General features: G+C 33.5%; 85 protein-coding genes, 2 pseudogenes, 1 riboswitch and 1 other annotated feature (2 of these 89 running past the window's edge). Of the genes and pseudogenes, 30 read left to right on the forward strand and 57 right to left on the reverse strand.

Going from position 1 to position 115,343, the window contains the following annotated elements:
• The 3 genes from merA to LG295_RS13035 form a co-directional block, all read right to left on the reverse strand.
• Positions 1–640, reverse strand: partial view of a hypothiocyanous acid reductase MerA gene (merA, locus tag LG295_RS13025; protein ID WP_318832434.1) — the 5' portion only. Its footprint begins 683 nt before the window's first position; the window shows 640 of its 1,323 coding nt (coding positions 1–640); its start codon is at positions 638–640; its stop codon lies off the left edge, out of view.
• Complete coding sequence (hypR, locus tag LG295_RS13030) at positions 627–1,061, reverse strand: redox-sensitive transcriptional regulator HypR (RefSeq protein WP_107530760.1); 435 nt, start codon at positions 1,059–1,061, stop codon at positions 627–629. The genes merA and hypR overlap by 14 nt, the downstream gene beginning before the upstream one ends.
• A 220-nt stretch (positions 1,062–1,281) precedes the next feature.
• Positions 1,282–1,686, reverse strand: a complete 405-nt coding sequence (locus LG295_RS13035) for an SRPBCC domain-containing protein (protein WP_318832435.1) — start codon at positions 1,684–1,686, stop codon at positions 1,282–1,284.
• Positions 1,687–1,942: 256 nt separating this feature from the next.
• Between LG295_RS13035 and LG295_RS13040 the strand changes: the two genes are divergently transcribed.
• Both LG295_RS13040 and LG295_RS13045 read left to right on the forward strand, forming a co-directional pair.
• Positions 1,943–2,683 (forward strand): poly-gamma-glutamate hydrolase family protein, encoded by a 741-nt coding sequence (locus LG295_RS13040; RefSeq protein ID WP_107557787.1) that lies wholly within the window; start codon positions 1,943–1,945, stop codon positions 2,681–2,683.
• Positions 2,684–2,834: 151 nt separating this feature from the next.
• On the forward strand, positions 2,835–4,139 hold the full coding sequence (locus tag LG295_RS13045; protein ID WP_107557788.1) for a TrkH family potassium uptake protein: 1,305 nt from the start codon (positions 2,835–2,837) through the stop codon (positions 4,137–4,139).
• A 181-nt stretch (positions 4,140–4,320) separates the two neighbouring features.
• Here LG295_RS13045 and LG295_RS13050 read toward each other — a convergent pair whose 3' ends face one another.
• From LG295_RS13050 to LG295_RS13065, 4 genes are read right to left on the reverse strand one after another with little or no spacing between them, the layout of a single operon-like run.
• Complete coding sequence (locus tag LG295_RS13050; protein WP_107557789.1) at positions 4,321–5,817, reverse strand: tripartite tricarboxylate transporter permease; 1,497 nt, start codon at positions 5,815–5,817, stop codon at positions 4,321–4,323.
• A gap of 18 nt (positions 5,818–5,835) precedes the next feature.
• A complete protein-coding gene (locus tag LG295_RS13055; RefSeq protein WP_107554743.1) occupies positions 5,836–6,321 on the reverse strand; it encodes a tripartite tricarboxylate transporter TctB family protein in 486 nt (161 codons plus the stop codon).
• Between the two features lie 20 nt (positions 6,322–6,341).
• The gene (locus LG295_RS13060) at positions 6,342–7,340 is read right to left on the reverse strand and encodes a tripartite tricarboxylate transporter substrate binding protein (protein WP_107557790.1); all 999 of its coding nucleotides are present in this window, start codon (positions 7,338–7,340) and stop codon (positions 6,342–6,344) included.
• 4 nt (positions 7,341–7,344) lie between these two features.
• Complete coding sequence (locus tag LG295_RS13065; protein ID WP_107557791.1) at positions 7,345–8,499, reverse strand: PrpF domain-containing protein; 1,155 nt, start codon at positions 8,497–8,499, stop codon at positions 7,345–7,347.
• Positions 8,500–8,643: 144 nt separating this feature from the next.
• Here LG295_RS13065 and LG295_RS13070 point away from each other — a divergent pair, with 144 nt between their 5' ends.
• Both LG295_RS13070 and LG295_RS13075 read left to right on the forward strand, forming a co-directional pair.
• Positions 8,644–9,510 carry a LysR family transcriptional regulator gene (locus LG295_RS13070; protein WP_107557792.1) on the forward strand — a complete coding sequence of 289 codons (867 nt, stop codon included), beginning with the start codon at positions 8,644–8,646 and terminating at the stop codon, positions 9,508–9,510.
• Between the two features lie 220 nt (positions 9,511–9,730).
• Positions 9,731–9,871 carry a hypothetical protein gene (locus LG295_RS13075; protein WP_318832438.1) on the forward strand — a complete coding sequence of 47 codons (141 nt, stop codon included), beginning with the start codon at positions 9,731–9,733 and terminating at the stop codon, positions 9,869–9,871.
• A 472-nt stretch (positions 9,872–10,343) separates the two neighbouring features.
• Here the strand turns inward: LG295_RS13075 and LG295_RS13080 are convergent, their stop codons facing one another.
• Positions 10,344–11,651, reverse strand: a complete 1,308-nt coding sequence (locus LG295_RS13080) for an N-acetylmuramoyl-L-alanine amidase (RefSeq protein WP_107531113.1) — start codon at positions 11,649–11,651, stop codon at positions 10,344–10,346.
• Positions 11,652–11,973: 322 nt separating this feature from the next.
• On the reverse strand, positions 11,974–12,162 hold the full coding sequence (locus LG295_RS13085; protein WP_107531112.1) for a hypothetical protein: 189 nt from the start codon (positions 12,160–12,162) through the stop codon (positions 11,974–11,976).
• A gap of 1,367 nt (positions 12,163–13,529) precedes the next feature.
• Between LG295_RS13085 and LG295_RS13090 the strand changes: the two genes are divergently transcribed.
• On the forward strand, positions 13,530–13,970 hold the full coding sequence (locus LG295_RS13090) for a hypothetical protein (RefSeq protein WP_318832439.1): 441 nt from the start codon (positions 13,530–13,532) through the stop codon (positions 13,968–13,970).
• Positions 13,971–14,089: 119 nt separating this feature from the next.
• Here LG295_RS13090 and rpsR read toward each other — a convergent pair whose 3' ends face one another.
• The 6 genes from rpsR to rpsF all read right to left on the reverse strand — a co-directional run bounded on the left by rpsR (position 14,090) and on the right by rpsF (position 34,130).
• Positions 14,090–14,332, reverse strand: coding sequence for a 30S ribosomal protein S18 (gene rpsR / locus LG295_RS13095; protein WP_002484306.1), 243 nt, complete (start codon positions 14,330–14,332; stop codon positions 14,090–14,092).
• A 240-nt stretch (positions 14,333–14,572) separates the two neighbouring features.
• Complete coding sequence (locus tag LG295_RS13100) at positions 14,573–15,268, reverse strand: thioesterase domain-containing protein (protein ID WP_318832440.1); 696 nt, start codon at positions 15,266–15,268, stop codon at positions 14,573–14,575.
• 11 nt (positions 15,269–15,279) lie between these two features.
• The gene (locus LG295_RS13105; RefSeq protein ID WP_318832441.1) at positions 15,280–15,912 is read right to left on the reverse strand and encodes a 4'-phosphopantetheinyl transferase superfamily protein; all 633 of its coding nucleotides are present in this window, start codon (positions 15,910–15,912) and stop codon (positions 15,280–15,282) included.
• 77 nt (positions 15,913–15,989) lie between these two features.
• On the reverse strand, positions 15,990–32,786 hold the full coding sequence (locus LG295_RS13110; RefSeq protein ID WP_318832442.1) for a non-ribosomal peptide synthase/polyketide synthase: 16,797 nt from the start codon (positions 32,784–32,786) through the stop codon (positions 15,990–15,992).
• A 504-nt stretch (positions 32,787–33,290) separates the two neighbouring features.
• The gene (gene ssb / locus LG295_RS13115) at positions 33,291–33,806 is read right to left on the reverse strand and encodes a single-stranded DNA-binding protein (RefSeq protein ID WP_039069219.1); all 516 of its coding nucleotides are present in this window, start codon (positions 33,804–33,806) and stop codon (positions 33,291–33,293) included.
• An 18-nt stretch (positions 33,807–33,824) separates the two neighbouring features.
• Entirely contained in the window at positions 33,825–34,130 is a 306-nt protein-coding gene (rpsF, locus tag LG295_RS13120) for a 30S ribosomal protein S6 (RefSeq protein WP_107531107.1), read from the reverse strand.
• 427 nt (positions 34,131–34,557) lie between these two features.
• On the opposite strand from rpsF, the gene LG295_RS13125 reads away from it, so the two are divergent.
• On the forward strand, positions 34,558–35,364 hold the full coding sequence (locus LG295_RS13125; RefSeq protein WP_107557801.1) for a GH25 family lysozyme: 807 nt from the start codon (positions 34,558–34,560) through the stop codon (positions 35,362–35,364).
• A gap of 149 nt (positions 35,365–35,513) precedes the next feature.
• On the opposite strand, the gene ychF is transcribed toward LG295_RS13125, so the two are convergent.
• The 6 genes from ychF to LG295_RS13155 all read right to left on the reverse strand — a co-directional run bounded on the left by ychF (position 35,514) and on the right by LG295_RS13155 (position 43,537).
• A complete protein-coding gene (gene ychF, locus LG295_RS13130) occupies positions 35,514–36,611 on the reverse strand; it encodes a redox-regulated ATPase YchF (protein WP_107554731.1) in 1,098 nt (365 codons plus the stop codon).
• Complete coding sequence (locus LG295_RS13135) at positions 36,611–36,826, reverse strand: DUF951 domain-containing protein (protein WP_017723390.1); 216 nt, start codon at positions 36,824–36,826, stop codon at positions 36,611–36,613. Before LG295_RS13135 ends, ychF begins: the two co-directional genes overlap by 1 nt.
• A 21-nt stretch (positions 36,827–36,847) precedes the next feature.
• Complete coding sequence (locus tag LG295_RS13140) at positions 36,848–37,732, reverse strand: mechanosensitive ion channel family protein (RefSeq protein ID WP_107557802.1); 885 nt, start codon at positions 37,730–37,732, stop codon at positions 36,848–36,850.
• A gap of 1,071 nt (positions 37,733–38,803) precedes the next feature.
• Positions 38,804–39,172: a DUF2294 domain-containing protein gene (locus LG295_RS13145; RefSeq protein WP_107557803.1), complete on the reverse strand. Its 369-nt coding sequence runs from the start codon at positions 39,170–39,172 to the stop codon at positions 38,804–38,806.
• Between the two features lie 185 nt (positions 39,173–39,357).
• Positions 39,358–42,006 (reverse strand): DUF2309 domain-containing protein, encoded by a 2,649-nt coding sequence (locus tag LG295_RS13150; protein ID WP_107557804.1) that lies wholly within the window; start codon positions 42,004–42,006, stop codon positions 39,358–39,360.
• Between the two features lies 1 nt (position 42,007).
• Entirely contained in the window at positions 42,008–43,537 is a 1,530-nt protein-coding gene (locus LG295_RS13155; RefSeq protein WP_318832443.1) for an NADH dehydrogenase subunit 5, read from the reverse strand.
• 518 nt (positions 43,538–44,055) lie between these two features.
• Between LG295_RS13155 and LG295_RS13160 the strand changes: the two genes are divergently transcribed.
• The 3 genes from LG295_RS13160 (at position 44,056) to melB (ending at position 47,927) form a co-directional block, all read left to right on the forward strand.
• Positions 44,056–44,943 (forward strand): AraC family transcriptional regulator, encoded by an 888-nt coding sequence (locus LG295_RS13160; RefSeq protein WP_107557806.1) that lies wholly within the window; start codon positions 44,056–44,058, stop codon positions 44,941–44,943.
• Between the two features lie 169 nt (positions 44,944–45,112).
• Positions 45,113–46,411: an alpha-glucosidase/alpha-galactosidase gene (locus tag LG295_RS13165; protein WP_107557807.1), complete on the forward strand. Its 1,299-nt coding sequence runs from the start codon at positions 45,113–45,115 to the stop codon at positions 46,409–46,411.
• A gap of 145 nt (positions 46,412–46,556) precedes the next feature.
• Entirely contained in the window at positions 46,557–47,927 is a 1,371-nt protein-coding gene (gene melB / locus LG295_RS13170) for a melibiose:sodium transporter MelB (RefSeq protein ID WP_326020543.1), read from the forward strand.
• A 504-nt stretch (positions 47,928–48,431) separates the two neighbouring features.
• Here the strand turns inward: melB and LG295_RS13175 are convergent.
• The 9 genes from LG295_RS13175 to LG295_RS13215 all read right to left on the reverse strand — a co-directional run bounded on the left by LG295_RS13175 (position 48,432) and on the right by LG295_RS13215 (position 59,112).
• A complete protein-coding gene (locus tag LG295_RS13175) occupies positions 48,432–49,472 on the reverse strand; it encodes an NAD(P)-dependent alcohol dehydrogenase (RefSeq protein WP_404476023.1) in 1,041 nt (346 codons plus the stop codon).
• A 383-nt stretch (positions 49,473–49,855) separates the two neighbouring features.
• The gene (locus LG295_RS13180) at positions 49,856–51,355 is read right to left on the reverse strand and encodes a tripartite tricarboxylate transporter permease (protein ID WP_404476024.1); all 1,500 of its coding nucleotides are present in this window, start codon (positions 51,353–51,355) and stop codon (positions 49,856–49,858) included.
• Positions 51,356–51,369: 14 nt separating this feature from the next.
• Positions 51,370–51,813 (reverse strand): tripartite tricarboxylate transporter TctB family protein, encoded by a 444-nt coding sequence (locus LG295_RS13185; RefSeq protein WP_017723402.1) that lies wholly within the window; start codon positions 51,811–51,813, stop codon positions 51,370–51,372.
• Positions 51,814–51,825: 12 nt separating this feature from the next.
• Positions 51,826–52,806, reverse strand: a complete 981-nt coding sequence (locus LG295_RS13190; protein WP_107555708.1) for a tripartite tricarboxylate transporter substrate binding protein — start codon at positions 52,804–52,806, stop codon at positions 51,826–51,828.
• Between the two features lie 313 nt (positions 52,807–53,119).
• Entirely contained in the window at positions 53,120–54,856 is a 1,737-nt protein-coding gene (gene thiC / locus LG295_RS13195; RefSeq protein WP_404476026.1) for a phosphomethylpyrimidine synthase ThiC, read from the reverse strand.
• A gap of 106 nt (positions 54,857–54,962) precedes the next feature.
• Positions 54,963–55,063: riboswitch (TPP riboswitch) on the reverse strand.
• 858 nt (positions 55,064–55,921) lie between these two features.
• Entirely contained in the window at positions 55,922–56,017 is a 96-nt protein-coding gene (locus LG295_RS13200; protein ID WP_404476028.1) for a type I toxin-antitoxin system Fst family toxin, read from the reverse strand.
• A gap of 130 nt (positions 56,018–56,147) precedes the next feature.
• Positions 56,148–57,323: an ABC transporter permease gene (locus LG295_RS13205; RefSeq protein ID WP_404476030.1), complete on the reverse strand. Its 1,176-nt coding sequence runs from the start codon at positions 57,321–57,323 to the stop codon at positions 56,148–56,150.
• The gene (locus LG295_RS13210; RefSeq protein ID WP_404476032.1) at positions 57,320–58,000 is read right to left on the reverse strand and encodes an ABC transporter ATP-binding protein; all 681 of its coding nucleotides are present in this window, start codon (positions 57,998–58,000) and stop codon (positions 57,320–57,322) included. The genes LG295_RS13205 and LG295_RS13210 overlap by 4 nt, the downstream gene beginning before the upstream one ends.
• Entirely contained in the window at positions 57,997–59,112 is a 1,116-nt protein-coding gene (locus tag LG295_RS13215; protein ID WP_318832447.1) for an HlyD family efflux transporter periplasmic adaptor subunit, read from the reverse strand. The genes LG295_RS13210 and LG295_RS13215 overlap by 4 nt, the downstream gene beginning before the upstream one ends.
• Before the next feature lie 375 nt (positions 59,113–59,487).
• Between LG295_RS13215 and LG295_RS13220 the strand changes: the two genes are divergently transcribed.
• Entirely contained in the window at positions 59,488–60,918 is a 1,431-nt protein-coding gene (locus LG295_RS13220) for a YfcC family protein (protein WP_107557815.1), read from the forward strand.
• 285 nt (positions 60,919–61,203) lie between these two features.
• Here LG295_RS13220 and bioB read toward each other — a convergent pair whose 3' ends face one another.
• On the reverse strand, positions 61,204–62,172 hold the full coding sequence (gene bioB, locus LG295_RS13225; RefSeq protein WP_318832448.1) for a biotin synthase BioB: 969 nt from the start codon (positions 62,170–62,172) through the stop codon (positions 61,204–61,206).
• 258 nt (positions 62,173–62,430) lie between these two features.
• On the opposite strand from bioB, the gene LG295_RS13230 reads away from it, so the two are divergent.
• Together LG295_RS13230 and LG295_RS13235 are read left to right on the forward strand one after the other, a co-directional pair.
• Entirely contained in the window at positions 62,431–63,252 is an 822-nt protein-coding gene (locus LG295_RS13230) for a MerR family transcriptional regulator (RefSeq protein ID WP_404476034.1), read from the forward strand.
• Between the two features lie 95 nt (positions 63,253–63,347).
• Complete coding sequence (locus LG295_RS13235; protein ID WP_318832449.1) at positions 63,348–64,835, forward strand: MFS transporter; 1,488 nt, start codon at positions 63,348–63,350, stop codon at positions 64,833–64,835.
• A 140-nt stretch (positions 64,836–64,975) separates the two neighbouring features.
• Here the strand turns inward: LG295_RS13235 and LG295_RS13240 are convergent, their stop codons facing one another.
• Positions 64,976–66,469, reverse strand: coding sequence for a CoA transferase (locus tag LG295_RS13240; RefSeq protein WP_107557820.1), 1,494 nt, complete (start codon positions 66,467–66,469; stop codon positions 64,976–64,978).
• A gap of 98 nt (positions 66,470–66,567) precedes the next feature.
• On the opposite strand from LG295_RS13240, the pseudogene LG295_RS13245 reads away from it, so the two are divergent.
• From LG295_RS13245 to LG295_RS13255, 3 genes and pseudogenes are all read left to right on the forward strand, one after another.
• A pseudogene (locus tag LG295_RS13245) lies at positions 66,568–66,750 on the forward strand (TetR/AcrR family transcriptional regulator); the annotation flags it as partial.
• Between the two features lie 3 nt (positions 66,751–66,753).
• Complete coding sequence (locus tag LG295_RS13250; protein WP_325999206.1) at positions 66,754–67,170, forward strand: TetR-like C-terminal domain-containing protein; 417 nt, start codon at positions 66,754–66,756, stop codon at positions 67,168–67,170.
• Between the two features lie 165 nt (positions 67,171–67,335).
• Positions 67,336–68,763: an aldehyde dehydrogenase family protein gene (locus LG295_RS13255; protein WP_404476036.1), complete on the forward strand. Its 1,428-nt coding sequence runs from the start codon at positions 67,336–67,338 to the stop codon at positions 68,761–68,763.
• A 382-nt stretch (positions 68,764–69,145) separates the two neighbouring features.
• Here LG295_RS13255 and LG295_RS13260 read toward each other — a convergent pair whose 3' ends face one another.
• On the reverse strand, positions 69,146–69,619 hold the full coding sequence (locus tag LG295_RS13260; RefSeq protein WP_404476038.1) for a DUF805 domain-containing protein: 474 nt from the start codon (positions 69,617–69,619) through the stop codon (positions 69,146–69,148).
• A gap of 237 nt (positions 69,620–69,856) precedes the next feature.
• On the opposite strand from LG295_RS13260, the gene LG295_RS13265 reads away from it, so the two are divergent.
• Positions 69,857–70,468 (forward strand): YIP1 family protein, encoded by a 612-nt coding sequence (locus tag LG295_RS13265; protein WP_404476039.1) that lies wholly within the window; start codon positions 69,857–69,859, stop codon positions 70,466–70,468.
• A 181-nt stretch (positions 70,469–70,649) separates the two neighbouring features.
• Here LG295_RS13265 and LG295_RS13270 read toward each other — a convergent pair whose 3' ends face one another.
• Together LG295_RS13270 and mbcS are read right to left on the reverse strand one after the other, a co-directional pair.
• Complete coding sequence (locus LG295_RS13270; RefSeq protein ID WP_107530283.1) at positions 70,650–70,886, reverse strand: hypothetical protein; 237 nt, start codon at positions 70,884–70,886, stop codon at positions 70,650–70,652.
• Positions 70,887–71,004: 118 nt separating this feature from the next.
• Entirely contained in the window at positions 71,005–72,576 is a 1,572-nt protein-coding gene (mbcS, locus tag LG295_RS13275; RefSeq protein ID WP_326028789.1) for an acyl-CoA synthetase MbcS, read from the reverse strand.
• A 522-nt stretch (positions 72,577–73,098) separates the two neighbouring features.
• On the opposite strand from mbcS, the gene LG295_RS13280 reads away from it, so the two are divergent.
• Complete coding sequence (locus tag LG295_RS13280) at positions 73,099–74,520, forward strand: MDR family MFS transporter (protein ID WP_107530288.1); 1,422 nt, start codon at positions 73,099–73,101, stop codon at positions 74,518–74,520.
• A 156-nt stretch (positions 74,521–74,676) separates the two neighbouring features.
• Here LG295_RS13280 and LG295_RS13285 read toward each other — a convergent pair whose 3' ends face one another.
• Both LG295_RS13285 and LG295_RS13290 read right to left on the reverse strand, forming a co-directional pair.
• The gene (locus LG295_RS13285; protein ID WP_404476041.1) at positions 74,677–75,873 is read right to left on the reverse strand and encodes an amidohydrolase; all 1,197 of its coding nucleotides are present in this window, start codon (positions 75,871–75,873) and stop codon (positions 74,677–74,679) included.
• Between the two features lie 191 nt (positions 75,874–76,064).
• Positions 76,065–77,246: an MFS transporter gene (locus LG295_RS13290; RefSeq protein WP_404476043.1), complete on the reverse strand. Its 1,182-nt coding sequence runs from the start codon at positions 77,244–77,246 to the stop codon at positions 76,065–76,067.
• A 120-nt stretch (positions 77,247–77,366) separates the two neighbouring features.
• Here LG295_RS13290 and LG295_RS13295 point away from each other — a divergent pair, with 120 nt between their 5' ends.
• The 3 genes from LG295_RS13295 (at position 77,367) to LG295_RS13305 (ending at position 78,812) form a co-directional block, all read left to right on the forward strand.
• Positions 77,367–77,744 (forward strand): helix-turn-helix domain-containing protein, encoded by a 378-nt coding sequence (locus LG295_RS13295; protein ID WP_107554678.1) that lies wholly within the window; start codon positions 77,367–77,369, stop codon positions 77,742–77,744.
• 113 nt (positions 77,745–77,857) lie between these two features.
• The gene (locus LG295_RS13300; protein WP_404476044.1) at positions 77,858–78,283 is read left to right on the forward strand and encodes a MaoC family dehydratase; all 426 of its coding nucleotides are present in this window, start codon (positions 77,858–77,860) and stop codon (positions 78,281–78,283) included.
• A gap of 169 nt (positions 78,284–78,452) precedes the next feature.
• Positions 78,453–78,812, forward strand: coding sequence for a DUF1304 domain-containing protein (locus LG295_RS13305; RefSeq protein ID WP_107530298.1), 360 nt, complete (start codon positions 78,453–78,455; stop codon positions 78,810–78,812).
• Between the two features lie 255 nt (positions 78,813–79,067).
• Here LG295_RS13305 and LG295_RS13310 read toward each other — a convergent pair whose 3' ends face one another.
• From LG295_RS13310 to LG295_RS13320, 3 genes are all read right to left on the reverse strand, one after another.
• Entirely contained in the window at positions 79,068–80,657 is a 1,590-nt protein-coding gene (locus LG295_RS13310) for an ABC transporter permease (protein WP_404476045.1), read from the reverse strand.
• A gap of 2 nt (positions 80,658–80,659) precedes the next feature.
• Complete coding sequence (locus LG295_RS13315; RefSeq protein WP_107557827.1) at positions 80,660–81,556, reverse strand: ABC transporter ATP-binding protein; 897 nt, start codon at positions 81,554–81,556, stop codon at positions 80,660–80,662.
• A gap of 110 nt (positions 81,557–81,666) precedes the next feature.
• Positions 81,667–83,025, reverse strand: a complete 1,359-nt coding sequence (locus LG295_RS13320) for a sugar porter family MFS transporter (protein WP_318832458.1) — start codon at positions 83,023–83,025, stop codon at positions 81,667–81,669.
• 192 nt (positions 83,026–83,217) lie between these two features.
• Between LG295_RS13320 and LG295_RS13325 the strand changes: the two genes are divergently transcribed.
• Complete coding sequence (locus LG295_RS13325) at positions 83,218–84,003, forward strand: VLRF1 family aeRF1-type release factor (RefSeq protein WP_318832459.1); 786 nt, start codon at positions 83,218–83,220, stop codon at positions 84,001–84,003.
• A gap of 137 nt (positions 84,004–84,140) precedes the next feature.
• Here the strand turns inward: LG295_RS13325 and LG295_RS13330 are convergent, their stop codons facing one another.
• Entirely contained in the window at positions 84,141–84,722 is a 582-nt protein-coding gene (locus tag LG295_RS13330; RefSeq protein ID WP_107530309.1) for a phosphatase PAP2 family protein, read from the reverse strand.
• Positions 84,719–85,903, reverse strand: a complete 1,185-nt coding sequence (locus tag LG295_RS13335; RefSeq protein ID WP_107530311.1) for an FtsW/RodA/SpoVE family cell cycle protein — start codon at positions 85,901–85,903, stop codon at positions 84,719–84,721. Before LG295_RS13335 ends, LG295_RS13330 begins: the two co-directional genes overlap by 4 nt.
• A 324-nt stretch (positions 85,904–86,227) precedes the next feature.
• On the opposite strand from LG295_RS13335, the gene LG295_RS13340 reads away from it, so the two are divergent.
• Positions 86,228–86,836, forward strand: coding sequence for a class I SAM-dependent methyltransferase (locus LG295_RS13340; RefSeq protein ID WP_404476047.1), 609 nt, complete (start codon positions 86,228–86,230; stop codon positions 86,834–86,836).
• Positions 86,837–86,988: 152 nt separating this feature from the next.
• Here the strand turns inward: LG295_RS13340 and add are convergent, their stop codons facing one another.
• From add to LG295_RS13405, 13 genes are all read right to left on the reverse strand, one after another.
• Positions 86,989–87,969, reverse strand: a complete 981-nt coding sequence (gene add, locus LG295_RS13345; protein WP_318832461.1) for an adenosine deaminase — start codon at positions 87,967–87,969, stop codon at positions 86,989–86,991.
• A 321-nt stretch (positions 87,970–88,290) separates the two neighbouring features.
• The gene (locus LG295_RS13350) at positions 88,291–88,491 is read right to left on the reverse strand and encodes a hypothetical protein (protein ID WP_107530315.1); all 201 of its coding nucleotides are present in this window, start codon (positions 88,489–88,491) and stop codon (positions 88,291–88,293) included.
• 126 nt (positions 88,492–88,617) lie between these two features.
• Positions 88,618–89,217: an adenylyl-sulfate kinase gene (cysC, locus tag LG295_RS13355; RefSeq protein WP_107530317.1), complete on the reverse strand. Its 600-nt coding sequence runs from the start codon at positions 89,215–89,217 to the stop codon at positions 88,618–88,620.
• Positions 89,218–89,235: 18 nt separating this feature from the next.
• On the reverse strand, positions 89,236–90,414 hold the full coding sequence (gene sat / locus LG295_RS13360; RefSeq protein ID WP_318832462.1) for a sulfate adenylyltransferase: 1,179 nt from the start codon (positions 90,412–90,414) through the stop codon (positions 89,236–89,238).
• Between the two features lie 15 nt (positions 90,415–90,429).
• The gene (locus LG295_RS13365; protein WP_318832463.1) at positions 90,430–91,341 is read right to left on the reverse strand and encodes a sulfite exporter TauE/SafE family protein; all 912 of its coding nucleotides are present in this window, start codon (positions 91,339–91,341) and stop codon (positions 90,430–90,432) included.
• 20 nt (positions 91,342–91,361) lie between these two features.
• A complete protein-coding gene (locus LG295_RS13370) occupies positions 91,362–91,973 on the reverse strand; it encodes an NAD(P)-binding protein (protein WP_107530324.1) in 612 nt (203 codons plus the stop codon).
• Between the two features lie 25 nt (positions 91,974–91,998).
• Entirely contained in the window at positions 91,999–92,739 is a 741-nt protein-coding gene (locus LG295_RS13375; RefSeq protein WP_107530326.1) for a sirohydrochlorin chelatase, read from the reverse strand.
• Between the two features lie 45 nt (positions 92,740–92,784).
• On the reverse strand, positions 92,785–93,558 hold the full coding sequence (cobA, locus tag LG295_RS13380) for a uroporphyrinogen-III C-methyltransferase (RefSeq protein ID WP_107530328.1): 774 nt from the start codon (positions 93,556–93,558) through the stop codon (positions 92,785–92,787).
• A gap of 22 nt (positions 93,559–93,580) precedes the next feature.
• Positions 93,581–95,290, reverse strand: coding sequence for an NADPH-dependent assimilatory sulfite reductase hemoprotein subunit (locus tag LG295_RS13385; protein WP_318832464.1), 1,710 nt, complete (start codon positions 95,288–95,290; stop codon positions 93,581–93,583).
• Positions 95,291–95,305: 15 nt separating this feature from the next.
• Positions 95,306–97,132: an assimilatory sulfite reductase (NADPH) flavoprotein subunit gene (locus tag LG295_RS13390; protein ID WP_404476050.1), complete on the reverse strand. Its 1,827-nt coding sequence runs from the start codon at positions 97,130–97,132 to the stop codon at positions 95,306–95,308.
• 187 nt (positions 97,133–97,319) lie between these two features.
• Positions 97,320–98,048 (reverse strand): phosphoadenylyl-sulfate reductase, encoded by a 729-nt coding sequence (locus LG295_RS13395; protein WP_107530335.1) that lies wholly within the window; start codon positions 98,046–98,048, stop codon positions 97,320–97,322.
• Positions 98,049–98,456: 408 nt separating this feature from the next.
• A complete protein-coding gene (locus LG295_RS13400; protein ID WP_326018674.1) occupies positions 98,457–99,602 on the reverse strand; it encodes a globin domain-containing protein in 1,146 nt (381 codons plus the stop codon).
• Positions 99,603–100,025: 423 nt separating this feature from the next.
• On the reverse strand, positions 100,026–100,871 hold the full coding sequence (locus tag LG295_RS13405) for a ParB/RepB/Spo0J family partition protein (RefSeq protein ID WP_107530687.1): 846 nt from the start codon (positions 100,869–100,871) through the stop codon (positions 100,026–100,028).
• A gap of 184 nt (positions 100,872–101,055) precedes the next feature.
• Positions 101,056–101,434: a binding site (T-box leader), on the forward strand.
• Positions 101,435–101,497: 63 nt separating this feature from the next.
• Between LG295_RS13405 and LG295_RS13410 the strand changes: the two genes are divergently transcribed.
• From LG295_RS13410 to LG295_RS13445, 8 genes and pseudogenes are all read left to right on the forward strand, one after another.
• Positions 101,498–102,601 (forward strand): PLP-dependent transferase, encoded by a 1,104-nt coding sequence (locus tag LG295_RS13410; RefSeq protein WP_107554659.1) that lies wholly within the window; start codon positions 101,498–101,500, stop codon positions 102,599–102,601.
• Positions 102,598–103,773 (forward strand): cystathionine beta-lyase MetC, encoded by a 1,176-nt coding sequence (gene metC, locus LG295_RS13415; protein WP_107530685.1) that lies wholly within the window; start codon positions 102,598–102,600, stop codon positions 103,771–103,773. Before LG295_RS13410 ends, metC begins: the two co-directional genes overlap by 4 nt.
• The gene (locus tag LG295_RS13420; protein WP_107530684.1) at positions 103,727–105,568 is read left to right on the forward strand and encodes a bifunctional homocysteine S-methyltransferase/methylenetetrahydrofolate reductase; all 1,842 of its coding nucleotides are present in this window, start codon (positions 103,727–103,729) and stop codon (positions 105,566–105,568) included. Before metC ends, LG295_RS13420 begins: the two co-directional genes overlap by 47 nt.
• On the forward strand, positions 105,562–107,808 hold the full coding sequence (gene metE / locus LG295_RS13425; protein ID WP_107558315.1) for a 5-methyltetrahydropteroyltriglutamate--homocysteine S-methyltransferase: 2,247 nt from the start codon (positions 105,562–105,564) through the stop codon (positions 107,806–107,808). The genes LG295_RS13420 and metE overlap by 7 nt, the downstream gene beginning before the upstream one ends.
• Before the next feature lie 24 nt (positions 107,809–107,832).
• A complete protein-coding gene (locus LG295_RS13430; RefSeq protein ID WP_318832467.1) occupies positions 107,833–108,573 on the forward strand; it encodes a cyclase family protein in 741 nt (246 codons plus the stop codon).
• Between the two features lie 468 nt (positions 108,574–109,041).
• Positions 109,042–110,853 carry a flavodoxin domain-containing protein gene (locus LG295_RS13435; RefSeq protein ID WP_318832468.1) on the forward strand — a complete coding sequence of 604 codons (1,812 nt, stop codon included), beginning with the start codon at positions 109,042–109,044 and terminating at the stop codon, positions 110,851–110,853.
• Positions 110,854–110,985: 132 nt separating this feature from the next.
• Complete coding sequence (locus tag LG295_RS13440) at positions 110,986–112,053, forward strand: sialidase family protein (RefSeq protein ID WP_107558316.1); 1,068 nt, start codon at positions 110,986–110,988, stop codon at positions 112,051–112,053.
• Between the two features lie 281 nt (positions 112,054–112,334).
• A pseudogene (locus LG295_RS13445) lies at positions 112,335–112,970 on the forward strand (monooxygenase family protein).
• Positions 112,971–113,069: 99 nt separating this feature from the next.
• Here the strand turns inward: LG295_RS13445 and LG295_RS13450 are convergent.
• Complete coding sequence (locus tag LG295_RS13450; protein ID WP_107530679.1) at positions 113,070–114,254, reverse strand: thiolase family protein; 1,185 nt, start codon at positions 114,252–114,254, stop codon at positions 113,070–113,072.
• 34 nt (positions 114,255–114,288) lie between these two features.
• A protein-coding gene (locus LG295_RS13455; RefSeq protein ID WP_107558319.1) for a 3-hydroxyacyl-CoA dehydrogenase/enoyl-CoA hydratase family protein crosses the window boundary here: on the reverse strand, positions 114,289–115,343 show its final stretch. It continues 1,204 nt past the right edge of the window; 1,055 of the gene's 2,259 nt are visible here — the last part of the coding sequence; its start codon lies off the right edge, out of view; the stop codon is at positions 114,289–114,291.

Below are 115,343 nucleotides of genomic sequence, written 5' to 3' on the forward strand. Positions count from 1 at the left end.
TGTCTGCTAAGTCTTCTTTCACCTTAGCAACAATATCTTTATCTTCTTTAGTCATAATGTCGTTACCACGCTCTAATACAGTTACTTGTGTTCCAAAATTCGCAAACATTGAGGCAAACTCTAATGCAATATAACCCCCACCAACAATTACGAGATGATTAGGTTGAGATTTTAAATTCATAATACCTTCAGAATCATATAAATGTTGCGAAGTATCTATACCTTCAATTGGTGGAATAACAGATTTAGCCCCAGTATTAATGACGATTTGTTCTGAACCGATAGTTTCTACAACTTTACCTTGATCATTTAATAAATTTAATTCATGATTAGATTTAAATTTAGCAGTATAATCTAACACCTCTATATTGTCATCATCAGCTAAGTTATGATAATTCTTACTATTTAATGCATTGACAACGTCTGTTTTTCTTGAAAATGCTTGATCAAAGGAACCATGTTCTAACCCTTCATGTACAAGCGTTTTTGATGGAATACAACCTATATTGATACATGTACCTCCGTACATTTTTTTCGATTTTTCAATAACTGCTACCTTTCGACCTTGTGCAGAAGCAAATTTTGCTAGCGTTTTTCCACCTTTACCAAATCCTACAATGATTAAATCAAACTGTTTCATGAGAATCCTCCTTTAATATGTCTTTTAATACATCTTTTATCGTAATATTTTTATAATATGCCTCTAATAAGTCTTGCTCTCTTTGGTGAAATTGAGACATTGTGTGACCTATTTCCCTGGAAATTTCACAATCGCTACCTTGATTGCCAGTAAATATTCTACCTTCTGATTTTTCTTCGTTGAATAATACAAATAAATCGGCAAGGTTTACATCGTGCGTTGATTGATTTGATTGGTAGCCACCGAACTTACCACGGGTAGCGACCAAATATTGTTGCTCATTTAACCTTCTAGTCACACGACGTAATTGCACAGGATTGACACAAATACGTTCTGCTAATTCACCACTTGAGTAACGTTCGTCCGGATGTTTCACTAAAAAGGTTAAAAGGTGCACCGCAATATTAAACTCTAAATTCATAATCATCACCTTTTAATTGTAACTTTAATAATTACATTATAACTTTTATTAAATGATCGGCAAAGTTATTTGCTTACAGTTACTATATTCCCAAATAAGTTTATATTATTAAATAAAGCAGGATAAAAATCTAAAATAATTAGATTTCTATCCTGCTTTAAGTCTTTAATACATATGAGGCTTCGTTGATCTATATTAACTTTTTAAGTCTTTACAATTATTATAATATTGCAGCTCGAATTCTCACGTTGTGTTCCAAATATGCTTTTAAGCAACTAAGCATATAAACCCAACCCTCTTTTTGCCCTAATAATTGCTCTACATCTTGTGTATCAAAATCTTTTTCTATTGTAGTTACTCTCGTACTTTCACCAATACCTTCAAATTGAATCGTTACAGGATGATCTCCCCAAATAAATTCAATACTTTTATTTTCCTCGATGCATTTTATCTGAACATCTAATTCTGCGTTATATTCTTCATAACATAGGGTAATGGTTTTACCTTGTTCCCATCTTTCTGAACTTGAAGAAAACCAAAAACCTCCAATTTGATTTGGATTTACAAATGCTTCAAACACATTTTCTTTCGGTACGTTTACTTGCATTTTCGTAACGATATCCAAGTCACACACATCCTCTCTTCAAGTTAAATACAACATTTTCCACTTCTATTATATATTTTTTACACTCATGTCACAAAGCACATGTCATTACATAATACATGAAATTATATATTATGAATTATAAAATTATATTTATTAAGAATGTAAATATTAAATACTCAAATAGTAATACAATTGTAAAAAACATATTAGTCGGTGTTATCATAATTTCTGTTATAATTTCATCATTACAACTATAAAATTAAGGGAGATTTCTATGAAAAATATAATCCATTCTTATTTATATTATTTGATCATGTTACTTATAGTAGGTGTAATTCTAACTTCCTTATATATTTTATATGTTTGGAAAAATGATCAACCACAAAATCAGGATTACTATAAAAATTTTTCAGAACTTAAAGCCGATACAACAGAGGGACGCGATTGGCAGATTAATACAAAGACAACAAATAATAAAGATATATTGATTACTGCTATTCATGGTGGTGGAATCGAACCAGGAACCTCTGAATTAGCAAAAATCATTTCTAAAAAAGGAAATTTCAATTTATATAGTTTTGAAGGATTATTAAATTCTAATAATGCCAAGCTGCATATTACTTCAACTCGTTTTGACGACCCTAAACTTAAAGATATGATTTATAAGTCTAATGAGTCTATTTCTATCCATGGAATTAGAGAAGAAAAAAAAGTAGTCTATATTGGCGGAAAAGATAAAGATATGTCTCAATCCATTCGAAAAGAATTAGAAAAGGAAGGATTTAATGTAGAACAAAGCCCCAATTATGTAAATGGCGATTCTAGCAACAACATCATCAATAAAAATGATACAGGGTCTGGTGTTCAATTAGAAATTTCAACAAAATATCGTAAATCTTTCTTTGATAATGGAGATTTCAATCGAAAAACGCGCGAAAACACTAATGACTACAAACAATCTATTTACGATTTTGCAGAAGCCGTTACTAAAGGTATCAAACAACAAAAAAATTAGAATTCATTCCACTAGCGTCCAGAAATCCTTTGATTAATAAAGGTATTTCTAGACGCTTATTTTTACTAAATATTTTCTTTTATATTTGCTTGCTTTTTAAAACAATAGGTATAAAATACTGTTTATTAAAATCAGTAAAGGAAATGACCTAATGAAAATATTAAATAAGCCTTTATATTTTTACCTTTTACTTTTTATCACTACAACATTAATGGGCGCGTTACTTTTATACTTACCTGTTACCGGCAAAAAGCCCATTGATTTTATAGATGCATTTTTCATAGCTTCCAGTGCGTTTACAGTGACCGGACTAGTGACTGTTGATGTCTCAACACAATTCAATTGGTTGGGCGACCTTATTATTATGCTCTTAATTCAAATCGGTGGCCTTGGTATTGTGACAGTCACATTATTAACCTTTATATTAATCAACAAAAAAATTAGTATAAAGAATCGTTATCTAGCAATGGCGATGTGGAATATCGATAAACCAGGGGGAATTATACGCCTAATTCTTCAATTTGTGCTATACAGTGTTACAACCGAGATCTTAGGAGCAGTTTTTATTGCGCTCTCATTTGTACCTAAATACGGTTTTGGCCAAGGCTTATTTTTAAGTATGTTTACATCAATATCTGCATTTAACAATGCAGGTTTTGCCCTTTTCAAAGATAATCTAATGAGTACGATCAATGATCCAATTATTACGATTACTATTCCATTGCTCATTATTATGGGAGGGATTGGGCCTTTAGTGTTCTTTGATTTAATCATGTCTCAAAAATTAGTGAACTTAAAATTACATTCTAAGATTGTGCTAAGCACATCACTCATATTAATCATTTTAGGTTCTATACTATTTTTCATCTTAGAGTATCACGCTACATTAAATCATTTATCACTTCCTGAAAAAATTGGAGCTTCATTCTTCCAATCTGTCACAACACGAACTGCAGGATTTAACACTGTAGATATTGGACAAATAACGGCACCTACTTCAATGATAATGATGCTGTTAATGTTTATTGGTGGAGCACCTATAAGTGCTGCTGGTGGTATTAAAGTAACAAGTTTGGTTTTAACTCTATTATTCATTACCAGTACACTGAGAAACGAAACGCACCCTTCCATATTTAAACGCTCTATTTCAAAACGAACTTTAAATATAGCCGTTACAATTACACTCTGTGCTACTATATTTGTCTTAAGCGTCTCTATGATAGCGAGCATGCTTAACCCACATACGCCATACACAACTGTATTATTTGAAGTAATTTCAGCTTTTGGCACTGTAGGATTAAGCATGAATTTTACAATGGATTACCATACCACTACGAAAATTATCATTATTGCAACAATGCTAATTGGAAAAATTGGTATTCTCACTTTTGTTCAATTGTTCATTACTGAAAAGAAAACTTTGTTTTATTACGCTAAAGGCAATGTACATTTATAGTTAATGCAACAAAGTAAAATAGCTAATGAAACTTAGTTTTTCAAACCTAATACACTGAATCATAATTACCTATGAAAACATAAAAATGATGATTTCCAACCTATTTAGATGGAAATCATCATTTTTATGTTTTTGAGCGATTGGATTAATAGTTTCAAACTATTATTATCTATTAAAGGACTTAATTAGTATTCGATGATTTTGCTTTTTTCTTATCCATAATAATTGGTACTACAATGATTAGAACACTAATAACCAATAAAATAATTGTAATCGGAGAATGGAATAATGATAAAAACTCTCCATTGTTAATTAACAACTGTCTTCTTAATGATGTTTCCATCAATGGACCGAGTACAATACCTAAAATTAATGAAGCAATTGAGAAATGATATATTTTCATTAAATATCCTACAACACCAAATAATAACATTATCCAAACATTCAATAAGTCATTGTTTGTAGCATATGCACCAAGTAGCGAGAGTATAATAATAAATGTCGCTATAATACTATAGGGTGCTTTTAATAATAATGTGAATACTTGAACGCCCGCTCTACCAGCAACCAATGTCATGACACTTGCGAATAACATAGCTAAAAATATCGAATATAAGAGTATAGGCTGATCTGCCATGAGTTGTGGCCCTGGCTGTACGCCTTGAAGCACTAAAGCGGCTAATATTACTGCAGTTGTCGGACTGCCTGGTATCCCAAGAATTAGTGTGGGAATCATCGAAACTCCAGCGGCTGCATTATTTGATGTTTCAGGTGCAACTACACCTTCTGCTTTCCCTTTTCCGAATTCTTCTGGATTTTTATCTGTTTTCATAGCTACTCCATAACTTACAAATGAAGCTATCGCTCCGCCTGTCCCTGGTAAAATCCCCAGTAGACTACCTATTGTCGCTGATTTTATTGCAGTCCATTTATATACAAAAAAGTCTTTAAACTTAAACACACCTTGTGATAATTTTGAAGATGTATTTAAATTTTGTGGATTATTGTTAGTAACTTGTGAAAATACTTCACCTAATGCAAACGCGCCAATCATAATTGGGATATAGTCAATCCCATTCATCAATTCTAAAGTACTAAATGTAAACCTATCTGTAGCTGTTAATGGATCTAAACCTATGGTCGAAATAAAAATACCAATAAGCCCTGATATAATTGCTTTAACCATATTACTGGTACCTAAAGCAGAAATGACGGTCATGCCTAAAATGGCTAAAGCAAAATATTCTGAAGCATGTATCTTAAACGCAACCTCTGAAAGTATAGAAGCTAAGGAAAACATTAAGATGACTGCAAATATACCACCGAATGCAGAACTGCTAATCGCTAAACCCAAAGCTTTTTTCGACTTTCCTTGCTGAGACATAGGATGACCATCAAAAGTCGTAGCGACCGCTTCTGGCGTCCCAGGTGTATTAAAAAGTATCGCTGTAATAGACCCTCCATAAGCCGACCCAACATAAATTGTTGATAAAAATGCAATAGCCGGCAATACATCTAAGAAATAAGTAAAAGGTAATGCTAATACAATCGCCATAGAAGAGCCTATCCCTGGCAATGCACCTAAGAATATCCCAACTAATAAACCTAATACAACTAACATAATATTGGTAGGTTCAATTATCGTTAAAAAAGAATCTTTCAATAAGTTTATATTCATTCATTACACCTCCATGTCTCAATATATAAAATTACTAATTTCAGAAAAAATACCAATTCCTTTTGGTAGTGGTATACTCAATATGTTTCCAAACAAGAACGTAAAAAGTATTGGAATACCTACAGAAAAACTAATAATTTGAATCTTACTTTTTGAGCCTAATAATACTAATAGTAAAGGTGTTAAAAATAAACATGATAAGAAAAATCCCATCTTATTTAACACTAAAATAAATATCGCTATGCCTACAGTTATGATCATTATAATGAGCGCCGGTTTAGTAAATAGCGCATTGTGATTCGTTTTTTCTTTATTTTTCTTATATTTAACAATCTCTTTAATTAATGTATAAATAAGTAATGCAACTAGAATAAAAAGTATAAAAGTTGGTATACCTGATGCGCCAATTGGATCAACATCTCTTAAATTCTCCATATTTATTGAGTTAATTAAGAAATATACAAATATAATTAGTAAAATGAAACAAAATAATATACTTCCCATATAATCCCCCCATTACATGTTTAAATACCTAAATCATCCGAAATTTCATCAAATTTTTCATACTCCTCTTCTAATTTTTTCTCAAATTCATCTGGACCTAGATAGCCCTCACCTATATCCACTAAATTATTTTTGGCATATGTTTTATATTCCTCAGTTTCATACGCCTTTTTTAATTGTTTCGTCAGCTGTTTTTTTACTGCTTCTGGTGTTCCTTTTTTAATGACAAACCCTCTCCATGAACCAATATCTACATCTAAACCTTTTTCTTTTGTCGTAGGCACACTTCTAAATTCTTCTATTTTATTAATTCTGTCATCATTAAAAATCACTAGCGGCCTAACTTTATTAGATTTAACATAGTCTACAACATTCACAACTTTATCTAGATATACATCTACTTCTCCACCTAATGCAGCTGCTTTCACCTCAGATCCTGATTTATAAGGAATAAATTCACTATTTATATTGGCTTCACTTTTAAATTTACTAGTTGCGAAGTCATCTAAACCTGTTGAGCTTGTTCCACCAATTGTAAGTTTATCCTTTTTACCTTTTTCAATTAATTCATCATAATTTTTGATTGGGCTATCTTCAGCAACAGATAATACATAGATATCGCTTTGAATTTGTACTAGTGGTTCAAAATCATCTAACAACTTAACCTTGTCACTTTTATCTAAATTATCCGCAATTACTTGGGATGGTGTAATCTCTAACACATTATAACCATCATTGTTTTGTTGATACGTGTACAACATCCCCAACAAACCGCTACTTCCATCCTTATTAATCGGTTGAAAATTGACGTCAGAACGTTCGGAAAGAATCTGAGAATATTGCCTTACAAAAGCGTCACTGGCACTCCCTTCACCAAAAGGTATAATCATATTAATTGTTTGATTGGGATACGCTTTAATTGCCTCTTTATCTATATGGTTACTAGTACTCCCTTTTGCACTGCAGCTTGCTAATAGTATTGATAATGTAATGATGAGTAACCCCTTTTTTTTACTCATATTTTCACTTCCTATCCATTAAAGATATTGGAATAACTGCATTTCCTTCCATGATTCTTCTAGCGGTACGACCAGTACCTCCTTTAATCAATTTGTAAGCACTTTCATTTTTTTGTATAAAAACTTCAGACGAAATGCTTCCACTAGGATGTCCTATCTCTATTGTGTTTAGCGCGTTTTTCTGACAAACAGTAGCCGGGACTGTCCCAGGAATTTTACATGCAGTTGCTAAGCATATAGACCCACTAACAGCAAAAGCTGGATGCAATTTGCCCATAGAAATATATCTACCTATTATATTAATATTTTCCTTTTTAATTAAACTACCTTGTTCTGTTATATAGTCTTTTGGTTCGCTAACTAATGTTATTTTAGGTAATGCTTCTAATTCATGATTTACATTGTCTTCATCGCTAAATAATCCTAATAAAACACCTACTTTAACCCGTAGCTTTTCAATTGCTTTTGAAGTCTGTTGACTATTGATATCCTTTGCCAATTCAAATCCTTCAAGAGAAAAATCGCTAGCTTTGACGAAAGCAACAATATTGCCAGTATCTAATATACTAACTTTATATGTAGCCCCATCCATTTTAATATAGTCAACTAAATTTCCAGTTGGCAATAATTTTCCAGTAAATGCCCCGGATGAGTCAATAAAACTCACCGTAATCTTTGCTCCTGTGCCTTCAACACCTGAAATCGAAAAGTCACCTACACTTTTGATTTCACCTTGATATACAGGGACACGTACTTCCATAATTTTATAGGTATTGGTATTTAAAATTCTAACTGTTGTTTCACCATCTTCTCTCTTTACGAGGCCTTCCTCAACTGCGTATAAACCGACAGCCGATGCCATATTGCCACAAGTCACGTTGTAATCGATGCTTTTTTGATTAATTCCAACTTGTCCGAAATTATAGTAAATATCACTATCATTTGTATCCGTCATACCCACAATTGCTACTTTACTAGTAACAGAAGTGCCTCCGCCAATACCATCAATCTGCCCGTTAGCAGAGCTACCATAAATCTTTAAAATCACTTCTTCCTTCAATTTTTCATCTATGGGCAAGTCAGTATCTTTAAAAATTAAACCTCTGCTAGTTCCTCCCCTCATTAAAACACATGGGATTTTTAAACTTGTCGTATCCATAATATGCCCCCAGTTAATTATTGAAATATTCAGTTAACTTATATAAAGTATATAAGTATATATTCGATAAATAAAATATTACTTTTTTATGTTTGGTCATCAAAATATTTTATAATACATATAAAGTTTGTAGGAGGATTATATATGGATAGTATAGATTGGGAAATTTTAAGAGAATTATTTAAATGCAAAAACATCACACAGACAAGCAAAACCCTGAGAACATCACAACCTGCAGTAACGTATAGAATTAATAAACTTGAACAAGAATTTAATGTGAAGATTATCTATAGAAATAAAAAAGGCGTCGTATTCACTTCGCAAGGAGAAATGATTGTAAATTATGCAATTTCCATGTTAAAAGATAATCAAAAACTTAAAGAAGAACTTATAAGTCAAGAAAACACCGTTCAAGGAATATTAAGATTAAGCGCTTCTAGTATATTTTCAAGATATCAACTTCCTAAAATTTTGTCGGAGTTTAGCCAAAAATACCCAGCAGTAGAATTTGATGTTAATACCGGTTGGAGCGAAGAGGTTTTTAAATCTGTCCATAATGACTATTCTCAAGTAGGCATACTAAGAGGAGACTACAGTTTTTCGTCAGAGAAGATTCGTTTAATGAAAGAAAAGATTTATGTCGTCTCAAAACATCCAATTGATATTACTGATTTACCTCATTTACCCAGAATATATTATAACACCGATACCTCTCTCAATAAGTTAATTGATGATTGGTGGATTGGAAAATTTATCGAGCCACCTTCTATTACAATAAATGTCGACAATATGGAGACAAGTAAAGAATTTGTTCAAAATGGGTTAGGTTTTTCTATTTTGCCTGGTATTTTATTACGAGATGATGATAATTTGTCTAAAATCCCATGTTTAGATCAACAAGGTGACTATATTATTAGAAATACAGACATGATTTTAAAAGAACAATATCTAAATAATACCGTAGTGAGGGCGTTTTATAATTTCATGAAGGATGTTAATTTAGAATTTTAATATAATATATGATTATTTGATACCAATGCATTTCACCTGAATATTATACTTTAATCCAATTATATGTCGTCACTCACTGCTACCTAATTTACTCAAAGATACAGTATTCTTACACATAAAAATATAAAATTACACTTGCAACTAAAATGTAGTGCAATATATTCAATGTTTTATATTAAAGTGTTCAATAAAATTTTAATTAAAATTAAGGGAGAATGAGATGAACGATAATAAAAAGAATGGATGTATCGGTTGTTTAGGTTGTTTAGTTGTAATTTTACTCATTGTATTGTTGGTTGGTGGATGTAGTGCTTTCTTCTATATAGAAAATAATAGCGATAGTACCAAAAAAGAAACTTAAAAGAGTTCTGATGCTAAAAAGAAAGAGAAAGAAAATAAAAATTCCGACACTAATAATAGCAAAAATGAAGAGATTAATACTCAAGAAAATGGTTCTCAAGAATCAAATGATAATAATTATGAAGAGTCAAGTAATGCTAATGATAATGGCGATACTTATAATAATCAAAGCCAATCATCTAACAATTTTAATAACAGTACAAATCAACAAAACAACTCAAGCACAGAACTCGATACACCTGATACTAATGCACCAGACATTGATGCACCTGAAAAGAATGATTTACCAAAAACGCCAGATGTCGATGTACCTAAGCCAGGTGAAATAACAAAAGATATGCCAGGTTATGATTCATCCAAAGATAGAGATAACGATGGTATAATAAACGAAAAATAAGCAAAAACGACACTTCACAATTGCTGATATCAACAAATGGTGGAGTGTCGTTTCATTTACTAATGTGCTTCATCACTTATTTAATTTTTAATATTTGTCCTACTTTAATACTATTGGAATCCAACTTATTGTCTGATTTAATTTTGTCTACTGTTGTCTTTTGATTTTTAGCTATACTATACAAAGTATCGCCTTTCTTCACAGTATAGGTCTTCACTAAATACAGTGTTTGTCCCTTGCTAATACTATCATTTTTCAAGTTATTCCATTTCTTGATATTTTCAACACTTACATTACTTCTTTTAGAAATATTATACAGCGTATCACCAGCGACTACTTTATGTGTATCTCCGGTTATCGTATCACTATTACTTGGCGCTTTTAAATTTAATGTTTGTCCTACTGATAATGTGTTATTGCTTAAATTATTCCATTTCTTAATGTCATCAATAGCTACGCCGCTTCGTCTTGAAATACTATACAATGTATCACCTTTCGCCACTTTGTAAGTTGAACCAGTTATTGCGTCATCATTACCGCCACCACTTAGTGCTTTATAATGTTTTTGAACTAAACTATAAAATTGGTCCATGTTATATCCCCACTGATTGAAATAACCTACTGGGTCTGTATGATCCGTGCCACCCCAATATTGACTAATAGCATTGTGACTAATAATTGTACCTGTGCCTTGATTATTATCTGCCAATGATGGAGCCAGTCCATTTTGCTTCAACATTTTAGCAGCTAAATAAGCCTGGTTATTTACAGATTTAGCAAAACCGTCAAATGTATTTGATCTCGTCAACTCTATTTGATAGAAATACGGGTTTGCATTCGCGCCTGCACCCCAAGCTAAATAATTACTTGGTGCTGTTTGGATAATTTTATCACTACTTGCATAAGCATGTACAAAAGCACTCTGATAATTGTTATACATATAATTTACTTCGCCTTCAATCGTACTATTAGGATTGGCCGTTTCATGTATAACAACGCCTATAAATTTTCCTGACTTATAATTATATTTTGGTAAGTTATTCATACGTGAATCTTGAACGATTTTCGCCGGTTTAATATTATTATTTGCAATATATGTATTTACGTCTTGATAAGACCTATTTGCAAAAGTACGCATTTCTACTGAATTAGCATTATGTTCTGCAACCTTATTATGTAATCGTAAATCTTCAGGTGTGAGTTGGTCTTTTAAAGCTTGGGGACTCATCTTTTGTGCTTTATCAAAATCGATTGGCTTGCTTGTATTCTCTTTCTTATCTTTTGCTGTCGTTTGCTTTCCATTATCTTCCTGTGCATATGCTACGGTAGTACTTAATACTAAGCTCGTCGCTACTATTAATGATAAACTTAACCTATACTTCATTTAAAACACTCCTTTTATTATAGAACACGATTTTATCGCAACGTCTATATTAATTAATTCATCTTATTCTTACAGTTTATAATATTATTCAAATGTTTACAAAAAACTTTATTATTTCGTGCTATTTTTTGGATAATCTATATATTAAGTGTTTTAAATATAATAAAAATGAGTAAGATAATGAACTCACAAATACTTTTGACTTCATTATCTTACTCTCATTATTTTTACTACGCTTACATTTGTTGATTAATAAGTTTATCGTCCATAACCCCTCCATTGGTACGTGTTGAGGTTTATAACTTTGTATCATGCTCAAAAATTATAAATCGATAATTACACTTGATAATATCGCAATTAATGCAACTATAAGTACAAACACAAGTAAGGTATCAATCTTTCTTTGGTTACGTTCTTTATATGATTTTCTAAATTCTTTTAATGCCACAAAACCTGCAATTAACACTAATAATAAACACACTAAATCTAAAACCAATGCTAGTACGGCCATCTTCATCACCTCACACACTTTTATTAAATTATAGTTGTACTTATTTGTTTAAAAATGCTTCATGAACAATTAATTAAAAATAGTTACTCAGTAAACTGATAAATAGAGGAATGGTTACTTGCGTAGTCTTTATAATACGCTACCCTTTTTAATATCTCAAAAAACGCAAAGTAGTATTTCACTCCTTTCTAAATACATTGAGTATTAAAATAAAAAAACAAACCACACGCTAAAATCAGCAAATGGTTTGTCGATCATATATTATCTATAACAATTATATATTGTAAAACAGTCAGTTATTTTCAAAGAAATCTTTTGAATATATTCTTAATCTACCACAATTTTCACACAAAACATTTATCAACGTAATGGGCTCATTACCGTAAATAGTAGATAGTAATGGTAAATAATATTGGCCATCCAATACGCTCATGTTAGGGTTATCGCAATTACAAATACCTTTGTTTGTAGCCTTTGACTCAATAATGCTTATGATACGTTTTTTATATATCAGTAAATTTTTACATTGTCATAAACTTTGTATCCTAACATATTATATTTTATCCATTATAATATGTTGTCCCCTTTTAATAAAGCTTAATTTAAAAAAGGCCCTCAATTAAGAGGACCACAGGATTAAAGGAGTTGCGTTCTCCTACACGTCATAGGACGCATAAGAGATTGACCCATTTAATCACTCACGCCCTAAGACGTGCAAAATTATTATAAGTTAATTACTTGTATAAGTAAAATATAAATTATCTCAAAAAAGTAAAAGCTTTCTTAGTAATCAGAAACATAATATTTATTAAAGAAATTTCAATTACTGCTGTTATTGTTTTTCTTTAGTAAGCAAGAGAGCATAAAAGATGTTAAACCATGTAACACCCTTGATTCCAACCAAAAACAAACCGCCTCGAAAGGCGGTTTATCACGGATGAAGTACTGGAGGTACTTCATATATATAGCGTAACATATAAAAATTAGTATTGCCACGCCTATTTTATTTAATTCATTTTAATATTCAACTTTTATGTATGATTTAATATCATGAAAATTTTAAATACCTTTGTAATAGTCGTAAGATTTTTTCTACAAAAAGCCTCTGACTTTATAATTATATAGTTTTAGCCTGTAAGTAAAAAGGTAAATAAGAATAATACAATGAGCTTCAACACATCATTAATCAAAATACGATCTACCTATGTACTTATCTGATTTAAAAGTACGACTTTTATTTTATTAAAGCATGCATGGAAAAGAGCAAATTTCTATATTACTTAATCCAAGAACAGTCCTATTTTAAACAGTTCGATAATAACATATTTTTATAATTTAAACAGTACTTACTAAAAGGAATGATTAGTATGCAATATACACAATACTTACCAGGAACATGGCATATCATAGCTTCTACATTTAAAATGTGGACTTCAGGCAAAAAAACAAATCCATCTATCACTTATTCAATAATACAATCTTATCCCTTAAGAATTCACGATGAAGTAACATACCAAACGCGAAATAAATCAAAATCCATTGTCGGTTACGATACACTAGATAACGACCAATTCAATTGGAGAGGAAAAGGCATTTTAAAACTATTTTCGAGCAAGTGGGACATTATTTATATTGACGATGAAGTGCTAATCATTAATTTTTCTGCTACTTTGGCAACACCATCTGGAATGGATATACTTTTACGTAATAAGCAAAATGCTGATTCATATAAAAGACAAATACTAAATCACCCAGAAAAATTCAACTTAAACACCAAAACTATACAGAAATTTAAATGGTTATTTTAATTTTAGACCAAAAACAATTGCCTATAGATTAAAATACTAATCTTCATGGCTATTAATACTAATAAAACAAAAATAACCCCGTAGGTATATGCCTACGGGGTTTTCAGATACAATATCTATTATTGTTCTTCTTTAACATATGGTAATAATGCCATATGACGAGAACGTTTAATAGCTAATGTCAACATACGTTGATATTTAGCTGAAGTACCTGTTACACGACGTGGTAAAATTTTACCGCGTTCTGAGATAAAACGTTTTAATAATTCTGTGTCTTTATAGTCGATGTGTGTAATACCGTTTGCTGTGAAATAACAAACTTTTTTACGACGACGTCCGCCTCTTCTTGGTCCACCTGCCATGGTAACTGCCTCCCTTTAAGTTATTTTTTTAAATACCGTCTAGTTTTAATGTTTATTAATCATTTATTATGATTCATGTGTTTTTATTTTTTATTAGTAAAAGATTTATAATGCGTGTGAAACATTGTATTAAATCTTTGCGTGTGTGTGCATGTGTAATATTAATCTTATAAAATTATAGACTATTTGTCAATACGTTCAGAATAAATAAACACGCTGAGCTTGAAATAAATTAAATATCTAACTATTAAGTACTAATTTTACTTCTTCGCTTATATCTTTATAATGATTATTTATAAAGAAATGATCACCTTCAAAGAATCGATAATCTACTTTGCCTTTTGTCAGATCTGACCATTTATACAAAGTATGAGCACAAATGGAATCTTGTTTCCCTACAAATACTGATAAATTGATATCTACTTGTCTTTCCTTGGGCTTATCGCAATAATAATCGATTGCTAGAAAGTCGTTTTTCAATGCTGGTTTCACAAGTTGCCATAACTCTTCATGATTTAATACTTCTTCAGATGTGCCCCCCTTATCTCTTATAAACTGTTTGAATTCTTCATCATTCATGGCTTCTATATCATTATATTTATCCAAATAGCCAATCGGTTCACTTGCACAAAGGAACATATGCTTTGGTCGATAACCTAATTGATCCAATTTATAATACAGTTCATATGCTAATATTGTCCCTAAACTGTAGCCTAATAGAATAAATTCTTCAGGTTTTTCATTAATAATTTGCTTAACTAAGTCATCTACCATATCATCAATGCTATCTAACGCCTCTTCAATTAACCTTTCACCACGTCCAGGTAATTCTAATGGCTTAAATTGAATATAACTTGGTAAATTATTCTTCATTGGATAATATAATGCTTTATTTCCACCTGCAAATGGTATACAAAATAATGTTGTTTTAGCCATATACTCGCCCCTTAAAGTATAAATTCTGTATTAAAATTCTTTGTTATATCTAATAACTCTACTTCTAAATCATGGTTAGGTACATCTAAAATCACTGACAATGCATATTTTCCATACACAATATCATGAAAGAATGAACACCGTTGCATTATTTCATCTTCAGTTTCAATAAGTTGATAACGACCTTGAACTGGTGTAATAGAAAAAGAATCTAATGCTTTATACATGCCCATACCAAGTAATTTTAAATAGCACTCTTTCATCGTCCACACTTCAAAAAAACGATTAAGTCGAGAAATTGTACTTTGTGCATCAGTAATGTATCGATACTCTATTAATGCAAAGTATTTTTTGGCAATATCTAAATCTATACTTTCGGTTTTTTCCACATCTACGCCCACATTCGTGTCACTAACAACACATATGGAACAACCATCTGTATGAGACACATTGATGTGTGTATCTTTAGGTAATTTTAATACTGGTTTACCATGAGCATTTTCACCAAATTGAATATGCTCAAATTGCATGCCTGTATGCGCTCGTACACAATAATACTTAAACCATTTAGAGTATTGAGGATGCCTCTTAAGATTATGGTAATCAAAACCTTGCGTATTTAATACATATATCGTTATTTTCACGGTCACACTTCCACATCACTTAATCAATCAAGACAAATGAAGTAGCAAGTTGTTATTTTGCTACTTCATAGTTGTCATTAGAAATTATTTTTTGGATGGCTAATCATTTTAGATAATGTTGCATCTTCAGTAGGTTGCCACTTGAAGTTTAACTTTTCGAGTATGAAATTAGTTTTAAAATCTAATACTTCAAAATGAGATTTGTTGAAAATATTGTTGTCTAGTACGCCTGTATGCAATAGGAAATCATTAATTTGGTCGGTCATTACATCTTCTTTAATACAATGCATTAAGTAATCGACAAATTCATTCCATTGTACATCTTCAATATGGTAATTATTTTGATTATACACATGCATCAATTGTTTAAGTGAAAGGTGATGATTATTATATATATGATGAATCTCGTTATTTAGTTGATCATTTTTAATCAATTGACTACATGCTTTAGCTGCCTGATCAACAGGAGTGAATTCTAAGTCATCATTTTCTAAATCTGGGAATATTTCTAGATTTCTAAATGATTTTATAATGCTATAGAAAGCATTGTTTTCTTCATTTTTCTGGAATACGCCTGTACGAGAATCACATTGTAAATTACCTAATCTATAAATATTTGTTTCTACACCTTGCTCTCTACTAGCAATCAATACTTTTTCAGCTTCTATCTTAGTATCTAAGTAAACATTATTCATTACCTGACCTAAATCTAAGTCATGTTCTGAAAATGTTAACTGTGCTTTGTCCTCTACCTTACCTGAAGCGATAGAAATTGTAGACATGTGGTGAATCTCTTTAGATTGATTGTATTTAGCAAATTGAATTAGTTGTTCAATACCACCAACGTTTGCGCCGTATGAAGCATCTGTTGTCGCAAAGTGACTAACATTCGCCGCAGCATTCACAATCATATCAATTTTTTGAGATAAAGACTCGTAAGTCTCTGACGTCATGCCTAGTTTTTCTAACTCGATATTACCTTCAATGATATGGATTCTTTCTGCATACTCAGGATCAATTTGAGATTCAAAGTAATAAACCCAGTTACGATATAGTTTAGTTTCTCCTGAAACTTCTTTATTACTTCTTACCATGACATAAATATTAAAGTCTGTATCTTCTAATAAATTGTTCAACATGTATATACCAAAGAATCCAGTAGCTCCTGTGAGCAATACATTTTTACCTTGTTTAACCGCTCCAGAACTAATAACTTCATAGTTTTCTACACTTTCTTCTTTATATTCATTAATTTCTTGAATAAATTCACTACTGAATTGATGTCCTTGTGTAGTATCTATATTTTTAAGTGTTTCTAACTTAGTTAGAATATTTGTTTGATCTTTTGCAGCTATAGACTCACTGATACGGTCAATCGTTTGTAATTCGAAAATGTCTTTAATTGAAATGTTATATGATTTTGATAATAGCGATGTCAGTTTAATCGCTATGATAGAATCTCCACCAATTTCAAAGAAATTGTCATAAACGCTTATGCTATCAGTATTTAATACTTCTTTCATTGCTTGAACAACATCTGCTTCGATTTCATTTCTAGGTTCAACAAACTCCTGTCTCTCAACTTCAATTTCAGGTAATGCTCGTTTGTTTAACTTACCATTAGATGTAACCGGCAATTGGTCTATTTGTGTCATATAAGCTGGCACCATATAGTCTGGTACTTTGCGTGCAAGTTCAGTCTTAATATCAGCAAATGAAATTGGTTGATCAGCAACAAGATATGCACAAATTGCTAGTTCTTCGCCAGCCATTGGTTTAGCAATAACACCTGCATCAGAAATATTTTCAATACGTAGTAAGTGGCTAGAAATTTCACCAAGTTCAATACGATAACCACGAATCTTAACCTGTTCATCTATACGACCTAAATATTCTATTTCTCCATCTGTTGTCCATTTTGCTAAGTCACCTGTACGGTATACTTTTCCTGTACCAAATGGATTATCAATAAACTGTTGTTGCGTTAATTCTGGACGATTGAGATAACCATTTGTTACAGCAACACCTGCGATACAAAGCTCGCCTGGAACGCCGATACCTGTATGTTGGTTATTATTATTTAGAACATACATTTGAACATTAGCAATTGGTCGACCAATTGTTATAATATCGTACTCCTGAGTTGGTGGTAATGGATTATAAGTTACCTCAATTGATGCTTCTGTCGGACCATATAAATCAATAAGCAATGTATCATTTGGCTGACCAATGATTGAGTTAAAGCGGTTGGCTTGTTCAGATTTTAACGCTTCACCTGTTGCAAGAACTGTATTAATAGATACTATTTCATCCACTTCATTTGTCGATTTAATATAGTCAACAAACACACCTAACATCGAAGGTACAAAATGAATCATAGTGATTGCATGTTGTTGAATTAGCGATGTGATCTTACTTGGGTTTCCTTCTTCTCCAGATGGTAGTAACACGGCTTGCGCACCTACCATAGCGAATCCGAAAATTTCCCAAACTGATACATCAAATGTATATGGTGTTTTAAACATGATGATATCTTCTTGATTAAAGTCATACTCATCAATCATCCAATTCAGACGGTTCAGCACACCTTCATAAGGGACAACCACCCCTTTAGGATTACCTGTTGTACCTGACGTATATATGACATACATTAAATCCGATACATCCGTAATGTGGTTTAAATTGTCCGTTGATAGATTAGCAAGCACATCTTTCTTAGTTACGTCAATTACCTTTCTATCAAACTCAATACTTGTATCTAATGGACGATCTGTAATCAACAATGTCGGTTGACTATCATTCAAAATATAGTTAATACGGTCACTAGGTTGACTAGGATCCATTGGTACATAAGCACCACCAGCTTTTAATATTCCGTATATACTTACCATCATTTCTATACTACGATTTGTCATTAAACCTACAAGTGAATTAGCTTCTACCCCTTCTGCACGTAATCTATGGGCTAGCTGGTTCACACGTACATTAAGTTCTTTGTAAGTTAAACTTTCACCTTCAAATGTGATAGCTGTTTGATCTGGTGTATTTGCAACTTGCTTTTCAAAGCGCTCAACAAATGTTTGCTTATTAGGTAAATCTGCATACGTATCGTTAAATGCACCGAGAATTTGTGTTCTCTCTTCTTCTGTTGTCATATCAATCTCACTGATATTTTGGGCTGGATGTTGTACCACTTCACTTAATATTTTCAGATAGTGATTCAACATACGTTCAACTGTTTGTGGTTCAAATAATTCTGCAGCATATTCTAATGATACTTTGTATGCTTCGTTATCTTCAATCATCATATTTAAATCAAACTTAGCTTTTGTGTTTGTTGCTTGTTTTTCTTTAATGTCCCAATCTTCAATTTGAAGATCTTGTGTTTCATTATTTTGTAACGTGAAGAGCACGTCAAAGAGTGGATTACGTGTTAAATCACGTCTTTCTACAACCTCATCCACTAATTCTTCTAATGGATACTCTTGATTATCATATGCTTTCAGTGCAGTATCTCTCACTTCATCTAAAAATTGATCGAATGCTTTGTTATTTTCAGGATAAGCACGCATTGGCAATGTATTAACAAACATACCTAATAAATTATCTGTATCTTGGTGCGTGCGTCCTGAGATTGGACTACCTATAACCACATCTTCTTGTCTACTATATTTATGCAATAAGATCATAAACGAAGACAATAGAATCATATAATCTGTACTATTAGTTCTTTGAGCCAATTCATGTAATGCATCTCTCGTCTCTTTAGGCATTTCAGCTGATATCGTTTTACCTGTAAAGCTTTGTTGTTTAGGTCTTGAATGATCATAAGGTAAATCTAATACTGGAGCTTCATCTTCGAATTGAGATAACCAGAATGCACGTTGCTCACTTAAATCACGATTATGCATCCATTCACTATAATCTTTGTATTGAACTTTTAGCTTATCTAAAGTTCTTTCATGATATAGTGCGATAAATTCTTTAATAATTAGATTAATAGAGAAACCATCTGAAATAATATGGTGAATATCAAAGAGTAAAATATGACGTTTGTCAGCCAATTTAACGATTTTCACTCTTAATAGTGGTGATTGTTTTAAATTAAATGGTCTTACAAAATCATTTAATAATGTTTCATAATCATCTATATCTGTTTCTTCATAATCTACAGTTATATTTGCCTGTTCATCAATAATTTGTACAGGCTCACCATCTATCGTTTCAAAATGAGTTCTCAATGCTTCGTGACGTTCCACTAAGCTTTGGAATACATCTTCAACACGGGCTACATCAACAAAACCATTAATTTCTAGCATGCTTGGCATGTTGTAAGCCGTTTGACCTTGCACCATTTCATTCAACACATATAAACGTTTTTGTGGAGAGGATGCAAGATAGTATGACTTCGCTTCAGCTGTAGGAATATTTTGTCCATTTAAGCTACTTTCTTGGTCATTTAACACTTTTCCAAGTTGTGCAACCGTAGGGCTTTCAAATATTACTTTTAATGGTAAACGTATACCCGTTTCACCTTCGATTTTATTAATCACATTGATGGCTTTTAGTGAGTGACCTCCTACTTCAAAGAAATTATCATATATACTTACTTGTTCAATATTTAATACTTCACCAAAAATATTTGTGAGCATTTCTTCTATATCATTTGTAGGAGCAACATAATTTTCACTTTCAACCTGGATTTCAGGCAATTGTTTTTTATCTAATTTACCATTTGATGTTACTGGTAAAATATCGATTTGAGTCATATAGGTTGGTACCATATAATCTGGTAAGTTTTGATTAAGTTGTGATTTAATCTCATCGAAGTCAATGCTTTCATCTGAAACTAAATAAGCACAAATCGCTAATTCTTCGCCAGCCATTGGTTTAGCAACAACTGCTACGTCAGAAATTAGATTAATCTGACGTAATAAACTTTCAATTTCACCTAACTCAATACGATAGCCACGAATCTTAACTTGCTCATCAATACGGCCAAGATATTCAACGTTACCTGTCGTACTCCATTTTGCCAAATCGCCCGTACGATATAATTTACCTTCACCAAATGGATTATCAATAAATTTCTCGTCCGTCAAATCAGGTCGATTTAAGTAACCTTTCGTAACACCTACGCCACCGATACATAATTCTCCTGGAACGCCGATGCCCATCAAACTTTCATCTTCATTCATAATATAAGCCTGAATGTTTGCGATTGGGCGACCAATTGGAATCTTGTCATACGTTTCACCCGGTGTACATGGGTAATAAATCACTTCGATTGAAGCCTCTGTTGGACCATATAAATCAATCAATAATGCATTGTTTGGTTCACCAATTAAAGCATTAAATTGATTTACTTGTTCTGCTTTTAACGCTTCACCACTAGCAAGTACATAGTTAACTGTAGCAATAGCTTCTACTCTATTGGTTGATTTAATAAAGTCGATAAACACACCTAACATAGATGGCACAAAGTGAACCATTGTGATGTTGTGATGCTCAATAAGTGAAGTTATTTTTTCAGGGTTACTTTCTTCGCCTGAAGGTAAGAGTATTGCTTGACCACCAACCATAGTTGGTCCGAATATCTCCCAAACAGAAACATCAAACGTAAATGGTGTTTTAAATAAAATCGTATCTTCATTGTTGATGTAATATTTATCAATCATCCAATGCAGACGGTTCATTACACCTTTGTACGGTACCATAACGCCTTTTGGCTTACCTGTTGTACCAGATGTATAAATAACGTACATCAAGTCTGTGACATCTGTAACCTTAGTTAAATTGTCTGTTGATTGTGTCTCTACTATTGAATCATCTGTTAAGTTCAATACAGCTTTATTAAAGTCGATTGTTGCATCTAACGTTTGGTCAGTTAACAGCACGTTTGGTTGACTATCTCCTAAAATGTAGTTGATACGATCACTTGGATAGTTTGGATCAATAGGAACATAAGCACCACCAGCTTTGAGAATACCGTAGATACCAATCATCATTTCTAATCGACGATTGGTCATCAAGCCGACGAGCGTATTAGGTTGAACACCTTCAATACGCAAATAGTTCGCAAGTTGGTTCGCCTTAGCATTTAACATTGCGTAAGTTAGACTTTCGCCCTCGTAGGTAATAGCTATTTCATTAGGTGTCTTAGCTACTTGTGCTTCAAAGATTTCCACAAACGTTTTGTTGTTGTTGAACGGAACCGCTGTATCATTGAATTCATTAAATATTGTAGCCTCTTCTTGTTTGGTAATCATTTGAATATCACTGATTTTTTGTTCAGGTTGTTGAACACTATGCTTCAATATTTCTAAGTAATGATCTAGCATACGTGCTACTGTATCCTGATTAAACAATTCTTCTGCAAACTCCAATGAAATTTTATAACCATCGTCTTCAAAAATCGTCATACTTAAATCAAATTTTGCGTTAGTCGTTGACGGTTCTTTCTGTTCAATAGACCAATCTTCTATTTGGAGACTTTCTGTTTCATTGTTTTGCAATGTGAATAGCACATCAAATAATGGATTACGTGTTAAGTCACGTGTTTCAACTATTTCATCTACAAGCGCTTCTAACGGATATTCTTGATTATCGTAAGCTTTCAATGCAGTATCTTTCACTTCAGAGAGTAATTGGTTAAACGTTTTACTTCTCTCTGGGTATGCACGCATAGCTAACGTATTTACAAACATACCTAGCATATTTTCTGTATCTTTGTGTGTTCTTCCTGAGATAGGACTACCGACAACAATATCTTCTTGGCGACTATACTTATGCAATAGTACATTAAATGAAGCCAATAGAATCATAAAGTCCGTACTACCTGTCGTCTGCGATAACGCTTGTATCTCTTGGCGTAATTCTTCCGGTACTGCCACGCTTACAGATTTTCCAGTGTAACTTTGTTGAATAGCGCGTGCGTGATCATAAGGTAAATCTAGAACCGGTGCATCTTCTTCAAATTGTGATAACCAGAAGGCACGCTGATCACTTAAATCACGTGTATGCATCCATTCACTATAATCTTTATATTGCGCAGTTAAAGTTTCTAACGCTTGCCCATGATATAAAGCAGTAAATTCTTTAATGATTAGGTTAATTGAAAAACCATCAGAGATAATATGATGCATATCAAACAGCAATACGTAACGCTGCTCGGCACATTTAACTACTTTCACTCTAAGTAATGGAGCATGCGCTAAATTGAAAGGTCTAATAAAGCGATTTAAGAGTTGTTCATAGTCTTCAGTTGATACTTCTTCATAATCAACTGTAATGTTTGCCTGTTCATCTATGATTTGAACTGGTTCGCTATCTACCGTATCAAAATGCGTTCTCAATCCTTCATGACGATTCACTAAGCTTTGGAATGCACTTTGTACACGTTCAACATCTACTTCTCCACGAACTTCTAACATACTTGGCATATTATAAGCCGTTTGACCATCCATCATTTCATTTAAAACATAAAGACGTTTTTGTGGTGAAGATGCTAAATAGTGCGCTTTTGTTTCTGCCAATGGTATAGTTTGGCTACTTAATTCGCCAGCATGATTACCAATTGCTTTAGCCAATTGTGATACTGTTGGATTTTCGAAAATAGCTTTCAATGGTATACGTACAGACATCTTGCTTTCAATTTCATTAATTACGCTAATCGCTCTTAATGAATGTCCGCCTATTTCAAAGAAATTATCCAAAGCACTAACGTTATCAAGATTTAACACTTCACCATACACTTCTGCAATCGTCGCTTCTGTTGCATTTCTTGGTTCCACGTAGACTTTGTTTTCAAGCTTAATTTTTGGCAATCCTTTTTTATCTAATTTACCGTTCGCTGTCACTGGTAAACTGTCAATTTGCATCATCAATGTAGGAATCATATAGTCAGGTAATTGTTTTCCAAGCGTAGTTTTAATGGAATCAAAATCTACTACATCGTCTGAAACTACATATGCGGCAATCATTAAATCTGCATTATTTTCGTCTGATTGTGTAACTACTGCAACTTCTGAAATGTTATCAATTTGAGCAATTGAACTTTCGATTTCGCCAAGTTCAATACGATAGCCACGGATTTTAACTTGCTCATCAATACGTCCGATGTAATCAAGAAGACCATCTTTCGACCATTTTACTAAATCTCCAGTACGATACATTTTCCCTTCACCGAATGGATTATCTACATATTTTTCAGCAGTTAACTCTGGTCTGTTTAAGTAACCATTTGTTACAGCCGTACCTCCTATACAAAGTTCACCTGGTACCCCAATACCTAATAAATTATTATCTTCATTCATAATATATGCTTGAGAATTAGCTATAGGTTTACCAATAGGTACTTCTGTGTATGACTGACCTGCAAAGACAGGATAGTATGTTACCTCAACCGTCGCTTCCGTAGGTCCATATAAATTGTAAAGTAATGTATGATTTCTTGAACCAACTAAATCATTAAATTGGTTAACGTGATCTACTTTTAATGCTTCACCACTTGTAAATACATGATTTAATGAGGCAATTTCAGACGTCTTATGACTTGTTTTGATGAAATCGATAAAGACACTTAACATTGATGGAACAAAATGCGTCATTGTGATATCGTGTTGATCGATTACGGAAGCGATCTTCTCTGGGTTACTTTCTTCTCCTGAGCGTAACATGATAATTTCTCCGCCCATGACTGCCCAACCAAAGACTTCCCAAATAGATACGTCAAAAGTAAATGGTGTTTTAAATAATATCTTATCTTCTGTACCTAAACCGAAATAATCAACCATCCAGTTCAAGCGATTCATAACACTACTGTAAGATACCATAACACCCTTAGGTTTACCTGTCGTACCTGATGTATAGATGATATACATTAAGTTTGTTTCATCTATTACAAGAGGCAGATTCTCAGTTGGTAAATTATTAAGAGATGCATTATTTGTTAGTTTAATGATTTCATTATCGAATTTAATACCATAGTCTATTTTTTCATCTGTTAGTAAGACACGCGGATTACTATCTTTCAAGATGAAGTTCGTACGTTCATGCGGATGATTTGGATCTAACGGCACATAAGCGCCACCAGCTTTCAATATACCGTATATACCAATTATCATTTCTAAACGACGTTGCGACATAATACCGACTAAATCATTTGGTTTCACACCTTCATTGCGTAATTGATATGCTACTTGGTTCGCACGTTCATTTAACGCTTGATAAGTTAAGTGTTCACCTTCAAATGTGATGGCAGTTTTATTTGGAGTTTGTTCTACTTGTTTTTCAAAGCGTTCTACAAACGTCACAGTATTATTTAATTCTAATTCTGTATCATTAAATTGATTTAGAATTATTTCTCTTTCAGCATCAGTAATTATTTCAATATCACTGATATTCTGTTCAGGACGACGCACCACACTAGAAATTATTTCTACAAAGTGTGATAACATGCGCTCTACTGTATCTTCACTAAATAACTCTTGTGCATATTCTAATGAAACTTTATAGTCTTCGTTTTCATGAATTGTCATACTCAAGTCAAATTTTGCATTTGTATTTGAAGTTTCTTTTTTCTGTATTAACCAATCATCTATTTGTAAGCTTTGCTTTTCATTATTTTGTAACGTGAACAACACATCAAATAAAGGATTACGTGTTAAATCACGTTTTTCTACAACTTCATCTAACAATGCTTCTAAAGGATATTCTTGGTTATCGTAAGCTTTTAAAGCTAACTCCCTAACTTCATCTAATAATTGGCTAAATGTTTTATTTCTTTCTGGATACGAACGCATTGCTAAAGTATTAACAAACATACCTAGCATATCCTCAGTATCTCTATGTGTGCGTCCTGAAATAGGACTACCTACGACAACATCCTCTTGTCTACTATATTTATGCAATAGCACCATGAATGATGACAATAGAATCATATAATCCGTACTACCTGTTGTTTGAGACAATTGATGGATAGCTTTTTGAACGTCCTCAGGCATTTCCACACTCACTGTTTTTCCAGTAAAGCTTTGTTGATTAGGTCTAGCGTAATCATAAGGTAAATCTAAGACCGGCGCTTCATCTTCAAATTGAGATAACCAAAATTCACGTTGGTCGTTTAAGTCACGTGCTTGCATCCACTCACTATAATCTTTGTATTGTACGCTTAATGGCTCTAACGCTTGTTCATGATATAAAGCAGAGAATTCTTTCATGATGATGTTGATTGAGAAACCATCAGAAATAATATGATGCATGTCATAAAGTAGTACATAGCGTTGTTCATCTATTTTAGCTATTTTAACTCTTAATAACGGAGCTTGACCTAAATCAAACGGTTGGACAAATTCATTTAGTAAAGCAAATTCGTCTTCTTCATTAATTTCTTGGTAATCTACAACGATAGTTGCTGAGTCATTAATTACTTGAACCGGCTCGCCTTTTATCGTTTCAAAATGTGTTCTCAACGCTTCGTGACGATCTACTAATTTTTGGAATACATCTTCTACACGTGATACATCAACATTGCCTTGAATTTCTAACATGCTCGGCATATTATACGCTGTTTGACCATCTACCATTTCATTTAAAACATATAAACGTTTTTGTGGTGAAGATGCTAAGTAATACGGTTTACTTTCAGCTTGAGGGATACTTTGACTATTTCCATTATCAGTATATGCGTCAACTACTTTTGCAAGTTGTGCAATAGTCGGACTTTCAAACACTAACTTCAATGGTAATCGTTTACCTACTTCACTCTCAATCTTATTAATAATACCGATTGCTTTTAGCGAATGACCACCAATTTCAAAGAAGTTATCATTTGTACTTACCTTATCAATATTTAAAACAGACTCAAAAATAGAAGCTAACATAGATTCTGTTTCTGTTTCAGGCGCCACATAAACCTTACCTTCAACTTTAATTTCTGGTAGCGCACGTTTGTTTAACTTACCACTTGAAGATACTGGCAGTTCATCTATTTGAGTCATATAAGAAGGAACCATATAGTCTGGTAATTTATGATTTAATTCCGTTTTTACTGTATCAAAGTCAATAACTTGATCCGACACTATATAAACACAAATTGCTAATTCACCATCAACCATAGGTTTCGTGATAACTGCTACATCTAAAATAGCCTTATTCTGACGTAAGACACTTTCAATTTCGCCTAATTCAATGCGGTAACCACGAATTTTAACTTGTTCATCGATACGGCCAGAGTATGAAATATTACCGTCAGCATTCCATCGAGCTAAATCTCCTGTACGATACAGTTTACCTTCACCAAATGGGTTGTCGACAAATTTTTCTTGTGTTAATTCAGGACGGTTTAAATAACCTTCTGTAACATTGACCCCGCCTATTACAAGTTCTCCAGAAACACCAATACCCATAACATGGTTATCTTCATCTAAAATATAAGCTTGTGTATTGGCAATTGGTTTACCGATTGGAATATTCGTATAGTGAACATCACTATATGTTTCAAAACTTGTCACATCAATCGTTGCTTCAGTAGGACCATACAAGTTAATCAATTGCGTATTATTTTTTCCACCTATATATTCATTAAACTCGTTTACTAATTCGGGTTTAAGTGCCTCACCACTTGCTAATACATATCTTAAGCTAGAAACTAAGTGTGCTTGCTTTGTACCTTTAATGTAATTGATAAATACATTAAACATAGATGGCACAAAGTGGACCATTGTTGCTTCAGATGTTTGTATTAGAGAAGTAATTTGTTCAGGATTACCTTCTTCGCCTGATGGTAATAGCACAGCTTGTGCACCAACCATTGCAAAACCGAAAATTTCCCAAACTGATACATCGAAAGTAAATGGCGTCTTGAAACAAATAATATCATCACTATCGATATGATATTTATCATAAACCCAGTTCAGTCTATTCATTACACTTTCACCAGCAACTAAAACACCTTTCGGACGGCCAGTTGTTCCTGATGTATAAATAACATACATCAAATTAGAGACATCAGTGATGTGTTCTAAATTAGTTGTCGGCAATGTTTTCAGCACTTGGTTCTTAGTAATATCAATTACTGTATTATCATAAGCAATGTCACTATCTGGTGTTCTATCCGTCAATAATACAGTTGCTTGACTATCCTCTAAAATATAATTAATACGGTCTTTAGGATAATTTGGATCCACAGGTACATATGCGCCACCCGCTTTAAGAATACCGTATATGCCGATAATCATTTCTAAGCGACGATTTGTCATTAATGCGACAAGAGAATTTGCTTTCACGCCCTCATTACGTAATTGATACGCTAATTGGTTAGCACGTTCATTTAACGCGTGGTAACTTAAGCTTTCACCTTCATATGAAATTGCCGTTTTGTCTGGTGTCTTCGCAACTTGATTTTCAAAGCGTTCAACAAATGTTTGCGTGTTATTAAATGGTACCGTCGTATTATTAAAGTCATTAAAGATAACATCTCTTTCATTTTGTGTCACCATTTCAATTTCACTAATCTTAGATGTTGGTTGATCTGCAATGTTTGAAAGTAATTCCATAAAATGTGTTAACATACGCTCAATCGTATCTTGTTCAAATAATTCTTGTGCGTATTCTAAGGCAATTTTATAACCATTATTGTCATAAACCGTCATACTCAAATCAAATTTTGCATTAGTAAACGAAGCCTCTTTTTGCTCTGTTGACCAATCATCGATTTGGAAGCTTTCATTTTCATTGTTTTGTAATGTGAAGAGCACATCAAATAATGGATTACGTGTTAAATCACGCTTTTCTACAATTTCGTCTACAAGTGCCTCTAATGGATATTCTTGGTTATCAAAAGCTTGTAATGATGTATCTTTAACTTCTGCTAACAATTGTTCAAATGACTTGTTACGTTCTGGATTAGAACGCATTGCCAACGTATTAACAAACATACCTAACATATTTTCTGTATCTTTGTGCGTACGACCAGAAATTGGACTACCTACAACAATATCTTCTTGTCTACTATATTTATGCAATAGCACCATAAATGCTGACAATAGAATCATATAATCTGTACTACCCGTAGCTTGAGACAGTTGATTAATAGCATTTCTTGTCTTTTCTGGCATGTCCATACTTACTGTTCTACCTGTAAAGCTCTGTTGATTTGGTCTAACATAATCGTATGGTAAGTCTAGTACTGGTGCTTCCTCTTCAAATTGAGATACCCAGAATTGACGTTGTTCATCTAAATCACGCGAACGCATCCACTCACTATAATCTTTGTATTGTACTGTTAATTCATCTAATGTACGGCCTTTATACAGTGCTGTGAACTCTTTGATAATGAGATTAATAGAGAAACCATCAGAAATAATATGATGCATATCAAATAATAAAATGTATTGTTTTTCTGCACATTTAACAACTTTAACTCTTAATAAAGGTGCAGTTGTTAAATCAAACGGTTTAACAAAATCACTCAACAACGTATCATAATCTTCCGTTTGCGTTTCTTCATAATCAATCTGAATGCTACCTTCATTATCAATGATTTGAACTGGTTCACCATCGATAGTATCAAAGTGTGTTCTCAATGCTTCATGACGATTCACTAATGCTTGGAATGTATTTCTCACACGTTCTACATCAACCTCGCCTCGGATCTCTAACATACTCGCCATATTGTAAGCGGTTTGTCCCTCTACCATTTCATTTAAAACATATAAACGTTTTTGTGGTGAAGAAGTTAGATAATACGGTTTAGTTTCTGCTAAAGGAATACGGCGTTCAATCGCATCGCTCACTTCATTATCAATCACTTTTGAAAGCAAAGCAGCTGTTGGATTATCAAAGATTTTTTTCAGAGGTAAACGCTTATTAGTTTTACTTTCAATTTCATTTATTACACTAATTGCTTTAAGTGAATGTCCACCAATTTCAAAGAAGTTATCAAAGATACTTACGCGTTCTACATTTAATGTAGCGCTAAATATATCAACAACCATTGTTTCCATATCATTTCTAGGCGCAACATATTCTAAGTTTCCTACTTTTATTTCTGGTAAGGCTTTTTTATTTAACTTACCACTTGAAGATACTGGTAACTCATCAACTTGCATCATATAAGTTGGCACCATATATTCAGGTAATTGTTGGCTCAATTCAGCTTTTAATGCTTCGAAATCTATCGTTTGCTCTGAAACAATATAAGTACAAATCGATAACTCATCATCTATAATCGGCTTAGCAACAACTGCAACATTTAAAATGGCATCGTTCTTACGCAAGATGCTCTCAATTTCACCTAATTCAATGCGGTAACCACGAATTTTAACTTGCTCATCTATACGGCCTAGATAAGAAATATTGCCGTCACTATTCCATTGAGCCAAATCACCTGTACGGTATATTTTGCCCTCTCCAAATGGATTATCAACAAATTTTTCTTGTGTTAATTCAGGACGGTTCAAGTAACCTCTTGTAACGTTGATGCCCCCGATACACAATTCACCGGGTACGCCAATGCCCATTACATTATTATCTTCATTTAAAATATAAGCTTGTGTATTCGCAATCGGCTTACCAATTGGCACTACATCGTATTTAACATTATGGTCAAAGTCAAAACTCGTAACATCAATTGTTGCTTCTGTTGGGCCATATAAATTAATTAATTGTGTGTTATTTTTACTACCAATAAGCTCGTTAAATTGATTTACGATACTCGGTTTTAACGCTTCTCCACTCGCTAAGACATATCTTAGACTCGAAATCATTTGTGTTTGGTTTGTCGCTTTAATAAAGTTAATAAACACGTTAAACATAGATGGCACAAAGTGGACCATTGTAGGCGTGTCATTTTGTATAACTGAGGTGATTTTTTCAGGATTACCTTCTTCACCTGAAGGTAATAGTACTGCTTGGGCACCAATCATTCCGAAGCCAAATACTTCCCATACAGATACGTCAAACGTAAATGGTGTTTTGAAGAAGACTATATCTTCATTACCAATTCCATACTTATCTATAAGCCAATTCAAACGGTTCATTAAACTTTCTCCTGAAACAAGAACTCCTTTAGGCTTACCTGTTGTACCTGATGTATAGATAACATACATTAAATTGTTCACATCTGTAATATGTTCTAAATTGTCAGTAGGAAGTGATGCTAATGTCTCATTATCAGAGATATCAATTACTTTGTGATCATATGAGATTGTTTCTTGTAGCGCATTATCTGTCAAGAGTACTGTTGCTTGGCTATCTTCTAAAATGTAGTTAATACGATCTGCTGGATAATTAGGGTCTATTGGAACATAAGCACCACCTGCTTTGATAATTCCATAGATAGCCACTAACATTTCTAAGCTTCTGTTAGCCATTACAGCAACAAGTGATTCTGCTTCGACACCTTCAGAACGCAAACGATATGCCATTTGATTGACCTTGGCATTGAACGCTTTATAAGTTAGACTTTCCCCTTCATATTTGATTGCTGTTTTGTTCGGAAATTTAGATACTTGTTCTTCAAATCGTTCGATAAATGATTGACTGTTATTCAATGCTAAATCTGTATTGTTAAAGTCATTTAAAATCGTTTCTCTTTCTTCACCAGAAACAATTTCAATGTCTTTAATTTTGCGTTCCGGTGCTTCAATCATGCTGTTCAAGACATGTAAAATCGTCTCATGTAATTGATAAACACCTGCTTCATCCAATACATCAATTTGATAATCATAATCTATATCTAAGCCATTTTTACTACTTCTATTACTGATGTTAACACTTAATGGCGCATTGTTTGTCCCATTGTCTAACCATTCATCTAGGAAACCATCATTCATAAATTCAGCATCGTATTGTGCATTTTGGAAGGACACAAAGCAATCTACTAAACCTTTTTTATTCCCACTATTTTCAACAATATACTCGTATGGGTATTTTCTATGTTTTAATACATTAAGACTTTCCAGCTTAATCTTGTTTAAGTAAGATTTAACAGTTGCTTCTTTGTCCATTTCAACGATTATGGGTAATACTCTTGAAAATACTCCTGTGGAAGTTTTTTCTTTTCGATTATTCCTATTATGTATTAGTAATCCAACAGAATTAATTTTAGACAATGTTTTTTTATGTTTAATTACATGCATAATTGCTGAAAAAAGGTTACTAATACTCACATCATTTTCTTCACAGAAACGTTTAACATTTTCAGCATCTTGATCTAGCAAGTTAATACTTATTCTCTTACCGACTGCACTGTCCAATGTTGTCTTCTCAAAGAGAATGTTGTCTTCGAAATTTTCTAATTTTTGCAACCAAAAATCTTTATCTTTTGTGAAACGTTTAGTTGTTTCATAATCCATTTCTGTAGAAATTGCTTCAAAATAGGCAGCACTTTCTGTCTCTTTATCTTCTTTACCCACTAATTTTTTAGATAAGTTATCTACAACGATTGTTACACCCCATGCATCACTGATTAAATGGTGTTGTAACAAGAATATTACATAATGTCCCTGAGGCGCTTTCGCTATAATCACTCTATAAAGTGGTTCATCTAAATTAAAGATATTCATAGTAGCACTTTCTCGAACCCACTTATCATAGCCAACTTCATCTTGATAAAAATCTACAAACTCAAAATCTTGATGTTCATAGTCCACTAGATACTGTTTGTATTCTCCTTCTTCTCTAGTAACTCTTATTCTTAATGTATCATGTTGCTCTATGATTTTATTGAAGGCTTCATTTACTTCGTCATATCCTAAACCATTGTTCATATGAACAATACCAGCAATATTATTAATGCTAGTGTTCTCATAAAATTGTTCTATTTGTAAAATTTCCTTTTGTGCGTATGATAACAATTTTTTATTTGCCAATTAAAGCTGCCCCCCTATAAATATATAGTACATAACTTATAATAATATTATTTAAAGCATTCTTCAATGATATTATATTTTTTATTTACAATACAGTTAAATAAATTCCCATTTATCATTTGTTTAAACATTCATAAATATAAAGTTATTCATTTTAATTTAGAAACAAATAATTACTTTAATTAATTATAATCTTACATTAAACTTTATTTAATCATAAAGTAATAATACACTCTTTAATTGTGCTTAATTCTATTGTAAAATTCTGATTTTTCAGTTAATTTTAAGCGTAACTTTTTATTAAACTCGATTTCTATCATGTGCTTACAACTTATCCTCAGTTCAATAAATATATTTATAAAAACAAAAAATACACCTTCAACACTTGAAGGCGTATTCGTTATCATATTATACTTCACACATTTACACACACATATAATATAATTTCACACATTTTAATATACTTCTAAACAGTCTACACAACATTCACACAATGTTTGTAGATTAGAACGGTAAATCGTCATCACTAATATCAATAGGTCCGTTTGCATTTGCAAATGGATTATCTGATTGATTATTATTTGATGTATTGTTGTTATTATTATTGTTATTTTGATATGACGATGTATTTTGTCCTGATTGTTGTCCACCAAAGTTTTGGAAATTATTATTCCCTTCTTGGCCATGACGTTGGTTTTGATTTTTAGGTTCAAGGAATTGAACACTATCACAAACTACTTCAGTTACAAAAATACGACGTCCTTCTTGGTTTTCATAGCTACGTGATTGAATGCGACCGTCAACGCCAGCTAAACTACCTTTGAATAAGTAGTTATTTACATTATCTGCTTGTTTTCTAAAAACGACACAATTAATGAAATCTGCTTCGCGTTCCCCTTGCGCATTTGTAAACGTACGGTTTACTGCTAGAGTAAAAGTCGCAACACTCACGCCTGAGGGTGTTGTTCTATATTCTGGATCTTTCGTTAAACGACCGACTAAAACAACTCTATTTATCATTTAAACGACCCCCATCTATTATTTTCTTGTCTTATCTTCGTCTTCACGAATTACGATATAACGGATTACATCGTCTGAAATTTTAGCTAAACGTTGGAATTCGTCAGTAGCTTCGTTATCAGAAGTTTGGATACGTACGATATTGTAGTAACCTTCACTGAAATCATTGATTTCGTAAGCTAAACGGCGTTTGCCCCAATCCTTAACTTCTAAAACTTCTGATCCTTGAGAAGCTAAAATTCCGTTGAAACGTTCAACGACAGCTTTTTTAGCATCTTCTTCAATGTTTGGACGAACGATGTACATAACTTCATATGTTCTCATTTTATAATTGCACCTCCTTGTGGTCTATGCGGCTCATCATCATTATGTGACAAGCAAGGAATAATTTTCATTACTCACAATCAAGAATTATAGCACAAGCCTTTACTTTTTACAATGGTTATCCATCTTTAGCAATTGCTTAATTTCATATGAATGTTTCATATGAAACATTAGAAAATATTGATTTTACAATAGCTATTTCTCATATATAGACATTCGCTTACTTTAATAATGTATAAATTGACACCATTTCATACATTTAAATTTATAAATTACAATTCATTATTTTAATAAAAAATAAATGTCATTTAAGGTAAGGTTGAAAATCCACTTTAATTCTACTAGCATAACCACTATGTTCGTTTTTTATATTTTTAACCACTTTATTTTAGTGATAATTTCAAATACATAAACAAAGGAGTATGTTATGGTTTCTGCAATTAAGAAAGGATTCGTTACAATGTGTGTATTATTTGCATCAACAGCAACGATTAACTCTGCTTATGCAGCTGATAATACCTCAAGCCAAAAAGGGACAATGGGATATGGATACCAGCAATATTTGAATAAACATCCAGAAAAAGGTACAAATCAAGAGACAGCAACCCGGTCTAATGATATTCAATCAGAAGCTGGAACTACACAAAATGGTGAACGTATTTTAGATATTTCTGAATGGCAAGGCGATTTGACTGATCAAGAAGTAAAAGACTTAAAAGCAAACTACGACTTCATTATCATTAGAGCCCAATACGGTTCAGAAAAAATAGACGAGTCCTTAGAACACAATTCTGATTTATTAGACAAACACGACTTAGACTTCGGTGTATATTCATATAGTATGTATGAAAATCCTGATGACGCACGTTATGAGGCACAAACTTTATATAACCGAGCCCCAAAAGCAAGTTTTTATATAAATGATTTCGAACAAAATTCAGTTACTTCTGGCACTACCGAAGAGAGCACGGATGCTTGGTATGACGAAATGAAAGGTTTAGCTGGAAATAAAAAAGTACTATTTTATTCATACGAAAATTTCATGTTAGAACATGCTGAACAATCTGTAGAAAATTATGATGGCTACTGGATGGCTAACTACAACCCAGGTCAGCCTACTCGCGACCATGTTTTATGGCAGTATACTGATAGCTACGCTTCCCCTGAGTTAAATCAAGAAGTAGATGCGAATTATACAGGACCAAATGTTAGTACCGATTGGTTCATCTCTTAACCTTTATAAACATAGTAAAGGGAGTAGATCTTAAACTATTACCAATATAATGATTAAGGCTGGAACAATTTAAGTTGTCCCAGCCTGTTTTATAATATTGAGATATTTATATCCCAGTATGCCAATATATCATTTGGAGGCTAATTGTTTTACACGTTAAATCTAAAGTGTACAACGTCGCCATCTTTCATAATGTATTCTTTACCTTCTAAACGCTGTTTACCAGCATCTTTGGCACCATTTTCACCGTTAAATTCAACGTAGTCGTCATAACTAGTAACCTCTGCACGAATAAAACCACGTTCAAAATCCGTATGAATAATACCCGCACATTGTGGCGCAGTCATACCTTTAATGAATGTCCATGCACGTACTTCTTGTACACCTGCTGTAAAGTAAGTAGCAAGACCAAGCAAATCATAAGTTGTACGAATTAAACGATCAAGACCTGGTTCTTCAATACCTAAATCTTCTAAGAACATTTCTCTATCTTCATCTTCAAGTACAGCTATTTCCTCTTCAATCTTAGCACTGATTACGATAACTTCAGAATCCTCTTTCGCTGCATATTCACGGATAGTTTTTACTTTTTCATTATCTTCATCGCCAATTTCGTCTTCGCCCACGTTAGCGATATATAACATTTCTTTAGATGTTAATAACTGAGCCTGATTCACATATTTTTGATCTTCTTCTGTAAATTCCAAGCTTCTTACAGGGTTGCCTTCTTCTAAAGCTTCTTTAATTCTTGATAAAATACGCGTTTCATTAACTGCATCTTTATCTTTTTGACGTGCCATTTTTTCTAATTTTGGTAAACGCTTGTCTACAGATTCTAAATCTGCTAATACGAGCTCCATATTAATAACTTCAATGTCATCAATCGGATCTACACGACCAGAAACATGTGTAACATTGTCATCATCAAAAGCACGAACAACTTGGCAAATCGCATCTACTTCACGGATATGAGATAAGAATTTATTACCTAAACCTTCCCCTTTAGAAGCACCTTTAACAATACCTGCAATATCGGTAAATTCGAATGTAGTTGGAATTGTTTTTTTCGGTTCTACCATTTCTGTTAACACGTCTAATCTACTATCTGGCACTTCCACTATGCCTACGTTAGGGTCAATTGTTGCGAATGGGTAGTTTGCTGCAAGTGCACCTGCTTTTGTAATTGCATTAAAAAGTGTGGACTTTCCTACGTTTGGTAAGCCGACAATACCTGCTGTTAAAGCCATTATTCATTCTCCTTATCGGTAGTATCTTGTTGTGATACCACAATTTTTTTTAGTTTTTTATTAAATGTTTGTCTAGGAATCATAATACTGCGCTGACAGTTTTCACATTTTATTCGGATGTCTGCACCTACACGAATGATTTTAAAACGATTCGTACCACATGCATGCTGTTTTTTCATTTCTACAATATCATTCAAACCGTAATTGGATGTCATTCTGTAACACCTCCGACCGTCTTATGCATTATTTTGTTGATTTGCTTCGTATTGTACCATCATTGGCTGCGGCATTTTAATTTCTTTAAGTTTGAATAATTTCAATATTTCTTTTCTTAAAATGCGTGCACCTGTAAAGCCTTCTCCAGGTATCGTCTCTGCAGAAATACGCAATACGATTTCATTATTTGTGATGGAATTTATACCAACAACCTCTGGCGTAGATATAAATAAATAGTATTTCGAGCGAATTGCCTCAAAAGAATCATTTAATTCATCTTCCACTTTATCAATATCTTCTGTTATAGAAACTGGAATTTCTACTATTGCTTCGCCATTTATCACGGAGTAATTCGTAATTTCACCAACACTACCATTAGGTAATGTAGTCAGCTCACCAGAAATAGTATTAATACGCATGGATCTTAACCCTATTGATTTAACAGTACCTTCTGCTACTGGAGCTCCACTATTACTAATTTTAACATAGTCTCCTACATCAAATTGGTTTTCAAAAATAATAAAGAACCCAGTAATAATATCTTTAACTACTGTTTGTGCGCCAAAACCAACGGCTAGTCCAACGACACCGGCACTTGCTATAATGCCTCCTACGCTGATACCAAACTTACTTAAAATCGTAGTCAACACTATAAACCATACCACATATGAGACTACGTTTTGCACTAATGATATTAAAGTTTTTGAACGTTTTTTATTACCATTCTTGCTTTTATTTTGAATTTTAAAGAACTGCGCGATACCTTTATTCACAAAATGTAAGATAATCCATGCTGCCACTACGTAAACTATTATCATTATTAAATTAGAGAGTAATGATTGATATGTTTCTGGCTGCAATAATGGCTCTATTATAGAATAGAGAATATTTTTCACTTGATCCAACTATATTTCCTCCTTAACGCAACTTTACTTCATTTTATTATAACCTTTTTAAAGGTAAAACAAATCCAACTTTCGCTCTAAATTAAAACCTTATCCACGATTTATGCTACTACTTAATTGCAGTAAAAGTTAACCTCATCTAGTTTATTAAAAATATAAACATTAGCAAAGTATTTAAGCATAATTATCACGTTATTTTTAACGTTTGTTGTTAAAAAATGGCAAAAGAAAAAGAACCATAATTAAAAATTATGATCCTTTAACACCCAATTAGCAATATTACTATAAACTTTCTTAATAATTCAAGTGTATTTTTATTTTTTATTTTTATAGAATAGCAGAAATTCAAATTACGTGATGTATAAAAATAATCGATTTTAATTAATCATATTTTTATGTGAATCGCTTAATAGACGAGAGTATAAAATTACATATAATTAATTTTTAAATAATTTTTATATATTAACATTTACGCATTGTTTTTGTGCAGTTAGGGAATTTTCGCCAAAAATTTATTCAATTATTATAATATTTACGTGTAGGAGGTGAACTCACTTTTAGTAAACTTTGTATATTAATATGACTAACCACTTTTACACAAGCTTTTAAACGAATTCATGTTACTTTATTTAAATAATACTTTTTTCGTCGTTGTTGGGTATTAAATAGTTAAGTTACATATTATTTTCAAGCTAGTGGTTAAAGTTAAAATATTAATCCCGTGATACTTAGTTTATGTTCTACACTATTAGAGCTTCTAGAACAATGAATCTTTAACTAAGAACCTTAATTAAAGATTATGATACTTTAACACCCAATTATTTATATGATAGTTTTTAACGCAAACTTTACTCTTCCGGATTCCTGATTCATAACTAGTAATGTGCACATACTGTCCCTTACAACAGTATGTGCATTTTTTGGTGCTATTGCCACATACAATATTATATTAAGTCTCGCCCCCTTAAATATGCGCTTAATTTACTTCTAATAAATTTTCAACGTTACATATAGTAATACACTTAATTTATCAATAAATTAAGTGTATTAGTTCGAAAAAAATCAGTATTGCTACTCAGCAAACTTTTTTTCTAAATCATTATATAATTTAAAAATCATTATACGTTCTCCAGTTATAGAGCTTAAATCTGTATGAAAGCTTTTAACTTTTTCCCCTGAAATTGTTAACACAATTTCATTAAGTTCTTCTATACCTGATTCTACAAGTTTAGAACGTGTTCTTTTAATCGTTAACAATCCTTCATTCGTGCCACAAACTTTATACTCTGCTTGTGTCAGTACACCTTGTAAACTGACTATAATCATATCACGCAATATGTCTGTTTTAACTGAAAGAGAACCACGACCAAGGAAATCTTTTTCCCATTGTGTAATTGCTTTACTGATTTCAGATTCATAGGTACCTTTGGTTTTTTTCATTAAATATACATCTCCTGTAGAACCAAAATTAGAAATTTATTTTAACAAAGATAACAGTACCATTTTTCAGCAATTTTCTCTATAGCTACGCTGTATTCCTTAGGAAATATAAGCTATCTCAACAATATATCCAATTGCTTTATTCAATGACATAAAGTGGAGACATTGGATATCCCACAACCATTTTAAAGGTTAGTTGTCCAATCATGCCATAAACCTTGTTCATCAACACTGGCTAATCTAACCCAGCCATTAACTATTTTTTGATTAAAATCAGAATCATTATCCAATAAGTTTTTGATAAATGACTGTGGTGCTTGGATAACAATCAATAATCTTATCGGGGAATGGTACATCTTGTTATCAGACGCCATAACAGATTGCCATGGCAATCCCGTTAATAAATCACTGGCATTTCCTTGCATAACACCGATACCCGCCGTTACTGTTTGTGTTGCTTTACTACCACTACCATAAAAATGAGGTGCTACTGTCGACGCATAGTATTGCAGATTAATCCATTGCGCAACAAGTGCTGGACCGGCAATAATATTTGCTAATATGCTACCATCTTTATCATTTTGCCAATCATAATTATGCAAGAATGCTCTACCTGCTAAATCACTATTTTTAGTTAATTCACGTTGACCTATAATAAATGCTGCATTTTTCGCTAATCCCCATTCTGGTCTTATCTCGCTCCAATCATTTGTTATACGATGAACTTCATTGACTGGGTTTGGTTTAACTATATTATTATTCGGTAATTGCGCCAATCTTTTTTCATTTGCGGCATAGCTTATTTGAGGCATTGCCGCTTCGATTTTATCATAAGCTATTTGTGCTTCTTGAGATAATTCTGGTAAATATATCCACTTCAATTCATCTACAGAAGTTTGATGTTCTGCAGCTGCGAAAATAGTTTTTTCTGGGATTTCTATACCTTCCTGTAACAAACTTTCTCTAACCTCTGTCATATTACACAAATGAGCCAAAACTTTAGCATTAAAACCGCTGGCTGCCCCACCACAAGCGCCACAATCTAATGAAGCCGCATAAGGATTATTAGCACTTTGGCTACCATGACCACACATCACAACTAACGGCGCAAAGTTTTTAGTTAAATCCATTAATTTTAGTGCTTGTAATGTGTAATTTACTTTTTCTGTTTTGGTGAAACCAATTGGTAACCCATCTTCAAAATGTATATGTTGGTGGTTATGATGTTGATCACGATCCAATGTTAAAGCAGTATCTTGAGGTTTTTGTAACCAATTGCTATAAAACTTACGAATCATCGCTCCCGTACGTCTCGGCACAAAACTTCTCGTTAACATTTGTAGCGATAACCAAGGGCCACTCAATTCCGGTAAAAGTAAACTAGGCAAAACGTTCTGTTTCATTTTTTTAAATGTATACGTAACAGATTCTAGTGCATGCTTACGTTGTTGAAATGCGTTAGGCTCACGTTCATGTGTGTATTCTTGGATTTTATGCTGTGGTCGATTCATAACTGGTAATGACGGATGACTGTATTTACTACCTAACTCAGATTTCTCTATTGGCAAACCAAAAAAGCCTGCAATACCAAGAGTTTCAAACGGACCAGCTGCTTCAACCTGTCTTCTAAAAGGCTCCGACCTTACATCAATACAGAATGCCATTTGAACTTCTACTTTTTTTGCTGTTATTTGATGAGATTGCTCTGGTACAATCATATCTTTTAATTGTTCATTATAGGTTTCTTCCCATGCTTCCAACCACAATTTCCGACACAATTGTTCATTAAACGCTTTCGCAAACTGCACATATTGTTCTTTTTCTTCTATACTTAACGCACGCCAAGTTTCTATCGTAAATCCACCCCACTGCAACCATGACACAATGCTTGTTTCCAAAACATTTTCATCTTTAGCATCTGGAGGCGTTACAGGTAAATGAGGCTCTACGATTGCCCATTCCATCGCAACACGTATAGCAAGATAAGTAAATAATAAATCATGAACTTTCTTATGATGGTCATCTTGCCACATCATCATACCCGCCCAACCTGGCAATGATAATAAATGATTCTCTAAATATGTTTGAACTTCTAGATCCTTAATACCTAGCTTATTTAATGATGTTTTAAGTAATGATTCAGCATCGTTTGGCAATGATTGTAGACGTGTACGTTGTTGTTTAGTTAACGCTAGATCATATGGTACTAATCTCTGCCAAGCATTAAAAAGTCCTTTATCTCTATTTGGCATCGTCCATCCGGATTGTGCGTCATCAATAAATAACTTGCACCATTTGATTACATGATAATCTAAAGTATCGATTAATTTTTCATTTTTATCATCAAAGACGTATGTACTAATTAGTGGCACTGATGAAAATTGTCTGGATTCAATATTGCTTTCCTTTAGACTTTCCGTCAAATCTTCCACGAGTTCATCTATGTCTTCTTGTTTCTCTGAGTATGACTCTAATGGTTGTAGTTTTAATGCTTGGTGACCATATTGAATAGCGTGCGCTTTCGGAATAGATAACTCTGTCTCTTTTATCCATTGTTGAAAACGACGTTCTATATGCTTATCGCTTATTTCACCTTGTTGTCTTGCTTCTATAATAGTTGTTCTCGCTGGATAAATATCAACTTTACGCACTTGTTTTAACCAACTTGCTACTTCATCAAATGTTTTATCTTCTAATCCAGACCAGGGACTTCTAGCAGCAAATACTGAAATGGGTGATAAAGGAACAATGACTTTGCTCGCATTTTCAACTGTCATGCGAATATCATTAATATAACTCGATTGCTCAACAGAATGTTTGTTTGATTCTCCCATTTTAGTGCCCTCCTTTGGATAAATATTTTTTCAAGTAATTAGGATGACGTTCTACTGTTTCAATTTTTGCATCACCTAAATATACAATCCACATATAAATAATTGAAAATGCTGCCGATGAACGATGACGCGCTACCCACGTACTCATCAAACTACCAAATAATAAAATTAACGCAACAATTACGGTTGCGAATATAGGTGGCTGTGCACTATGAAATGCGATGGTATGCAAAGCATCACTAAAGAAATGGTGAACGATATAATAGACGATGCCAACTATACTAAGTACTAATAAGCCCATGACACGACCAAATTTCCCTTCACCAAAGGCAACTAGTTGCGTCCAAGATACGGATAATGACCATGCTAAAATAAGACCGCTAACTAAACGATATCCTTGTTCTGGAGCAGATAACCAAAAGCCAAGACCCATCATAATTGCTAAACCACGTCCTGCTAATATCCATAGGTAAGACATTCTTTCATTTGCACGACTCGGTACATTAAAATGTCGTACAGCTGAACCAGAGCGTAAAAAGAGTGTCGCTTTAAATAAACCATGTAATATTAGATGAATAATTGCAGGTATGTATGCGCCTAACGCACATTGAATTAACATAAAGCCCATTTGCCCTATTGTTGAACCCACTAATAACCGTTTATAGTCTACATGTACTAAACTAATACCTGCACCTATAAGTACAGAGATACTCGCAAAGCATAATAAAACAATTGTTGCGATGTCACCATTAAACAGTGGAGAAAAACGCGTAAGCATAATACCTCCAGCGTTCACAATGCCAGCGTGCATAATTGCAGAAACAGGTGTTGGTGCAGCAACAGACTCTATTAACCATCTTTGGAATGGCCATTGTGCCGCTGGAATCATAACTGCTAATATTATTAAAATATTAATACCAAAACGTGCCCATGCATTAATTTGATTAAGATTAGCTTCGGTGAATATACCTGTATAATGCCATTCTCCTGTTACAAATCCTAACCATATAACAGCTAACAATAATGCCAACCAACTTAAGAAAAATAATTTTCCCGTAACCATTGCTGCTGCTCTTGTCACTCTCCAAGCGCTCGTCAAACTAATGAGTAATGTTAGGCCTATTAACGTGAAGCCCCAGCTGACTACCATAATACGGACATCACCTGTTAACCATGCTGTAGCTGCAAAGCTTGTCGTTAAAGTAAATAGCATAAAGTATTTTCTAAAGCTTCTATCTCCAGCCAAATAGCGTACACAATAACGTTGGATGATTAACCCGATAATCAATACGAAAAACGCCATCAACCAAGATAAAACATCTGAATACCATAAGCCAAGATTGGTGTTCTTTGGTGCTAAAACTAAGCCAACAAACGCTATCAATGGCGGCAATGCTACTAAACAAATATGTATACGAACGTACGCTAGTGATATGCGCTTATTCAAAAATATAATGTTGCTTATTATTGAGATGAATATCGCGACAAATAATAGTATGAATAGTAATGATAAATTAGGCGATGTAAGCATATCGAATCCTCCTTTATTAGGTATGAAGACTGTGATCATAAAGTTAGCTTTTCTAAAATATAATTGTAAGACTGAATAAAAAAGCCGACAATATATAATAAATCTCCGTCGATTTATTACAATTGTCGGCTTCATCACAACGCACGCTAATACTTTATGCAGTGTTTTGTTTTGCTACCTATATATGCATGTTGCTTTTAAATTTATAAATTAAATTAAGTTAGTCTACATATGTCGTATGATTTTCGTTTTCTACTTAAATTCGTTTACTTTTTCAATCTGCCAATATTTCTATTAACATCTTGCTAAAGCCTAAATCACCTAGTTCAAACGCACATCAACGACTATATTTATTTTTATTTAACATTACAAACATATACTTATTGTTCGTCATTGTCAAGAAACAGCAATTATAAATAACAAAAGAAGCATTAATTCAACAGGAATTTTATAAATATATATTTAATGTTTTTACTTAAACAATGCTAAAATAATTAGAAAGTATGGAGGGGTAGAAGTTGACGAGAAAAATTGATTACAGTGCTTATGGTTTTAGATTCAAAGGAGATTACCAGAATAATGTTGCTGGTTTAAGTGCAATAGGTTTTGAACTCGTACAAAGTTCAAATTATCGATGGCATGGTTTGCACAGAGGAGAACAAGATGTATACATTTTTCAATATACGACTCGTGGCTACGGTGCAATTTCTATAGGCGAAAAAAATTATCAACTTTCTAAAGGCGATGCTTTTTTTGTTCGTGTACCAAGTAATCATTGTTACTATCTTCCTAACCATTCGAGTGAATGGGAATTTGTTTATTTTACAATTTATGGCGAAGAAGCTAGTAGATTATTTAATAGAATTGTATCTACACATGGAAATATCCTCAAACTCCCTATAAATTCTGAACCTATAAAATATATTATAGAAACATTGCGAAAAATAGACGCTGTGGGCATTAAACATGGATACGAATCTTCATCCTGTGCCTATACATTTATGATGAAATGCTTAGAGTATCTCGAATATGGTTTGCAGAAATCTAATAATTATCCTCCCCCTACCATAAAAGCAATTAAATTTATAGAAAATCATTATCAACAAGATATTACATTGGACGATATAGTAGCAGTTTCGGGCTTATCAAAATATCATTTTAGTCGCCAATTTCATAAAGCTGTGAATGATACGCCTATTAATTTTTTAACAAAAACTAGAATTAAAAATTCATTAATTTTATTAACTAAAAGTTCTCAAAATATTGAATCTATCGCGTATGAAGTAGGTTACGCTTCTAGCAATTATTTTAGTAAAGTTTTCAAGAAAATCATTGGTGTAACTCCCAATAACTATCGAAAAAACACTACAATCATGCCAGTTGATAAGTTGTTTATAGATTTATAAACAGCAATATATTACTCTTTTCAATATTATTTACGCTTGTTTGTCCTAAAAATAATGTCTAATCTATACATAAGCTATAGTGATACTAGAAAATTTTCGCTTTAAATTTTCAAAAATAAACGGTATTAATGATCATTAAGTTTTCAAATAAAATTAGGGGGCATGATTAATGGACAAAATTACATTTCTAGGCGCAGGAAGTACTGTTTTCGCCAAAAATGTACTAGGCGATTGTATGACAGTAGAAGCATTACAAGGTTTTGAATTTGCTTTATATGACATAGATGAACAACGATTGCACGATTCAGAAATGATGTTAAATAATTTAAAGAAAAATTTAAATTCAAACGTTACTGTGAGCGCATACCATAATCGTAAAGAGGCATTATCAGGAGCAAAATATATCATCAATGCAATACAAGTAGGCGGATATGATCCTGCTACGATTACTGATTTTGAAATACCCAAAAAATATGGCTTAAGACAAACTATTGCTGATACATTAGGTGTTGGTGGTATTTTCCGTAATTTAAGAACAATACCAGTAATGCAAGCCTTTGCCGAAGATATAAAAGAAGTATGTCCAAATGCTTGGTTTTTAAATTATACAAATCCAATGGCAGTTTTAACTAATATAATGCTAAAAGAAGGTATTAAAACGGTTGGCCTTTGCCATAGTGTACAAGTATGTACGAATGACTTATTAGATTCATTAGATTTGCCACAAGAGAACATACAATCTAAGATTGCTGGAATTAATCATATGGCTTGGTTGCTTGAAATCAAACAAAATGGCAAAGACTTATATCCGGAAATCAAAAAGCGTGCCAAAGCAAAACAAAAATCAAAACATGACGATATGGTTCGTTTTGAAATTTTAGATAAATTTGATTTTTATGTTACAGAGTCATCTGAACATAACGCAGAATACCATCCTTACTTCATTAAAAATCTATACCCAGAATTAATCGATGATTATAATATTCCATTAGATGAATACCCTCGTCGTTGCATAAAACAAATAGAAGAATGGTCACAAATGCGTGATGATATAGTCAATGATCAAAACCTGACTCATCAACGTTCCAACGAATATGGTTCTTATATTATTGAAGCAATGGAAACAAATATACCATTTAAAATTGGCGGCAATGTATTAAACACAGGTGGCTTAATAAGCAACCTCCCTGAAAATGCAGTTGTTGAAGTTCCATGTTTAGTTGATGCAAGTGGTGTAGCGCCTACTTATATAGGGGATTTACCAGAACAGCTAGCAGCCTTGAACAGAACAAATATAAACACTCAATTATTAACAATAGAGGCTGCATTAACTAACGATAAATCAAAAATTTATCAAGCTGCTATGTTAGATCCACATACAGCTGCTGAACTATCTATCAACGATATTATCTCACTTTGTGATGATTTAATTGAAGCCCACGGTGATTGGCTTCCACCATATAAATAAACTCACACCAGACCTGTGATTATTCAATTAGATGAGCAGTGTCTGGTTTTTTAAAATATTTTACTACTAAAATTAAAAGTTATATATCTAAAAACTTGAGTATTTTGTTCATATAACGACTTAAGTTTTCTATGAGGTGATTTATTTGGAGCGACAAATAACACGTAAAGAAAAGTATTCGTTTGGCATTGGTGCTTTTGGTAAAGATTTAGTTGTTAATCTAATTGGCATATATCTTATGTATTATTTAACAGACATCTTAGGCATTACAGCTGGTTTTGTAGGTACATTATATTTTGTAGCTCGAATTTGGGATGCTATCAACGATCCTATTATGGGTATGATTGTAGATAAAACAAAAACAAAGTGGGGAAAATTCAGACCATGGTTAGTAATTGGTACTATTATCAATTCTTTTGTAACTCTTATATTATTCACAAATTTTGATTTGTCTGGGACCAGTCTATATGTATTTGTCACAATTATGTATATTCTTTGGGGCATGACTTACACTATGATGGATGTTCCTTATTGGTCATGGTTGCCAAATTTAACTAATAACCCAACCGAGCGTGAAGAGGTATCAGTGATTCCAAGAATTTTTGCGAGCCTAGCTAATTTAATTCTCGGTGCTATCGGTTTAAGCATTGTACTATTCTTGGACAATTTATTTGGAAATGGTGATCAGTCCATTGGCTTTTTAATACTCACAATCATTATAATTATCTTCTTTATCACAACAATGGGAATTACTGTTCACAATGTAAAAGAGGCCCCTACAAATATAGACACAGGTATTACATTACGTTTCAAAGACATATGGAGAATATTATTTACTAACAAAGAACTCTTGAATTATATTGGTATCTTAATCACCTTTTTCTTATGTACACAAATCATTGGAAATGTTCTCATTTATTATTTTAGCTATGTAGCTGAATCCAAGTTTTTATTTGCACTCTATAACGGTATGGGATTTGTAGAAATTCTTGCTTTAATTATGTTCCCAAGAATTGCAAAATGGATTACAAGGGAACGTATATTTCCTATTGCAACCTGCAGTGTAATATTCGGACTATTGATTTTGCTAGCTGCAAGTTACATTTCACCACAAGCCATATTACCTGTTGTATTAGGTACTACCTTTATCAAAATTGGTACTGGATTCATTATGGGAATAATAACCGTTTCAATAGCAGACGTCATTGATTATAGTGAAATGAAATTTGGACAAAGAAACGAAAGCGTTATCACTTCTACTCAGACGTTCTTAATGAAAACAGCTATGGCCATTTCCGGTTTAATTACTGGATGGAGTTTAACGCTTTTAGGTTATCAACCGGGTGTTCAACAAAATGAATTCACAAAAAATGGATTACGTTTCATTATGGTTATACTCCCAATAATTTGTATACTAGCTAGTTTTATCATTTATAAATGGAGTTATAAATTAAAAGGCACATATATAAAAGATGTGGTAAATGTATTAAATCTGAGAAAAAGTAAAAAAGGATAATCTAATTACCCACTGCGAAATTGATAAACAAAAATGACTAGTCTATAGTACTATATTTAGTGCTTTAGCCACTAATATTCAAAAATGCCCCCTTACTATTTGAAATAGCAAGGGGGCTGTTGCTAATAATATAATTTGTTTATTATTTAAAAGCTAGTATAAGTAAGTCTAAGAATTTTTCCAATAAGTCTGATGCAGTATCTGTATCTGGCATGAAAATCACTCCTAACTATTGTAACATTATGTTAGCGTTTACTTAAACGCTTATAAGCTAGTATAATAGTAAATTTTAACTTATACAAATTTTTTATATAAAAATTACTTAATATTTATAATTATATAAGCGTCTAGGCATATTATACAATTATAATTTTCATGCAATTTATAACTTATATGTATAGAAATAGCCACTTATTTCAAAACACTGCCTAAAACAAGTGGCTACTATAATATATTTTTTAAATTATTTTAAAGCACGTTGGTTATTCATTAATTGCAAGTTAATTACATTGTGCTTGTATCGATGACAAAGCGATATTTAACATCAGATGCTAAAACTCTTTCATAAGCTTCATCTATTTGATCAGCTGAAATCATTTCAATTTGAGGCTTGATATTATGTTCAGAGCAGAAGTCTAACATCTCTTGTGTTTCACGTATACCTCCTATAGCTGACCCAGCAAATGATCTACGGTGACCAATTAAGTTCGCAACGCTTAATGAGATTGGTTCCGCTGGTGCCCCAACGTTAACAATGGTACCGTCTAATGTAAGCAATTTAAGATAATCATCTAATTGCAAGTTTGCACTTACTGTATTGATAATTAAGTCAAAAGTTTTAGGCAGTTGCTCAAATGTAGATTCATCACTTGTTGCATAGTAATGTGTTGCACCTAATTTTAAACCATCTTCTTTTTTATTTAACGTTTGTGATAATACAGTAACTTCTGCGCCCATAGCATTTGCAATTTGAACAGCCATGTGTCCTAAACCGCCCATACCGATGATTGCTACTTTTTTACCTTCACTTGCTTTCCAATGATTTAAAGGTGAATAAGTAGTAATACCCGCACAAAGTAATGGAGCTGCAGCATCTAAACCGATATTATCAGGAATACGTAATACAAAATCTTCATGTACTACAATATGTGTTGAATAACCGCCTTGTGTCGGTTCACCATATCTATCCGTACCTGCGTATGTGCCAACCATTCCTTTTAGACAATATTGTTCTTCGCCGTTTTGACAATTTTCGCATTCGCCACAAGAATCAACCATGCAACCAACACCGACACGATCACCTACTTCATACTTACTCACTTCTGACCCAACTTCTTTAACAATACCTGCAATTTCATGACCTGGCACTAGTGGATAGTGAACTGGCCCCCACTCACCATGTGCAGTATGAATATCAGAATGGCATATACCTGCGTATTTAATCTCAATTAATACATCATGTGTATCAAGATCTCGTCTTTTAATTTCTGTAGCATGAAAATTCGAATCCGGCCCGTAAACCGCTCTAGCTTTAGCATTAATCATAAAATAATTCCTCCAGTACTTATCCTATTTGAAGACTTTCCAACTTCTTCACCTAATATCATAGCGCTTAGAGTTAACTCTAGTCTAAAAAATAGCCTATACATTAAGAAGTAATTATTCACACTATATGACTGATAAATTCAACTTATTTGTATAAGTGCTTAAATTCAAAAGCTTTTAAAATTTATTAAATTTTATTAACCTACATTTATCACTATACATCTATACCAAAAAACACATGAAAAAAAGTAGAAAGAAAATCATATTACTCAAATATGATTCCCATTCTACTCTCTAAAACAATCAAATAATTAATCTGCACTTACTAAATAACGAAAAGAATTTCAGTTTAGATTCATAGTTTTAACCCATCTATTTCCAAATTATTTTTTTAATTTTGCTTTTTTAAAGCCTTTTATAATCAGTGGATAGAACAATGCTAAAATTGTCATTAATAATAATACAATACTTATCGATGACCCTATAAATATATCTAATATATTATTATTACTTACTATTAAACTTTTACGAAAGTTTTGTTCCATATCTGACCCAATTATCGAAGCTAAGATTAAAGGCGCGATTGGGAAATCTAACAACTTCATTACTAAGCCAATAACTCCGAAGATAATTAAAATATAAAAATCAATTACGCTATAACCTAATGTATATGTACCGATAAATGCAAGCACTAAAATAATTGGATATAGCACTTTAGGTGGTGTACGTAAAATCTTTAATAGTAAGCCGATTAAAGCAATGTTTAATATAACTAAAAAAATATTACCGATAAACATACTATTAACAAGGGTCCATATCATTTCAGGTTCATTTTCAAATAATAATGGTCCTGGCTGTAAGCCTAACATCACCACAGCTCCTAATATAACAGCTGTGGTTCCAGATCCTGGTACCCCCATTGTTAATAATGGAATCAAAGCCCCGACTGATGCAGCGTTATTAGAAGATTCAGGCGCAGCCACGCCTTCTATTTGACCCTTTCCGAAATTTTTACCGTTTTTGGATATTTGCTTTTCTGTCGAATAACTTAGCATTGCCGCAATAGATCCTCCTGCTCCAGGTAAAACACCGATTAGGAAACCAATTGGACTTTGCCTAAACATCGCTCCACGTGTTTTTTTCCAATCTTCTTTTGATAATTTCATTGATCCCACGTCATTTTTTGGCGGCTTTAATGCATGTAGGTTCAAGTAATTGTACAGAACCTCTGCTACTGCATATACCCCTATTATAACTACTAAGAAATCTATTCCTTCACTTAAATGTGGGATATCAAAAGTGAAACGATAAATACTTGTCTGTAAGTCCACACCTACAGTACTAATAATCAGTCCAATACTTGTTGCAATAAATCCTTTGACCATCTTCCCTGATGACAAAGTAACAATAGCTGAAAGTGTAAATAAAAATAATAAAAAATATTCTTGCGGACCAAATTTCAAAGCAAAATTTGACAATGGTTTTGCTAGAACTATAAAACCAATAACTGCTGTAATCCCACCAATTAATGAAGCTATAGCTGAAATTGTAAGTGCTTTACCCGCTTCACCATTTTTAGTCATCGGGTAACCATCAAATGTAGCTGCAATTGCTGATCCATCACCTGGAGTATTTAATAATATAGAGCTTCTAGAACCTCCATACATAGCGCCATAATAAATTGAGACCATCAAAATTAATGCGCTTACTGGTTCCATACCAAAAGTAACTGGTATAAGTACTGCTACTGCAGTAGCAGGCCCTAATCCAGGCAACATCCCTACAACCGTACCAAGAAAACCACCGATGAGTACCCATAAAAGGTTCATCGGATGAAATGCTGTCGTTAACCCTTCCAAAAAACTACCTGTATCAATCCCCATTCATATAACCCTCCTTAAGGTAAACTAACATCTAATAATTGCGAAAAGGTATACCATGCAATACCGGAAAAAATTACTGTTACTAAAATATTTTGTAACCATCTTTTATATCCATTAATCAAGAACATAATACAACCTAAAAATAGAATGGTTGAAATTAAAAAACCAAAGGGTTCAAAAATAAAAGCATATATTATCGCTAAAATGATAGTCAGTACAATACGTATAAACGTACGTTTTTCGAGTAATTGTGAAAAAGCTGTAAATTTTTGATGACGCTTTTTGAATTCTTGAAAAAAGTAAATAATACTCATTACAACAAGCAATAGACCGATTAATAATGGAAAATACATAGGACTATTAGGATCACCAATATTAGATTTCGGTATATTGATAGTTAGCACTAAATAAATCACACCAAATAATATTAATACTAATGGAAAAACAAGTCGTGACATTTATACTCCCCCTTATTTTAGACCTGAGTCATTTACTAGTTCATTATATTTCTTACGTTGCGCTTTCAAGAATTTTTCACTTTCTTCACTATCTTTATAGAAATTTTCCCAATCATTGTTTTTTCTTATTTCTTGCCACCTTTTTGACTTAACTACTTTCTCCATTGTAGTATCCCAATACTCTCGTTGCTCAGGTGTCATATCTTTAGGACCCATGACGCCACGCCAATGTGGAAATACTACATCAATACCTTGATCTTCCCAGGTAGGTACATCTTCAATACCTTCAATTGGTTTATCAGAAGTTACAGCCAACATTTTTAATTTACCAGTTTGATGCTGTTCTTTAACCTCAGAAACAGCTGTTGAAGCTACATCTACATGTCCACCTAATAGAGCAGTTTGTAAATCTCCTCCACTTTTATAAACAAGAAAATCAATATTTTCTACATCAACACCATATTCTTTTGCAGCTTGAACAAATGCTAAATGATCATTATTTCCCAATCCCGGTGCAACTCCAATCGTTAAAGATTTAGGATCTTTCTTCAACTTTTCCATAACTTCTTTACCAGAATTTAAATTCGACTTATTAGATGCTGTTAGACTAATCCATTCTGTTGCTAAAATAGCAATAGGCGTAAAATCATCAGTATTTAAATCACTTAATCCTAATTCATTATTAGATAATAATAAGCTTGAATTAATAGAAATCGTATTAGGTGAACGTGATTTTAAATATTGCCAACCTACTTCACCGCCACCTCCAGGTTTATTAATAACATTAACATTTTGTTTAGTTAAATTTTCCTCCAGTATGATTTTTTGGATAGCACGCGCTGTCGTATCCCAACCTCCACCTGGAGAAGCCGGAGCAACAATTTCTACTGTTTCATCTGGAAATTGGTTCTTTGATGCGTTTGATTCATTGCTTTTGCCACATGAAGCAAGCACAGTTGAACAAACAATGACTAAAGCTAACCATTTTTTCATAATACCCCTCCCTATGTAAGCGATTACAAACTAGCTTTCATGTTATCAGAAAATTCTGAATAAGTGAACATTATTTTTATTAAAATTTTATATTATCTATTAATAAATTATTAATAAAAATAAAAACACGACAAGCTTATAAACTTATCGTGCTTTTAGACAATATTTATTTTGAAACGATTAAAACACTTCTTTTATTTATTATAGGTTAAAAACGTAATTTCATCCTGAGTATTTAATCTAAATAATCTTTCCTGATTTCGCAGATAACAAAGCAATTTTTTAACGGATAAGACTGACTCATAACCTATATTTAACGATAAATTTTACTACCTTTCGAAACAAATTCTTCTGACTTTTGCTTCAATCCTTCTGATTTTAAATCTTTATGTTTTCTCAAATCATGGGAGATACGCATCGAACAGAATTTAGGTCCGCACATACTACAAAAATGGGCAACTTTTGCTGCCTCAGCAGGTAAGGTCTCATCATGAAATGAACGCGCCTTGTCTGGGTCTAACGATAGATTAAATTGATCATACCATCTGAATTCAAATCGCGCTCTACTAATTTCATCGTCTCTGCGTTGTGCCCCTTTCAATCCTTTGGCCAAATCAGCTGCATGCGCAGCAATCTTATACGTAACAACGCCCTCTCTTACATCATCTTTATTAGGCAGCCCTAGATGTTCCTTAGGGGTAACATAACAAAGCATTGCCGTACCATGACTAGCAATTTGTGCGGCGCCAATCGCTGACGTAATATGGTCATAGGCTGGTGCAATATCAGTTGTCAATGGTCCCAATGTATAGAATGGCGCTTCTTGGCAATGGAAATCAGCGAGGTCTTGATTTTCCTTTATCTTGTTCATCGGTACATGACCTGGACCTTCAATCATCACTTGTACATCGTGCTCCCATGCTATTACAGTTAATTCGCCCAGTGTCTTTAATTCTAGTATTTGACTCTCATCATTTGCATCGTAGATTGAGCCAGGTCTTAATCCATCACCAAGAGAAATTGCAATGTCATAGCGACTCATAATTTCACAAATCTCTTCAAAATGTGTATATAAAAAGCTTTCTTCATGGTGAGCTAAACACCACTGTGCCATGATTGATCCACCCCTCGAGACAATACCTGTTAATCTATCAACTGTTGTAGGTACATATCGCAATAACACACCAGCATGTATAGTAAAATAATCAACACCTTGTTCTGCTTGTTCAATCAGTGTGTCTCGATAAACTTCCCAAGTCAAATCTTTAGCAGAACCATCTACCTTTTCAAGTGCTTGATAGATAGGCACTGTGCCAACTGGAACAGGCGAATTTCTCAAAAGATATTCTCTCGTAGCATGAATATTTTTACCTGTAGATAAATCCATGATAGTATCGGCACCCCAATGAATACCCCAGACTAATTTTTCTATCTCGGCTTCTATGGAAGAACTAACTGCTGAGTTTCCTATATTGGCATTTACTTTCACCTGAAAGTTTTTACCAATGATCATCGGCTCTGACTCAGGATGATTTACATTATTAGGAATAATCGCTCTTCCGCGCGCAATTTCAGAACGTACATACTCAGGCGATGTATCTTCTCTCATAGCTACAAATTTCATTTCTTTCGTGATAATCCCCTGTTTCGCATAATACATTTGAGTAACATTCTTACCTGTTTCTGCTTTCCTTGGTTGATATTTAAACGGTGTCTCGACAAATTTTTTATGATTATCTGACTTAAATCCATTATCTAATGAAACTATGCTTCTTCCTTCATATTGCAATGTATCATTTCTTTCTTTTATCCATGTCATTCGCATTTTCGGTATACCTTTTTGAACGTCAATCTTATAATTATCGTCGTGGTACGGGCCTGCAGTATCATAGACTAACACTGGATCATTATCAGTTGTTCCTTCTTCTGTTATGGTCGGAGAAAGTTGTATCTCTCTAAATGGCACTCGAATATCTGGATCTTCTCCACTAATCCATATTCTTTGACTTGATGGAAATTGTTTTTTTAATTCAATTTTTTCTTGTTCCAAATAAAAAACTCCTTAGCATTTTATTATTGCTAGGAGACCTGGTCAAAAATCACATATTTAGTGAAGCGACAGTAAATAAAAGCCCTACAAACAGACTTTACATATGTACTGTACTTTTCTGCTTCCCTACGCTGGTACTAACCAGATCAGGTTCAAAGGGTTGAGAACAATGCCTCTTTCAGCTTACAAGCACCCCTAGCAATTCTTATTAAATTCTTGCTTAAACTTAACACTAATAAAGAATAATTACAAATAAATTAGCAATTTTATATAAACGTGAAAAAATTGAATAACCTTTGTAACTACTCGACTCACAAGTTTGTTGAATTAATCATTCGTGATTTTAATTTAAAAATTTAATATTACATTTATAGAAAATGGATTTTCAAAAAAGAAACTTGAAATTGATGCTATTGTCATTTCTTTAGTAATTCAAATTTTTAGTAAGAATAATGAAGAAGGCTATCTATTGCATTATAACTATCAAGATGAAGTATTTAATTTTGAAGAAATTGATCAATTTCATGGCAATATATTGAATGATGCTTAATGATTTTATGGAAAACCCTAATCAAAATTTATAAATCATTATCTTGTTGATCTATTGAAATTAAATGAGTGGCTTCGTAGAAGATTTATTAGTAATAAAAAAACAAATTTAGTAAATAGGCATAAAAGTTTTCAGATGATGATTTACAAGTTTATTTAAAGGATGTTGTTAATTATGGCGAGTCTTGACATAATTTTTAAAAAAATTTTAGACATTATCACTCTCATTACTATCCTATTGAAAAAGCCGAAATATATTAATGATTGTATATTTAATGTTTCTAAGTATGTTTTGCAATTGTACAAAGCTTTCATATTAACGAAAATTGGTATAACCTCAAAAGAGATAATAATTTTGCTAAAAAATACACATTAATCATATCTAGCACATCGTTTTGCATTCCTACGCACTATGATGTTATAATACATCTAACGAAGATTATATGCATATATGCACCAATCCCCTCACTATTTGCGGTAGTGAGGGGATTTTTTGATGCGGCTTAACGTCGCCTTCTATTTATTACGTTTACTACTAAGCCAGTAAGTAAAGTACGTAACTGCACAGCCACTAATGACTGGTGCAATGATGTGAACGAAGATCATAAGCATACTAAGCACCTCCTTCCGTCGAAAATACCGACGGAAGTTAAGGCGACTTCATTATTATACCATCTGTAAATACATAGACATATACACTTCCGATAAGGTGAATGATGTTAATTTGTCCTAATATTAGAATTTATTTAATAATATCTATCAACTCTTTTTTAGCTGCTGCTCGGGCTGGAACCCAACCGAAGACGATACCAATCAACATAGATACGCCTACCGCAATGACGACAGAACTGATACTAACAACACTCTTAATGAAATCTGGTGTAACCGCATCGACAAGACTAGCGATTAAAATACCTAAAATCAATCCAATAATTCCACCGAGGACACATAGGACAACACTTTCCACTAAGAATTGTAGCTCTATATCTCGACTTTTCGCACCAAATGCGCGTCGAATCGCTATTTCTTCCGTACGTTCAGTAACTGAGATGTACATTACATTCATAACACCAATACCTGCAATAAATAACGAAATCCCTGCTACTGCTGCCACAAAGTAAGTAATACCATCAAAGACTTTGTTAATTCCTTTCATCATCTCTTCAGTGTCATTATAACTATAGCTACCGTCAGACATACCCGAACCATTTTTATTCAATTTATCTGCAACTTTGTTAGCTACCTCTTTTTTATTCGAATTATCGGCAATCGTTAATTGTAATGATGGAAAATCTTGCTGTAAATTGCCCATATATTGATTAAATGTTTGAGACGGCATGCTAACAGCTTTAGGGTTCATCATATCATTAACGATACCTACAACTTCAAAACCTTGGCCATCAATATACAACGTCTTACCTATCGCATCTTTATTAAAGACATCTTTGGCAATTTTATCATCAACCGTTACGACCTTTTTGCGTAATTCATTATCTTCTGAATTAAAGCCTTTTCCTTCTTCAGGACTTGTTACTTCATCCTTTTTCAAAATACTGATGTCGTCTTTTTTCTGCGGATTTGTCATTTTTGCTGAATAACCTTGATCTTCAGTTTCTTTAATTTTGGCATCTGACACGCCATCAATTTGTTTAACAATGCCTATATCTTGCTGACTGAAAGGATTATTTTTCGCACTTTCTCCACTACTTGTCATAAAACTAATAAGTGCGGAATTTTTACCAGCGCCTGAATCTGAGAATTCATCTGCCGCAGTCTTTTTAAATCCATTACCTAATGACATAATCGTTATAACTGCTGCAATACCAATAATAATACCAATCATAGTAAAGATATTACGTCGTTTATTTTTTAAAATAGATTTGAACGAGATGGCGATAATATTCGATAAATTCTTCATTCTACCACCTCTTCCCGCTGAACGCGTCCATCTAAAATATGAATAATACGGTCAGCTTTATCGGCAACTTTACGATCGTGTGTGACCATGATCATCGTCGTATTATATTCTTTATTTAACTTCATAAATAATTCCATAATATCCTTCGAAGTCTTCGAATCTAACGCTCCCGTTGGTTCATCGGCAATAATAAATTTAGGTTGATTAATAATGGCACGTGCAATCGCTACACGTTGTTGTTGCCCACCTGATAATTTATTAGGGACAAGATGCTCTTTATCGTATAATCCAACGTCATGCAACGTGTCGACTACTCTTTGTTTACGCTCTTGAGATCCTAAACCAGCATACACCAAAGGGATACTTACATTCTCTAAAATGGTATTATTTTGAATCAGTTTAAAGTTTTGGAATACGAAGCCTACAGTCTTATTTCTAATATCTGAAAGTTGATTATCTGAAGTTTTTTTATAATTTTCTCCATTAAAAAAGTAATCTCCTTCATATCCACGGTCAATAAACCCTAGTATATTGATTAATGTACTCTTACCAGAACCTGAAGGACCCATAATCGCAATGAATTCACCTTCGTTAATGTTGATATTAATGTCTTTCAAAATATGGTTCTCTTCATCCCCATTTTTGAAGTGGCGATTGATATCTACAAGTTCTATCATGATGACACCTCAACTTTGTCTCCATCATTTAATGTGTTTTTAGGGTTTTTGAGGACTTTGTCACCTTTTTTCAGTCCTTCTTTAACGAATATTTCTCCGTTTACTTTATCGATTTTAATATTACGTTTTTCAACTTTATTATCTTTATTAACGACAAAAACATTATTATCTTTCGTTAATACGGATTTAGGTAATTTAATAGAATCTAGTGGTACTTTGACATCCATAGAATACCCTGCACGTACTGGAATATCTAAATCACTAATAATCACTGTATATTTAGAGGACTCTGAATCATTACCACCATTTGGTGCGGATTCAACTGGATTCGATGACTGCGTTGCAGCACTTTCTTCATCACCACTTCCTCCAGCACTCGCACCACCTGCTGCACCAGATTCACTCAATTGATCTTCGTAACTTTTAGGTAATTCTGCAATTTTTTTAATTGTCCCTTTTCCTGTTTTACCGTTACTTGTGATTTTAACGTCTACCTTGTCGCCTTCTTTGATTTTTTCTAAATCAAATTCGGACACTGTTGTTTTAATTTGTGGCTCATTTGAAACTAATTGTAATATCGTTTGCCCATCCGATACATTTTCCTTATTTTTGATATCTACTTTACCATCAAATGCTGCATAGACACTGTCATTGATTTGTTTATCATGTTGATTCAACTGTTGTTGTGCTTCGTTTAATGCACTTTGATCTTGTGTCAGTTTCTTCTGTAAATCACTATTGTTGGGTGCTTGATTAATATTTTTATAATCTTCATTAACAGCGCCCTGTGCTTCGTCCACTTTATTTACTAATTGCTGGCGTTTATTGTTGTTAACGTTATAGTTAATGAGTGAGTCACCTTGTTTAACTGATTGACCATCATCAACTTGTGTACTTACAAATGTCCCTAATTGACTATTGTTGTTATATGTTTTTACTGATTGAGGCGATGCTTTCCCCTCTAAATTAAGCGGACTTTCTTTCTCTACTTTGTATGTATCGTAACCATCTTTATCCTTCTCATTGCTATTCACTTGTTTTAATACTAAAGCAATGGCTAACAATCCTATAACTGCGACAACCCCTATAAGCCACATCCATTTTTTCTTCAATTAACAAACGCTCCTTGTATATATTCTCACAGTAAGAATATCACAGTCACACAATTAAAAAAATAAAGCATTTCATAATTAATAAATCAATATCATTTTAAATTTATATATATAACAATATTGACACTTGAATTATGTTTACTTTTCACTGAATCTACTACATCTTTCGCTTATGTTACGATCAAGTATAAACACCCATTTCAAACATATCATCTCTTAATGCTTTATTTATAATTGTAAATTAATATTTAATATGTATATTAAAATGTAAAAATAAACAAAAAATATTTCTAAATTTTCAGAATCTAACAAATTATTTTTAGTTATTTTATGGTAAATTTAATTTATTTAGCATTTATATAAGGGGGAGGTTATTTGAGTTACTTCAATAAAGAACGCAATCATGCGCCAAAATCTAAGAAAAAATTTAAAATGCCGCACATCTATGTCATTTTATTTATTTTTGGTGTAATCGCTACGCTTGCTACTTATATTGTTCCATCAGGTGAATTTAAGAGAATTAAGGGGCCTGAAGGCAGAGAAATGGTGGATGCTGATTCATTTCACTACATTACTTCTGCACCAGTAAGCATTGTAGACTTTATATCGATTATTCCTAGAGGACTCATTGAAGCTGGGGAAATTGTATTCTTTACATTAATTATTGGTGGCATGTTCATGGTACTTAGAAGAACGGGTATCATTGAAATTGCTGTTGATAACTTAGCGCGTCGGTTTATTTATAAAAGTATATTTATTATTCCTGTGTTAACTACAGTATTTGCTATTGTAGCTACTTTAATTGGTACCGCAGAATTATCGCTAGTTTATATTCCTGTCATCATTCCACTCATCATCGCTTTAGGATATGATTCTATAACTGCCACAGCGATTGCTCTTTGTGGAACAGTTGTGGGGTTTACAGTAGGTGTACTTAACCCTATCAACACGGGATTAGCACAAAAGCTTTCTGGTATCCCTGTATTCTCAGGTATCGGTTTAAGAATCGTCTTATTTATCGTAGTGTTAGCAATCACAATTATTTTCATTATGCGTTATGCTAGAAAGATTCAAAAACAACCTACTTTAAGCTCCGTATATGAGGATGACTCAGAAAAAAGAGAGCTGTATCAACACATTACAGAACATGCACCATCTAAAGCTACAACAAGACAAAAGTGGGGCATCGCTGTTATCTTTGCCTTCTTAATTATCTTAGTATACGGCGTCACTACCCAAGGTTGGTTCATGATAGAAATGGCTGGTTTATTTATATTCATGGGCGTCATCGTCGGATACGTTTCTGGTCTATCAATGCAAACGATTTGCGAAGCATTCAATGATGGCTTTAAGGATGTACTCATGGGTGCAATCATCGTTGGCCTTGCACGTTCCATTGCTGTAGTTCTTGAAGACGGCAAGATTATGGATACCATCGTTCATGGACTTGGTTCAGCTATTGATGGTACTACACCAACCATTGCAGTCATCGGCATGTATGCAGTACAGATGTTGATCAACTTCATAATCTCTTCTGGTAGTGGTCAAGCATTGGTTACAATGCCAATTATGGCTCCTTTATCTGATATGCTTGGCATCACTAGACAAACTGCTGTCTTAGCTTTCCAACTTGGTGATGGCTTCACACACATATTTTATCCTACGAGTGGTTATTTTATGGCAGCATTAGCCATAGGTGGCGTTTCTTATACTAAATGGATCCGCTTCTTCTTCCCACTCTTTATAATATGGGCAATTATTTCTATTATTACATTAATGATTGCACAACTTAGTGGATGGTCTTAAATAGCTTTTTATAAGATAGTACTATCTTAAAAATATAATACTCAAGACTAAGTCAGAAATTACATATACTATGATACTTATCGCAAAACAGTAAGCCTAAAATTAACACCATGCATAGAAGATAGAAGCGATGCTTAACAATCTATATGTCTTTTTGTGACAATGTTTAATTTTGAGGGAACAAGAGATAAACTTATTACGAGTTTCTCCTGTTCCCTTCATTATTGTAGGAGTTAAATCACACTACATTAAAGATTTTTATACCATGAGCTACTTTATTGGTAATCAATGATTACCAAAATCAATTTCAAAGCCTAAATCTTCTATCATCTTATAATCTAATTTATTCGGCTGACCACCTGTAATAAGATAATCTCCCACGAATATTGAATTTGCAGCTTTTAAAGCTAGTGGTTGTAGCGAGCGTAAATTAACCTCTCTACCTCCTGCAATTCTAATTTCTTTAGATGGATTTATAATTCTAAATAACGCTATAATCCGTAAACATTTCATTGGTGTTAACTCATCCATGTCTCCAAACTTTGTTCCTTTAATAGGATGTAGAAAATTTATAGGAATACTGTCTGCATCTATTGCTTTTAATGCAAACGCCATATCTATAATGTCTTGATTAGATTCCCCCATACCACAAATCACTCCGGAACATGGCGATATATGGTTTTTCTTCATGATTTCTATCGTATCTGTTCTATTTTTATATGTATGCGTAGTTACTACTTCCTCATGATAATTTTCACTCGTATTAATATTATGATTATATCTATCCACGCCAGCTTGTTTTAGTTTTTTAGCTTGTTCATCATTTGTTAACCCTAAACACGCACATATCTTAAGTTGAGGATGTTTTGCCTTAATTTCTTCTACTGATTTACTTATATGATCTATTTCTTTGTTACTAGGTCCTCTACCACTCATTACAATGCAGTACGTACCTATGTCATGTTCATGTGCCACTTCAGCCCCTTTAAGAATTTGTTCTTCTGGAACTAATGCGTACCTTTGTTTTTGCTTCATATCTCTAGATTGCCCACAATAACCACAATTTTCTGGGCATATACCACTTTTTGCATTTAAAATCATGTTCAATTTCACTTTTTTTCCATAATAGTGCTTTCTTAAAATATAAGCTTCATTTAACAAATCTAATGTATCCACACTCGCGTCTTCATATACATCCAGTAACATTTCTTTAGTTAACTGCTTTCCTTGTAAAATACTTTGAGCTAATTTCATATATACATCCCCTTTTAAAATATGAATTAAATATTATTTTTAAATTTCTACTTAATTCATCATAAAACTAATCCACACTAAATGTAAACCTTTTAAATATTTTAGTTTACATTAAGCCCGCATTAATTCAATATACTTCATATTCCTCTCTATTTACTAAGGTAAAAGGACAATCTTTTTACACTAAATATTTGAATGTTTTTAAATGCTGAATGATATAATTATAGTAATTTACATATTATTACGCAGGAGGTAACCATGAGTTTAGCTGAAACTTTATTTACGACGGGAGAATTCTCTGAATTATGTAGTGTGAAAAAGCAGACACTTTTCCATTATGATGAAATTGGTATTTTAAAGCCTCAATATAGGAATGACAAAGGCTATCGATTTTACACTTTAAAACAATTAGAAATATTTAGTGTGATTGATATATTGAAGGGGCTTGGTTTATCGCTTACTGAAATAAAGGAATTTTTAGATATTCGATCACTACCTAAAACAATTAATTTGTTAGCTGACAAAGAACAAGAAATAGATTTGAAAATCCAACAATTAAAACAACAAAAGCTAACCATACAAAATAAAAAGCGTTATTTATACGAGTCTTACAAAGCCGACTTTTCTTCTATAGCTATTGTAACGTTACCAACACAATACTATTTGTTAAGTGATACTATCGGCGACGTAACACTTAAATCTTCATCGCATAAACTCATGTCGTTTATTAATTTTATAAAGCATAATCACCTAGACTCTGGTTATCCTATTGGTGTCATCATTGCTAAAAATAATATTCAAAACGATAAATACACTGTGTTTAATAATTTTTATATTCAAGTAGAACAAAATATTAAGCAGTCACATTTTACTAGAGACAAAGGACAATACATTATTGCCTATCATGAAGGCCCTGATGAAACGTTATACAAAACACATAAAAAAATTAAAGATTATCTAATAAACACTGGATTTAAAATGATTGGTGATAGCTTTGAAGAATATGTTGTTGATGAAATCAGTACTAATGGGCCCGATAAATATGTCACAAAAATTTCTATAGCAGTCGAACAAATTTAACACTTTCTGCTTTGTATAAAAACTTACAAAACCATGCTTGACTATCTGGTTACCGTATAGTTTATATTTTTATATATGGAAAGTAGGTGACCGTTATGAATATAAAAAAATGGATAATCTTATGTTTGGTTTCTAGTGCATTATTTTTAATCGTGATTGACATGACAGTTTTATATACTGCTCTGCCGTTGCTAACACATGATTTAGAAGCAACAGCTACACAAAAATTATGGATTGTTAATGCCTATGCTTTAGTAGTTGCAGGATTACTACCCGGTCTTGGTACATTGGGAGATTATGTAGGCTATAAAAAAATGTTTTTACTTGGTTTGGCTATTTTTGGTGGCGCTTCATTACTAGCAGCAATTGCTACGACGCCAACTGTATTAATATTGGCTAGAGTGTTATTAGCTATAGGCGCTGCTACAATGATGCCGTCAACACTATCAATCATAAAATTAACATTCAAAGATTACCAAGAACGTGCATTAGCACTTGGTATTTGGTCGGCAATTACCGCAGCTGGTGCGGGTTTAGGGCCTGTAATAGGTGGTCTATTATTAGAGAAATTTTCATGGCCATCTGTATTTATTATCAATATACCTGTTGTGATTATCGTCTTAATTATTTCTTATATTTTAATACCTCAATACCCTACAAACAAAGATGGTACTTGGGATTTTATAAGCTCATTCCAAATCATGGTAGGACTGATTACAGTAGTATTTGCAATCAAAGAATTAGCTAAACCAGATCATAATTCAGCAGTATTATTCGGTGCTTTCACTATTGGACTCATTGCTATATTGATGTTCATTAGAAGACAAAATAGATTAAAATTCCCATTAATCAATTTAGCAATCTTTAAAAACACATACTTTACAGGTGGTACTATTGTTGCTATTACAACTTCCTTTATATTGATGGGATTTGAATATATTCTTTCTCAAAGGCTACAACTTGTTTTAGGCTTAACACCATTAAATGCTGGGTTAACAATAATGATGATGGCCTTAGCCTCACTGGTAGGCGCAATTTTAATTGGGGTCATATTAACTAAATTTGGCACATTAAAACTACAATGGGTAACATTACTACTTGCCTTTATTGGCATATCAGCATTTTATTGGGTTTTAGATGCACATTTAGCCATACAAATTGTTACTTTAATCATCATTGGACTTGGTTTAGGTGGCGCAATGACGCTAGCATCTAACGCTATTATGTCAAATGCGGATGATAAGCATTCTGGTATGGCCGCTTCTATTGAAGAAGTGTCATTTGAATTTGGTGGATCATTAGGCATCGCTATTTTAGGTGGATTATTCTCTGTTTTCTACAGTTTATTCTTTAATTTTAATAGTAATTCTATTGATTTATCTAAGGCAAAAGGAAGTTTAGATGAGACATTGATTCAAGCAGAACAACTTCCTTTATCTATCAGTAATAAACTTATCGAGGCTGGCAAAGCAGCATATGACGATGCCTTTTCGCTCATTATTATTATAAGTATTTTGTCGCTAGCATTCACCATTATCTTATTAATATGGATGGACTTAAAACATAAGCGACTACCTGAATAAATAAACGTATAAAAAGCAGATGAAACGTTCAATCTATGAACACTTCATCTGTTTTATTCTTGTTGTTATATCATTGTTAAACATAATCCTAGTTGTCAAACTAAACTACAACCGTATAGAAATTATCTATACTTTAAATCTTACGATAACCATTCTGGTTTACTAGACCCTCTAGGAATTAACGTAGTATGGTAATGACCAGGTGTTTCTGACATTATAACTTGGTCAGTCACACCGATATAATGTCCGAGTGGTGTCTCAGCCTCAAATTGGTCAGGAGCGACAATTGCATGCGTATCTGTCGTATTAAAAACATCATTTACATATGATTTTTCAAAAATACCTAATGACATTAAATAGAGAGAAACGCGACTCAAATTAACCTGAACTCTATAACTGCCGCCTTCTTTCGCTCTTCTTTCTAACGCTTTAATTGCTCCAGTTTCTAACAACCATGATATAACATAATCATTCACAACCACGATTGGTGGTAACTTAGGTTGGTCTTCTGTACCCTCTAATGCCATAACACCTGTAGCGCTTCCGGCAGTTTGATCGAAACCATTTCTATCTGACCATGGTCCTTGATCACCATAACAATTAACTGAACAATGAATAATTCCGGGTCTTTTTTCGGCAAGTTCATAAGGTGTTAAATGTCTCTCTTGCATGAAACCATATCTTTTATTCATGAAAAAGATATCTGCTGATTTTAATAGGTCATCAAATTTTTGTTGATGTTCAGTTGAATGATCGATATCTAAATAGGTTGATCTCATGCCGATATGTGAAGTTAATAATAACGTTTCCTCTTCTAGCTCAGAAGGTCTCCAAACATTTAACACATCTGCACCATGTAAAGCTAAACCTCTTCCTAAACCAGCACCAGCAATTACATGTCCCATGCCTAACGCACGGATGCCATCCAATGGTTGTTGAGGGTTTTCACTGAAACTCTCGGGTTCTGACTCACCAATTTTCTCTATCGTAACAAGTGGTTCTTTAGCGATATATTCAAACTGTTCTTCTTGCATAAATTCAGGCAATGTTCTTACCATAGGCATGACGACACCTTTTTCTGCAGCAGCTTCTTCCAAATCTTTGGCGTCCCACTGTTTAATCGCATGAGCGACAGACTGTTTGTTTGGTAATGCTTTGATGAGTTCAAGCGTATGTCTATGTGAACTTGGATAAGGATTTAATGGCATCACCCATCGATTATCTTTTGTTTGATAAAAACTAAACCGTGTTGGATTATTTGGAAAATATTGCTGTTTAGCAGGAAAGCCATTTAATGTTTCCCATTTTCTTTCATAAAAAGGAGATAAACGTTTCAATGCCTTTCTTATATCTACATAAATATCCTGCCCATTACCTCCCCTGTTTTGCCATAAGGAAGCAAGCGCAACGGATTTGGCGGCTAAGCCTAAACCAGCTAATGAAGCAATTCTTAGTGTACTAGGTTGTATTGGATCCTTACCATAGAATGTAACTTCCCCACCAGCATCCGCAGTTGAATAGCCAATGTCATTTAACAATGTCTCTAACTCAGAATTAATATCAAAATCATCGTCTTTATTTATACGATTCCGATAATTGTGTAGCAACACTGTTTTTAAATCTTCATTTAGCATTTCTTTTCCTTCTTTCTCAATAGCTTTATTTCATTATAGTTATTTCGTTATACTCATTAAAGTAAGCGAAAGTTCAAAAATATACACTTTGTTTATAATTGTTTATTTTTAAGGAGTGTTTTTTTATTTATACAAATAAGCGAAATAAAACCAAAAAAAGCATTACAGCTTCAGCGTTGTCATTATTAGAACAACGCACTTTAACTGACATTACAATATCTGATATATGCAACGAGGCTCATATCACACGTGCCACATTCTATAAATACTATAAAAATATTGATATGTTATACAACAATATTAAAACACAAACACTCAACGAATTATTTGGTAACCCTTATGTCTTCTTTAATAAGCATCAAAACATTTTAGATGCTCAATTGTACTTAGCAAACCAAGTTTTTCATTATATTATTCATCATCGCTATTTATTCAAAACTTTAATACTGAAAGACACTAGATTCAATTTAGACATGTATAACTATTTTAAAGAAAACTATATTAACTTTTTAAGCAATACTATTATTAATAACCACAATTTAGAAATTGATGATCAATTTTTATGTACTTATATAGCTTCAGCTTATACCGGCATCATCTATGAGTGGGTACTTTCTGATTTTGAAATGTCACCTATTGATTTAACACATAGCATGATTTTTATAAATTCAAATGGTCCCATAAGTGTTTTAGAAAAGTAAAATTTATTGAAATTTCAAATAATAATAACGTTAAATTATTTTCTAAGTATTTAAGCAAAATGATTGAATCCCGATTAAAACGGTAGTATTATCACCTAATGTCAGTTTGAAATTCACTTCACAAAAACTGGACTACGAATATAAAAGACTAAGAGGAGTGTAATTATGTTCAATCAAACAAAACAATATATCAACGGTGAATGGGTAGAGAGTCACAGCAACGAAACAATGGATGTTATCAATCCAGCAACAGAAGAAGCTTTTGGTAAAATTGCTAAAGGTAATGCTCAAGACGTTGAAGATGCGGTTAACGCTGCAGATAACGTTTATTTAGAATTCCGTAATACTTCAGTAGAATACCGTCAAAACTTACTTAACGATATCGTTAAAGAATACGAAAATCGTAAAGAAGATTTAATCAAAGCGATGACTTTAGAGCTTGGTACACCAGTTACAGCATCTGAAAATGTCCACTACGAAATGGGATTATCACATTTTAAAGCAGCAAGAGATGCTTTAGATAACTTTAATTTTAGAGAGCGTAGAGGCAATAATATCGTTATAAAAGAAGCAATCGGTGTAGCAGGATTAATTACACCTTGGAACTTCCCTACAAATCAAACTGCTTTGAAATTAGCAGGTGCATTTGCAGCAGGTAGCAGCGTAGTCTTAAAACCATCAGAAGAAACACCATTTGCTGCAATTATCTTAGCAGAAATTTTTGATAAAGTAGGTGTGCCAAAAGGTGTCTTCAACTTAGTAAATGGCGATGGCCTTGGTGTAGGTAACCCAATCTCTGAAAATGAAAAAATTAGAATGGTATCTTTCACTGGCTCTGGTAATACTGGTAGTAAAATCATGGAAAAAGCAAGTAAAGATTTTAAAAAAGTATCACTTGAATTAGGTGGTAAATCACCTTATGTCATCTTAGAAGATGCTGATTTAGACAAAGCTGCAGATGCAGCAGTCCATAAAGTAGTTGGCAATTCAGGACAAGTTTGTATTGCCGGCTCAAGAACGCTTGTTCCAGAATCAATCAAAGATCAATTTATTGAAAAAGTAAAAGAAAAAATGAGTGCAATCAAAGTTGGCGACCCACAGGATGCAACAGTAGAGATGGGACCAGTCATTAACAGTAAACAATTTAACCAAATCCAAGAATTTATTAAAATTGGTGCACAAGAAGGCGCAACAATTGAATTAGGTGGAGAAGGTAAACCTGAAGGACTAGAAACAGGCTACTTCATTAAACCAACTATTTTCTCAAATGTAGATAATCATATGACTATCGCTCAAGAAGAAATATTTGGACCAGTAATGTCTATTATTACTTACAGCGATGTTGATGAAGCAATCAAAATTGCAAATGATACAAAATATGGTTTAGCTGCATACGTGTATGGTTCAGATATGGATACTTTACAAAAAGTAGCTACTGCATTTGAAGCAGGCGTTATTGAAATTAATGAATACCCAAGAAGCGCTGATATGCCATTTGGTGGTTATAAACAATCTGGTATCGGTAGAGAATGGGGAGACTATGGTATTGAAGAATTCTTAGAAGTTAAATCAATTTCTGGCTTCTTTCAATAAATAATAGTAATAACTGTACGATAACCAACTGATTAATATTAATAATGAAGCACTAATTAAATACACTTCCATTTAAATGTAATAAACCCCAAAAGCTGAACTTATAATTCAACTTTTGGGGTTCTTATATTTTATATACTATTACAATTATTTTCACACCATACTAAGTCAAAATATTTTTAATCACTTTTACTATCCCACCCATTATATTAACCAATATATCTAGTATTATAGTAAATATGCTTTCTTTACTCTCTCTACTTAACTTTCTTTTTCTTTGATTACACATTACCTTCACAACCTTATTCAAAGATTCCAAATTGATTTAACTATGTCATCATTAATAGCTATAAACCTTTATTTATAGAAAAAGAGTGAATGCTTATTTTTTATAGACCGTTCTTTTAGGGTTCGGACCGTATTGGTTATCTTCTTTTTGCCCTTTTGAACAACAAACAACTAATGCAACAATTGCAATAACCAGATAAATAACCCCAACTATAATTAATACAATATCCACCACAGGATTATCCATGGTCGTAATATCTGTGTCCATCAATCTATTTATATCTTCTAAAAAAGTAACTAAAAAAATCAAAATAGGAATTAACATCGTCATACCTACATCATGAAACCTTCTAACTGTGACAGTAAACATAGCAATTATGACTAATATATATATGACCCAAGCAATTATTTCCTCTATTATGGTTGGAATTGGTGCAATATATAAAAACAAACTAATTACAGTGTAAAGTAGCATATTCATTAACATAGGATACCAATATGCTTTTCTTCGTGATCTACCTGTAACATTTAAGGCATTAACCCAAAATAACTTATAGTAATGTAACATCAATTTGCACCCCTTCGTATTTTCAACTCAATATGTTGAAAGACTACCCACAATAATAAACATACAAAATATCATAAATTAGCAATTAAAACCCAATAATAAAATGTTAACAAAAAACTGATTTTACATTATGATTAAAATTTTTATTTGTATTTGATTGATTTTTATTAAGTTGTTTTAATATATTGTAGCACGTGTTATGCTTTTAAAAAAGAACACTTAGGAGGCAATATACATATGGAAACATCTAAATTACCCTTAGCTCAACATTTTTCAAATTTACGAGCTAATCCTAAATGGGCATTAAAACTACTTATCGCTGTTGTCGTTGTGGTACTATCTACCATAATTAGCAATAGTCTAATTGACTATGACACATTACTTAAAGATACTGGTTTAAGTGGACAAGAGCTTGAACAAACAAAAACTATAGGACAAATTTCTGGCCTCATTGGAGGCATTGTTGGTGGTATCATCGTCATCGGTATTCTATTTGTTATTTTCTTATTAATTTCAAAAATTATGAAATCTGATGCTAGTGCTAAATCTATTTTTTCAGCTACATTAAGCTATACAGTTATCACTAGTGTAATTGGACTTATCGTAATTTTTATCCAATGGATTGCAGGCTTGTCACCAACGGACTATGTCATAACAAGTCTCAATATCTTTGATAAAGGCAACAGCTTTCTTGCTGCATTCAACTTACAAACACTTATTGGCGCTTATGTATTTGGCGTAATGCTCTTAGCTACAAATCGTTTTTCTAAAAAATCAGCACTTATTTGGTCAATTGTCTATTTACTTATCTTAGTAGGCTTTGCATTAATTGGCGCTTCTTTCCAATAATTATTGAATCAGTAACTTTTAAAATTAGAAATTTTCAAGTGTTATTTGAGCTGTAACGCATGCATAATTAACACTTGCGACCTATGCGGACTTACTAACTCTATAGTACCTATACAAAAAGGAACCCAAGGCGTAAATAAACGTCTCGAGTTCCTTTTTAATTATTTTAATTTTAAAATCATCATAAAATACTTGTAATAAATAAGATGCTGGCAATTATAAATAATACTCCTGCCACTTTAGACTTTCTTATATAAGCTATACCGATAGATACTAAGAATATCGTTTGAAAGATAATCTGTGCATTATTTGTAAAATAAATAACTTCAAAAAGACCTAAGCCATTAATGACAATAAAAATAATTGCAATAATGATAAATATAATCTCATAAATTTTGAAATCTTTATTTATACTCAAATAAAAATCTCCTTTATAAATTTATATTTTATACATGATGACGCCAGAAAAAGAAACTTGTAATAATAACTACAAAACCTTTAATAAAAGTGACAAACGATTTTGTTTAATAACTGAACTACTTATTCTTTTCTGCTTCTCTTAATTCAATACGTCTAATCTTACCTGAGTTTGTTTTAGGTAAGTCTTCTACAAACTCTATAGCACGTGGGTATTTGTATGGTGCGACGTCTTGTTTTACATAATCTTGAAGTGTTTTGACTGTATCATCCGTTGCTGATATACCCTCTTGCAAGATAACAAAGGCTTTAACGATATTCCCTCTGATTTCATGTGGGCTAGCAACTACAGCACATTCTTTTACAAATTCATGTTTTGTAAGGGAGTCTTCTACTTCAAAAGGTCCAATTGTATACCCAGAACTAATGATAATGTCATCTTTACGTCCTTCAAACCAGAAATAACCATCCTCATCTAATTTGGCTAAGTCACCTGTGATATAATAATCACCTACTCTAGGTTCAGCAGTTCGTTCAGGGTCTTTATAATAACCTTTGAATAACGCCGGTAAGTCTAACGGCACTGCTATATTGCCCACTTCACCTATTTCGGCTAGTTCACCGTCATCATTAATGACAGTAACATGACTACCAGGAATTGCTTTACCCATAGATCCTGGACGGCTTTCTGTATCTTTTAAGAAACCAATTAATAAAGTACTCTCCGTTTGTCCATAACCATCTCTAACTGTAAGATTAAAATTAGTTTGGAATTTTTCTACAACTTCTCTATTTAAAGGTTCACCTGCAGAAACTGCGCTATGCAAGTATTCTAAATTATAGTCTGTTAGGTTAGGTAGTTTTGCCATTAAACGATATTCAGTAGGCGTACAACAAAGGACATTAATTTTATAATTTTGGAGTAATTCTAAGTATTTTTCAGCGTTAAATTTGCCGTTATAAACAAATGCCGTTGCTCCTGACCCCATAATTGATAAAAATGGACTCCATACCCATTTTTGCCAACCAGGCGCTGCAGTAGCCCATGCAATATCGTCTTCTTTGATACTCAACCAATGTTTAGGCGCCATTTGCATATGCGCATAACCCCATCCATGTGAATGTACCACAGCTTTTGGATTACCTGTTGTACCAGACGTGTATGATAATAAGGCAACATCATCTTTAGATGTGTCGACAATTTGTAATTGATCTGCTTCTTTGGCTGATTCTGAATCGACCGTATACCAATCATCATACACTCCACCAACAATAAATTTTGTTAATGTGTTATATTCTTTGACTGCTTTAAATTCATCAATGCTCTCAGCAGTTACTACGATAGCTTTGACCTCTCCATGTGAAATTCTATATTGTAAATCTTTTGTACGTAACATTTCAGAACTTGGAATAACGACAATGCCCAATTTCAAAGCAGCGATGTAAATTTCATACGTTTCAATAGAACGTGGCATCATTACAAGTACTTTGTCACCTTTTTGTAAGCCATGTTTTAAAAACATATTACCGACTTGGTTAGCATTTTTCACCAATTGATCATATGTGATTGAATAGGTTTCGCCCTCAGCATTTTCAAAAATAATAGCTTTTTTATTTTCATCAGCTGCATATTTTTCTATTTCGCTAACGATATTATACGTATCTGGAGCGACTAAATCTTTTTTATTCATTCTTAACTCTCCTTTAATTCTAAATCTATAATTATCGTATTTACGTATGCAAACGCCAACCATAGATCATACTTTCGTTAATACAAAGTAACCCTATTACTCAACAACATCACAATTCTAATCCTTATTTATCTAAAAAGATACAATTATGACTTTAATAATATGAATACATTCCTATTGTAATATGCTAATAATTATACTTAAAGCCTAATCAAATTTGCGATGTACTTGATTTTTAAAATATGGCTAATTCTGAAATAACTTTGACATTTAGGATATATCTCATGTAGTATTTCTAGCATACAGTTGTAAAATGTTATCGAAAACGAGGTTAGAACACAAATATATGGCGTAACCTCGAAAATGATGCTTATTTCAGCACATTATATTTATATTCACTTCCAAATATCCTACTATAATTTTCTATTTTCATAAGTTTTATTGATGAAATTTATTTTTCACAGTTCAATATTTAGCTTTAACTTGTTCTTAGTGATATAATATAAAACTGTGTAATTTTTAATGAAAGAAGTGATACGATTGAGTTCAAATGATACTTTCCATGTTGAAAAAAGAATCCCCTTATTTATTGTGCTACTATCTGGGGCATTTATTACGATTTTGAACCAAACGTTACTTGGTACGGCCTTACCGCCAATTATGAAAGATCTCCAAGTAACTGAAAGCACTGTACAATGGTTACAGTCTATATTTATGCTTATAAATGGGATAATGATTCCAGTAACAGCATTTTTAATTGAAAGATATACATCGAGGCAATTATTCTTAACTGCCATGAGCATCTTTGCCGCTGGTACATTACTTTGTGCAGTAGGCATAGACTTTTCAATGCTACTTATCGGACGCGTCCTGCAAGCAGCAGGTGCTGGTATTATGATGCCATTGATGCAAACAATTCTATTCTTAACTTTTCCTAAAGAAAAACGTGGTACCGCAATGGGCCTCTTTGGTCTCGTTATTGCATTCGCACCCGCTATTGGTCCGACTTTATCAGGTGTATTAGTAGAACATCTATCATGGAGAAGTGTCTTCTATGTGGTATTCCCTATCGCAATTATTATTATTATTGCTTCAATTTTCTTATTGAAAAATGTAACCGAGACTTCACATCCAAAATTAGATACACCGTCAGTAATTTTATCTACATTAGGGTTTGGTGGACTATTATATAGTTTCAGCTCTGTAGGTGAAGCAGGATGGAGCAGCGTACAATTCATAGCACCACTAATCGTAGGTATTGTTTCATTAATTGTATTCATACGTCGTCAATTGAAACTAAAAGAACCTATGCTTGAATTTAGAGTGTTTAGCTACAATATATATACATTAGGTACAGTATTAAGTATGTTTGTATTCGGCGTGTTAATTGCTACAAATATTATCTTGCCACTATATATGCAGAATATGTTACAGTTCTCTGCGTTAGAATCTGGTCTTGTATTACTGCCAGGAGCAGTAGTTATGGGTCTTATGAACCCACTTACAGGCTATTTATTCGATAAATTCGGTGGAACTTGGTTAGCTCGTATCGGGTTACTTATATTAGTAGTATCTTCCATACCGTTTACTGTGCTAACAGCGCATACTAGTTTTACTTACCTGGCAATATCTAATGCCTTACGTATGATTTCTATCGCAATGGTTATGATGCCTATGACGACGTTAGCTATTAACCAGTTACCAAATCATCTCATTGCACATGGTACTGCAATGAACAATACTTTCAGACAAATGGCAGGTGCTATTGGTACAGCCTTATTTATCACATTAATGTCTATATCAGCTAATCCAAGTGATGGCGTTGAAGGTATCATCCATGGTGTAAACGTGACATTTATGGTTGCAACTGGTATTTCAGTAGTTGCGTTGATCTTATCAGCTAAACTTTCCGACGATAGTAAACCAGCTCGTAGAACGTTATAAGATTTAATCATTTAAAACATGGATAAAAAATAACACTTTCGAAAAGTTCACTGCACATTGAACTTTTTGAAAGTGTTTTATTTTGCAAAATAATAGATTACAACAAAATACATAATCAACATAACTAATTCGCATGCGTTGAGCGTATTAACTTTATTAAGCCTTAGCAGATAATCTATTAATCGCAATCTCACCTAATGATTTTGCAGATACCAAGAGTGCATGTTCATTAACTTCAAACTTAGGATGATGATTCATATAAGGATCTTCTATATGTTCTGGCTTACAACCTACAATGAAAAATGTCCCTGGTATTTCTTTTAAATAATAAGCAAAGTCTTCTGAACCTGAAACTGCAGGAATTTCAACTAAATGTTTAAAATAGTCTCCCTGACTAGTTGATAAAATGTCTGTTACCGCTTGTGTTTGATCAGGATGGTTGTATAAGACTGGATAACCAAATTGATAATCTAAGTCATACGTAATATCGAATCCTACTGCGACACTTTTTGCGACTTTCTCAATTTCTTCATACATAAATTGTTCTAAATCATCATTAAGATAACGTGCAGTACCTTTAATCGTCACTTTATCTTGAATAACATTAGCGCCACCTGGTGCATCAAAAGAACCAACAGTAACAACACCCATCTCTGAAGGATCAATACGTCTAGACACAATTGTTTGAAGCGTATTTACAAAGTTTGTTCCCGCTACTAAGGCATCGTGTGTCTTATGTGGGCTTGCAGCATGTCCACCTAATCCTTTAATTGTTAATGTGAACGTTGAGCTTCCAGCAAAAGCATTGCCTGTATTATAACCAATTACATCTGGACCAGCGACTGGCACAACATGGATACCATATATCTCATCTAAATCACTTAACGCACCTGATGCCATAATTTGCTGTGCGCCACCTGGAGGCATTTCTTCCGCATGTTGATGGATAATTTTAATGGTGCCTGGCAGTTCATCTTTGATATCAATTAGTGCGTCCGCTAAACCTAGTAAATAAGCTGTATGCGCATCATGACCACAAGCATGCATTATACCTTCGTTCGTTGATTTAAAAGGGACATCCGCTTCTTCATGTATAGGTAACGCATCAAAATCTGCACGCAAACCTATCGTATTACCAGGGTATTGGCCTTTGATTTCTACAATAACTGCATTACTCTCAGCAACCGGTTGCGTGACTACTACATCTTTATCCTTATAAAAAGCTTTGATATACTCTGCTGTAGCATTTTCTTGGAAAGACAACTCAGGGTGTTGATGCAAATAACGACGATGCTGAACCATGTCAGCTTCCTTCTGTTCTAACTTCTCAAATAATTTTTCTTTCACATTCATGAACATTCACTTCTTTCGATTGAATTTTAAAACATATCACTCATTAATAATTTTAAATTCCAAAGCTTATTAATTCAAACATAAAATAACATTTTATAAAATTCCTAGTTATTTCCAATCGAATTTAGTGAAATTAAATACTAAAACAAACATATTTTCATTTTCACATTTTATTAACTTATTTTAATTCCTTAAGAAACTTTAAGTTCTGCTGTCGTTTCTTTTTTATGAATGATATACATCATAGCACTAGCAATGATTACCATTCCAAAGCCAAAATATGGTGTCATTGTAATACCGAAATGATTTAGTACAAACCCACCAATAACAGATCCTAATGTGATTCCAATATTAAATGAAGCAATGTTTAAACTTGATGCGAAATTCGTTGTCGCTTTGTTTCTACGTTCAGCAAAAAGTACTACAATCAGTTGTAGTCCTGGTACATTCATAAAAGCAAATAAACCCATAAGTAATACGATTAATGTGCCTAATACGTGATGCGTAACGGTTATACCTACAAGTAATAAGACTAGTGCTTGTACTAAAAATATACCTATCAGCACTTTAGTGGGCTGATTATTTGTTAATTTACCGCCTAGTGTATTCCCGATTGCAACCATTACGCCATAGATAACTAATAAAACTACAACGGCATCTTCACTATAATTTAATACATCTGTAAGCATGGTCGTCAAATAAGTGTAAACGACAAATGTTCCACCATAACCTAATGCTGTAATTAAATAAATCATCATCAAAGATTTATTTTTAAATACAGTTAATTGTTCTAACATTGAAGCTTGTTCATATTCATTAAGATCTTTAGGAACAGTAAATACGTTAACGATTAAACTGATTAAACCAATTAGCGCAATTGTAATAAACGAAACTTCCCAACCAAATTGTTGGCCAATCCATGTTCCTAGAGGCACACCGGTAATAGTTGCAACAGTCAATCCCGTAAACATCATTGCAATAGCGCTTGAACGTTTGTCAGGTGTTACTAAATCACTGGCAATAGCAGTCGCTATAGACATAAATACGCCATGCATTAATGCAGACAGTATACGCATAGCCAACAACATACTCAAAGTTGTAGCAAAAGCAGCGAGTGCATTTGCGATAATAAATATTAACATAATACCTATAAGCAAATGCTTGCGTTTCATTCTATTAGTTAATGGAGTAAGTAATGGCGCACCAATCGTTACACCTACTGCGTATAATGAAACAGTTAAACCAGCCAAAGAAATAGTTGTATTAAATGCATCTTTAATTAACGGTAATAAACCAACACTAATAAACTCCGTCATACCAATTGCAAAAGCTGACATCGCTAAAGCCAAAATAGCAAATTTATTTCTCTTCATAAGTTATTTTCTCTCCTTAATTTTGTTGATTGTGTTACTATATATCACACATGCAAGAAGAGGAAGTACGCACTTTAAAGTAATATAGGTACCTTTTAGTACCTATAAGGAGGAAATCATATGAGTAAAACATACAATATAGGCGTTGAAGCTACAATTGACGTCATTGGTGGTAAATGGAAGCCGGTCATACTATGTCACTTGCAAAATAATGGCTTAATGCGAACTTCTGCATTAAAACGAGCGATACCAACTATTACTCAAAAAATGTTAACCCAGCAATTACGTGAATTAGAGAAAGACGGTATTATCAATCGTATCGTTTACGACCAAGTTCCGCCGAAAGTTGAATATGAACTTTCTGAATATGGTCAAACACTTGGTAATATTTTATCTTCTTTATGTTATTGGGGAGAATTTCACGTAGAAAAAATGTATGAACAAGGTGAACCTGTCACATTAAACCAACAAGACTTTATTAATATTCCAAATGCCTAATCAAACGATTCAACTCGGGCTTCAAGCGCTTCAAACAAATTTCTAAGGATAGCAATTAAACATTTTGGACCAATTAATGATGAATTATTACAGTAGAGGAGTATTGAAAAATTATGAAACTTGATGAATTTGAAATAGATGATGTGTTTACTACACCTCCTAATAAGATAAGTGAGAAAGATATTATCAACTTTGCCCAAGAATTCGACCCACAATATATGCATTTGGATAAAGAAAAAGCTGCACAAGGTAGATTCAATGGCATCATTGCCTCAGGTATACACACATTGTCCATTTCATTCAAATTATGGATCGAAGCAGGTAAGTATGGTGAAGATGTAATCGCAGGTACACATATGAATCATATTAAATTTATCAAGCCCGTATATCCTGAAGATGAACTTCACACAAAAATAAAAGTATTGAAAAAACAAGCCACGAAACGCGACCAAGGTCTACTCACTGTATTATTATCGACATTTAACCAATACGAAGATAAAGTGTTTGAAGGAGAACTGACAGCATTAATGAGACGTTAATGCTATTGAGGCATTAATAGCTTACTAATCATATACTTAGCTACAACATATCCAAAAGGCTAAATAATAATGATGCTACTTCATGACTATACATGATTTATTAAAGACTACACGTTTCATTCATGTGTGTTCATATAAAAATTAATTATTTACTAAAGGAGATATTTATATGAGTATCATATCAGTGATTTTAGTTTTATTAGTTGCCGCAGAGTTTTTCTATATCATGGCCTTGCAGACTTTTGCAACAACTTCTGACAAAACGAGCAATTTATTTAAAATGACTAAACAAGCGCTACAACAAGATAATTTAAAAACGCTTATGAAAAATCAAGGCATTTACAATGGCCTTTTAGGCGTATTCTTACTATATGCTTTATTCTTTTCAAACAATGCTAAAGAGTTAGTTGCTTGTATATTAGTGTACATGATTATCGTTGCGATATATGGTGCCGTAACAAGTCAAAAATCTATTTTATTAAAACAAGGCGGCTTACCAATCCTAGCCTTAATTTCATTATTATTTTAATATCTAGCATCCATGAACAAATCGTTACAACATGTAGCTAAAAATAATAAAAAATATAATCCGAAATCAACAGCAAGACATGTTATGTTGGTTCACACAATACAAAACCTAACACCGTAATCTTTGAAACTTCTCAATTCAACTTGCTTCAAATAAACTAGAAGACAAATAAAGGCGAGTATATAACACCAATTAATTAATGTTGATGTCATATACTCGCCTTTTAATTTTTTACTGATTATTTACAACTGAGTACTATAAATCTCGTTGTTTAAAACCGATAATGCCTATGATACACATCATTGTTGCAATAATAGTTAATATCACCAGTGGTAATAATTTAAAATCATCTACCGGTATATTCGGAATATGATTAAATGGTGTAATATCTTTCATCCATGCTTTTACATTTAATAAAACGCCTAAGTAATTTACTACAAAGGTGTAAGCTAAATAAAGATATACTACATTTGTAAACTTAATACCCCAACCAATAACCAAAGTACCAAGTCCTACAAAAACCAATATTGCTGGGATAAAGATCATTGCTGATTGCATAATCGTTCCAAAATCAATTGCATTTTCTAATGCATAAACTTGCCCTACATATAAACCTAGAGCAGCTAAAGAAACCATAACTATAGCGTTAATAATACTTAAAATCAAGAAACTAGATAAAAAATTAATTCGTGATACTGTGTTTGCTAATACAAGCATCGCATACCCCATATCAATACTCTTTTTAATTTTAAACAGTGACATCAATGATGGTATTGTACTGATTAAGCTCATAACTAACATCAATTGTGGCAAAAATTGTTCAACGTAATTATTACCTTTATCGGAAAGCATTGATTGTAATAATGGATTGTCTTTGAAAAAACGATCTAAATCGCCAAAGATGGACCCATAGGAAAGTCCGAGTACGAATAATCCGATAGCAAAATAGCAAAAACCCGCTTTTTGTAATTTTATTTGTAAGCCTAGTGGCGATTTCATGTACCACGTTGCACGCTTTCTACTTGGTAATTGTGGTAGCATCTTAGCATTTATATCTCTAATATGATTTAATGCTAATGCGATAACATACATTAAAACAGTCACAACGAGCATGGTAATAATTGGCCACCAGTTATTTTCTGAAAAAGCATAGACTCTAGATAACCACCCCATAGGTGAGTACATTGATATTTGTTCATTGGCTATATCACCAAAAGCCCTAACTAAATACATCAATAACAAAACGGCAATACTCATACCCGCCGTTTCTCCACCCGATGATACAAGTTGTGCGATAACCATCGTTAGCCCACTAAACATTAAACCGAAGACACCCATACTAAAGCCATAAACTAAGGCACCTGAAAAATCTATAGAATTGGTATTTAAACATGTAAGTCCTACCACAAATAAAATAGCTAACAGACCATTGCTAAATATATTCATCAATAAATGACTAATTAATGGCGCATGTTTCCCTATTGGTAATGCTTTTAAAATTTCTGTCTTACCATCCGCTTCATCCCCACGTGTATCTCTAGCTACAATGAGAATGTTCATAATAGCTACCATAATACCCGTAAACAAAGTCATTTCATGCGCAAACAATACACCAATATTAACATCGTTGAAATCTCCTGGCCCTAGCATAACTTCCATTGCAGGGTTCTTCGACATTTCTATTATTGGCCCCATCTTCGCTTCATTAGGATACATGTTTTTAAAAGCTGGTGGGATAAGTAATGTTAAAATAGTTAAAAGTGTAAGCCATAGAAAAATTTTGAATTTATTACGCTTTAAATAAAAATAAAAAAGTTTCGGAGTTTGGAATAATAATGCCCCCATAATTATTCCTCCTCTTCACTATGTTTATCATAATGACGTTTGAATAATGCTTCTAAAGTTGGTGGCATAGATTCCAATTTCTTAACATCGTATTTCCCTAAGTATTTAATTACATCTGATACACAATTTGCATCTACTTCAAAGCGATATGTTGAATCCGCTTGCTGAATGTTATGAACACCATGCACTTGTGATAAATTTTCTAATTTTTGTTGTGACTCGACGATAAACTGCATGCGTGTTAAATGCCTCATTTCTTCTAATGTCCCCGTCTCCACAACCTTACCATTGCGAATAATACCCACACGATCACACAATTTTTCTACCTCACTTAAAATATGACTAGAAAGCAATACACTTTTGTTGTCCCTTTTAACAGCTCTTACACATTCTTGGAATATGTCTTCCATAAGTGGATCTAGACCTGAAGTAGGCTCATCTAATATATACAAACTTGCATCTATACTAAAAGCAGTAATCAAGGCTACTTTTTGACGATTGCCCGTTGAATAAGCGCTACATTTTTTGGTAATGTCTAACTCGAAACGTTTAATCAAATCCTTTTTCTTTTCATGGTTAGCATTAGGATGTAAATGTAAAAAGAAATCTATAATTTCACCACCAGTCAAGTTTGGCCATAGATTAACATCTCCTGGTACAAATGCAATATCTTTGTGAACCTCAACAGCTTCAGTCATCGCATCTTTCCCAAACACTTCAATTAAGCCTTGTGTTGGTTTCAACAAGCCTAATATAGACTTAATCGTAGTAGATTTCCCTGCACCATTTGGACCGATAAAACCGTAAATCTCCCCTGCCTTTAATTCCATATTCACACCATTTAATGCATAGAAATCACCAAATTTTTTTGTTAAATTCTCAATTTTTAGAATAGCCATCATATCACCCAATTTCATCAATTTTCTATTCATCAAATTAAATCTGTTTGAAAGTGATTATTTCATAAAAGTATGTCTTATAACTACGAATAATTGTTCATATGTTTATTCTAACCATTGTATTTTATTGTGTCGTTTCCAGATGTCCGGTCTCTTAAATCATATTCAATTTCTTCTAGACTCCGTCCTCGCGTTTCTGGCAAATATTTTATTACAAAGTACATTGCAAATATACCAATAACTGCAAAAATCAAGAATACCCATTCTGTACTTAGTGCATTATTTAACACTGGAAATAGTTGCGCAACAAGTAATGTACCGAAATTCAATACAAGCGTTGCTAATCCAGTAGCTGCACCACGCGCACGCATCGGGAACATTTCTGGCAACATAACCCAAAGGATAGGCCCCCAAGTTAAACCAAAGAATACAATAAATAGCGATAAACACACGATAATAATACCTGCTGATGATGCGATACCAATGGTCCATATTAAGATTGCCATAATAAGTAATGAAGCTACCATCCCGATATTTCCGGTTATCAACAATTTCTTACGATCAACTTTATCTGCTATAAACACCGCTATAATCGTTACAAGTACATTTATCGTCCCAATTCCTACCGTCCCTAAAATAGATGTTGCTTCACCTAATCCTGCCTTACTAAAAATAGTGGGTGCATAAAATATAATCGCATTAATACCTATGATTTGTTGAAATAATGCAAAAATACACCCAATGATTAATGTCGGTCTTAACCAAGGAGATTTTAAAATAGTCCAAGTTGATTCTGAAATTGCTGATAGTTCTTTCATCTCTTTAATTTCTGTATTAATCTCATCATCATCATTAAATGTAATGCTCATAACATCTCTTGCAGCTTTTTCATTCCTGTGTTCCAATAACCACCTTGGACTCTCAGGCATAAATGCTATACCAATTAATAAGATGACAGATGGTACTATTGCTAAACCTAGCATCCAACGCCATCCTTCTATATCGGCAAAGGCATAATTAATGAGATAGGCTGCTAGAATTCCAATTGTAATCATTAATTGATTCAACGAGCCGAGCGAACCACGATAAGCTGTTGGAGCCATTTCTGATAAATAGACAGGCACCGTTGCCATTGAACCGCCTACAGCCAGACCAATAATAAGACGTCCTAACACAAGCGTTGGCATGTTTTGCGCAACCGCTAATATCAATGATCCGACAATATAAATAATTGCAATGATTAATACTAAACGTCTTCTTCCGATTCTATCCGATAAAGGTCCACTCCCACCAGAACCGATGATTGCACCTATAAGCATGGATGAAACTACAAGACCTTCTGTAAAACTGTTTAATGGAATATCGTCATTTATAAAGAGCAACGCTCCTGAAATAACACCATTATCATAACCGTATAATAAACCACCAAGTGCACCTAAAATAAATATTAAACTCTTATTTGCTTTCAATTTGTACCAACCCCTTTAAAATTATGTCTATTATATTCTTAATATGTAAGCGTTACAAATATTTCCGAATTATTATATTCGCAACTGTTATTTTTAAAACTCTTATTATTATATATAAGATATATCAATAAGTTTAAAACTTATAATTTAGGAAATTAAATAATATATTATGATTTTAAGGGGTGAAGTGTAATGCTTTTAAAAGAAGAAATTAATAACTTAGAAAAATATGATGGTACAACAGAGAACCAAAAAGTATTTTCAATTTATTTAAATACACATCCTGATCAAGGCACAAAATGGAAAATCGAATTAAAAAATGCACTAAAAGATTTAGCTTATAGAACGAAACACAGTGATGACCATGAGGAAAAAAATCAAGCTAAAGAAGTCATTAAAAAAGTTGAAACAGAAATTCAAAGTGTAGAGCCTGAGTTAAAAAGAGGTCTCATTCTATTTTTAACTGCAGATGAATCATTATTATTTAAAAAATTAACTCATATATCCATAGATACTGAGTTTAATTGGGGGGATCAACCTAAATTAGATCAATTGAAATCATTACAAGGAAACTATCCTTATACGGGTATTTTAGTTTTACAACAAGATAAGGCACGTTTAATTGAAACAGAAATAGGTACTATCGTTAAAGAAAAAGACTTTATTTTAGATTTAGACACAGATGATTGGCGTGAACACCAAGGGCCACAAGGTGATGACTTTACGCAAGGCGGCTCAAAAAGAGACGAGTTTAAAGAAAGAGTCAAAGCGAACCAAGAACGTTGGCTCAAAAATTTAGCTTCTACTGTGGAAATAAATGCTAAAAGAAATGAATGGAAACAAATTTATTTAGCAGGAGAAAAAGAAGAAATAGAAAAACTACGTTCTTTATTTAATAGAAATATTGATAAAGTGATTACCAGTAACATTTTAAATTTAAACGCTACTGAAATTATAAATAAAGTTAATGAAGAATAATAAAAATGGGGCAATATAAAAATCACAGTGTTAAGATGATTTTTATATTTGCCCCATTATGTGCTGATATATTTTAAATTTAATTAATTTCTATGGTTCGCTTACGTTTTAAATTTTAAAACTTACAATACGATTTCTTAATTATTCGCTTTTACAGCTTTCGGCTCTCTACCGATATATATTGATTGAAGCATAATATATAAAACAAGCAAGCTACCCAATGTATCTGTAAAATAGTGTGCTTGTAAATAGATTCTAGAAATCATAATAGAAATGACTAATAGTACACAGATTACCGATAGTATTTTGCTATTTTTTAATAATAAGATGAGACTTACTAATAAACAAACACTTAAAACATGCATACTTGGAAAACTATAACCATCTATATCTAGGCTCGGTCTCGGGCGTTGAATCACATACTTTAGAAATGTGCCTATCGCAAATACACTAAAACACCAAAAACCATACCACCAAAATTTAACTTTATTAAAGAAAAATAATACAAGTAGTATGAACAACACCATGATCAAACAATTCAGAGGAGAAAATATCGCAGAAATAAAAGACAAATAATGAACAAGTATGTAGGCAGTTATTAATTCATGTAACCAATGATAAACAAAAGCATCTAAGCCATTCGTTAAGCCTGTATGTATACATAAAACTAAGAGCATAAAACATATGCTAACTAAAATCATATTTACGTAATTTTTCATTTAATAGCCTTCCTTTCTTTATTAATATTTCGAGCTACTGCAAGCAACGCACCAAATGCAATACTTATACTTAACATCGATGAACCGCCATAGCTTAATAACGGTAATGTCACCCCTGTTAATGGAATAAGGCCTGATACACCTGCAAGATTGATAAATACTTGCATAAATAAATAACTTACAACACCTACACAAATTAACTTATAAAATTGGTTTGTTGTTTTATTCGCATAAATGAATCCTTTAAACAAAATAACGCCATAAACCATTAATGTGCATAATACACCAATTAAACCCAATTCTTCTGCTATCACAGTAAATATAAAATCTGTATGAGGTTCTGGTAAGTATCCTAATTTTGCGATACCATTACCTAAGCCCTTGCCTGTTAAACCACCATTTCCTATAGAGGTTAGCGCCCCGGTTAATTGGTAACCGTCTCCATTTTCATATTTAAATGGATCTAACATTACCTTGATTCTTTTTAATCTATATAAGTTTTTAGAATCAAATATCAATGTATAAATAATATAAAAAACAATGGGAACCATCGTAATCATCATAATCTGAAGTTTAATTTTATTTTTTATGTCTGAATAAATAAGTATAGAAGCAATTATAGCGACTGTTAGCAATGTGCCACCTAGGTCCCCTTGCATCAACACAAGTAATAAACCAACACCTAGCACACCTAATGGAGGAATCATATGTTTTAAATGATAATCTCGAGAACTCGAAATACGCCGGTTAATTATGTATGATAGATAAAAAATTGAGGCTAACTTTAAAAATTCTGAAGATTGTAAGCTGAACAATCCTAAGTTAATCCAGTTTCTCGAACCGTTGATTTCTTTCCCAATCAGTACTGTAATGAGTAATAAACATAAAGTACCTATAATTATAAGCTTTTGTATATTGCTCTTTTTTAATACATTAATATTGATAAAAGCGCCGATGAAAATAATGACTAAAAATCCAATTACTACAAAGAGAAATTGCCTTTTCATAAAATGATTACTTTCAATAGGTACACCACCTGTAAGAGAGCCTTTAGAAGCTGACACCATACTGGCACTGTATACCATTATTACGCCTAAAATGCTTAGTAGCAAAAAACTTATAATTAAAATATAATCTAATTCCTTGATATGTTTACGTATGTAAGTTAAAAATCGTTTCATGTCTGCACCTCATTATGACTGTCAGAATATAGTAAAACACAAATTTAATATTAGCTCAATCATACTTTAGGCTTATCTAATTTGAATTCTTAATATTTAAGCATTTAACTTTTATTCAGTTATTATATATTTATCTATAATTGAAATATTTACACATATACACATCCTATCGATATTGCTTTTACACCCCTCCACATCATCAAATAAAAGAAATTGAAAAATATAAAGCGCTATGCTAAAATCAATCAAAGACTTAAAGCATCTATAATAACCTTATAAGTAGAAGCATATTTCAAACCTACTTATAAATGAAGGAGCTTTTATTTGAACAAAGATCATTTTGACCAAATTGCACAAAAATACGATGCCCCTGAAAGAATACACCTCGCTCATGTTATTACCCAAGCAATAACGCAACAAATTAAAGATACAAACTACCAAACTTTGCTAGACTATGGTGGTGGCACTGGCCTTGTAACATTAAATATCGTAGATTATTTTGAAGCAGTTACGCTCATAGATGCTTCTCCACATATGGTAGATATTTTTGAACACAAGGTATCAGATTTAAATCAAACTTCCATTAAAACCTTGGTGGGTGATGTACTTTTAGACGATACAATACTCAACCACAAAAATTATGATGTTATCGTATTATCTTTAGTCTTACTACACAGTGGTAACTATCAATTATTATTACAGAAACTTTATAATCACCTAAATGATGGAGGCATGATGATACTTGTTGATTTTGATAAAAATGAAAATATTTATCATCCAAAAGTATATAATGGCTTTGAACAAATGGATATCATCCATGCTTTTAACGAATTAGGCCTGACAAACCTACAGATTAATACTTTTTACAGTGGTCAAAAAATATTTATGAAGCAAGATGCAAGCTTATTTATAGCTACAGGTAGCAAACTATAGATGTTCATATTTATAACAAGGGGTTCCGTGACACCGATTGGTGTCACGTTTTTTTAATTATCTAGCTAGTAGACGACCAATACCGATGTCTTTGCTCCTATCATCAGTAGTATCAAGTACCTTGGCCATTATTCAAGTGTTTGTCCGTCTATTTAAGACTGGAAGCTTGCTTTTAATGACATTTTTTCTATATCTGATAAGAAAGTATAGTTAATCGCACGTTGATTAATGTATTCAATTTGCTCTAACGTAATCATTTGGTTATCTACTAACAATTCATACTCTTCATTCAAGGAAGTTTGAGTAACCGTTCGATTATCAGTATTTATAAGAAATGGAATCTCTTGGTCTAACAAATAAGGAATATTTAATTCTTTTAAATCTGCAATTGCTTTTGTCTGAATATTACTTTTAGGACACATTTCTAATAGTACATCCTGTGCTTTTACAAACTGTAAGGCTGCTTCATCTTGATTGATAGCAACGCCATGACCAATGCGCTTTGCCCCTAATTTGATAGACTCTACCACATTTTGCATACAACCACACTCGCCTGCATGCAATGTGAGATTGAAACCTTGATCTAAGGCATATTGAATAGGTGATGCTATATCATTAGGAGGGAAATCTGCCTCAGGGCCGGCGAAATCAATACCGTTGATGACTTTACTATCATATTTTTGAATAAAATCGAAAAGTGCTTTATTAACTTCTGACTCATGTTGTCGCATTGCACAAACTAATAAGTTAACTTGAATGTCTAATGTATGAATAGCCTCTTGTACGCCAGCTTCAACCGCTTCTATCACTTCAGTTAACGTTAATCCTAGATCCATATGAAATCGCGGCGCGAATCGAATTTCAATATATTTCACATTATCGCGCTGTGCCTGTTGTGCAACATCGACAACCGCTCTTCTTAAAGCATCGTGTGTCTGTAAAACTTTTAATATTTCATCAAAACATTGCAAGTATTCATCTAAACTCTCACAATTACTACTCACAAATAGACGCGCTTCATTTAAATTTATGCCTTGCTCCATCGCTAATTGTCTAATTAATTCAACACTAGTAGAACCATCTAAATGGCAATGTAATTCAACTTTAGGGATATCTTGTAGCATTTTATTCATATCTGACTGACCTGCCTTACCTCTCAAATGTCACCATTAATTTTTAATACGGAAACAAAAAGATTTTTTTAAAAATTTATCTATATACTATATCACGACGTTAAATACAATACTATAAACGCATATAATAAAGGAAAATGTATTTTGAATAAAATCACACAATACAACGCGATACCAAATAAATATCATCACACTATTAAACAGAGTCATTCAATAAAAAAACTGTCAACAAGTCTTCAGACTAAGTCGACAGTATTGTGATTAATCAAAAATAAATTACATTAAGCCCTTGTGTGTATAACATATAAAACATGCGCGTTACTACTTACTTCCTAAATAACCTATAGTAACTAATGAAATGCCTAAACCTAAAAAGCATACACAAAGTAAGATTACGATAATTTTCAATTCGGTCATGAAATGTTTTCTACTTTGTCCTTTATTAACAAGCAAGATACCTATAACAATATCTAAAATAAAGACTGTAATTAAAGTGTAAGCAATGATATTTAATATAGCCATCCCATCTTCCCCTTTTAATGTTATACATAAGTCTTATTATAAAACTATTATTGCGTTACTAAACTACTGCGCACACACGGTCATGTTTGTCTTAACTTGTAAGACTTAAACTTATGTACTTACAAATTAAATATATTGATGTGTTTTTAAATAATCGATAATTTGAGTAACTGCATCTTCCACACTATATTGCTCTGTGTCTATTACAATTTCTGGATTTTGTGGTTCTTCATACGGTGCGTTTATACCTGTAAATCCTTGAATTTCACCGTTGCGTGCTTTTTGATATAATCCTTTAGGGTCTCTGGCTTCACATTCATCCAGGCTACATGAAGTATAAACTTCTATAAATTCATCTTCTGCTAATAGTTCACGAACAACGTCTCTATCTGCTTGATAAGGTGAAATAAATGCCGTCACTGTTACTAATCCAGCGTCGACCATCAGTTTACTCACTTCACCAATACGACGAATATTTTCCGTACGATCGTCTGGGCTAAATCCAAGATTTTTATTAAGTCCATGTCTCACGTTATCTCCATCTAAACGATACGTATGAACTTGTTGATCATATAAAGCTTTTTCCAATGCTACAGAAATTGTAGATTTTCCTGAACCTGATAATCCAGTAAACCAAATAACTGCACTTTTATGGTTTTTACGCTGTTGTCTTTCTTCCTTAGTTACTTCTGATGCATGCCAAGTAATATTTTTTGAAGTAGTCATAATTAAGCTCCTTTAAAGTTATTTTTCTTGTAACCCTTTAATAAGTACTGCCGCTACTTCAGGTCTTGAGAACTCTTTAGGTAATGATTCACCATTTTTCAATTTTTCTCGAACTTTTGTACCACTTAGATGTAAGTGTGAAGAAGCATCATGCGGACACGTTTTCGCTGTTGCCATGTTTTCACAAGATTTACAGTAGAAAGCATGCTCAAACTTCAAAATTTGTATTCCCAACTCTGCTTCATATTGTGCAATTAATTCTTGGGCTTCATATGTACCATAATAATCACCCACACCTGCATGATCACGACCAACAATAAAGTGAGTACAGCCATAATTTTTACGCACTGTCGCATGCAATATTGCTTCTCTTGGGCCAGCATAACGCATTGCTGCTGGATATATAACTAAGCGTGTTCTATTTTCTGGGTAATAATTTTCAAGAATAACTTCGTAACTTTCCATTCGTACTTCAGCTGGAATATCATCAGATTTCGTTTCTCCTACTAATGGATTTAATAGAAGTCCATCAACCGACTCTAATGCGGCTTTCTGAATATATTCATGTGCACGGTGTACTGGGTTACGTGTTTGGAAACCAACAATTGTCTTCCAATTTAAATCGTAGAATAGTTGTCTCGTTTCTGCTGGATCTAAATGATAATCTACAAAATCGTCATGTTTGGGTCTATCTAATAAATGAATCGGTCCAGCTAAATATACACTACCTTTTTCATAAACTTTTGCTACACCTGGATGTTCTACATCTGTTGTTCCATATACAAATTGCGCTTCTTTCTCTTTGTCATAAGTATACTTCTCTTCTAGTTCAAGAACGCCGTATAAATGATTGTCTTCGCCATATAAAGCAATGCGCGCACCTATTTCAAGTTCATTAGCTTTATCCTCAGTCACTGGTAAAGTGATTGGGATGCTCCATACTAAACCATTACTCAAATGTAAGTTCTCTACTACCTCAGTATAGTCTGCTTCATTCATAAATCCTGTTAACGGACTAAAGCCACCGATACCAATAAGTTCTAAATCTGATAAACTCCATGGGTTTAATGTAATAGCCGGTAACGAATCTACTACTGTTAGTAACTCCTGTTTTAAACTTGTATCTGCTTCTCTATTAATCAAAGTTCCACCATGTGGTTGAATTGTATTTTCTTTAATTTCTTTAGTTAATGGCAATTGAAAAACTCCTTTTTAATCTACTTCATGCGCATTGACGTTGGCATTATTTTTAGTGAATATAAATGGTAATTTCTTGTTTTGATATAAAGTGAAGAATAATAAACCAATCCAAATAACAATTAGTGCTATTTTCACAGAGATTGAAACTGTTGTATTCGCTTCAAATACACTTAATAACGAACTAGTATTTGTGAAGATTATTAACCCACTGACACAAACAGCTAAAATATTCATAGGTAAAATCTTAACTAAATAAGCAGCAAATGGTGCTGCTATGAAACCACCAATACTTAATGCAATTACTAAGCCCCAGTTAATTTGGCTCCATCCTAAAAAGATAATGAAACTAATAGAAGCTGAAACAGTTACAAAAAATTCACTCGCTGAAACTGTACCTATTGCATATCTTGGCTCTAATTTTTTCTGAGCTAATAGCAATGGCGTATTAACTGGCCCCCAGCCGCCACCACCAACAGAATCTAGAAAACCTGCAATTGCACCTTGTGGGATCATTGAATATTTACCAATGCTTGAAGGTTCTTTAATTTCGTGTTTATTTCGTTTATATAAAAATTGATATAAAATATAAAAGCCCATCGTTAATAAAAATATCGCGATAAATGGTTTGATAAATTCACTGTGAATATGGCTCAAAAATGCTGCACCTATAAAAGCCGTGACAGCACCTGGAAGTGCCAATTTAAACATCGTTGGCTTGTGTACATTATCAAACTTCCAATGTGATGTACCAGAAGCAGCTGTTGTCGCAATTTCTGAAAAATGTATGGTCGCAGAAACGATAGCTGGTGCTACACCAAACGTTAATAGTATAGATGAGGAAGAGGCGCCAAAGCCCATTCCAAGTGAGCCATCAATTAATTGTGCAAGAAAACCTGCAAGTGCAAATATAAATAGTTTGTTCATGCGTCGTACTCCTTCCGACTCTACTTCATTGATTCAAGCCTTTTTATCATTTCAAGTTGCTTATTTTTCTCTCTATATGGCTGAGTTAAAACCATTTTCAAAAAGTCTTCTTTTTGCCTCATAGATAATTGTGTTTGCTTAATCTGTTGTCTACATTCATATAAAAAATCAACATAGTCTTCATAACTACTATCAAAACGTTCTTTGAATTCTGATAAAATTTGTGCTGTTAGCTTAGGGCTAGCACCATTGGTAGAAATACTCAGTGTCAACTTCCCTCGACGCAATATACTTGGAAATACAATATCACCTTCCTCAGCAACTGATGTCATATTGATAAATGCATGTTGAGATTTTGAAGCTAGAATTTGTTGGTTAACCTCACTACTATTGGTTGCAGCAATGATTAAATCCGCCTGTTTTATATCTTTTGCTTCGAATGATTTTGCATGCCAATGTACGCCGTCTTGATCAATCATATGGCGTAAATTCTCGGAAATCGTTGGGCTAATGATGTGAATGTCTGTCGCATAATGTACTAAAGTACTAACTCTACGTTCAGCCACTTTGCCACCACCAACAACAACAATGTGCTTTTTAGAAATATCTATCATAAGTGGTATAAACGGCATAACATCACTTCCTTCTTAGATTGAATTACTGAGTCACATATTCAAAAGTCTCTTCAACACGTTCTTTTAATGCATCTTGCAAATGTTTATGATTACCTAATCGTTTACAGAGTATAATCTCTTTGGCATCTCCATATTCAACAACTTTCTTAGAAATCTGTTGATCTAATATGCCTGTAAACCATATATAAGGCACAATGTAGATTTGTGAACATTCTGAATGGACAGCATCATGCAAAGCTTCTTCAAAGGAAGGCTTACAAGCAGCTAAATAACATGTTTCGATATCACTAAATCCAGTTTGCTCTCGCAATTGGGACTTAATTGTCTCTACATCTATTTGAGTTTGTGGGTTATAACTACCTCTACCAATGATGAGCACTTTGGCATCGTCTTTTGGCGTAACACCTGATGTTTCAATCCTCTGTTTTAAAATTTCAGTCAATCTTGGTTGCACGCCTAAAGGTTCACCATAAGTAACATGGACGTTGGGATGTTTTTGTTGATTACGTTCAATTTCTGTTGGAATGTCCTTGAAATAGTGACCAGCACTTAATAGCAATACAGGTATCACTGAAATTTCAGTTGCCCCTTTATCAACTAAGCGTTGGAAGCCCTGTGATAAGTCTGGGCTTGTTAATTCTAAAAAACAGGTCTCTTGCAGGGCCACATCAACTTGTTCTTTTACTAAATCAATAAATGCTTTAGCTTCATTGACAGCATCGGGTACTCTACTACCGTGACTTACATATAAGACGCCTCGCATACTTACCCCTCCGTTTCTAGCGCGCTCAATAACACTGGTGCCATGTTATTGATATGTTAGTTTCGCTACTGCTGATTCAACTGGCATCTCTTCAAACCAGCTAATGCGCTCTCTTAATTTGACTACTTCACCGACAACAATCATTGCAGGGTTTTCAATGTCTTTTGCAACTTCGACAATATTTGATAACGTCCCTACCACAGTTTTTTGAAATTCTGACGTTCCTAAACGTACTAGAGCAACAGGGGTATCAGCAGCGCGGCCATGTTTGATTAACAACTCACTAATTTCAGGTAATTTTTTAACACCCATATAAATACATAGTGTTTCTGGCCCTAGGGCAAGGTGCTTCCAATAACTATCTTTATCTATATTTTTATTAATAACACCTGTAACAAATGCTACGGATGAACTATAGTCACGATGTGTTACTGGAATACCTGCGTATGCTGGTGCCGCTACGCCAGAAGTTATGCCAGGGACAATTTCAAATGGAACATGGTGCTCAGCTAATATTTCCGCTTCTTCTCCACCTCTACCAAAGATAAAAGGATCGCCACCTTTTAACCTTGTTACTACTTGTCCTTTTTTGGCTAAATTCACGAGTAATTTATTCGTGTCTTCTTGTGGCAACGAATGGCGATTAGGATCTTTACCACAGTACATAAATTTTGCTGTGGGTGATGCATGATTTAACAATTCTTTATTCACTAATCGGTCATACAAGATTACATCTGCTTGTTCAATTGCTTTTAATCCTTTGACTGTAATCAGATCAGGATCTCCAGGCCCTGCGCCTACTAAAAATACTTTGCCCATCCTGTCACCACTTTCTCAAATTTTAACTATGGAACGTCTGTCCATCTCTTACTTCTTCAACAATTCCTGCACGTACAACGAAATCTCCGAAATGCTCTCCTTCAGTTCTTTCTTTTGCATATTGGATTAGTATTGGTTTTAAACTTTCTAATATTTCGGCTTCACCAATATTTTCTTTGTAGATTTTATTTAATCTATCGCCTGTAAATCCGCCACCCAAATACATATTATATTTGCCTGGACCTTTACCAATAAAAGCAATTTCTGCTAATGCTGGTCTCGCACAACCATTCGGACATCCAGTCATTCTAATCGTAATTTCTTCTTCGTTTAATCCCGCTTCATCAAGTAAGTTTTCAATTTTACTAATGAGTGAAGGTAGATATCTTTCTGATTCTGCCATGGCTAGACCACATGTTGGGAATGCCACACAAGCCATAGAATTTCGTCTCAAACCTGTATAATTTTCACCATCTGTAATGCCATACTCAGCGATAATTTTTTCGATTTCGGGTTTTTTATCTGCAGACACATTAGCAATGACTAAGTTCTGGTTAGGCGTTAACCTAAAATCACCTGTATGAATTTCTGCTATGTTTCTTAATGCAGTTTTTAATTTATATTCTTCAGTGTCTTTGACGCGCCCATTTTGAACAAATAATGTATAGTGCCATTGGCCACTGCCTTCTGTCCAACCATAGCGATCACCATTGTCATCAAAGTGATATGGACGTGACTCTTCTAATTTCCAGCCTAAACGGTTATTGATCTCATTCTTGATCCAATCAACACCAAGTCTATCTACCGTATATTTAAAGCGGGCATTCGTACGTACTTCCCGATTACCATAATCTCTTTGAACGGTTAATATTTTTTCACAGACATCTACGACTTCTTCTTTCGGGAAATATCCGATAAGACGTCCAACTTGTGGATATGTGGCAGTATCACCATGTTTCATGCCCATACCACCGCCTACAGTGATATTGAATCCAACAAGTTCATCGTTTTCTAAAATGGCAATCAAGCCAATATCTTGAGAGTACACATCTATATCATTTGATGGTGGTACCGCGATACCAATCTTAAATTTACGTGGAAGATATGTTTTACCGTAGATTGGCTCTGGCTCTTCATCACTTGTATCCAATACTTTTTCACCATCTAACCAAATCTCATGATATGCCTGTGTCTTAGGTGAAAGGTGTCGACTAATATCGCTTGCGATTTGATTAACTTCACTATGCACATCAGATTGGTAGGGATTAGGGTTGCACATCACGTTACGATTAACGTCTCCACATGCTGCGAGTGTATCAAGTAACGATTGATTGATATCTTTCATCGTTTGTTTTAAGTTACGTTTTAAGATGCCATGAAATTGAAATGCTTGTCTTGTTGTTAATTTTATTGTGTTATTCGCATATGTGTTTGCGATATCATCCATCGCAATCCATTGATCTGCTGTCGAAGCACCGCCTGGCGCACGCACTCTAATCATAAAACTATAAGCAGGTTCTAACTTTTGTTTTCTACGTTCATCACGAATATCTCTATCGTCTTGCATATAACTACCATGGAATTTTAATAGTTTCGTGTCTTCTTCAGCGATTGCACCTGTCACTCTATCTGCTAAACCTTCGACAATCGAGCCACGAAGATAATCACTATCTGTTTTAATACGTTCCATTTCATCGAGTTTGTCTGAAAAATTCACTTTTGTTTCAGCCATATCATCATCCCTCTCTTAATAAACATCTCTTTGATAACGTTTGTCTTTTTTCATTTGAGTAAGATACGCTTCTGCATCTGTTTCAGACATGCCACCTTCTTGTTCTAAAACATAACGTATGGTTTCATGTACATCTTTTGCCATATTTTTTTCGTCACCACAAACATATAGGGCAGCGCCATCTATCAACCACTGATAAAACGTTTCGCTCTTCTCTGCGATGCGGTGTTGAACATATACTTTTTCATCAGTATCACGTGAAAATGCCACATCTAATTTGGATAATGTTTCGTCTTTTAACCATGCTTGCCATTCCGTTTGATATAAAAAGTCGGTTGTGAAATATTGTTCACCAAAGAATAGCCATGTATTTCCAGATAATCCCAATTCTTCACGCTCTTGTAAATATGATCTAAACGGCGCTACGCCTGTACCAGGACCAATCATGATTACAGGTGTTGTTTCATCAAATGGGAATTTGAAATTTGGGTTTTTCTTTAAATATATTGGAATGGTATCTCCCGGTTTTACGCGTTCAGCTAATTGTACAGAACACACACCATTACGAGCACGTTCATGTGCTTCATATCTAACTGCGCCCACAGTTATATGAACCTCATCAGGTGTTGCTTCGTAACTACTTGCTATAGAATATTCTCTTGGTGGTAATTTTCTTAAAAATTTATATAAGTTGTCAGGACTTAAATTTTCTGCTGGGAATGCATTTAATAAGTCGATAACATCACGGCCATCAATGTATTGTTGTATCCACTCAGCATCTTCTATATGTGCAAGTAATTCGGTATTACCAAATAACTCAGCTGCTTTTTGTAATAATGGCTTCGTTAATTTTGTAACTTCAAAGTGTTCTGTTAATGCTTTTTCTAAAGTTAATGTATCACCATCGTCATTAATATTTACTTCTGTCTCTTTATCCCAGTCTAATGTCTCGATTAATGATGACACTATTTCTGGATCGTTTTGAGGTAAGACTACGACGCAGTCTCCAGGTTCAAATGATTCTCCATAATTGTCTAACAACAACTCAATGTGTCTAACTTCTTTGTTAGATCCTCTACCATTGAGGTTAATATTTTCTAGCACTTCCGCTTGATATGGATTCGCTTTGGTATAACGTTTTTCTTTTGCTGATTGCACTGTTTCAGTGGATGTTACTGTTGGTTCGTTACCAGAAGATTGGTTGATTAATTCAATATTCGTATTCATCCATTTTTCGGCTAATTCATCAAAATCTAAATCACAATCTTGTCTTTCAGCTAATTGTTCAGCGCCTAACTCTTGTAACCTCGCATCAAAATCCTTACCAGTTTGGCAAAAATATTCATACGATTCATCACCTAAAGCTAATACTGAGTACCTTACATTTTCTAATTTCGGTGCCTTACGACTATGTATAAATTCATGGAATGTAAGTGCATTATCTGGAGGATCACCTTCACCATGCGTTGCAGTAATGACAAATAGATCCTCTACTTTTTTCAATTCTTTTGGTTTAAATTCGTCCATCGCTGTTAATTTCACGGTATGATTTTGTTCAACAAGTCGGTCAGCAAATATTTCTGCTAAACTCTGTGCATTACCTGTTTCAGAACCATAGACGACAGTGATGTGACGGTTATTTATTTCCGCTTCTGATTCAGAATTCAATACATATGCTGCTACTTGTTGTGGCACTTCAGAGGCTGATTCTTGTGTTGCTTGTTGTGCCGTGAGATAGCCACTTAGCCAAATTTGTTGTTCTGCTGTTAATGTTTGAAAAATTTGATTTAATTGCGCTGCCTGTTCGGCGTCAAAAGGGCTATTTGATACTGATAAATTCACAATGCGTTCACCTCAATTTTATTTTTAAAACTTATGAATTTTTAAATTCTCCCCATTATTTTTAATTAATATACAAATATTAATTAATCTGGAAATATTTTAAAATGATTCAATATTTAACGACTCAATTCATTATATACCCGATACGAATACTAAGGTATTAGGGTAAAAATTTTTCTAATTTAAGTTATGGTTTATTCGTGGTATGAAGACCACATTCTGTTTTAGTAGAATTACTCCATCTACCTGCTCTTGAATCTCCTGATCCTGAAACCGCGGCTGTACACGGGATACAACCAATACTCGGATAATTAAAATCATGTAATTCGTTATAATGTAAATCATATTTTTTAATATATGCCCATACATCATCCCATGTCCAATGGATCAGTGGACACACTTTAACAGACTTAAATCGCTCATCCTTATTAATAAAATTAGTAGACTGACGACTTGGTGATTGCTCTCTTCTTAATCCTGAAACCCAAGCTGTCGCACCAGACAACACTTCTTCTAGTGGTTTAATTTTACGAATGTAACAACATTGATTTGGATCGTTCTTCCAGAGTGCTGGGTTAAATTGATCGGCCTGTTCTTCTAAAGTAAGATCTGGCTGTTTAAGTTTTATATTCAATTCTGGATAACGTGCTTTCACACGGTCTATTAAATCATATGTTTCTTGGAAATGAAGGTTTGTATCTAAGAATACAATTTCAGCATCTTTTTTTACGCTGTAAATTAAATCAATTAAAATCATACCTTCAGCCCCAAAGCTACATGAATATATAATAGAGTCACCATATGTTTCGTATGCCCATGAGATTACTTCACGAGCGCCTTTTGTTTCGTCTGTGATATCTAATGTATCAAAAGCGTTTGGCTTAAAGTTCTCATACGTAATTTTTGCTTCTGACATGAATGGGTCATCCCCTTTTCTTTTAATGTGCTTTGATTAAAAGTTCACGTTATATTTATTTTTTTAGAATTATTCGAAAATAATTATGTTAAACACTTTACTCACTGAATTTTTTTATGTCAAGTTCACTTTTTAATAATTAAAATTGTTAAACTTCTGCTAATTCCACTCAATGAAAGCGCTACAAACGCTTATTTAAAACGGTTTTTAATAATCATTTTAAAAAAACAATTATAATAATCTAATGATTACTATATCCGCTCAAACATGCGTTTTTATAGCATTTCTAAATTTTTTGAAAAATTTTTTAAATTTTTATAATAATTCTAATTTAAAAGCAAAAAATACCAACAAACATATAAATGCTTGTTGGTATTTAGTAATTTTTTTATTCTATATACATGTTTATTAGACCGAAAAGCTCAATCTCGGTATGAACGTTTCATAATGGACATGATTCATTGGAATATTCAGTGATTGTAATTCAGCGATCATCGCTTTCAGGAATGAATTACCTCCACACACGTATACCTCAGTGTTTTCGTCTACATACCGACTCAATTGTTCTGTCTCAATAAAGCCATCACTATCACGAAAATGCTTAATAAAATAAGCATTTTCTGACTGCTCAGTTATTTGATTCAATTTTTCTTCAAACGCTACATTTTCTGCATTTGATGTTGATTGTAAAAATATTGCAGGTGTCCCAACCTCTACTACTTTATCATACATAGAAACAAGTGGTGTGACTCCTACACCAGAACCTAAAAACAGTTGTTTATTTGATTTATTTTCTAATCTAAAACCACCGACGGGTGCAGATAGCGTTAATGTGTCGCCAACAGCCACTTCATCGTGTAAAATCGTTGATACTTCACCTTCATGTGTTTCAGTCACATCTCTTCTGACACCAAAAGTTAAGAAATCAGTGCCACCATCGACAATAGAATAATGTCTTTTAGCTTGATACGGTAATTTATCGCTAGAAATATTTACAGTGATGTACTGTCCAGGTATAAATTGGCTCAAATCTATTTCGTCAGATTTAACAGTAAATGATTTAATTAATTCTGTTTCCCTCGTAATTTGTGTAACTTCAAACGGTTTAAAACCTTCCCATGCCATTTGGTTATATACTTCTTTTTCTAAACCAATAAATGCATCAGCAATTTCATCATATGCTTTCACCCATGCTTGAATAATTGGATCTTCATCTTTCAATCCAGTTACTTCTTCAATAGCCCAAATTAAATTTTCACCGACAATTGGATAATGTTCAGGTTTAACTTGTAATGCACAATGTTTATACACAACTGGCATAATTGCTGGAACAATTGGCGTTAAGTCTTCAATGTTGTCTGCTGCAGCAACTACAGCCATTGCTAAAGCTGAAGATTGTAGTCCTCTTTTTTGATTCGTTTGATTAAATACATTTTTCAATTCTGGGTGTTCCTCAAATAATCTTTTATAAAAAACTGCAGTAATATCTTGCCCTTTTTCTTTAAGTAATGGCACGGTTTCCTTGATTGTTTGAATTTCTGTCTCGCTTAACATTTGACCCCTCCTATTTAGTTTTACATTCACATTATTATCTAACGTTAAATGACTATTCAATATTATAAAATTAAATTCACAGAATCATCACATGCTATATTCATAAATCTGTAACTTTTTTTATTTTTAATTAATTTGTCAAAACGAAAATGATTATAATATTTAACTAATGTTTTATTAACACAATATGAAATTTTAATAATCCTAAATCCAATTGAGCTTATAATTTTAAGGGGGGATAGTTGATGAAATGAATGAAAACTAACTGACAACTCATAATCGTCATATTATCTATAAATGTCATGTTTAAAATTGTATTACTGAAAAAAGAAACTGGCAGAAATCATATTCCTCTAAAATAATTTCTACCTCAGATTCTAAGCGCAAATTCAATATTTATACTCTACATATTTAGTGTGATCATTAGTCATTGTTGTATTTGTCATTCAATTGATGTATTAAACGTTTAAATTCTGCTTCAGATTTAAATTCAAAAGTAATTTGACCTTTAGTCTTGTTTGTAGATATCGCTACATTTGACCCGTACTGCTCTTTTAGTTGTCGCTCTTGTTGGCGAATAAATTTTGGTTTAGTGGCCTTTGAGCTTTCAGTTTCTTGCTCTTTTTTGTCACTGAAATGTGTAGTTACATATTGCTCTAACTCTCTTACACTCCAAGACTCCTGGTGAGCTTTCTTAGCAATTCGTTGCATTTTTTGAGTATCTTTAACAATCAATAAAGTGCGTCCATGTGCACCAGATAGCGAACCATTTTTCACCATATTAGAAACTGATTTAGGCAAGTGTAACAAGCGCAACATATTTGCGATATAAGGTCTTGATTTACTTAGACGCTGTGCAACTGCTTGTTGTGTTAGATTTAAATCATCCATTAATTTACGATAACTTTCTGCTTCTTCAATTGCATTTAAATCTTCACGTTGTAAATTTTCTATAATAGCTAGTTCCATCATATCTTCGTCTGTTAGTGATTTTACGATTGCAGGAACTTCTCCTAAACCCGCAATACTTGCAGCTCTGAAACGTCTTTCACCTACAACGATATGATAACCAGCAATTGTTTTTCTTAACACGATTGGTTGAAGGATACCGTGTAATTTAATAGATTCAGCAAGATCTTTTAAACGTTCCTCATCAAATGTTTTACGCGGTTGATATGGATTAGCTTTAATATCTTGAATTTTTATATTTTGAACTTGTGCATTTGCTTCTAAAGTTAACCTTTGGTCTTGTTCATTTTCGATTTTCAAACACCTACTTCCCTTATCACTATCAAAAAATGATTCATGTGTTCATACACTTATTATATCATCACTCCAATACCGTAAAATACAGATAGCAATATTTGTTTTAATCTAAATTTTCAGAAAAGTTGTTGACAAATGTAATTTTAATGTGTAATCTTGGGTATATCAAATTCGTAAATGACATATTTCACACACAGTAACAAGGAAAGTAAAACTTACACTACTGACACAGAGAGTCTTTGATACGCTGAAAGAAGACACGGAAAGAAAGTTTGAAAATGGCCTTTGAGTGTTGGTGCCAATATGAGGTATCAACGGGATCGCCCGTTATAGCGATACAGTATTAACATTTTGTTAAATGGCGTACTGGATTTTTCCACACGTCGTATATTTCGTTAATACTCATTTTATTCCAACATAAGATGGGTTTTTATTTTTTATTGAAAATACGATGTCATGATTCAGACAACGCTAATCATTCAACAATTTGGCGTACTGGATAAGGTTACTTTAGTGATAAAGTAGCAAACAAAGGTGGTACCGCGAGCTAAGCTTTCGTCCTTTATATCCGAATTATTCGGGTTTAAAGGACGGAAGCTTTTTTTATTTTAACAAGGAGGTTAACAATTATGAAAAATACTGAATTCGCACAGATTGCACTTTCTCAAGATCATACAGGTGCAATCGCTAATCCAATATACTTATCTACAGCCTATCAACACCCTAAGCTCGGGGCGTCAACAGGATATGACTATACAAGAACTAAAAATCCTACACGTTCAGCATTTGAAGAAGCATTTGCAAAACTTGAAAGAGGTACTGCTTCATTTGCAACATCCAGTGGTATGTCTGCCATACAACTAATTTGTAACTTATTCAAATCTGGCGATGAAATTTTAGTTTCTTTCGACTTATATGGTGGTACTTTTAGACTTTTTGATTTTTATGAGCAGCAATACGGTATACATTTCAAATATGTTGATTTCCTAAATTATGAAGAAGTAGAGCAAAGTATTACAGAAAATACAAAAGCACTTTTTATCGAACCGATTTCTAATCCGCAAATGATAGAAGTTGATATTGATCCATATTACATTTTAAGTAAAAAATTCAATCTACTATCTATCATAGATAACACGTTTTTAACACCATATCTTTCAACACCACTTGAAGAAGGTGCAGATATCGTTTTACATTCGGCAACAAAATATATCGGAGGCCATAACGATGTACTCGCAGGCGTCGTAACTGTAAAAGATGAACAACTTGCTGAACAACTAGGACAATTACACAACATGATAGGCGCAACGCTATCACCTTTCGATAGTTATCTATTACAACGTGGATTAAAAACGCTACATTTAAGAATGGATCGTTCTGAATATAATGCTAAATTACTTGCCGAACGATGTAATCAGTTAGAAGCCATTGATCAAGTACTCTACAGTGGACGTACTGGTATGTTGAGTTTGAGACTGAACAAAGATTATAAAGCTGATAAATTTTTAGAACACTTAGAGGTTTGTATTTTCGCTGAAAGCTTAGGTGGTACTGAAACATTTATTACTTTCCCATATACACAAACACATGTGGATATGCCAGATGAAGAAAAAGATAAGCGCGGTATAGACGAATATCTTTTAAGATTATCCATTGGCATTGAGAACTATGAAGATATTGAACAAGATATTATTCAAGCATTAGAAAAATCTAAACAAGGAGTGATTTTATGAGTTTATCAAAAGAAACAGAAGTAATATTCGATGCACATAGAGGGATTGATTATAATTCAGCAAATCCTCCTTTATACGATTCTTCAACATTTCATCAACAAGTTCTAGGTGGCGATGCGCAATATGACTATGCTAGAAGTGGCAATCCAAACCGTGCCCTTTTAGAAGAAAAACTAGCTAAGCTGGAAGGTGGCAGTCACGCCTTTGCATACGCATCTGGTATTGCAGCAATTTCAGCAGTGTTACTCACATTAAACGCTGGTGATCATGTCATTCTACCAGACGATGTATATGGTGGTACTTTTAGATTGACTGAGCAAATATTAACACGCTTTAACATTGAATTTTCAACTGTAGATACAACTCACTTAAAAGAAATTGAAAATGCGATTCAAGACAATACGCAATTAATATATATTGAAACACCATCGAATCCGTTATTTAAAATTACAGATATTCGAGGCGCAGCAGATATCGCCAGAGATAACAATCTCTTACTCGCTGTAGACAACACCTTTATGACACCACTTGGGCAATCACCATTAGCGCTTGGCGCAGATGTTGTTGTTCATAGTGCCACTAAATTCTTAGGAGGCCATAGTGATATTATTGCTGGCGTAGCTGTTACAAACAATCAAGCACTCGCTGACGCACTTTACCTATTGCAAAATGGCACTGGTAATGCGTTATCTGCACAAGATAGTTGGACACTGGCTAAACATTTAAAGACTTTACCTGTACGCTTTCAACAATCTGTTGAAAATACCAAACAAATCTATGACTTCTTAGCACAATGTGAGGAAATCTCAGAAGTCTATTACCCAGGAAATAGCGAGCTACACTTGTCTCAATCCCGTCATGGTGGCGCTGTATTAGGGTTTAGATTGAAAGATGAGACAAAAGCACAAGCATTTGTCGATGCCTTATCATTACCTTTAGTTTCAGTGAGTTTAGGAGGCGTTGAAACAATCCTCTCTCACCCAGCTACGATGTCACATGCAGCTGTACCTAAAGCTGTACGTGAAGAACGTAATATCACGTTTGGTTTATTTAGATTGAGTGTCGGATTAGAATCAGCCGACGAATTGATTTCAGATTTAAATTACGCATTTAAGGAGGCTTTCAATGAGTCAACTACTCGACAAACTAAAATCCAACATATTAGTAGCTGATGGTGCTATCGGTACAATCCTTTACTCTGAAGGTCTTGACACTTGCCCTGAAGCATATAACTTAAATCATCCCGATAAAGTTGAACGCATTCACCGCACCTATATTGAAGCTGGCGCAGATATTATTCAAACCAATACGTATGGCGCAAATTTTGAAAAATTAAAAGTTTTTGGTTTAGAACATAGAGTGAAAGACATTCACCAAGCAGCAGTACAAATTGCCAAAAAAGCAGCAAATGACGATACTTTTATTTTAGGGACTGTAGGTGGTTTTAGAGGTATTAAACAAGAAGACTTAGAGTTATCCTCTATTCAATATCACACTGAAATCCAAGTAGAAACCTTAGTTAATGCTGGTGTAGATGGCATTCTCTTTGAAACCTATTATGATTTGCAAGAACTTACCAATATTATTGAGGCTACAAAACGTAAATACGATATTCCAATTATCGCTCAATTGACTGCTTTAAATACAAATTATTTAAGGGATGGTACTGAAATCAATCACGCACTACAACAAGTAACAGCAAGTGGTGCAGATATTGTCGGATTAAACTGTCACCATGGGCCACATCATATGCAGCAATCCTTTTCACACATCGAATTACCAGAAGGTGCATATTTATCTTGTTACCCAAATGCAAGCTTGCTAGATATTGAAAATAGCCAATTTAAATATAGTGATAATGCATCTTATTTCGGTAAGGTGGCTGAACAATTGATTAATGAAGGTGTCAGACTTATTGGTGGTTGTTGTGGCACAACACCTGAACATATTCAATATATTAAATCATCCGTAGCTGGTTTAAACCCTGTTACTAAAAAAGATGTTATACCGATTACAAAATATATCAATAACACAGAAAAAGAACCCAAAAAACAAAACCTTACGTCAAAAGTTGAAAATCGCCCTACTATCATCGTGGAGCTGGATACGCCGAAGCACCTTGACACAGAAACCTTTTTCAGAAATATCAAAAAACTTGATGATGCAAAGATTGACGCCGTCACTTTAGCGGATAATTCGTTAGCAACGGTACGCATTAGCAATGTTGCTGCTGCAAGCATTATTAAACAGCATTATGATATCGAACCATTGGTGCATATCACTTGTCGTGACCGCAATCTCATCGGATTGCAGTCACATCTATTAGGATTATCATTACTAGATATCAACGAAATTTTAACAATTACTGGTGACCCTTCAAAGATTGGCCATTTACCAGGGGCAACCAATGTCTATGATGTGAATTCTAAAGGGCTAACCGAAATTGCCTTACGTTTTAATCAAGGTATTAACACTGATGGTGATGCGCTGAAGACAAAGACAAACTTCAACATCGCAGGTGCTTTTGATCCAAATGTAAGAAAGTTAGACGGTGCAGTTAGACGCTTAGAGAAAAAGTTAGAGAGTGGCATGCACTACTTTATAACACAGCCGGTCTATAGCAAAGAAAAAATCAAAGAAGTTTATGAAGCGACGAAGCACTTAGACGTCCCTTTCTTTATAGGTATAATGCCTGTTACAAGTTATAACAACGCATTATTCTTACACAACGAAGTACCTGGCATTAAATTATCCGAAGACATATTAGAACAATTTGAAGCAGTCAAAGATGATAAAGCCAAAACAAAGGCTTTAAGTCTAAAACTTTCAAAGGATTTGATTGACACGGTACACGAGTATTTCAATGGCTTGTATTTAATTACACCATTCCAAAAAGTCGATTACACATTAGAACTTGCAAACTATTCAAAAACAATTACTTCAACTAAACAGGAGGCAATATTATGACAATTAAAACATCAAATTTAGGTTTTCCAAGGTTAGGTAGAAAAAGAGAATGGAAGAAAGCAATCGAAGGATACTGGTCAAATAAATATGATTTAGAAACGCTTCATCAACAATTAACAGATTTACACAAAGAGAACTTATTACTCCAAAAAAATTACAATTTATCTAGTATTCCCGTTGGAGATTTCTCATTATATGACCATATTCTTGATACATCGTTACTCTTTAATATCATCCCTGAACGCTTTCAAGGTAAAGACGTAGATGATGATTTATTATTCGATATTGCCAGAGGTAATAAAGAACATGTTGCGAGTGCATTAATCAAATGGTTCAACACAAACTATCACTATATCGTTCCAGAATGGGATCATGCTGAACCTAAATTAAATAAAAACGTGTTACTTGAACGTTTTAACTATGCACAATCACTTAATGTAACTGCGCACCCAGTTATTGTAGGCCCAATTACATTTGTTAAATTATCTAAAGGTGGCACGCAGTCATTTGAAGAAAAAGTAAATACGCTTTTACCATTATATAAAGAAGTTCTACAATCGTTAATTGACGCTGGTGCTGAATATATCCAAATAGATGAACCGGCATTAGTTACCGACGATAGCTCGGAATATGAAACTATCACACAAGCCGCATATGATTATTTCGCTGATGCTGGTTTAGGTGAACATTTAGTAATACAAACTTATTTCGAACGTGTTAACTTAAAATTCTTAAGCGGTCTCCCTGTTAAAGGATTAGGTTTAGATTTCGTACATGACAATGGATTTAATCTACAACAAATTAAAGCAGGAGATTTAGACAACTCTAAAACACTTTACGCAGGCATTATCGATGGCCGTAACGTTTGGGCTGCTGATATCGAAGCTAAAAAAGAACTAATTGAAACGCTACAAACATATTCAAATGACCTTGTCATCCAACCTTCATCTTCACTATTACACGTTCCTGTGTCACTGGATGATGAAACACTAGATACTTCAATCGCTGAAGGTTTGAGCTTCGCTACCGAAAAATTAGATGAATTAGATGCACTCAGACGCTTATTCAATGATAGCGATGATTCAAAATATAATGAGTTGAAGGCACGTTATGAACGTTTCCAAAACCAATCATTTAAAAATCTTGAATACGATTTCGATAGTGTACGTACTTCAAGACAATCAGCTTTTAAAGAGCGTAAAAAAGCACAAGACGCCCGACTTAATTTACCAGATTTACCAACAACGACTATTGGTTCTTTCCCACAATCCCAAGAGGTTCGTAAGTATCGCGCAGATTGGAAAAACAGTCGTATCACAGATGCAGCATACAAAGATTTCTTAAAAAATGAGATTGCTCGTTGGATTAAAATTCAAGAAGACATTGGTCTAGATGTACTTGTACATGGTGAATTTGAACGTAATGATATGGTAGAATTCTTTGGTGAAAAACTACAAGGTTTCTTAGTAACGAAATACGGTTGGGTACAATCATACGGTTCACGTGCGGTTAAGCCACCAGTTATTTATGGAGATGTAAAATGGACAGAACCACTTACGGTCAAAGAAACACTATATGCGCAAAGTTTAACAGACAAACCAGTTAAAGGTATGTTAACTGGCCCTGTCACTATTTTAAACTGGTCATTTGAACGTGTTGATTTGCCACGTGAAGAGGTTCAAGATCAAATCGCATTAGCAATTAATGAAGAAGTATTAGCGCTTGAGAATGAAGGTATTCAAATCATTCAAGTTGATGAACCTGCTTTAAGAGAAGGCTTGCCACTTCGTTCAGAGTATCATGCAGACTATTTAGATAAAGCAGTTCGTTCATTCAAACTGTCAACATCTTCAGTCGCTGATGAAACACAAATTCATACACATATGTGTTATTCTCAGTTTGGTCAAATCATTCATGCAATTTACGACTTAGACGCAGATGTTATTTCTATTGAAACATCACGTAGCCATGGTGATTTAATTCAAGACTTTGAAGACATCACATACGATTTAGGTATCGGTTTAGGGGTATATGATATTCATAGTCCACGTATTCCAACTGAATCAGAAATTACAGAAGCAATTAACCGTGCTTTACAAGAAATTGATCGTTCGCTCTTCTGGGTAAACCCTGACTGTGGTTTGAAAACACGTAAAGAAGATGAAGTTAAAGAAGCACTTAGCGTGTTAGTAAATTCCGTTGATAAATTACGTAAATCAAAAAATACTGCAACTGTTTAATTATCAATCTTATAGGTGATACCAATGAGTTATCCTTTATGGAAGCAATTAGAACAATTAAAATCATCAACGTGGGTCGACTTGACCCACACCTTTGATGAAACTATTCCTTGTTTCAGTGAATTTGAACGTGCCAAAGTCTCAACACTTTTCAATGTTTCAGATGATGGCTTTTATGTTCAAAACTGGAATATTGTAAGTCAGTATGGAACACATATCGACGCTCCTATTCACTTTGTAGAAAATACACGTTATTTGCATGAATTAACTTTAAAAGAATTGGCCCTACCACTTGTAGTTTTAGATTTTTCACAAGATGTAGCGGAAGATGCAGATTTTATTTTAACGCGTAGTCACATTGAACAATGGGAAGCTGAGCACGGTACAATTGAACCTGAGACATTTGTGGCCTTTCGCAGTGATTGGTCAAAACGTTGGCCAAATATCGAAGCCTTTGAAAATAAAGACTCCGATGGCAACCAACATTTACCAGGTTGGGGGCTAGACGCTTTGAAGTATTTACTTGAAGAACGTAAAGTTAAAGCTGTTGGTCATGAAACTTTCGATACAGATGCCTCGGTAGATATTGCAAAAAATGGTGACATTGTAGGCGAGCGTTACGTATTAGGTCAAGACACCTACCAAGTTGAGCTACTAACCAATTTAGATCAGTTACCTAGTCGAGGGGCAATCATTTATGCTATGAGTCCCAAACCAAAAGATGCACCAGGATTCCCTGTTCGAGCATTTGCGATAAAATCTTAAACTTAAAACATAAGATTAGTACCACTCATATACAAGGTCCGGGGCATATATGTCTCGGGCCTTTATTAATATATCAACACGCAATTAATGATTCATTAACTCAAGAGATTATCCTTATTGGTTTTCATAATCATTATGTATCATTTCAGCTTAGTAAATATTTTAAATCAATTATTTGTATTCCTAGTTATATTTACCTGTTTGTGGGTCAAAAATCTTTTTGGCACAATAAGGTTTCTGGCTCTTCTTTATTTATTTCATAGTACAAAACATATAGGTCATTAGTTTGATTTTACACAAATGATAATCCATATCATTTAAAATCATTAAATCAATGTTATAATTCAAGAAAATTCAATATAGTTTATTTTGGGTGCTTTTCACCTATTTTCTATATAAATACCATAAATAGAGGTGACTTTTTTGCAACTTAATCAAACCAACACCCCTTTTAACAAGGAGCAATTGGTGCTCATAAATCAACTACTACCAATGCTTTCGACAGAACAGCAACATTGGTTAAGTGGTTATCTTATCAATCCAAATACGTCAAAGCCTGAAGACGACACTTCAGCAACACAAGAACCAAACACAACAGACAATACAGAGGATGAAGTAAATGATACAACATCTGTAGTAAATTCAGCGAAACCTATAGATGTTAATATATTATATGGTACAGAAACAGGTAACGCTGAAGAAATTGCCGAAACATTTGAAGGTAAGTTGAAAGAACATAATTTTAATGCACATTTATGGGATATGGATGATTTTCCTAAAGAAACATTAACCGAAGTTGAACATCTCTTTATCATTTGTTCAACACAAGGTGTGGGTGAACCCCCTATTAATGCTTTAGATTTATATGACTACCTTCATAGTGATGAGGCGCCACAGCTAGACACTGTCAACTTTGCAGTATTAGCACTTGGTGACCAAGACTTTCCAGATTTTTGTCAGGCCGGCAAAGACTTCGATCATATTCTAGATGAACTTGGTGCAAATAGAATCGCTGACCGTGTAGATTGTGATTTTGACTTTGAAGAAACTGCCGAGCAATGGATTTCAAATATGCTTGAATTGCTTTCTCAAACATCATCGAATATGGCTACGATTGATGAAGATGATGAAACTGTTACTATAGATGAACCTGAAGTGCCATTTTCTCGATCAAATCCTTTTCAAGCAGAAGTTTTAACAAATAAAGTACTCACACAACCGGAAGCTTCTCGTGAAGTACATCACTTGGAATTATCACTTGAAGGCTACTCTGAGACATACGAACCTGGAGATAGCTTGGTCGTTATACCACACAATGACTTAACATTGGTTTCAAGTTTAATCTCAGCATTAGGTTGGGAATCCGATACTAATGTGCAACTTAGCGACAATGACGCGCCACGCTCACTTAAAGATGTATTGTTATATGATTTTGAAATTTCTAAATTAACTCCCGGGCTCTTACACAACGCGGCAGAATTATTTGGCAACCCAATGTTAAATGCAAATGTCCAAAAACCAGAATGGATTCAGAATTATATATATGGCAGAGATGTGATTGATTTAATTCAAGACTTCACGCCCGTATCCTTAGAACCTCAAATGCTGCCACAACTATTAAGAAAATTACCACCAAGGGAGTATTCTATAGCGAGTAGTAATCAGGTTAACCCTTCCAGTGTCGATATTACAGTTCGTGTTGTTAAGTACGAAGCTCATCGTCGTGAGCGTTTTGGTGTTTGTTCTGTACAACTAGCAGAACGGACGCCTATAGGAGAGAAATTATCTGTATATCTTAAAAAGAATCCAAATTTCAAATTTCCTTATGAAGCTGATACACCAGTGATTATGATCGGAGCGGGAACTGGAATAGCACCATATCGCGCTTACCTTCAAGAGAGAGCTCACTTAGGTCTAAAAGGAGCACAATGGCTCATCTTCGGTAATCAAAATTATCACCACGACTTCCTCTATCAAAGTGATTTAGAGGGCTGGCTTAATGAAGGAGTATTAAGTAAATTAGATTTAGCTTTTTCAAGAGAGACAGAAAATAAAATTTATGTTCAACATCGCATTGAGGAAAATAGTGCTGAATTTTATCAATGGATTACTCAAGGCGCTATTATTTATCTTTGTGGTAATAAAGACGAGATGGCAAGTGGCGTCCATCAATCACTGATTAACGTTCTTAAAAGAGAAGGTAATTACAATCAAGCAGATGCTGAGGACTATTTGACAGAAATGATAAAAAATCAACGTTACCAACGTGACGTATATTAATCGGTTAAACCAGTAACTTAACTTCAATCATGTTTTAATTATCATTAACTATAAAAGTGCTATGCATACACCGATAAACGTAATCTGAATTCACGATGAAATGAGACTCAAATTTCAAAAGGTGGTTATTATATGACACAATTCGCAATCACTTATGACAATGCATTAATACTGATAAATAAGGATTATGATGGTATTCAACTTGAAAGAAAATTGGAAGGTATGAATGTTATTTCAATCGCTCAAGACCCAAACGATAAAAACACTCTTTATTGTGGCACTTTTGATCGTGGTTTATGGAAAAGTGTGGACAAAGGGCAGAATTGGTCCCCTATTGGGACACGTTTCACATACAATAGTCCCTTCAAACATGATGATATTCACATGACTGCTATCACTGCAGTTACAGTTATAGATACAGGCAATCATCATAGTTCGGTGCTCGTAGGTACTGAACCTAGTGCTTTATTCATCTCAAATGATCAGGGTGATTCATTCGAATTACTGACTGATTTTAGTCATATTGCTGGTAAAGAACACTGGTTCTTTCCACCTAGACCACATACACATCATGTGAAATGGTTTGATACAAATACCAAATCACCAAATGTCATTAACCTTACAATTGAAGCTGGTGGTTTTATCCAATCTACAGATTTAGGTCAACATTGGACAGCACCACAAACCCAAGATACACCTATTGATATTCATGTCTTAAAGAGCCATCCAGACTATCCGAATAGATTGTACGGAGTATTAGGTGATGCTTTCTTAAATGGTGGACGTGATACATTTATTGAAAGTGATAATTATGGTAAGACTTGGACAACATTGATTGAAGGAATCGAGCACAGATATGGCTATGGTTTAGCGATAAATTCTCAAAATCCAGATAATATTGTCATCGCTACTTCAAACACTCCATATAACGCACATAACTATGGAGACAACACCTTTTCAACCATTTACACTATTAATAAAGCACAAGACAGTGAGTGGACTGAAGTAACTACAGGGCTACCTTCCCCAAATGGTACATTGATTTCATCTATCACCGAACGAGATGGCACATTTTATATTGCCAATAATAATGGGGTCTATTATTCAGATGATGGTGGTATCAATTGGACAGCATTTGATATAACATGGCCAGATTCACTCACGTCTCAACACGCACATCAATTTATTACTTTCAATTAGAAATTGTTAAACGCATAACCTTAGCGTTTGGTTGCTAGCCAAACGCTAAGGTTATTTTTATGCGCAAACAAAACAACATGCAGGTAAATACCACTTAACCGTAAATACATGCCACTTATATCATTTATGTAGTATTCATAGTTAAAATTGGGGTTATTTATGGCAATAGGAGGTGTGCATTTATGGATTTAGAAATAATTCACGATAATGATTTACCCAAAGGCAAGGTCATCATTCAAAGTCACAAACATACTGAACAACTACCAGATATTATCGCTTGTATGAGACAACTATCTCAAAACAAATTATTCCCCGGAAAATATCAAGATGATATTTACTATATCAAACATCAAGATATTATTAGTTTTCGTATTGAGAATAAAGTTTTAACGATTATAACGTCAGACCATCAATACACCAGTACTCAACGTTTATATGAAGTGAGATCACAAATGAACAAAGGTAGGTATACTGTGTTACCAAGTGAATCTATTACACTATTCTTAATTGGTCTTCGTGTGAACAAATGGTATAAAATCCATAAATGGTTACCCGTTCTTTTAGCTATGCCACCTATGCTCAATGAGTTATTAAAAAACAAGTCTTTTGGCTGTCTATCTTATGAAATGTTTTTTAAATATCGTGGGATGATGGTAGTACAATATTAAGAGTCAAATGAACACCTTTTATTTTATTCAAAAATGCCAAAACACTTAAAAGCATGGCGTAGAATTTCAAAAGCATTAAAGCAGAATGACGCTGTCGGTTTCTACCATGAGACTTATAATTCAGAATCAAAACAATATGAAAATATTTATATCAACATGCCAGACTTTGGACTAGGTAAGGCACGTGATAATCAAGCAGTAAACAAAGAAATACAATCTGCAAAACAAAGACGACGCTCTCAAGGATGACTTTATACCATTGTTTTAACAGTAAATTAATGCAAAATGTAAATAGAAATGGCCGAGACACGATAATTGATGTCCCGGCCATTATTATATTGTTTATATTCACCTTATATATTCGAAGATGCCTGCAGCGCCCATGCCGACGCCTATACACATCGTTACCATACCATATTTTGTATCTGGTCTTTTCTTCATTTCTGATAACAATCTCCCTACCAGCATGGCACCTGTCGCTCCTAGTGGATGTCCTAATGCAATTGCTCCACCATTAACATTCGTCTTCTCAGTATCTAATCCCACTTCTCTCATAGACGCTAAGGTTTGAGATGCAAAAGCTTCATTTAATTCTACTAAATCTATATCGCTAACATCTAAGTCAGCTTGTTTTAACACTTCAGGAATTGCGTAAGCTGGTCCAATCCCCATTAATTTAGGATCTACACCAACAGCTTTGAACCCTACAAAGCGTGCAATGGGCTTAACACCTAATTCCTTAACTTTTTCTCCAGACATGACAACTACAAACCCAGAACCATCTGTTAATGGTGCAGATTGCCCTGCAGTCACTGTGCCGTCAGCCTTAAACACCGTGCGCAGCTTAGCAAGTGCTTCTTTATTTGTGTCGGGTCTAATCAATTCGTCATCTTTAAACACTTCTTTGCTAATAACCGGACCATTTTGATCATAAGTCACCTTATTAACCTCTATAGGAATAATTTCATCTTCAAATTTGCCTGATTGCTGCGCTGCTGCTGCTCTTTGATGACTTTGCACAGCATATGCATCTTGGTCCTCTCTTGAAACATGATATGTTTCAGCAACCATTTCTGCAGTCAATCCCATAGGATAAGAAACACCAGAATCTTCATCTTGAAGTATTGGATTATTCGTCGGTTCATTACCACCCATTGGCACTGCACTCATCAGCTCAATACCACCAGCGACAAGGACATCTGCTTGGTCAGCAATAATTTGATTTGCCGCATGTGCAATCGTTTGAAGTCCTGAAGAACAATAGCGATTCACCGTTTGCCCTGGAACTTCATTAGGCATACCTGCAAGTAATGCAATCGTTCTTGCAATATTCTGACCTTGCAAGCCTTCTGGGAATGAATTGCCGACAATTACATCTTCTACCATGCTTGGCTCAAATGAACCTCCAACTCTTTCTAATACACCTTTTAATACTTTAGCGGCAACCTCATCTGGTCTTTCATGAGCCATTGCACCATTTTTTGCTTTACCAGCTGCTGAACGTCCATAAGCAACAATATATGCATCTCGCATTTAAGTTCACCCTTTCTTATCCTGATTAATGATATTAGTTACGTAGTGGTTTACCTTTTTCTAACATGTGTGAAATTCTGTCATACGTTTTTTGGTTTTGTAAAAGTTCTAAAAATCTCTCTTTTTCAAGTTTTTGCAAATATCTTTGATTAACGTAAGTGTTACGTGGAATATCTCCACCTGACAATACTTCTGCCACTTTCAACGTAATTTCATAATCATAGTCACTGATAAAATGACCCATACGTTGTGCATCTAACTGGCCTTCAGCTAATGCTTTGAAGTCTTTTCCTAACGCTATATATTGTGTTTTTGGCGTTGGTACATAATTTGTTTCTGCTTCATAACGCGCTCTGTTTAAGGCTACCTCTACACGTCTCTCAGTATTTAAAATTACTGTATCTGTGTTTCTTAAATAACCAAATCTGATAGCTTCATAAGCATTAGTTGAAACTTTTGCAAAACCGATTTGCATCAATATATCCGTAATTGATTTTTGTTTATCATCATTTTTATGATTCGTACGTAGCACTCTATCTGTTAATTCAGCAAGGCCACCTCCAGCAGGTAACAAGCCAACCCCTGTTTCAACAAGACCTATATAAGATTCACTTGCAGCAACTACGATTGGTGAATGTAAAACTAATTCACAACCACCGCCTAAGGCTCTACCGTGAACTGCTGTCACAACTGGTTTCAATGAATATTTCAATCTAGAGAAGACGTGGTGTAGTTGTTCAACTGCTGCGCCAACTTCTTCTACTACGCGACCTTCTTCATGTGCTTTTTTCATTTGGAATAAGTTCGCACCAACACTAAAGTTGTTTCCACCACCATAAATGACCATGCTCGTATAGTCTTCGCTTTCTAATTTATTAATTGCATCTAATAAATCATCAAGGAAACCATTTGAAATTACATTATTTTTACTTTGTAGTTTTAATAAAAGTTGATCCTTATTGGCTACTGATAAATTTGAATCCTCTTTATTCCAAATTTCTTCATCAATATATTCTGCTACTGGTGTAATTCGTTCGATAGATTCACCTTCACTATAGAATGGTGCCGTACGTTGCTCTATCCAATCTG

It is taken from the genome of Staphylococcus pseudoxylosus, from assembly GCF_044794325.1.
Classification (GTDB): Bacteria; Bacillota; Bacilli; order Staphylococcales; family Staphylococcaceae; genus Staphylococcus; species Staphylococcus pseudoxylosus.

What these genes read in the sequence shown, in the direction of transcription:
- LG295_RS13185 (WP_017723402.1), bottom strand. Translation starts at nt 51,813, where the DNA reads ATGTCACGACTTGTTTTTCCATTAGTATTAATATTATTTGGTGTGATT.
- cobA (WP_107530328.1), bottom strand. Translation starts at nt 93,558, where the DNA reads ATGGGCAAAGTATTTTTAGTAGGCGCAGGGCCTGGAGATCCTGATCTG.
- LG295_RS13085 (WP_107531112.1), bottom strand. Translation starts at nt 12,162, where the DNA reads ATGGCCGTACTAGCATTGGTTTTAGATTTAGTGTGTTTATTATTAGTG.
- LG295_RS13450 (WP_107530679.1), bottom strand. Translation starts at nt 114,254, where the DNA reads ATGCGAGATGCATATATTGTTGCTTATGGACGTTCAGCAGCTGGTAAA.
- LG295_RS13205 (WP_404476030.1), bottom strand. Translation starts at nt 57,323, where the DNA reads ATGAAGAATTTATCGAATATTATCGCCATCTCGTTCAAATCTATTTTA.
- LG295_RS13190 (WP_107555708.1), bottom strand. Translation starts at nt 52,806, where the DNA reads ATGAAAAAATGGTTAGCTTTAGTCATTGTTTGTTCAACTGTGCTTGCT.
- LG295_RS13135 (WP_017723390.1), bottom strand. Translation starts at nt 36,826, where the DNA reads ATGACATCCAATTACGGTTTGAATGATATTGTAGAAATGAAAAAACAG.
- LG295_RS13080 (WP_107531113.1), bottom strand. Translation starts at nt 11,651, where the DNA reads ATGAAGTATAGGTTAAGTTTATCATTAATAGTAGCGACGAGCTTAGTA.
- LG295_RS13040 (WP_107557787.1), top strand. Translation starts at nt 1,943, where the DNA reads ATGAAAAATATAATCCATTCTTATTTATATTATTTGATCATGTTACTT.
- LG295_RS13290 (WP_404476043.1), bottom strand. Translation starts at nt 77,246, where the DNA reads ATGAAGAGAAATAAATTTGCTATTTTGGCTTTAGCGATGTCAGCTTTT.
- LG295_RS13175 (WP_404476023.1), bottom strand. Translation starts at nt 49,472, where the DNA reads ATGATTAATGCTAAAGCTAGAGCGGTTTACGGGCCGGATTCGAATTTT.
- LG295_RS13310 (WP_404476045.1), bottom strand. Translation starts at nt 80,657, where the DNA reads ATGGGGGCATTATTATTCCAAACTCCGAAACTTTTTTATTTTTATTTA.
- LG295_RS13255 (WP_404476036.1), top strand. Translation starts at nt 67,336, where the DNA reads ATGTTCAATCAAACAAAACAATATATCAACGGTGAATGGGTAGAGAGT.
- LG295_RS13305 (WP_107530298.1), top strand. Translation starts at nt 78,453, where the DNA reads ATGAGTATCATATCAGTGATTTTAGTTTTATTAGTTGCCGCAGAGTTT.
- LG295_RS13420 (WP_107530684.1), top strand. Translation starts at nt 103,727, where the DNA reads ATGAGTCAACTACTCGACAAACTAAAATCCAACATATTAGTAGCTGAT.
- LG295_RS13045 (WP_107557788.1), top strand. Translation starts at nt 2,835, where the DNA reads ATGAAAATATTAAATAAGCCTTTATATTTTTACCTTTTACTTTTTATC.
- LG295_RS13400 (WP_326018674.1), bottom strand. Translation starts at nt 99,602, where the DNA reads ATGTTAAGCGAGACAGAAATTCAAACAATCAAGGAAACCGTGCCATTA.
- LG295_RS13145 (WP_107557803.1), bottom strand. Translation starts at nt 39,172, where the DNA reads ATGAAAAAAACCAAAGGTACCTATGAATCTGAAATCAGTAAAGCAATT.
- LG295_RS13350 (WP_107530315.1), bottom strand. Translation starts at nt 88,491, where the DNA reads ATGGCTATATTAAATATCATTGCTTACACTTTAATTACAGTCTTTATT.
- LG295_RS13165 (WP_107557807.1), top strand. Translation starts at nt 45,113, where the DNA reads ATGGACAAAATTACATTTCTAGGCGCAGGAAGTACTGTTTTCGCCAAA.
- LG295_RS13235 (WP_318832449.1), top strand. Translation starts at nt 63,348, where the DNA reads ATGAATATAAAAAAATGGATAATCTTATGTTTGGTTTCTAGTGCATTA.
- LG295_RS13055 (WP_107554743.1), bottom strand. Translation starts at nt 6,321, where the DNA reads ATGGGAAGTATATTATTTTGTTTCATTTTACTAATTATATTTGTATAT.
- LG295_RS13280 (WP_107530288.1), top strand. Translation starts at nt 73,099, where the DNA reads ATGAAAGAAGTGATACGATTGAGTTCAAATGATACTTTCCATGTTGAA.
- LG295_RS13060 (WP_107557790.1), bottom strand. Translation starts at nt 7,340, where the DNA reads ATGAGTAAAAAAAAGGGGTTACTCATCATTACATTATCAATACTATTA.
- LG295_RS13295 (WP_107554678.1), top strand. Translation starts at nt 77,367, where the DNA reads ATGAGTAAAACATACAATATAGGCGTTGAAGCTACAATTGACGTCATT.
- LG295_RS13100 (WP_318832440.1), bottom strand. Translation starts at nt 15,268, where the DNA reads ATGGCTAAAACAACATTATTTTGTATACCATTTGCAGGTGGAAATAAA.
- LG295_RS13315 (WP_107557827.1), bottom strand. Translation starts at nt 81,556, where the DNA reads ATGGCTATTCTAAAAATTGAGAATTTAACAAAAAAATTTGGTGATTTC.
- bioB (WP_318832448.1), bottom strand. Translation starts at nt 62,172, where the DNA reads ATGAAATTAGCTCAAAGTATTTTACAAGGAAAGCAGTTAACTAAAGAA.
- LG295_RS13200 (WP_404476028.1), bottom strand. Translation starts at nt 56,017, where the DNA reads ATGCTTATGATCTTCGTTCACATCATTGCACCAGTCATTAGTGGCTGT.
- ychF (WP_107554731.1), bottom strand. Translation starts at nt 36,611, where the DNA reads ATGGCTTTAACAGCAGGTATTGTCGGCTTACCAAACGTAGGAAAGTCC.
- LG295_RS13240 (WP_107557820.1), bottom strand. Translation starts at nt 66,469, where the DNA reads ATGCTAAATGAAGATTTAAAAACAGTGTTGCTACACAATTATCGGAAT.
- LG295_RS13265 (WP_404476039.1), top strand. Translation starts at nt 69,857, where the DNA reads ATGGAAACATCTAAATTACCCTTAGCTCAACATTTTTCAAATTTACGA.
- metC (WP_107530685.1), top strand. Translation starts at nt 102,598, where the DNA reads ATGAGTTTATCAAAAGAAACAGAAGTAATATTCGATGCACATAGAGGG.
- LG295_RS13370 (WP_107530324.1), bottom strand. Translation starts at nt 91,973, where the DNA reads ATGCCGTTTATACCACTTATGATAGATATTTCTAAAAAGCACATTGTT.
- LG295_RS13395 (WP_107530335.1), bottom strand. Translation starts at nt 98,048, where the DNA reads ATGTCAGAAGCAAAAATTACGTATGAGAACTTTAAGCCAAACGCTTTT.
- LG295_RS13385 (WP_318832464.1), bottom strand. Translation starts at nt 95,290, where the DNA reads ATGGCTGAAACAAAAGTGAATTTTTCAGACAAACTCGATGAAATGGAA.
- hypR (WP_107530760.1), bottom strand. Translation starts at nt 1,061, where the DNA reads ATGAATTTAGAGTTTAATATTGCGGTGCACCTTTTAACCTTTTTAGTG.
- LG295_RS13155 (WP_318832443.1), bottom strand. Translation starts at nt 43,537, where the DNA reads ATGCTTACATCGCCTAATTTATCATTACTATTCATACTATTATTTGTC.
- add (WP_318832461.1), bottom strand. Translation starts at nt 87,969, where the DNA reads ATGAATAAAATGCTACAAGATATCCCTAAAGTTGAATTACATTGCCAT.
- LG295_RS13325 (WP_318832459.1), top strand. Translation starts at nt 83,218, where the DNA reads ATGCTTTTAAAAGAAGAAATTAATAACTTAGAAAAATATGATGGTACA.
- LG295_RS13230 (WP_404476034.1), top strand. Translation starts at nt 62,431, where the DNA reads ATGAGTTTAGCTGAAACTTTATTTACGACGGGAGAATTCTCTGAATTA.
- LG295_RS13150 (WP_107557804.1), bottom strand. Translation starts at nt 42,006, where the DNA reads ATGGGAGAATCAAACAAACATTCTGTTGAGCAATCGAGTTATATTAAT.
- LG295_RS13050 (WP_107557789.1), bottom strand. Translation starts at nt 5,817, where the DNA reads ATGAATATAAACTTATTGAAAGATTCTTTTTTAACGATAATTGAACCT.
- cysC (WP_107530317.1), bottom strand. Translation starts at nt 89,217, where the DNA reads ATGACTACTTCAAAAAATATTACTTGGCATGCATCAGAAGTAACTAAG.
- LG295_RS13125 (WP_107557801.1), top strand. Translation starts at nt 34,558, where the DNA reads ATGGTTTCTGCAATTAAGAAAGGATTCGTTACAATGTGTGTATTATTT.
- LG295_RS13180 (WP_404476024.1), bottom strand. Translation starts at nt 51,355, where the DNA reads ATGGGGATTGATACAGGTAGTTTTTTGGAAGGGTTAACGACAGCATTT.
- LG295_RS13065 (WP_107557791.1), bottom strand. Translation starts at nt 8,499, where the DNA reads ATGGATACGACAAGTTTAAAAATCCCATGTGTTTTAATGAGGGGAGGA.
- LG295_RS13430 (WP_318832467.1), top strand. Translation starts at nt 107,833, where the DNA reads ATGAGTTATCCTTTATGGAAGCAATTAGAACAATTAAAATCATCAACG.
- LG295_RS13365 (WP_318832463.1), bottom strand. Translation starts at nt 91,341, where the DNA reads ATGAACAAACTATTTATATTTGCACTTGCAGGTTTTCTTGCACAATTA.
- LG295_RS13335 (WP_107530311.1), bottom strand. Translation starts at nt 85,903, where the DNA reads ATGAAACGATTTTTAACTTACATACGTAAACATATCAAGGAATTAGAT.
- mbcS (WP_326028789.1), bottom strand. Translation starts at nt 72,576, where the DNA reads ATGAATAAAAAAGATTTAGTCGCTCCAGATACGTATAATATCGTTAGC.
- LG295_RS13375 (WP_107530326.1), bottom strand. Translation starts at nt 92,739, where the DNA reads ATGCGAGGCGTCTTATATGTAAGTCACGGTAGTAGAGTACCCGATGCT.
- rpsF (WP_107531107.1), bottom strand. Translation starts at nt 34,130, where the DNA reads ATGAGAACATATGAAGTTATGTACATCGTTCGTCCAAACATTGAAGAA.
- LG295_RS13090 (WP_318832439.1), top strand. Translation starts at nt 13,530, where the DNA reads ATGCAATATACACAATACTTACCAGGAACATGGCATATCATAGCTTCT.
- ssb (WP_039069219.1), bottom strand. Translation starts at nt 33,806, where the DNA reads ATGATAAATAGAGTTGTTTTAGTCGGTCGTTTAACGAAAGATCCAGAA.
- LG295_RS13075 (WP_318832438.1), top strand. Translation starts at nt 9,731, where the DNA reads ATGAACGATAATAAAAAGAATGGATGTATCGGTTGTTTAGGTTGTTTA.
- LG295_RS13260 (WP_404476038.1), bottom strand. Translation starts at nt 69,619, where the DNA reads ATGTTACATTACTATAAGTTATTTTGGGTTAATGCCTTAAATGTTACA.
- LG295_RS13070 (WP_107557792.1), top strand. Translation starts at nt 8,644, where the DNA reads ATGGATAGTATAGATTGGGAAATTTTAAGAGAATTATTTAAATGCAAA.
- LG295_RS13250 (WP_325999206.1), top strand. Translation starts at nt 66,754, where the DNA reads ATGTTATACAACAATATTAAAACACAAACACTCAACGAATTATTTGGT.
- LG295_RS13285 (WP_404476041.1), bottom strand. Translation starts at nt 75,873, where the DNA reads ATGAATGTGAAAGAAAAATTATTTGAGAAGTTAGAACAGAAGGAAGCT.
- LG295_RS13440 (WP_107558316.1), top strand. Translation starts at nt 110,986, where the DNA reads ATGACACAATTCGCAATCACTTATGACAATGCATTAATACTGATAAAT.
- rpsR (WP_002484306.1), bottom strand. Translation starts at nt 14,332, where the DNA reads ATGGCAGGTGGACCAAGAAGAGGCGGACGTCGTCGTAAAAAAGTTTGT.
- LG295_RS13300 (WP_404476044.1), top strand. Translation starts at nt 77,858, where the DNA reads ATGAAACTTGATGAATTTGAAATAGATGATGTGTTTACTACACCTCCT.
- LG295_RS13410 (WP_107554659.1), top strand. Translation starts at nt 101,498, where the DNA reads ATGAAAAATACTGAATTCGCACAGATTGCACTTTCTCAAGATCATACA.
- LG295_RS13210 (WP_404476032.1), bottom strand. Translation starts at nt 58,000, where the DNA reads ATGATAGAACTTGTAGATATCAATCGCCACTTCAAAAATGGGGATGAA.
- LG295_RS13330 (WP_107530309.1), bottom strand. Translation starts at nt 84,722, where the DNA reads ATGAAAAATTACGTAAATATGATTTTAGTTAGCATATGTTTTATGCTC.